Here is a 114,118-nt window from a genome sequence, read left to right as displayed (position 1 = left end):
CGTACGCATCCGAGGAGGGCCGCCTTGCTGAGAAGTGAGGCGAACTGGATGTTCTGTCTATATGGACGTCAATATAGACAGTGTGAGAACCGTGGATTTAACGATAGAGAAGCGGCCGCAAGTTAGCCGTATGGAGATTGTCGATAGCGGGCGGCGTCGCCGTTTCAGCAACGAGGCCAAACTTGCGATCGTGGCGGAGAGTTATTCTGCCCCGCGTCAGATCACGGCAACAGCACGTCGCCATGGGATCACACGCTTTCAGTTGAACGATTGGCGTAAAGCCGCTCGCGAGGGACGGCTCGGCAATGGCCGGGGGAGTGAAGGGTTTATTCCTGCACTGTTGGTCCCGGAGCCAGGCATGCCGGTTGTTGCGCCGACCAATTCTTCGACGGCACAAAGTGGGCTTATGGAGGTTGTCAGCGCGAATGGTCGCCGTGTGATCGTGGACCGCGATGTCGACGTTGAAGCGCTGCTTCGGATCATACGCGGGCTGGAGGCGCTGCGGTGAATCCGTTTCCGATGGGAACAGGGGTCAAGGTCTGGCTTTCGACGGGGTATACGGACATGCGCTGTGGCTTTCCCTCTCTGGCGCTTCGGGTGCAGGAGGTTCTGAAGCATGATCCGTTGTCAGGGCATCTCTTCGTCTTCAGGGGCCGCAGATCGGATATTTTGAAGATCATCTGGCATGATGGTCTGGGCGCCTGCCTTTTTACCCGGCGGCTGGAGAAGGGTCGGTTTATCTGGCCGAATATGGAGGGCGGCGCGGTAGCGATCTCACCGGCGCAATTGTCTTATTTGTTGTCCGGGATCGACTGGCGCAATCCGCAGGAAACCTGGCGTCCGACGCGGGTAGGATAGCATTATTGCATTGAAAATATTGAGTGAATCTGATCGAATGGCTTCATGACCTCGAAGCCTGTGGATCTTCCTGCGGACCTTGCGAGCGCCTATCTGGCGCTGCTTTCCGAGCGTGAGATGTTACAGGTTGAACGTGATGTCGTTATTGCCGAGCGCGATACCGTCGTCGCCGAGCGGGACATTGCGGTGGCGCAAGCCGCCAATGCGCAGGCCATGCTGTCGGACAGTGAGGCCTTGATTGCCAGTCTGGAACTGGCGATCGAAAAGCTGAAGCGCGAACTGCGCGGCCGGCGATCCGAGCGCACGGCGCGCCTGATCGACCAGATGGAATTGCAGCTCGAAGAACTGGTGATGGCGGCGGCGGAGGATGAAGCCGCAGCGCAGGCGGCTGCCGCCAAGACCTCGAGCGTGCGTTCGTTCACGCGCAAACGGCCGGTCCGAAAGCCGTGGCCGGAGGATATCGAGCGTGAGCGTGTGGTGATCGATCCCCCAGTCACCTGTGCATGCTGCGGCGGGTCGCGCCTGTCGAAACTGGGCGAGGACGTCACTGAGACGCTCGAGGAGGTTCCGCGCCGGTTCAAAGTGATCGAGACGGTGCGGGAGAAATTTACCTGCCGCGACTGCGAGGCGATCAGCCAGCCGCCGGCGCCGTTCCATGCCACGCCGCGCGGCTTCATCGGTCCTCAACTGCTGGCGACGATCCTGTTCGATAAGTTTGGAATGCATAGCCCTCTCAACCGCCAGAGCACCCGGTTCAAATGCGAGGGCATTGAGCTCTCGACCTCGACGCTGGCCGACCAGGTCGGGTATGGAACAGCCGCCCTACTGCCGATCTTTGATCTGATCGAGGCGCATGTCTTCGCGGCCGAGCGCCTTTTTGGCGATGACACCACCATTCCCATCCAGGCCAAAGACAAATGCACGACCGGGCGAATATGGACGTACGTGTGCGATGACCGGCCCTACGGCGGCGGCGCAGCGCCGGCGGCCATATACTATGCGTCGAGCGACCGCCGCGGCGAGCATCCGCAGAAACACCTGGCCGGGTATGGCGGCATTCTGCAGAGCGATTGCTACAATGGCTTCGAGCCGCTCAGTGTCGCCGAGAAGAAAGCGGTACCGATCACCTTCGCCTTTTGTCATGCACACGCGCGGCGCAAATTCTTTGAACTGGCCGACATCCAGAAAAGTGCCCGTGACCGAAAACGCAAAGGCAAGCCGATCTCGCCGATCGCCCTGGAGGCCGTCCAACGGTACGATGCGCTGTTTGAGATCGAACGCGAGATCAATGGATTGAGCGCCGCAGAACGGTTGGCCGCGCGGCAGGAAAAGAGCAAGCCGCTGTTCGACGACATGCACGAGTGGCTGAAACGGGAGCGCGCCGCGCTCAGCAAATCGTCCGAGGTGATCGAGCCGATCGATTACATGCTGAAGCGCTGGGATGGTTTTGCTCGTTTCCTGGAAGATGGCCGGATTTGTCTCACGAACAATGCCGCCGAGCGCGCGCTGAGAGGAATTGCACTCGGGCGCCGCAACTGGACCTTCGCCGGTTCCCAGCGTGGGGCCGATCGAGCCGCTATCATGCTCTCCGTCATCACGACTTGCCGTCTCAACGACGTCGACCCAAAGGCGTGGCTCGCCGATGTGTTCGCCCGCATCGCCGATCTTCCCGTCTCCCGCCTGCACGAACTGCTGCCTTGGCAATGGAAGACACACAAAGGGACGGCTATTGCGGCGGCCGCGTAAACAGCTCCCGGAACAATGCTTCCGAACGCTCCAAGCCTTCATCGGTCAGGATCAATGACTTCGACTTGTTGACTGGGTCGCCGATCATGCCCTTCTTGTGAAGCCGATCCGTCGTTGCCCAGTCGAAACCCTTCCAGGCACAACGCTCGTTATGTAGCGTCAGCCACAACAGCGCCAGAACGGCATCGTCGATCCTGTCCTCATCGATCTCCATGAACCGACGTTACCACGCGCGGCGCCCAAAATCCTGCGGCCCTGCTCGGATGGATACGCCAAAATCCTGCGGCCCTGCTCGGATGGATACGCATCCGCCAGAACGGCATCGTCGATCCTGTCCTCATCGATCTCCATGAACCGACGTTACCACGCGCGGCGCCCAAAATCCTGCGGCCCTGCTCGGATGGATACTGTCTTCGAGTGCCATTGCAACGTTCCTTTGAAACTAGGAAACGATCGCCCCATCGGGGAAGCGCCAGTTGGTGCTGTCGCAAATGGCCATTCTCTTGTTTGAGATCGCCATCTGAAACATACGCTAGAGAACACGGGTTGGCCGCAGCGGAAGGCAACGTTGCCACCGTGTAGGTCGGCAGGACGGGCGGCTTCTGATGTACGATTCTCTACGTGAGACACACCGCTCAGCGTCTGGATCACAGAATTACCCTGCGCCTGCAGGTTCAGCGGTACTTGCCGTGTGAGGCACCCGCCGAGCGTGCGAAGAAGGCGACCGCATGCTGATGCATGCCGGGGTCGATTGGCGCCAGCACATCCTTTCATGAAATGTGGGGCCTCCCTTCATCACGTGCCGCTTCGGTCTGGGAGGTCGAAAAACCGACGGCGACCACGGTTCTTCGATAGTCGCCGCGAGCATCGCCAAGGCGCCTACGATGGGTCCCGCGATCAACTGGATTCGACTGAGTACGTTATGCCCCTTCAACATCCGTGCGCGTTAGAACCCGCTAAAGTTGATTTTGCATCGTAATTTCTATTGCACATTTGGTTGCAAGCTGCTTTTGATTGCCACTCTCGGTGAGGAGGCCGCATTGAATCCACGCAACCCATACAGGCATCAGATATCCTTCGACCCACATGTTTGGCTCCCAAACACTGACAAAAAATATCGAAGCATTGTTGATCTGATAGACAGAGACTTTGTTGACAATTTGATAAGGTTTCGCCTGGAGGTCGCCCCGGGGGTTGTTCACTCACCCATCGTCACGAGCAAGATACTCTCCGCCCTCTCTGAAGCCGACATCGCTAAAGTGCGAGAGAAAGTAGTAGAGCTTGGCGGCGATGACCCCCACCCCCACCATCTGATCTCGATCGGCTCCCACCATTTCCCAGAAATGCGGGAGAAAATGCAAACCTCGATCGTCAATCCGCCCGACAACATCCATAGAATGCAACGCGGTCAATGGTATGTCGGTGATCTTTACAGCGCGGACATGGTTACTTCCACACTTTCTAACCTGGGCATTTCAATTGCGTCCAATGGCAACTACCTCGACTTCGGGTGTTCGTCTGGATCGCTCGTCCGTGCACTCAAAGCCTTTTCTCCCGAAAGTGTTTTCCACGGTGTCGATCCGATCGCCTCGTCAATCGATTGGGCGCAGCGCAACATTCCGGGCTCCCACTTCACCGTATCTGACACGTTGCCACCTCTGAACTATCAGGAACGTATCTTTCAGGGGGTGACCGCCATTTCGATATGGTCACATCTTGGCGAGAACGAAGCCCTTGCATGGTTTGATGAGATGCATCGCGTGATCGTAGACGGCGGTTGGCTTTTCTTTACGGCACATGGCGACACAGCAATCAGCCATTTCAACCGAGATCCTGGCTACAGCACCCGCAGAATCCTTGCTTTGCTCGAGGGGCTGATTAACAGCGATTTCGTGTTTGAGGAGGTTTACATCGGCAAGTCGCCGGAGGGGCTTTCGGCCACAGGGTACGGCAATGCGTTTTTCCGCCGATCATGGGTTGAGCGAAAACTTTCCAGGAAATGGGAGATAGTTCACTTTGGCGCAGCGGAGAACCAGATCAATCAGGACGTTTACGTGCTGAAGAAACGTTCGCTGACGTCTCGGCTGTCCTCGATGCTCACGTCACCGATCCAAAGCGCTTGGCGAAAAGGTACCAAGCCTCGGACATAACGCCTGCGAGCCGGCGATAGCGACGTCGTCGCCGGCGTTGAGCGTGACACCAGCGGCGTTCCTTTTCGATGAGCCGCTTTCGAACCTGGACGCCAAGTTAAGGGGTCAAGCGCATCGAAATCAAACGGTTGCAGAGGTCTCTTGGCACGACAAGCGTCTATGTCACGCATGACCAGATGGAGGCGATGACGCTTGCCGACAAGCTGGTGGTGGACAACGGCGGCAAGATCGAGCAAGTCGGATCACCCATCGAACTCTACGAAAAACCGGCCACCACATTTGTGGCGACGTTCATCGCTCACCGTCCATGACCTGCTCAAACATGCCGAAACACTGGAGGGCTGGGCAATCTCGCCGAATGTGCCCAAACCCACTGGCGCATTTACGATCGGCATCCGACCGGAAGACCTGTCCGTCCGCGAACCGAACGCAACGGACTTTGATTTCACCACCAAGGTGCGCATCGATAGCATCGAACTTGTCGGCGCGGAGAGCTATGTGCACGGCAAATTCGCCAACAGTCAGGATCCTGTGTTCCGAGTTCCAGGGCGATCGATAAGGCAGATCGACGACTATGTCGCTGTCGGAGCGCTGGCCAAGGACTTGCATGTGTTCAATGACAGGGGCCGGCGCGTGGACTAAAACCAGCAGGATTTGGCGGGCGGAGTGGTGGCAAAGCCGCTTCGCACTTCAGCGCTGTATAGCGCGCCTACCCGCGTTTCGATCGGAGAACTAACGAAGGACATCAAGATCACAATACAACAATCTGATATCGCTTTCTATTTTCTATTCTGCCTAGCGCTTTCGATTTCGGCTTTGAGTTTTTCGAGATGGTTACGGCAGGCTTTTTCTACGAGATCGATAAGCGTCTCGGTCCGGTCCAGTAGCCAAACCAATGCTTCCTCGGAAATTTCATAGTGCTGAGAATAACGTGCTTTTACATAGGCTTCATTGACAATATTAAACCATGAAACGAAACGCTGTTGATCAGCCCTCCAGACCTCCGCCAACTCCCTGTGCTGCTCTACGGCGCGACCGCGCAGGAAGCTCAGGTTATGGGATGCAGGACTATAGTTCGTCAGGACCAAAAGAAGTGTGGCGTATGCTTGTTCGATCGACTGATGCAGGAGGAAGGCGGCCTCCTTCAGGTTGTTTTCGCTCACGCAAAATCGAGCCGTCTTGGAAAATACCCTTGCATGCGGGAGACGGTCTTCGAAGTACCCCGTCGCGATTCGCAAGGCATCGACTTTGGAAAGCGGTTTCGGCACAGCTAATGGTTCGTCATCTAGTTCGCAGAGCACGATCCCTTCGTTTCGAATCTCAATAAAGAAATACTGGCCCTCGTAGAGAGAGGTATTCACCTCGCGCCGGGAGTGCACGATCAAGCTAGTGGGTGTGTCGATCCCAGACAGCCGCAGCAGTCGATCCTGTGCCTTCCCCCAATAATGCGTGAAGTCCGTCAGCTTGCTGTTGTTCACAACAACAAGGATATCGTAGTCCGAGCGATAGCCCTTCTTCGTATGCGGCTCATCCACCCAGTTTCCACGTGCGTAGGAGCCAAACAAAATGATCTTCAGTATCCGGCCCCGTTTTTTGAAGTCAGAGGTGCCGTCTTTCAGTGCATCCTCGAACTCCTCATGCAGAACCTCGACGACGCGAGCGAGTTCGCGCTGCTTACGCTCAGGAAGATGAGCGATGCTCGATTTCATCGGCGCGTGGCTGTGTTGTGGACCCTGCATTCGTCAACCTGTGGCATGCGACTCGCGACACTCTAAACCGCGGGCATGGCAGTGAGAACCCTAGCAATATTATGAAAAGCAAGAAGATTTCAGCTTTAGCGCCTTACCAGCCAAGCTATCGTAACCTGTTGCCTGCACGGACTCGATCGCTTCCATGCCCCCGACCTTGCCGGCGTAGGCCGCCCAGACTTTCCGAGCGCCCGCGATCCATTGGTCGCGATCCTCTGCGGCATGGATTCTCGCGCCAACAGCTTTTGCCGTCTCCACCGAAGCCACCTCATCGGCAACGATCAAGGCGTTGAAATGACGGGCGCCCTCACGCCCTGCGTCCCGGAAGACGCCTTGCTCCTCGCCAGACAGACCGTTCCATAACGGTTTGGCAAAAACAATTGCGCCCGATGCCCAGATGTGGCCGGTCTCGATGACTTCTGGCACGACTTTGTAAATGAAAGCGGCGGTGCCGAACGCCGCATTGGCGATCGACGAGCCGGAAGCGCCAGAAAAAAGCGCGCCGGTCAGTAGCACCGTCTGTCCGAGCCCGGCGCGACGATGGCCGACAAGGGCGGCGGCGAACCGAACCAGGTCGCTCGCAATCCCGGACGCGGTCAAAAGCGCGCCTGCGAGCAGAAAGAATGGAATAGAGGTCAGCAGATAACGCGACATGCCGGACAAAGTGGCCGCCGCCATCGCCTCCTCCGGCATCGGCGCGCCGAAAGCGACAGCGACATAGGCCGCGGCGATAGAGGCATGAGGGAGCGGCGTTCCCGCGAAAATTGCCGCAAGTGCAAGACAGCAAAGGATGACGCTGGGCGATGCCAGGCTCAAGATCGGCGCGGCGCCGACCGCCCAATGCAATCCGGCGGCAGCCACCAGCATCGAAACGAATTCGACGAGGCGACCCTCTGCGAGGTGGCGGAACAGAATCGCAACGATCGCCAGCACGCCCCCGGCACTCAACATGGACGGACGCAGTCCTTCGGCCAGGCCGAGCGACGGCGAAACGCCGCCAAGATCAAGAGCCGCTTTGCCGCTGCCCGATATCAGGATGATGCAAGCAAGCAGGGTGATGGCGCCGGAGAGCAGCGCGCGCAGATGCCGGGGAGCGAGGCGTCTTAGCCGGAACGACGGTTTTGCGCCCTCCCCGACAATCTGCAACGAGCCGTGCACAGTTTGCGCATGGTCGCGGCTATGACGAGACGCCGCTCCCCCCTCGAACAGATCGATCCGCAATCCGCTAGTGGCCGAGGCAAGCGGCAACCCGACTGAGACAAGTGCCACCAGCAACCAACTTGCTGCTTCCTCTGCACCAGTAAAACCGCTTGCCGCCGCATATCGGAGTACAACCGAAAGCGTGACGGTCCCGAGCAGGAGCGCAAGTAGAAACGCTCCGGCAAACTCGAGCGTCCGTTCCAGCCGTAACGAAAACGCCTGCGCCGCGCTAGCGAGCATTGGACCACCAGCGATGGAAATGATGGACCGGCCCCCGCCCCTGTCCGACCTTGAGATCGCCAGCGGCAACTATGGCGCCGTGCAGATAATCCTTGGCTGCGATCACGGCGTCTGCAAGCGACAATCCGTGTGCCAGGCCGGCCGCGATGGCAGCCGATAGAGTGCACCCCGTGCCATGATCGTTCGTCGTTTCGATGCGCGGTGCCGTCAGCCGGACGGGTTCTCCACCGTCGAAAAAGACATCCGTCGCTTCAGGGCCATGCCCGTGTCCACCCTTCATCAGCACCGATCGCGCACCGGCCTTCAGAATGATCTCGGCCTGGCGGGCCATCTCTGTCTCATCCGTCGCGAACGCGCGCCCGGTCAGCAATGCCGCCTCCGGCAGGTTGGGAGTGGCGATCAGTGCCAGCGGCAGCAACTGCTCGCTCAACGCAGCAATTGCATCTCGGCGTAGAAGCGCGTCGCCGGATGTGGCAACCATCACAGGATCGAGCACTGCCATCTTGCCGTATTGGCGAAGTCCGTCGACTATGATCGCGATCGTCTCTTCGCGAGACACCATGCCGATCTTCACCGCGCCAACGGCGAGATCCGAAAACACCGCATCCATCTGTGCTTTGACAATTGCCGGCGAGATATCCTCAACCGCCGTTACCCCCCTGGTGTTCTGCGCCGTAATCGCGGTGATGACGGTTGCGCCATAGGCACCGAGAGCCGAAAACGTCTTCAGATCTGCCTGGATGCCCGCCCCGCCGCCGGAATCCGAACCCGCAATGGTGACTGCAATGGCGGTCATCGGGAGGCCTCCCTCAGAGCCTTATCGACACAAGCGCGCAATTCGTATGTGGCCGCCGCCGGATCCACAGCCGTTGTGAAAATGACCGCGACACCGTCGGCTCCGGCGGCAACAACCTCCGCGGCGCGTTGCGAATTGATGCCGGCAATGGCGCCGACCGGCAGGTCCGGCTTGGCCGCCAGAAGCGCGGCACGAAGTGTGGCGAACCCTTCGAGGCCAACAGGCGGATCGGGGTTGTGCTTCGACAGCGTCTCATAGACCCCGCCGATGCAAGCATAGTCGATCGGCGAGGCAATCGCCGTCTCAGCGTCCGCTTCGTTCTTGACCGTCAGACCGATAATCGCGGTATCGCCCATGATCGAGCGCGCCGTTGCCGCATCCATATCGTCCCGGCCGAGATGAACACCATTAGCACCGGCTGCGAGCGCCACATCGATGCGGTCATTGACGACGAAGGGCACACCGGTGACTGCAAGAGCAGCGGCGATCGCCCGCGCCTGTTCGATCATTTCCCGTGTCGAGCTCGTTTTGTCGCGATACTGGATCAGCGTCGCGCCGTTGAGCGCGGCGATGTGTGCCAGATCAGCCAAACTCGCCTTGTCGCCGAGGCGGGCATCGGCGAGGGTATTGAGGCGAAAATCAACTTTCGGCATGGGAAATCCTGGCATTGGCAATGATATCCTCAGGGCAGAGCGCTGCGAGCGCATCGCGGAAAGCGACCTCGAAAGTCCCTGGACCATTCGAGTTTCGCGCGGAGATTTCGGCGGCGATGCCACTTGTCAGCAGTGCCCCCGCGGCGGCCTTCAGGCGATCTGGCTCGACGGCCATGAAAGCTGCGATCAAGGCGCCGGAGAGGCACCCGGTACCCGTGACCTGCGCCATTAGGGGGTGGCCGTTCTCAACCCGGATCGTATGTAGATCCAGTATGAGTTCATCGACTGCCCCGGTCTTGATCTTCAGCGCGCCATTGACCTCCCCGAAAAGGTCCATCTCGCTGGCGTTGCCGCGAACAACGGAAGGTTCGGACGCGACGAGTTCTCGGGCGAAGGCGAGCCGTGACGGCGAATAGTCGCAATGCACGGGATCGACGATCCACGGCTTGTCGGCATCGCGCGCAACCGCCGCTGCCAGGCGGATCGCCGTGCGGCGCTCTTCATCAAGCGTACCTAGATTGACGACGAGCGCATCGGCTCGCTGGGCAAAAGCCTTGACCTCTTCCAGGGCCGATGTCATCGAGGGGATCGCACCCAGAGCCGATAACCCATCGGCTACGAACTTCTGCACCACCGTGTTCATCAGGCAATGCACGCGGGGGCGGGTCTGCCGTACAAGCGCCAGCGATGCGGCAGCACTTTCGACGAAGTCCGATGTACCCGTCATCGGATTTCCACCGCGATATCGTCGACATCAGGTGCCTTGCCGATCAACCCGCTTTCGGAGAGAAAAGCGCCAAACCGCTCGTAGCGGCCACGGTCGAGCGCCGCCGGCCTTTTGGCGAAACGCGGCAGCGTGTCCGTGAATGCACTACGGTTGAGTTCGTCATCGAGGTTCGGATAGGCCTTGACGAACAGCTTCCAGGCTTCAGTCGGATGATTGGTGAGGAAAATCGCACCCTGCTCCACCGCGACCAGGAAGGGCCGCAAGCGCTTGTCGGCAACCTTTGCCTTGTCGGAAACGAAGACGAGTTCGTCATAAACAGGCACGCCATGCTCTTCTGGGAAGAAGGAACGGCCCTCATGCCCCTCGAGCCGCATCTGCGTCAGTTCAAAATTCCGGAAGCCGCCGATCGTTGCATCGACCTTACCGGCGATCAGGGACGGAGAAAGGGCGAAGTTGACGTTGACGAGTTCGACGTCCTCCTTCTTGAGACCGACCGAGGCAAGCATTCGGCCAAGCATCGCATCCTCGAAACCGGAGACGGAAAAGCCGATCTTTTTGCCCTTCAGATCGGCAAGGCTGCGGATCGGACCGTCGTCAAGGACGGTGACGGTGTTGAGCGGCGTCTCGACCAGGGTGCCAATGCGAACCAGAGGCAGGCCTGCAGCATGGTCAAGGTACAGGTTCGGCTGATAGTGCACGCCGATATCAGCCTGCCCCGCAGCGACGAGACGCGGAACGCTTGAAGGGTCTGCCGGTGGCACGAGCTCGACATCGAGCCCCGCCTTTTCGAACAGCGCGAGCTCCTTGGCGACGACGATCGGCGCATGGTCGGGATTGACAAACCACTCCAGCATCACTGTCAGTTTTTCAGCGGCAGTTGCTGAGCCAGTTGCAAAGACCACGCCGAGCGCGAGGCTGGCGGAAAGCAGAGATTTGCGGATCATGATGTTATGAACTCTCCCAATTGTCCTCAGAAATTCAGGGTTCCCGTGCCCAGTGCGCGAGTGGACGGGTTGCCTCATCGACCAGCAGCCTAAGGGCGACGGCAAGCAGGGCAAGAATGGCCATCGCGGCAAAGACGACATCCGTCTGCATGCGGGCATTTGCCTGGACGATAACGAAGCCGAGGCCGGCCGAGGCGCCGACCCACTCGCCAACGACGGCGCCGAGCGGTGCCAACGGGGCAGCAACGCGCAGGCCAGTCACTAAGCCGGGCAACGCCAACGGCAATCGCACAAGCCGCAGCGTCTGCCAGTGGCTCGCCTTGGTCAGCGCGACGGCATCAAGGATCTGCGCATCGGTGCGGCGCAGACCATCAGAGAATGCGGAAACAACGGGAAAGAAGATGATGATGGCCGCCATCACGATCTTCGAGACCATGCCAAAGCCGAACCAAAGCACCAGCAACGGAGCAATGACGAAGACGGGAAAGGCTTGGAGGACGAGCACGAAAGGCCAGACGAGCTTTCCGAGCCGCGGAAAAGCTGCCAGCCCGATAGCAGTCGCAACGCCGAACGCCGTGCCGACCGCGAGGCCGGCCAGCATTTCGGCGATCGTCACGAGACTCTGCTCGAGCAGAAATCCCGGCTGCCGTCCAAATACGGCCAGCACCTCAACTGGAGTGGGCAACAGATAGCGCGGCAGGGGGAAAACAAGCACCGCCAGCTGCCAGAAGACAGCAAGCACAGCAAAGCTGCGAACAAATGTGAAAGCTAGGCGCATCGCCGGTCAGCCGACGCAGCAACCGGATAAAAGGCGAACCCACCATCCGGCGGCAACTTAGCAAAAGACAGCATCGATCGATCTCCAGACAAAACATCACGGAGATCCAGGTGAAAGCGAAGACGCGATTAGTTTGCCGAAACTGGCTCTTTTCCCGTTCCTACGCCGGCATGACCCGGATCAGGTTCAAGGGTCCGGCTCACCGCCATCTCAGCACTGTGTAGTGCTCCCCTCGGAATAAGACAATTTATGAGTCAACCGTGTCAGGATGTCAATGAGAAGAGCTTCAAAGGCCTGCTCATGTCGGCGATGATCGTTTTGATCTCATCCACCAGGCCCTGATCAGCACGCGCTCTGCGATGTTTGATCGGGCGACACCTAAAGATGGTGTAACGGGCAGAACCCCGGCCCGGCAGGTTTGAAGGGCCGGTGGTCGTCCCTCACAATGATGGTGTCGCGGAGTCAGGAGTGGCCTGCTCCATAGCATCACGGAGAAACGACCATGAAGCAGTATGCGGGCATCGACGTATCATTGGAATACTCGAGTGTGTGCGTGGTGGATGCGGATGGCCGGATCATCCGGGAAGCAAAGATCCTCAGCGAACCCGATGCGCTGATCGCCTGGTTCGGCGCGCATGGCGTGATGATGGAGCGAGTTGGTCTGGAGGCCGGCCCCTTGTCTCAGTGGCTCCATGCCGGGATGGTGAAAGCAGGTCTTTCCGTCGAGCTGATCGAGACGCGCCACGTCCGTGCAGCCTTCAAGACGATGCCGGTGAAGACCGACAAGAAGGACGCGCGGGGCATTGCGCAGTTGATGCGGCTTGGCTGGTTCAAACCGGTCCACTGCAAATCTCTTGCCGCCCAGGAGGTGCGTGCGCTGCTGACCGCCTGCAAGCTCATTCAGGGTAAGCTTCACGACATCGAGATGAGCATCCGGGGCATCCTGCGCGGCTTCGGCCTCAAGGTCGGGCCGACGACCCGGCGCACCTACGCGGGGCGCATCCGCGAGCTGATTGCAGGCCATCCGACCTTGGAAGCGATCGCGACGGCACTGCTGAAGGTGCGCGACGTGCTTGTGCAGGAATTTGCAGGTTTTGAGCGCAAGCTGCGTGCCATCGCCCGCCAAGATGATAACGCACAGCGGCTGATGACGACGCCCGGCGTTGGCGTCCTGGTGGCGCTGACGTTTGTCGCGGCCGTCGACGCGCCGGAGCGATTCCGATCGTCACGCGCGGTGGGGCAGCACTTCGGATTGACGCCGAAGAAATATCAATCGGGCGAGACCGATCTTAGCGGTCGCATCTCGAAGATCGGCGATGGCAGCGTGTGAACTTCTATCTTAGGATTGTGACTGGTCATAATGGGCACATTACCTCGCTCACTTATTAAGTGGGAGATCATGTCCGTGGATTGATGGGGCCATTACAGGCCATTACAGAAGCTACATTCTTATAGCAGATTTATGTGTGAACGCCGATTTCGAATCTTTACATGACTGTGGCGGCTGCTTACTCACGCGCTGCCGCTGGATGTGTTTCTGCGAGCGACTTGGCATGAATGTTGGACGCACAACAAGGATGCCTGGTCGCGACAGACGGCAAACCTGAAACCCTTGCCCATTGGCGAGCTGGAGGTCACCGATGTTAACCGCGTCTATTTGGAACACGGCCGAGTCAAATGGAACAGATGGGCTATCGTCACGCGGGCAATCTACTGGCCGCCTAAGAATTCGCAGCAACGCTCCAACGCCGGCCGGACTTTAAGATCTCCACCCTTGAGGTGGTGGCCTTTCAAGAGTGCCCAAGCGACCGCAACAACCTCCCGACACCGACAAAGGCTTATGGAAAACACCTCAGGGATGGCGTCCTCATCCCACTCTTGTAGCTTTCTCGCTTCGATAGCAACATCGTGCATTTTGATATATACACAATCCAGAAACTAGGGGAGCAGTATGGCAGATAAGGTATGCGTCTTTACATGCAGTTTAGGTAATTACGACCCTCTACCAGAGTCTACTGTATTGAGGGATAGTGGTGTCGACGCGATCTGCTTTACAGACAACGAATTTCTTGAGAGTGAAACGTGGACAATTGTGCGCATTTCGCCGATATTTCCATCTGACCCTACCCGCAGCCAACGCTATGTAAAGCTTAACCCCCACGTATTTCTCCCAGACTATGACTTCTCTATTTACATAGACAGCACGATAGAGCTTCTCGTAGACCCTAAGCTCATTATCGAGAAGTACGACTGCCACCCCGTGACGTTTCAAAATCATAGTTTTAGAGATACTGTCCATGAAGAGTTCTTAGCAGTTCTAGACCATGGCTTTGACGACCAGGCGCGAGTATTCGAGCAGTTAAATCACTACCTTATGGAATCCGAACACATACTGTTCGAAAGACCATATTGGGGGGGAATGATCCTAAGGCGGCATAATAGCGACGAAGTTAAAGAATTTAGTCAAATCTGGTCGTCGCATATGCTGCGCTACTCTCGACGAGACCAGCTATCACTCAACGTGGCTGCTCACCTTGCCGGAATCACCGTTAATCGCCTGATGTTCGACAACCACTCTTCCCCCATTCATGTTTGGCGATCGGAAAACCGCGATAGGCTCAGCGGTATCCGCTCGCCCACAAAGAGCCACATGCCGGTTAGGAGCACTATCATTAATCTCGAGCGACGCTTAGCGGCGGTCGATGAGGCATTGCTGCTCGAACGGAGGACCAAGATTAAGATGGCTGAAGAGAATACAGAAGGCTCCCAAGGGCCAAACTTGATGATTGAACGCGAGCGAAATACAGCAGCCGACTTCGATCGCTTAGGAGGTATCGTCTTCAACGGCACCGACTCGGAGGGAGAGAGCGTAACTTTTGCGAAGGACAGTGTTGTCGCAGCTAAGGTTGCCGCCGGATCCACGCACGGGGAGCGGTACCTTTCGATATCAATGGATGGAAGTTTACGCGATGCTGCTGTTCTAACTACACCTTGGGGGAACGATGAGACCAGCCTTTTCCTACTAGTCAAGCATAATGACGAAATGCAACTCACTCGTGTCCTACTCGCAAATATTGAAGACGGAATGGCAACCTTAAAGGTGAAATTGTAAGCCCGAAGAGAGTGAGCCGTTCAAACTTGTAAGGGCCAATCTCTATAACTTGATGAGTAAAACTTGGCGAACTTACGTTCTCGCCAATGACTGGTGGTTGAAACGGCGCAGACCAGAAATTGATTGGCCCGTCATTGGATTCTATCGAACGGCCTACAAGCGCTGCGTTATTGGTGATATCGCGAGACTGGCGGGGCGGCATCAAATGTAAGAACGCCACGAAAATGGCTTCTTCTAATTGGATTGGAGCCGCGATGGTGATCCTCGAGGAAACACAATGGCAATGGCACGCATAGAAGGTTTGGAAAAGGGCGATACGAAGGTCATCAGGTTAGAGCAAGAGTCTGTGAAAACTGCCGTCGCGCGACAATTGAATGTAATGCATGCAGTTATCCTACGTGACATTCGTAGCCGCTATTTTAATCATGGTCTCGGCTTCCTGATGGTGCCGCTCATGCCCGTCGCCCATATTGTAATGCTGCTGGTGTGGTACAAAACGATGAACCGGGCCGCGGCTTATGGCGACGATCTCGTCCTCTTTTTTGCCACAGGCCTCATACCATCTTTGACCGCGTGCTACGTCTCCCGTTATATGTCTGTGTCCGTGTTAGCCAACAAAAACATGCTAGGTTTTCCGGCCGTTCATTTGTTGGACATTATCTTAGCGCGATCATTGCTTGAGATTTTTGGCATGCTTTTATCGGTCGCTTTCTTGCTAATAATTATAGTTTCGCTCGGCACAGATCCGTTCCCAGGAGACACCGCTAACGCCGGCCTCGCGATGGTATCCGCCATTTTGATCGGCGTTGGGGTAGGTATAAATGTGAGTGTTATAACCGCAATTTATCCTTTTTTTGCGACTATATACGCGCTGTTCACTGCCCTTATTTACATAACTTCTGGGGGGCCGATTTTTTTACATACCTATCCAGAGCAGGTTATCAACATTGCCACCTACAACCCCGTATTTCATGCGGTCGAATGGATGCGCTCATCGTACTACACTGGCTATTCGACGCAGTACCTAAGCAAAGGATATGTGATCGGCTGGGGTATTGGCAGCGTTGCTCTCGGCCTGCTAATGGAGCGCCTGCTCCGGCCACAAGTGATGAACGGCTGAAAGCGCAACTTTTATCACCAAACGAGGCTTCCCGAATTTATGTTTTGGATAACGCCGAGTACCAGGCCTGCCCAAGCAGAGAGTTGGTTTCGGGCGGTTTATCGCCGACCAAGCTGGCCACTTGCCAGATGATTAAATGCCTTGCACAAATCATAGAGAAGCGAAGCAAGGCCCTGCCCTATGCTTTGCAGCAGATCGCGCGCAGCAACAACAGATAGGGATAAAATTCTTGAGCGAAGCTCTTTTGGCCGAAGTTAGGTCCTCTCGAGGGAATCGAGAGCGCGTGAATAATCTCACTCTTCAAGCGTTGGCTATAGAACCCATGGACGCTCGTAGCCTTGTTGACATCGGCATAATTGCACGGGATGAGGGTTTTAGGGATCGAGCACTCGCTATATTCGATAGCGTGATAGCAGACGGCAGATGCCGGCAGATGGCGCTGTACGAAAAAGCTATCCTATTCTTGCACGAGGGCAACCACAAAACCGCCATCGCGAGCATACTCAAGGCTGTGGAGGCTGAGCCGAACGACGCGAGGGCAAATCTGCTCGCAGCAAAACTGCTATTCTCAATCGGCGATTTTGAGCGAGGAAAAAATTGCATTGATGCGCTCGACCCCGCGAATATGCCAACCGAAATCCATGCTGAAATGCGTGTAATAACACAGCTTGGCGACTTCCTTCGCAGTTTTCCTAGAGATTATGTACTTAACAAATGCTATCAGTACGAACTTTCAAATAGATGGCTAGACGTGAACCAAGTTGCAGAAACTGCAACTGCCGCCCTGCGCGAAGAGCGAGGCTACTCGCTCATCAGATGCGGAGACGGTGAAGGGGCCTTCTTACGTATCTCTAATACTGATGAAACTAAATTCAGCCATCTCTACGAATTCAACCGCCAGAATCGAGCTCAAGTGTGGTTTGACGGCACGATCGACATTCAGTCTTCAGGCTTCTCAAACGCTGCCTTTACTCTCAAGGACGCGATACTTAACGCCGATGTAGTGGGACTTCCCTATACCGGGTGGCTGGAACACGAATACAGAATATTGAGTCCTACGGGAATTTCAAGCTTGGCAAATCTCCTCCGGCTGCCTCTCAATAGCGTTCCTAATTTCTGCACGCAGCAAATTCATCTCGAACTCCATAGCACGAAACAGATCTATAACCTGATGCGCTCAGTCCATACGATCGGCTTGATCTCTTGTCATAGCCAATTGCCAGAAATGCTTAAGTCAAAATTCGGTTTTCTTGATGTGGACTATCATTACATACCCGGCGAGAAAGGCCATAGGCATCTCATTCCCGAAAGCTCTATCATTGGCGAGCATTGGCCGGACGGATACGAGAGGGTTATGGCGTCGCTCCGAAGGCCACTGGCCGGAAAGCTCTACATCGTCGCCGCAGGAATACTTGGTAAGCTCTACTGTAACCAAATAAAAATGAGTGGAGGCGTTGCAATCGACATGGGATCTATCGCAGACGGTTGGGTAGGATCACCAACACGACCAGGGCTGGTAAGTCTGCAGCTCGGTTGAATTGCCGCCACCGTCTGCGGAACTCGCGACTGAATGCCGCCGAACTTTTGACCGCACATTCAGCATGTCACAAGACGATCCGTTATCGGTCCAGTATACCGCCGGAGGTCGATCTGCGGGCGAAGCTGCGCGACCTCGCCAACGAGCGGCGGCGCTTCGGCTACCGACGGCTGTTGACCTGAGACCCTGAACTTCCTCCAAATTTTGGTAGAGTCCGTCACATTGAGGAGACGGACGGAATGAAGCGTGCACGGTTCACGGAACAGCAGATCATCGGGATACTGAACGAGCAGGAGAGTGGCCAGAAGACGGCCGATGTCTGCCGCAGGCATGGGATATCGGAGGCAACCTTTTACAAATACAAGGCGAAGTATGGCGGCATGGATGTTTCCGACGCCAGGAAGCTAAAGGCTTTGGAAGATGAGAATGCCAAGCTGAAGAAACTGCTCGCCGAAGCAATGCTGGACAACGCGATCCTGAAGGACGTCGCATCAAAAAAATGGTGACGCCCGATGTGAAGCGAGATGCGGTGGCTCATGTCTGCAAGGAGCATGGTGTGAGCCAGCGTCGGGCGTGCGAGGTTTTGTCCATTGACCGGTCGAGCATGCGATATCGCAGTATTCGGCCTGATGACGCCCATATCCGGGATGCCATGAAGAAGGTAGCGTCAGAGCGCCGCCGTTTCGGCTATCGGCGCATCCACGTGATGTTGGATCGGCAGGGTATCGTCATGAACCTGAAGAAGCTCAGGCGGCTCTATCGGGAAGAGAAGCTGACCGTCCGCAAACGCGGCGGGCGCAAGCGTGCCCTGGGAACCAGGCGGCCGTTGGSATTGCCATCGCGTCCCAATGAGCGCTGGAGCCTGGACTTCGTTAGCGACGCCTTCACCGATGGTCGCCGCTTCCGCGTCCTGGCCGTTGTCGACGACTTCACCCGTGAGTGCTTGGCGCTAGTCGCCGACACGTCACTCTCAGGGCTGCGGCTTGCTCGGGAGTTGGATACGATCATCGCACGGCGCGGAAAGCACTTCACCCGTGAGTGCTTGGCGCTAGTCGCCGACACGTCACTCTCAGGGCTGCGGCTTGCTCGGGAGTTGGATACGATCATCGCACGGCGCGGAAAGCCAAGGACCATTGTCTCTGACAATGGCACGGAAATGACCAGCATGGCCGTTCTCAAGTGGTGCCAGGGCACACACGTCGAATGGCATTACATCGCACCTGGCAAGCCGATGCAGAACGGTTTCGTTGAAAGCTTCAATGGCAGCTTCCGCGACGAATGCCTCAACGAAACCCTCTTCTCATCGCTGACACAGGCGCGGACGGACATCACAGCGTGGAAGGAGGACTACAACCGAAACAGACCACACTCATCGCTCGGAAATATCACACCCAGCGAATTCGCAATGAAAATGGCTATGGAAAAACAGGCCGCTTGAAGTCAGATTGAAACCAACGACTCTCCTGAAAAATGGAGGGAAGATGGGTCTCAGGTCAGTTCCCATGTGAGGTTTCTCCGCATGATTCATGCCGAAAATGAGCGATCTTTCGATACCGCGCTACGTGGGATGGCCTACCCGCTTACCTTGGAACCATCGGCGGGGCATTCCAACGGCCCGATAACCGAAACCGGGATAAACGATGCTGTCTTTGAAGCTTCCAACTTGGGCGGCGAGAACTTCTTTCGCCAGGCGTATATCTGCTGGGGAAGAATATCATGGCGCCGCGCTACAACCGAAACGCTGCCGTCGACACCGAAAGCTTCCTGCAATATCGAAAGCTTCAGCTCTGTGGACCACCGACGCTGTCGCTCGGCACCAGTTAGGATCTCAACTTTGGCCATTCATACCTAGTTACGTCACAGATGATTCATTTGTGACGTAACTTGCACCACCCGAGCCTTCCGCCAAAATCGGCTCACCGGACGCTCACGTCGTTTGCGACGTGTCTTAGGCGAGGGTATGGGATGCGTGTCGAAATTCTTGGTCAGGAACGGCGGCGGCGTTGGTGTGCAGGTCACAGCAGCGAAATCGACGCGCTCATGCCGTGGAATTACACTGCCTGAACGGTCTCAGCTTACCGCAGCGGTAGCCAAGCTGCTCTGAAAGAATCAGCAAGCTCACTTCTGCCCGAACAGATCTTTCGTGATGAGACTATTTTTTGGTGAGCACCGCAAGGTTATCGCGATAGTGGCGAGCGCCGCTTTGCATACTGTCGTAAAATTCGATAGTGGAGATCGACGATTCCAGTGCCGAAATTTCGTCTGGCGAGAGCCAGTCAGAAGGAAATTTGCCTGTAATCTCGAGCTGGGTCAGCAGCGCTTTTGTCTTGGCAATCCCAGGAATTTCGAGAGCCGGCGGCTGATCATTCAAATCTTCGATCCAGTATGTCCCACCGAGAGCAAGGTGTGGGAACAAAAAGCCTAGGGCGATTTGTTGGTGGTGAGACGCATGGCTCGCGTCATCGATAATGATGTCGAACGGACCAAAGTCTAAGACACGGCCAAGTTCGCGACGATTGCTCATATCACCGCGGAGTATTGTACAACGCTCAATCTTGAGATCTTGAAACTCATTGATGTCGAATCCAACAATCTCAGAGTTGGGGAAATACCTAGCCCACATTTCCATCGACGGAGCGCGGCGTCCGATGGTTCCACCTTGGTCCCGCCTCGATGGGTCATCCCAACCCGGATCACTGATGTGCAGGAGCCCAAGCTCCAAAACGCGGAGCGATCGGTATCTTATCGGTTCGAAGTATTCCGAATAAACCCGTGTATAGTGGTGTCGTCCATGATGCAAATCACCCTTGTCAGAGCCAAACTCGTTCGCTAATAGCGTAGCCACATTGGTTGGCCTCTCATCCCCTGTTTGAACTTCTTGTCGGAGACTCGCTCGCTTCGGGCCAGCCGCAGCCTTCTGCGCGATGAAGCCACACCACGGTTTAGTATCCTTCGGGAAGCGCATCCAGGGCCGCATAATCCTTGCGCGCTGGCCGAAGAACTTCGCGAGGCTATGGGTCACACCGCCTCTCCCGCTGATGGTAAAGTCGTTGCCTTCGGCCCAGCAGAGGTTCCACTGATGGAAGCCCTGCCACTTCTCTGCAACCGCCTCGTTGGCGAAGCCGTGGACGATCAGGAAGCCTCCAGGCTTGGTCACCTTCAACATCTCATCCAATCCGACGAGAGGATTGGCAACGTGATCAAGCGCGTTCCGGATGTGCGTGATGTCAAATTCCTCAATACCGAACTTCTGGCTGAGTTCCTCTACCGGGCACGCGGCCGGCAGAACGAGGCCCGTATACTTGCTCGAATCCCATAACTGGAGATAGTCGTCCGCTAGTGGGTCCGCTGCGTGCAACTCGACCTGCTCTCCCACGAAGCTACGCGACAGCATGCTAACGGGACCCGATCCGATGTCGAGCACCTTAGGTACTTTGCCGTGCCCATTCTGTACAACAGCGTATCCTTTGATAAACAGCTCCACATCCTGATCAATCTCAGGGTTCGGCTCGCGCGTGCAGAAATTCTCAACGAACCTCTCGCTCTGGCAAAACTCGCGCCAGAATTCAATCTCGTCCCGACATCCGTCATCACGGAGCGATTGTGAGACAGTAGCGATCGACCCACCACCGCTCCCGGTATCCCGCAGCTTTCCAGTCAATGATCTGAGCAAGCTCATTTGGCATCCTTCCGTTGTCGGGAGCTCTATCACCCCAGTAGTCCTCGGTGAAGTGCGAACTCGTGTCTCTTCTTAAAGTGGACCGAACCGCGTCCGGCAAATCTTCGGGATCTGCAGCTAGCCGCAACGTGGCGCCGTCGTTTCTGCAAAAAAAAGCCTGAACCTGCGGGCCTCGCCGAATGCTCACCGGCACTTCCGGCCAAGCTTGCGGATCAATATCGTTTCGCGGTGATGATTAGGGAATGATGGCGGCTCGGACACCTTCGGCTGGACCCGCTTTGTCTCAATGATATGCGCTGTAGTCACTGCAGCCGGCCCATTGTAATCATGGTCTCAGAACATCAAACGCAAAGTGCGTACAGAACATCAATCGAAACAAATTTGCTGACTTGATGTCTGCGCGCTTGAGCGCATAGTCCGCCATCATGTCGTGTATGCTATTGTTCGCATTTATATGATGGGTAAGAGAGTTTTCATCTGAAGCACTTGTGACGACGAGCAGACGACGGAGCAGGAAGCTGAATGCATCCGATCGTGGGTAAACCTTCTCAAGCATAAGTCCGGCATCTCGCGATGCAAGTTTCAAGCCGTAAGGCGTGAAGTTAAAAGTGCTGTAATCATGGATCTGCTCCATGTAGCTCACCGCGCCAATTAGACGGCCGCCTGGCTTAAGAACGCGAGCTATCTCGGCGAATGTGATTCTGATGTCTTGGATGTGCTCAAAAACTTGAAATGAGAAAACTACGTCGAACGAAGCGTCAGGGAATGGCAAGATAGTTCCGCCGTAGAAGAACATCTTGTGATCGTTCAATGTCTCAGCGGTTGCGGCGGCGTTGTCAGCCATACCTTCTCGATAATTCACGCCGGTCCAATCATAGCCCAGACCTTCTAGGAAGGGGCGAAAGCCCGCAGTTCCGCAGCCAAAGTCAAGAACACGTTTGCCAAGGCCTGCGTAATCGAAAGCTAAGTTCTCCGGGCTTCTGGCTTCTAGACTATCATGAGAAACAAGGTCACCGATCTCCGCCCAGTACGAGCCGTCGATAACAAGGCTGTCGCCACTCTCGAGAATTGCGGCAATTGTCGCCTCTAGAATTTTCTGCGCCGAAACTTCATTTCTGGACATGGGTGCCTACTGCAAGAGAAAGATTCAAGGATTCTGTGAGATCTATGTACGCCGACCCACCTTTACGTATCGAACCAACTTCTCCGTTCCAGAGGTTTCTGCTCTCTGCATGGCCCCTCATCCATTGATAACAATAACTCACAAGGCGCGCCGTCCGTGATCCTCGCGACATAGCTTTTATGCCGGGACAACGAAACAAAACATTCAAGCATCCACAATCCCTATTGCTACTCAAGCCCTCGCTAGCATGCCCGCAACTATGACTTCAATTGCGGGCACGATCGAAGCGATTGCAATCAATTCTTGATAACTCATCAAAGCCAAATCTCCGCGGAAACAATCGGCCGGTTACGGCCGAAGAACGGTGTTTTTCATTCCGCCGTTGATCTTCAGGCCGCCATCAACCGCTATATCAAAGAGCACAACGAGGAACCCAAGCCGATCATCTGGAAAGCAGACCCTGACGAATTCATCGCAGCCGTCACGCGTGGGCACCAAATGTTGGCATCAGATCATTAGAAACATCAGCGGCGTGCTGTGTCATCTCTCTATAAATCCCCACCATAGCCTCAGCTTGCTCGTCGCTTGATCTGAATAACCGAATACTGCTATCTGATTGCGCGCGAAATCTAGCCGGATCTTTGTCTATCTGAGCAAGTACCCTCCTCAGATCATCCAAGCTGCTGGTATCAACTATAAAGCCATTTTTTTCTGTTTGTACTGGGTCCGCCATGGCCCCGAGGTTTGAAGAGACTACCCATCTTCCGAGAGATATCGCCTCTCGGGAGACAAGTCCATAACTCTCCGGCCACGTCGAGGGAGCAACGACCACGTCTAGCTCACTGTAGAGATCCCCCACACACTCTTGCGGGTAGGCGCCTTTCAAAACTACCGGAGTAGTTCCCCACACCGTCTCAACCGACTGGCCGTATGCCAAACTGCCATCTATCATCGTCAAATGCAGATTTTCGAATGGAAAACGGCGCAGCACAGCTTCCAGGAGAAACGCGCCCTTATGCGCCGCGCGACCGCCTATATGCCCAAGCGCAACCCGCCCATCTGACCTATTCGGTCGGGCCGCGTGGGACATCGCCGACACGCCGTTTTCATTTACGTCCACACCTTCTACGCCTGCCGCCTTATAAATTTCCGCGAATGATTTAGAGACGCTCAGCCTGACATAGGCGTGGCGCATAATGGCCGCTAGCTTTTGGCGGCGTTCAAGATACGATGTAGGTTCCGTGAAGTGGGCGCTATCAGCGAGAATATCAGTCGTCGGCAGCCTTAATATTCCGTCTCCATCCACCAGGAATTGATCATTAGAAATCCACCATCCGTCATGTATAGTTATGGCGTACGGAATACGCTTATCAACCGCCACCTTGGCGATGGAAGCGGTGAGCCGTTGGATACAATGGAAATGAATAGCGTCCGGTTCGACGTATTCTACGATCTGACGGAATATTTCTTCGTTCAGCTCGCTGAAGGCCCTCAAGTCCATATTTAGTTCCAGCGGCGTAGACACGCGAATAACACGAAGCCCATCGACGGTCTCGAAACGGACTCGGCCTGCAGGCTGCGCTCCTTCATCTGACGCTAGAATCGTAATCTCAAATTCTTTTCCGTACTTTTCCGATATATATTTTACATTATCCTCGACAACGCGAGTTGCCCCTCCGATTGTCTGAGGCGCAAAGAATACGTTAGCGACGAGGATATGGGGCCGCCTTCTTTCCGCAACCGTTTGGACGGCAAACTCATCCCTGAGCCTTTGAGATAAGGCACTTAATGAATAATTCGTGAGAGCTGCATCGCGGGCATGCAGACCGATAGCGGCGCGCAAAGATCGATCACAAACCAACTCAGACAGCCGGTCAAACCATTGATCAGGAGTGTCGGCTATTAGGCCGCTTCGTCCAACATCAATAATTTCGCGGTAAGTGACCGTACCGCTAACCACGGACGGTATCTGGAGCAGAGCGGCCTCAAGCCACTTGATCTCACTCTTGCAGTCGTTGAAAATGCTGGGCTTCAGTACTGCTATATTTATGTCGCATGATGACAAAATTGACCAGTATTTATCAACATTTTCAAGGAACTCGTATCGATCGATGCGATCGGCTAGACCTGCAAAGCTGTCATCTAACGACAGATGCCCGGCCACCACCAAACGGACAGCGTTATTAGACTGCATTAGGCGTACTAGCGCCGGGCCAACTAGCTCGTTAAAATCTGAATTATGAGCCTTCGTGCCCGATCCGTAGAATATTCTAATTTCTTTGTTATCGGGCCGTTCTTTAGAGCCGATCGATATAAGCCAATCGTTCCGTTGATCTAGGCCATTTCTATGCAAAATTCCTTTGCCGGAAACGACATACTTCTCCATTTCCTTTTTTAAGGAAAGGGTGGACGCGATTGCGTAATCGCACATCGACATCGCAAATCGCGTTAGAACCGCTCCATACATCAATCCCACATAATCATCCTGAGTGATCTGGCCGGCGAAGCTCTCAAATGGTTCAGGGTAGTTATCCGAGTCAAATATTAAGTCATCAATTTCGTAATAAGTGTCCAAACCAAGCGACTTGGCTACTAGTATAGACTTTATGATCTTTGGAACAGCTGGCACTCTATAAAATATAGCTCCCCGAGCGCCGACCAATGATTGTATAAACTCTTCCGGATCATTGTGTGGAGTGACCTTTACAGCCACGCCCGCATCCTCAAACTGTCTAACCTTCTGCTCCACGCGGTAGTGAGTGCACTGCCTAAGATCTCTGTTCGCAAGGACCGCTACGTGTTTCCCGCCCACTTTCTGATTTGTCTCATGTAGTCCAAAGGCCCACTTTGCCAGTTCGGCAATCTTTGACATTGCATTCATCAGGAGTCCGTCAGCCTCGCGGCGCTTATCGACAGAATTGGTGCGAACGACTTCCTGATAAATCTTCCGCGCCTGCGCAGTCTTGAAGTCAAAATAGTGATCAATAGCATTTACGACTGCATCTAAATAGCGTGGATTTCCTGCCCATTTTCCACGGTTAAGAGCCAAAAGCTCGAATGCCTTTTCATGTTCACAATTGTCAATATAGAGGCTCGCAGCATGCGTTAACGACCAGATTGAGCTGCCAGGCAGTTCTGATGCCCTGACAAAAGTCTCAATAGCTTCTTGTTTCTTGTTCAGACCAGCATAGGCATCACCCAACAAGTGCAGAGTAGCTGAAGAATCGGAACCTTGTTCGCGAGCTAAAGCAAATGCATCTCGTGCCTCATTATAAAGGCCCCTAATCAACTTGTAGTTACCGATCGCAAAAAGCACCTCCGGAAACACACCGTCAAAGTATGTTTTGATACCGTTCTTATCAAGTTTGGCGTCAAAAAGAGCCTGCAGTGTATCAACGCGATCGAGGTTAGCATTCTTGCATCGCTCAGCAGCGTAGCGGCGCCAATCGTAGGACTGTGGGTAAGGCTGGCCACCAAGCATGGCGTAGATTGCCCGCTCCTCATTCGGCGCCCGACCTTTTTCCAAACCTTGAAAAAGCCAATCCCGGTAAAGCTCTACGTCGCTCATTGCCGGTAACTTATATCGCATGCGATAAAAGCTTGCATCGAACACAAATCCGAAATTGATGGGACTTAGACGACCTATACCCTCTGCAATAAAAGCACTAATCGCGTCTTCTCTTGTAAGAGGAGCCTTAGGCAACCAGTCTGAATTCCAGGCCATGAAATGAGACATTTCGAAGATATTTTCCCATGCATGGACCTTTCTTCCGCCCGTAGGGATATTAGCAGATGTATATTTTCGACCCTCTTGTCGACCATGCATTAGATAGTGGCCAATCAACTGAGAGTCGTCAGGAAATATGCGATTCAAATCCGGATTTAGAGCACGATATGACACGGCATTGAAATTCGCGGGCAAAGGTCCGTATCTACCTTCAAGGTTCTTGAGAAGAGATGTAAAGTTCGGATGCCGCCCCTCTGCCTTTCCGTGTTTCAAATAGTGTGAAAGCAGCTTTCCGGAATCAAACCCACGCAAGTCCTCGTAGTATATGCGATAAAATTTCAAGTCCACACTGTTTGCATCACGAGCAATTGCGGGAAGAGACTGCAGTATCGGTAAAATTTGGTTGATTTTTAGTTTCATAATAGGTCCTTGCACTTGCCCAAAATCATGAATTCACGGCCTTTGGACTACTCCCTTGCGGGGCGCCCGCGTCAGCCCTCGCCTCCCGCAGCCAAGGAGTCATAACACCGCCTTGCACACGCAGAACGCGAGCATAAATGCTCCCGTCTTTGTGTGACTTGGTATCAGAGCGGATAGCCCGCCCTCAAGGCCAAAACTGTATCGAACGAAGGTGGGCGTGGAATAGGAAGCTTTAATTTCAATCGATTCACATTTGCAAACTTGCACCATAGCCTAGCCGCTGCGCAGGTTGAGGATTCATCGGTCGCCACCAATGCGTTGCTTTCGCGACTAAACAACGCGCGCGCCGGCACGCAACGGAGCCAGCCGAATGCGATTCAAAGTTTGCTGCTGCGGACGGATAATTTTACAGGAACTTAGCAACAATTTCTGATCCGGATTTTTCCTCAGACGTTCGTCTCCGCCATATCAAAGTATCGATATTATCGCTTTTTGAGAAGCGAGATACAGTCTATGTCGGCATACTCCCCCCATTCGCATATGGTCTGCTCAACAACCTCAAGTCCTGCTGATCTAGCCATTTTTGCAAACAACGTATCGGACATATAGTTTCTCCAATGCGGATTGCCTCTAAAGTCCGCATCCTCCCCGGCCGCAGTGTAGTTCGAATGGTGAATGAAAGCATACCCACCAGGAGTAAGCACTCTTGAAAATTCAGGCATATACGCCTTAACGATTTTAGGGGGGAAATGGACCACGCTGTCGAAGGTGTACAAAAATGTAATCGACGCATCGGAAATAGCTCGCAGATCGTAGCCATTGCAGCCAATCACACTTACGCGCTGATCCTCAGCATACTTCTTCCGACAATAATATAGATTATGCTCATTAACATCAACCATTACGATCTCTTCACTGTGATCCAGGAGGAAATCAGTATTTCTGCCATATCCGCAGGCGAAGTCGACAACTTTAGTGTATTCTACCGGATGCCTTGCAAGGATTGGCTCTATGAAATAGTTTCGCTGGACATCCATATGACTGGCAGCGGCTGCATGATACGACTCTGCGACATCTTCGCCCCATAAGAGGCTATTTTCTCTTACTAGTTTTTTTTTGCGGTTTGAGAGCATTTCAGAAACTCAATCATGTTCGGTTATAAGCGTAATTGCAGATCGGGAGTCACGCAATACGAAAGGATATCAACTTTGCCTACCCACCCGCGTTTCCGCCTTTTGGATGAAATGGTATAAGATCAGGTCTGCTTCCAATAAGTGCTCTGCTGTTGCAATCTCCCTGAGGACGTCGGCAACCCGGTGCACCGCTTCCAACTGCGCTTTCATTCTGACCGCCTCGCTTGGGAGACCGAGCAACTCAGCTATGCTTTTCGCGTAACTGGTGTCATCGCTGCCCGCATCAAACAACGTGAATCGCGACAAAGCATCAAGGGCTCGGGTCACCGCATCCAACGGCGCGGGCTCATTCGGGCTTCCAGCTACCAGTTGCTGTGTGAACGGCGACGATAGTAAGGAGATCGTGTCTTTCGAAGCATGACGGATCGCTCTGCGAACGGCAGCTTCGTCTTGCATATTAAGCCCGTCAAAGTGATCCATAATAGGCTTGAAAAGCGTTATGTCTCTCGGCGCTACAAAACCAAACTTATGCTTGTTATAGCGGCTAAAGATTATTAAGCGCATTGCAAGCTCGTAGAACGGATCGCGCAAGGCAACCATTGTTATTTCGGTGTTGTATTCAAGGTAAGTCATATAGTTTTTCAGGAGAATGCGGCCAGACACGTAAACCGATGGCTGATGGATGATCTCCAACATTTGCCTTACGGTTTCGTGCCCCCAATGTTCCGCGCGATATTCGAAGAACTGAAAAAACGGCTTCAGACTGAGGTCAATTTCGCTATGGGGCATATAGGCTGTTTCGAGGCGGAAGACCTTCTTAGGGATATACTGGCCTGGCGAAGCACGTCGATAGAAAACCAAAAGGCTTGCGGGATCCAGCAGTTCAATTTCATCAGATGAACTAATGCCAGGAACGTTACCTTCGTCGAGGATGAAGGCGACGTTGCCCGTTTCGTGCAGCCCCTGTCGGAAGGCTCCATCAACATAGATCCAACAATCGATCTCGATAGCGGCGTTTCCGTTGATTCTAACAGCGACTCTAGCTTTCGTCGAAAAGCCGTCCGGGACTATATAGCCATGAATTTCCGACCCTGTGTCTTGATAAACGGCGAAGTTCATAAGTGTGCGCTTGGGCTTTCCTGGAGAGAGATGTCTTGAGTTTATATCTGAAGTGCTAGACCGGACACAAGCGCGCTCACGTATAAGTCAGCGAACTGCTCCGTTTCGTAGACACTCTGAAGTCAGTTTTTTTTCAGTCACCCAAACTCGACCGGCGGCAGTGTTCCGCACTCGACCGGCTCTTGTATCAGATCCAAGAACAACGCGACGCAGCCGGGAATATCTTGGCGAGTGTAAGGCAGCTGCGTTGGCGAGACAGCACTTCCCGACACTTGCCTCGCGTATGATGTTCTCGATCTACGGTGCGGGCTCGGACGTCGAATTGTGGCATTATTCTGGGATATTCTTGTCTTGAACAGTGGGGCAACGATATCCAAATTTGCTACCGCTGGAATCGACCTTAAAGCGTTTTCCAGATCCAATGTATCGCCGAATGAGGGATCATCAAGTGGTGCAGCTGGAGCCTCTGGATTGGAAATTTCAGCAGTGTCATTGACCCGCCCTGGGGTGAGCCAAGGCCGAAAAGAGGCAGATGCACCTCGAGTTGCCTAAGGTGTAAATGGTACTTCTTCACTCAGTCCAGCTTTTGACGAACCATCATCACGCCCCCGCAGGCAATACCGCAGGCCGCCAGGCACGCGAGCAGACTGAGGAAGAGCGATAGGCCAATATTCGGATACTCATTGCTATCTGGGAGTGTCGGCTCGATGAAATTGTCGACATAGACCAGTTGGAGCGAACTGACCAACTTGACCTTTTCGAAGTCCTTGAGCGCTGCCTTAAGCCTGGCTTCTGCCAATGACAGATCGAGCTTCAACTTGTCGAATAGGGTCGAATATCCGGCAAGGTTTGTACCGCCCTGTTCTGTGGTGCCAGCCGCTTGAGCTCTCAAACTTTTTGCCTGGTCCTCCGCCGCCGCAATGCGCCTATCCAGATCGGCAATTTGCGGTGTGTCGCTGGCGACCGTCTCACCAAGGGCCTGTCTCCGGCTCTTTAACTCTGCGATACTCGACTCCACCGTAGTAAGGACAGAAACAATCCGCTGCGCTGAAAGATTGACGTCGAACACACCCGTCTGATTTTGTGTGTCCCGAAGCATACCTCTCAGGTCTGCAACTTCCACAGTGGCTCGGTCAACCTCCCGCTGGGTTGATACACGCAGATCATCCCACATTTCGGAGCTCAGCTTGTTCACCCGGTCCTCGGAAAGGCGCAGAACGAGTTGCACGAGGTCATGGGCGTCCTGGGGGGAATAAGCTGTAATCTCAAGTTCGACGATGCCACTTTTAGGGTTAACGTAAGTATAGGCATGCTTCTCCCAGTACTTTAAAATATCGCGCTGCGTCGCGTCCGCTGGCAGACGAGACAAGAAATCGATTCCCGATCCGCCGAACAAACGATGTAGATCTACGTACTTCTCCATGTCCTGGATAATTGCAGGGCTTTCCAGGTAGTTGAGCAGGACCGCGGTATCCTGAACAATCTTTTCCTTCGGCTCGACGGTATCGCTGGAGTATCTGTCGCGTGACAGAAGCGGCGTGGACGACCGCACGATGAAGCGGACCTGCGACACATATCCCGGGCTCGCCAAGAACGCGTAGTACCCAATGCTTCCGATCATCGGCAGTACAAGAGTTACGCCAATCAGAAATATCATAAGTATCGAAAGAACACGATCTCGGGTACGGGGCGCCAAACCAGCAAGACGGTAAAGATTGCGGCGGCTTCGGTTTTCGAAGGTCAAAGCACGGGCATAGGAACTCAGCGCAGCCGCCATCTTCTGACTTCGCTCCAACGAGGTCAACGGCTTCGTCTCGATCAAACGGCTGTCGTCCTTAACTATGTTTTCCGACAAGTTCTTCTGGCCCTGCTGCTAGCGGTTGAGACGCATATAGGTGGCTATGCCATCTTCAACGTTATCGAATTGTACCATATGGCCATCAATCAGCACTATGGCGACATCGCAATAGTCTTTTATCGTCTCCATATCATGCGAGATAATAATGACGTCTGACTTCTCACGCCGCGCACGAAACGCTTCACGACAACGCCGCTGGAAGTTGGAATCGCCGACAGCAGTGATTTCGTCTACCAAATAGCAATCGAATTCGATTGCCATGGAAAGACCGAACGCAAATCGTGCGCCCATCCCTGAAGAATATGTCCTAAGGGGTTCGTTCAAGTAACTACCGATTTCCGCGAATTCCGCAACGAAACGGAGAACGCGGTTGAAATCCTCTCCGTAAGCGCGAGCCACGAACTTGAGGTTTTCCTTCCCACTCAGCATGGGGTTCAGGCCATTTACAAATCCCAGCGGCCACGAGACCCGCACCTGACGCCGGACCCGCCCGCTATTGGGAAGTTCCGCTCCGGCGATGAGACGCATAGTCGTCGATTTCCCTGCGCCATTCACTCCAAGGAGCCCATATGATTTTCCGGAAGAAAAGTGCATTGACTGATTTCGCAAGATGTAACGCCGGTGGGCCGCTGTTTTATAGTATTTCGTCACGTTATCTAGCGTGATCATTCTACACCCGATGATCTTCAATGGACATCCAGATAAGTGTCACGGTCATCCAAAGCGTGAGGAGCCCTATCGTCAGGATGATCCAGTTGGAGAACCGGTTAGGATACTCCGATTCTTCTGGAATGTGAGAATTTGAAAAGATAGACATAAACGTAGTTCGTTTGAGTGCCGTCGATTTCGCAGTATCAAGGTTCCGAACGTTGGACTCATATATTGCCTGAGTAACGATCCTGCGCGTTTCGAGGCGCGAAAATTCCGTTAAGCTGCTCGACAACTGCGTATTGGCACCTGAGGCTGCGCCAGCCATACTGTTTTGGCGAAGAGTAATTTGATCATCTATTGCTTGAATGGAGCGACGGAGTTCCCGGCCGCGAGCTGTATTGCCTGCGTTAGCCGCTTCCAGCGACTTGAGGCTGACTAGCAGCTGCAGCTTTTGCTCCGTAAGCTTCCCAATGATTTCACTCAGCATCTTGGCCGACGACAAGGGATCAAGGATGCCCGTCTTGTTCTGGTAATCACGTAGGTTGTCGAGTGCCGAGCGATAATCAGCCAGGCTGGAATTGACATCACCTTCGACCCTGGTGACGAGGTCACCCTTCGCTTTATCCGAGATTTTGTTGATCATGACGTCAGCGTTAGCTAGGGCGGCGTCCGCAACAAGGACGGAATCCTCAGGGGAAAACGCCCGGACAGTGAAAACAATAATCCCCGAGGGGCCATCGACGTAAGTGTCGACATGCTGTTCCCAGTATCGGAAAAGCTCTTCGAAGCTGGCATCTGGAGATAGGCGTGACAGCGGGTCGATATTCTCTCGGGAGAAATAGCGGCGCAGACCAATGTCAGAATCCAACTTCCGTACGATTTCCGGAGATTTTAGATAGTTCGCAACGATGTAGGAATCCTGCGTCAGCGAGTCGCCGCCGATCATCGACCGCCCCTCTCGCGTTTCCGACGTATCGAACTTTTCGCTGACACCAATCGTGCGGACAATCATGCGCATCTCGGCAACATACTGGCCGCTGGCGATCAACCCATAATAGACACCAGCAATCACGCTGGGCAGCACGACGAAAAAAAACAGAGAATTCTTTTTCGTGAAGAGCAGTCCGAATAGGCGGGATACGAGACCTTTTTCGGACAGGCGAATAACTTCGGCGCCGTCAGTGGAATCACCGAGACGATCTCCAGGATCATGACCTATCTGAAGGCTCATTCTTTGTCCTTAGCGCACGTTAATCGTGACAACCCGAACCACGCCCAAGCGTCCACGCAGATGGTATATCTCATCCTTATCTTCAACGCCTCCCCAAACATTTGCCCAAAAATGTCTCACCGCTATTCTGGGGAAGCTCTCCGCCTTTGTCGCCAATCGATATGCCAGTTGGTATGGCGCAACAATGGTTGGCCGCCTAGCGAGCAGCCGCGCGCGAAATCTATTGGATGGGATAGCATCCGCACGCCCTCTGATAGCCGAGACGCGTATTTTTGTTAAGCCTCGAACAGTTTTTGATCCAATGAAAGGCGAGAGGAAACGGCAAGGGGGAGTCTTTGGTGGTTCGCTCCAAGGCAGTGCCCTGCAACGAGAGCAACACGCTGCCCCGCCCTTTCGACACGGTGCGCCAGTGTTACCCTGCCGTAGCGTTCATCCAGTTGCTCCCGAAAGGCTCGAACGACAAACTTACCCGCGGTCGACAGGGCGCGGCCGGGGCCAGGCGATAGCTTGTATCCAAAGTATTTGGTAAAGTTCCGCGATTCATCGAACGCGCGTCGCAGTTGTTCGACAATTCCGTAATCGTGTGAGTGGTAGACAACGGCGTTCGGAGCGTAAGCTTTCCGATAGCCGGCCTCGATGACGGTTCTCGCCCAAATCTGATCTTCGGCAAACTCGACGTCGGGATAAGGAAGGTGCTCCCAAACTGATCGTCGCAACAAAGAGTTATTGTCGGAATAGTAATGGAGCATTTGTCGCCACCCCACGTCGGTGGCGTATCTGACGGGATTGAGATCACGTGAGACGACCAGAGGATGAGCCAGGAACCCCGCGAAATGCTTGTCCAAATCGTTTTTCGTAAAGGGTGAAGCAGTTTCGTAAGCAATGTGGCGACCAAACACGCCCGCGATCGCGGGATCCTGTTCGGCCGACGAGACGAGATTTACAAGCCAGTTCTCATCGACAGGCTCTGCGTCGTGAGTAAGAAACGCGACGAATTCAGCGTCAGCGAGTTGAACACCGAGGTTGCGAGTCTTGCCGTGACCGAAATCGCGCGGAGCGATTTCGATCAATCGCACGCCGGTCAGTCCGCGGAGATATTTGGTAGTCCCGTCACTGGAGCCGGAGTCTATCGCTATGATCTCGTAGGGCCACGGCGCCCGCTGGGCCAGAACCTTGTCCATGACCTTAGGCAAAACGCGAATGGCGTTTTTCGTTGGGATGACCACCGCACAACGATAGCTGGCCACTATGCAGCACTCCGTTCAGCGGCGTGCTTGACGCGCTCTCTGATAGCTGCCTCAACCATGCGCGCGGATTTCTCCCAGGAGAGTTCTTGCACGTAACCCAGCCCCCTTTCGCGAAGACGCTCACGTTCGTGCGGTTTCTTTAGGAGCCCTTCCAATGCGTCGGCAATCCCTTCGGGCGTTGGTTTGGCGAAAGCCATCACGTCCTCAGGGAAGATCGAGCGTACCGTGTCGAGATCGAGATCGACGACCGGAAGACCGCAGGCCATCATCTCTTTGTTAACCAGGGAATGGTTCGTGGCAGAGAAAACAACACCAATTGCTGCCTCTCGATAGAGTTCGGCAAGTTCCACACCGCTCAAAACACCGCGGTCCCGGTAAGGGAACGGCACGTTCATCTTGCCAAGCTGCCAGCCAAAGAAATCGACTTCGAAAGGGACCCCACGTCGATGGAGTATCTCCAGCGCCATGAATGCCAGCTCGACAGCGCGGCGGGGCGTAACGTAGCGGGCGTAAATCGCGATCCGTGCCTGATGACGTGCAGTCTCAGATGCGCCAGGTGCATAGATATTCTCGTCATAAGCTAGAGGCCAAGACATGGACCATCTTCCGAAGCCTTCTGACATCTTCCTGCACAGCCAGTCACCTGCACATAAGCAGTCGAAATCAAAATGGTATGTTGCTTCCGTCAGCAGCGCCTCCGCACCGGACGGATAAAATGCCGGCTCAAAATCCTGCACAAAATAGAACTTCCGAATGAAGCCCTGCATCGCTTCTACCGGATAACAGGTGAAACGATCCGTAGCGATCAGTGCGTCGCCGTCAACGTCCGGCGCAGAGCGCTCGAAGAGCTGAACCTTGCCCCGAAACGGTTGAAAATGCGCGTTGATCGTTTCGAGGACATCCGCTTCGGTTTTGTGAACCGTTGGGTTTTGTACGAGGAACTGGACCTCATGCCCAAACCGCTCAAGATAACTGGCGATGCGGAAGATGGTCATGTGACCGCCCGCCCCCGGTATAAAGTCAGGAATGACCCAGGTAATACGTAGCCGTGCTAGATCCATGCGTTCGATTGGCGGCCGCCCCCCGGAAGGGGCGTAGTCGATAAAGGACTTGAGATGCTCAATGCGGCGTTCGAAAGGAGTTTTTCTCTGCTCGTTCGCCGTCAGCTTACTCCAAACCTTGCGCGCTAGGGAACGCATTGACACAGATCGCCCTTTCTAATTTTAGGTTCGCGGGTCAATAGACAGATTATGCTGGAAACCGCCACACCGACCTGTGGCACCGTACTAGAATATGCCAGCCAGGACCTTTTCCTTCAGATACCGCCCGTAAGCACCGTTGCCATAGGCCTCTGCAATCTTCGTCAGGGCTACTCGATCGATGAATCCTTTGTGGAAGGCGATTTCTTCCGGACAGCAGATTTTGACGTCCTGTCGGCGCTCGAGTGTGGCGACGAACTCGGCTGCGTCCAGGAGGCTGTCGGGTGTGCCTGTGTCGAACCAGGCGTAGCCGCGACCGAGGGTTTGCACGTCGAGAAGCTTCCTCTCTAAATAGACCTTGTTAACATCCGTGATCTCTAGTTCGCCGCGGGGAGATGGCTTGAGATTGGCCGCAATTTCAACAACGTTACTGTCGTAAAAGTAGAGACCGGTAACGGCATAACTGGATCGCGGCTTGGAAGGCTTTTCTTCGATCGAAATTGCCTTCCTTGCCTCATTGAATTCGACCACGCCATACCGCTCGGGATCGGCAACGTGATAGGCAAAAACAGTTGCCCCACGGAGATTTCTTACCGCTTGCTCGAACGTGTCCGTGATGCCGTGACCGTAGAAGATGTTGTCACCGAGGATCAAGCAGGACGGGTTGTCGTCGACGAAGTCCGCACCAATTATGTAGGCCTGCGCCAAACCGCCCGGCTCAGGCTGCACGGCGTAACTGAGATTGATGCCCCATTGCGACCCGTCATCAAGCAGGCGCTGGAACAGCGGCATATCTATCGGTGTCGAAATGATCAGGATGTCGCGTATACCAGCCAGCATCAGCGTTGACAGCGGATAGTAGATCATCGGCTTGTCATAGACCGGCATTAGTTGCTTGGAGATCACGCGGGTCATAGGATGGAGGCGGGTGCCGCTACCGCCGGCGAGAATGATACCCTTCATAGGTCCGAGGTCCTCTTTCAATTCTCGTTTAGATAAGCCGTGCCACAACGTCGGCAGTCGAATCCTGCCATCTTGGCAGCCTCACGCCATACGCTTCGGCCAGCTTTTGGCAATCAAGCCTCGAATTGACCGGACGCTTCGCGAGAGTTGGGTAGGCGCTCGATGGAATGCGCTCAACGGAAGCGCTCGGACCACCTCGAGCCGCAGCGCAGGCGAAGATCTCGTCGGCAAAGTCTGCCCAACTCGCTTCCCCGGTTCCCGTCATGTGAAATAGGCCGCGCAAACGTGCTTCATCGCTGTCGAGCAGGTTGCCCGCGATCGAGATCACCGCATCGGCGATGTCGAGCGCCGAAGTCGGGTTACCAACTTGATCATCCACTACGTTCAGGCTGTTGCGGGTTTCCGCTGCCTTGAGCATGGTCCTCAAAAAATTCTTGCCGAACGGGCTGTAAACCCAAGCGGTGCGCAAGATGGCATGATTGTGATGGGCTGTGGCAACCGCGTCCTCGCCCGAGCGCTTCGATCGGCCATAGGCGCCAATCGGAGTGACCGGATCGGCCTCCACATAGGCTGAGGCCTTGGTTCCATCGAAAACGTAGTCGGTCGAAAGATGGATGACAGGTACACCGAGCGAAGCAGCCGTCGCGGCGATAATGCCGACGGATGTTCCGTTCACGATCGTTGCCGCCTCTTCGTCCGTTTCCGCCTGGTCGACCGACGTATAGGCGGCGGCCGAAACAATCACGTCCGGGCGGGCTCCGCGAAGGGCCGCCTCGACCGTTTCCGGTCGCGAAAGATCAAGCGCGGGACGGCCGACGGCGAGAACTTCGAAACGCTCATTCCTGGTAGCCCGTTCGACAAGCGACGAGACGACCTGCCCTTCGCGGCCGGTCACGACCATACGCTGGCGAGCGCGGATCATGCCGCACCTTGCTTTGGCAGATCCAAAAGGCCAAGACGCGTGCCGCTGTAACCGCCGCGCAGTGGTGCCCACCACCATTGGTTATCCAGGTACCAACGGACGGTTTTCTCGATGCCGGTGTCGAAATTCTCTCGCGCCCTCCAGCCCAGTTCCGTCTCCAACTTCGTCGCGTCGATCGCGTAGCGGGCGTCGTGGCCTGGCCGGTCCGTCACATGGGTGATCAGCCGAGAATGCGGCTCCTTCCCGGGTCGCAGTGCATCCATCAGTTCGCAGACGCGGGCAACGACATCGATATTGCGCTTTTCGTTGCGGCCGCCGACATTGTAGGTCTCGCCGATCCGGCCGCGTTCGGCGATGATGTCAAGCGCACGGGCATGGTCCTCGACATAGAGCCAGTCGCGGATGTTGCTGCCGTCGCCGTAGACAGGCAGCGGCTTACCTTCCATCGCATTCAGGATGATCAGCGGAATGAGCTTTTCCGGGAAATGATACGGGCCATAGTTATTGGAGCAGTTCGAGACCACGACCGGCAGGCCATAGGTCCGCATCCAGGACTTCGCGAGATGGTCAGACGCGGCCTTAGATGCCGAGTACGGGGAACTGGGATCGTAGGGCGTGTCCTCGGTAAACAGGCCGTCATCACTCAGCGAGCCGTAGACCTCGTCAGTTGAAACATGCAGGAACCGAAAGGCGTCCTTGCGGGCGGATTCCAGCCCCATCCAGTACTGGCGAGCGCATTCCAGCATGTTGAAGGTCCCGACAATGTTGGTGGCGATGAAGTCCTTGGCACCGGTGATCGAGCGATCGACGTGACTTTCAGCCGCCAGATGCATGATGCGGTCAGGCTGAAAACGTAAAATCGCCTCTGCTATCGCACCGTGATCACAGATGTCAGCCTTCAGGAACCGGTAGCCGGACTGGTTGTCGACCGACTTCAATGAGGCCTCGGTGCCGGCATAGGTCAGCTTGTCGATGTTGAGGACATCATAGCCCTTGTCCAACACTAGATGGCGAACCACCGCGGAGCCGATGAATCCTGCTCCACCCGTAACCAGTATGCGCATCTACAACATCTCCGTGTATCATTGCGGCACAGAACCGCAGTATGAAAGTCTACGAAAGCCCCATGCCGGTCAACCACCGGAGGAAAGGGACCGACCGACAGGCTCAATAGGTGAAAGCGTCGCCGAGATCAGCGAGCGTCGGCTGGCGCTTGTCCTTGTCCGATAACGCAACCTTCTCTGCTTCGACCGGCCATTCGATGCCAAGCGCCGGATCCTTCCAAAGCAGGCCGCGGTCATGCTCGGCACTATAGTATTCGGTCACCTTGTAGCTGATCTCTGTATTAGGAACGAGCGTGCAGAAACCGTGGGCGAAACCCGGCGGCACCCAGAGCTGTCTGCCGTTCTCGGCCGTCAGTTCCACCGCGACATGCTTGCCATAGGTCGGCGAGCCGGAGCGGATGTCGACAGCCACATCAAGCAGCGCGCCGGCAATGCAACGCACGAGCTTCCCTTGGGCCTTCGGCTTTAGCTGAAAATGCAGCCCGCGCACCGTTCCGACCTCAGCCGAAATCGACTGGTTGTCCTGCACGAAAACGAACCTGCCGACATTTTCCTCAAAAAGCGTCTGTCGGAAAGTCTCCATGAAATAGCCGCGGGTATCGCCAAACTTCTTAGGCGTGATTACTACCACTTCCGGAATACTGGTCGGTTCAAACTGCATCGTACACTCACTTCCATATGCGAGCATTTGCCTAACGGGTCGAAGATCACCTGTAAAGTGCTCCTCCATTCGTAGGTCCTGACGCCAATCAGAATTTCACACCCGCTTTGCCCGTATCCCAAAACAGTACAACGGGGGACTACGATGTGAGCGAACGGGGCGATGCGCCTCCACATGGCTAAGCAGGCGACGTCAGGGTCAAGACGGTGATTCCCAAATGTATCGAGCTCGCTGATTTGTTTGGATAATTCAAGCCACGAGCATCACGAAGGCCGGCAGCGCAATGCTGTGGGAAAGGCCGGACATATGAGCCCAAGAGGGCTCAGTATTTAAGGATTGAACACGGTGACCGCAGAGCGGTTCCCATACGGGAACTCTGAATGTCTATCGGGCCTAGCACTACTTTGGCAGAATTGATTTTGGGGTCATTTGGAACCTGATACGGCAGTGTGGACATCGTTGTGGTGGATGGTGGTTTGATAGCGCGACTATGACCGCGCGTCGGATGGCTGGCAGTGTCGGTTTAGGCGGGCCGTGCCTCTTGGTTTTTTTCCCGCTTGGCCTGGTGTAGGCGCTGATGTTGCAGGAAGGCATAAGCGATCATTGTCATCAGCGCGTGTCGATGCAGACCTTGCCATGATCGGCCTTCGAAGTGATCGAGGCCGAGTTCTTCTTTCATTTGTTGATGCGCCTGCTCGCAGACCCATCGGGCTTTGATGGCAGCCGCCAGCTGCTTTAACGTCGCTTCGGCCGGCAGATTGGAGAGATAGTATTTGCGTTCGTCGTTCGAGCGCCATTCGCCCACCAGCCACGCCTCTTCGCCCGGCATATGCTGCTGTCCCTTGTCGAGGATACGTTGCGGACTACCATCAGCGATCCGAATACGGGCGGCAGCGAAGCGCGCGGCCAATCGGCTTTTCGTGCCACGACGCCAGCTGACCTTCTTCCAGGTTGAATCTGCAAGGAGAGTTTCGGCTGCGGTCGATAAGGTGTCGGGGATCGTATGCTTGCGCGGTCTTCCATGGCCGGCGACAGGAAAGATCAATGCGACATCATGGGGATAGACCTTTTGATGTTTGGGAATGCCGACTGCCCAAGTGAGGCCCCGTGCACTGAGCCCCTGGCGAAACGCAGCCGATAAACCATAGCGAGCATCGGCAAGCACGGTGCCAAACCGTACGCCCGCCGCAATCAGCCGATCGATCTCGTCGAGCGCAATCTCCGGCTTGGTGCGAGATAAGCGCATCTCCTCGGGAACACCGGCCTTAGCCATCCGATCGTGGTCACTAGTCCAACTCGCGGGCAGGAATAGCCGCAGACCCACCGGAACGGGAACCTCGTCGCGTGCCAGCGTCAATGACACCAGCGTCTGGCAATTGGCGCGTTTGCCTAGCATCGACGCATATTGCGGTGCGACCCCGACAGAATGATCGCCCTTCTTCGGCAGACCGGTGTCGTCGATCACCAGAAACGCATCAGAGGCTCCAACCAGTCTGTCGGCCTGCACCGCCAATTCCGCCTCCAGCGGACCGGCGTCCCAAATACCATCCGAGATAAAATGATGCAGGCGGTCGTAGCGATCAGGCGCGAGGCGTTCCGCCATCGGCTCAATGCTTTTGCGATCACCAGGCCCAATCAGACCCGAAATATAAACCGGGCACATTTGCCGCCGCTTTTTATGACCGAGTTTCGCCACGAATGGCTTCAGCCAATTCGTCAGTGCAACATCCTGCTCCACCATCCATCGCACCCCTGTTGGAGCGCCAAAGATGGCCGAACATCGTTAACCGAGGATTAATCTGCCAAAGTAGTGCTAGCATAGGCGCAGATAAACGGTCTAGCTGAGGCTGGTACTGACACGAGAAACTAAGATTTTGAAAATCCTACTGACAGATCGAGTTTACGGTCGTTGCCAACATTTTCAGACCTTCGTTTGCGCCGAGCGTCATATCCTGGACAAGGCGCCGTGTGCTCTCCGTTGCCAAATCAAGAGTCCTGCGATCGTCAATTAGCGTTATGATCGCATTCTGCCAAATGTCGCGAACATATGGAACACGCTGCTCGCCAGAACCTTCACTTGTCCCGTACGCCGCGCCCTCGGAAAACACACCCGCTGCTTTGTATCGAGCGACGTCGATCCGCTTCGTCGGTGCTCGGCTGTCATTGACGCGCGACGGGTGAAGCGGAACGAGCATGACATCGATGGTCCGATTGTTCGCGTCTGCGCGATAGTCGTTCCAGGGTATTGGTCTTCTGACCAACACTCGTCCCATGCCTTCCCAGATCGATGCCGCCCGCCCGTCAGCGAATACCTCAAATCGCGCCTGGGGGCGTTTCGCCAAGACATACTCAATGATCGGACGCAGAAAGCGGTGTTCTTCGAGATGAACCCCCGTCGCGTGATAAGCAATCAGAACCTGGCCTGAAAACGAATTTGTAGCGCGCTCAGAATCACCGAGCCGCGGCCTCCATAATGTTTCGGGAGGCGCCGGAGGCAGCACTTCGATTTCGTGCGCCTGCAGTGTTGATGCCAAATGCGGAGTCGAGGCCCAGACAATATCGAGGTGGCGGTTGAGACTACGCAGCGGCCAAAGCGCGCGATAGCAGAGGCGCATACGGTAGAAAAGATCCGCATCTCGCCCTGTCACCACGGCCGGTATGTCATCGTCGAGAAAGAGCCCCACACCGGACAATCGGTCGGCATTGGTGTCCAGCCAGCTCAGCACGCCGGGCGACGCATAGCGACAGATGATGATAAAAGCGCCGTCGGAATCAAGATCGGTAAAGTTGCCGTGCCTGATGTCGACAGCTTGGAAGGGGGGCATGCCTGGCGCATCGAGCCGAGCGGCAAAATAGTAATCGAAGGTCGGGTTCGGCATACGGCCGAAGACGATGATCCGTTTGACAGGCCCACGTGGACGACCAGTCGCCCCCGGCCTCAGCTTCGGGCGCGGCAGCTTTCGCTCGATCCATGGAGCAAGCCTTTCTCTCAGGTGGGTCATCGTGATGACCTCGGAGATAGATCGCGCGGGCGCGCCTCAAGAACAAAATCCTCCGCGATCAAGGAGAGGTTCGGGTTGTGATACGGATCATTCCGCAAAATATCGCCCCACCGCTGATACACCGTCTTTTCCTCGTGCGCGAAACGGCCCAGCTTTTCAGGTGTATTGTCCGCACCTCGGGAGACCGATTCCCTGTGCAGCATTGCGCAATCAGGCGTCCAGACAATCGTGCACCCCGCCTGCCGCACCTTGACGCAGTAGTCGACATCGTTGAACGCAACCGTCAAATTGCTCTCATCCATGCCGCCAATTTGCATCCAAAGGCTCTTGCGTGTCAGCAGGCAAGCTGCGGTGACCGCAGAAATCTCCCGCCGTTCACTCAAGAGACCATTGTCCTCACCGGATTGCGGGTGCAGGAAATGGAAGCTGTGCCTTGCAACAGTCCCCGCCCCGAGCGTCACACCGCCGTGTTGCACGTAACCATCTGGAAAAAACAGGAGGCTGCCCGCAGCGCCAACATCCGGATCATCCAACTCCCGAGCAAGATTCGAAAGCCATCCCGGCTGCAATGGTTCAACGTCATTGTTAAGCAAAAGGATGAGTTCATGGCGCGATGCTTCGACACCAAGATTGCACGCTCGTGAAAAATTGAACCCACCTGGCAGCGGCAGACGACGGATACGCCCAGCCTTCTCATAGCGGTCCATAAGAGCAAGAGCTGCGGGCTCGCTGCTGTCATTGTCGATGACAATAACATCCAGATCAACGCCATCGGTGCTTTCAAAAAGGCCCCTTAGACATGCCTCTAGCAGGTCAGCTCGATCCCGCGTCGGAATGATGACGCTCACCTTGGGCACGTCAGTTGCATCCGCTTTCAATCGAACAGGTCCCATCATTCGCTGGTATGGAGCGTCTCTGTGCAAGAGAACCCGAGGCACATGAAGAACCGCATCGCGGCGGCCCTTTGCAGCTTTGGCGATCACCTCGCCCAACGGCATACTCTCGAGGTCCAAGCCCTCCGGCAGGTCAGCCAGGCGGACAAGGGCGCCGTCCAATGGGAGCCAACCGGATTGCGCAAGGGGCGGGTTCCAGGCCGGCTTGAAGAACGGGTCGATCCGGCGACCACCGTTTTTGACACGATCTTCGTCACTATAAACCGCGGCCACTGAAGACGAGAACGCGAAGGGGCGCGAAAGCCTCTCCAAAGCGCGCGGCGCCAGGCGCATGCCCGCGGGAAGCCGCATCCATAATTGCGGTCGGGCTGCGTTCCCATCTTTCATACCTGCGACTTCACTGGCAGGCATCTCGGCATAGTCGTGCCAGGTCTGCGTGGCCAGTGAAGCGCGTGTTTCGGCGACGGCCTGCTCAGTGCCGCGCCCGATCGAAACGAAGACGAAAGGTTTTGTTGGCCAATCTTGTGGCGCGTCAGAGACCTCCGCGCGCTCCGCCGCCTGCTGGGCGTCGATCCATTCGTCATAGCTCGGCGCCGACAAAGCGTCGACTTGCCTGGCAAAGCGAAACGTGGCGCCTTTCACGTTGCGCGCTATAAGGAGACGAAGAATACGAAGAATGAACAAGGGCCGTCGCAGAACGAGGGCAATCCCGATTTCGAGCAGCGACAGCCGCCGCACGTTTATTTCCGGGGTGACGTCCGCGGATACGTCTGCTGTGGCGTCATCGGCGACAAGCGTGGCGCCTTCGAATTGCACAGGCAGCCATCCATAAAACCGTCCGCGGCCTTTGCTGTTCACCAGGAAAGAGCGGAAAACCGAAGCTGGTACTCTGCCCTTGCGATGCAACGCCAAGCGCGGGCGCAGACCCAAACGGTGCCCTGGATCCTTGACCGTTAGAACGACAGCACGGTCGGCATAATCTTCCAGCGCAGCCTTGAGCGGCACCCTGAATTCGACCTGTGAAGCGTCAGCCATCATTCTCTATCTTGCAATTCAGCGAAACCGGAGTCGGTATGCCGCTTATGCCAGAGCTTTGAATGAAATTTAACTCATAAATCCAGTTATCTGCGCAAACCGAATATCCATCCATCCCATGTTGTTTCAGGCAGGTGCCAGCTTAATCGCCAGCCTTCCAACCTCGGCGCGCGGCAGACTTCTGTAGGCGTACCGTCCTGCACAATCCGGCTTTGGTTGAGGATCACCACCCGGTTGGCGAGGTCCGGCGCTTGCTCCTGATCGTGAAGTGCAAACAGGATGGTCATGCCCAACTCGTCGTGGATCTCGCGAAACCAGCGCCGAAGATCTCGCCGGAGATAGGCTCAAGCGCCACGAAAGGTTCTTCGAGAAGCAGTCAACAGGACCGTGGAGGACCGCCACGAAGCGCAGGTGGGCGCGGTTCCTGGTTTCCGTTTCGGGCTGGCCTTCTGCGAGGCCGCCGGTAAGCGGCTGGTGCGCTGGTCGGGCAAATGACGAAGCCGTGCTAGGCTCCGGCCCTGACAGCCGCACGTGAGCGTAGGACTTTTCTGCGTGCTCAGCTCGATCCAATTCACGAAGTTGAGTTTGCGCTTGCATAATCTGCAAGCGTCACTACATTTGCTAGCATGAACAGCAAGCAGAAAAAGACCCTTGCGGATGTGTTCAAGAACCCGGTTTCTGGAACCATTGAATAGGCCGCCATAGAAAAACTGCTTGTGGCTGCCGGAGCGAACGTGATCGAGGGCAACGGTTCCCGCATTAAGTTCGAAAAAGACGGAATCATTGCGAGCTTCCATCGACCTCATCCGGACAAGAAAGCAAAGCGTTATCAGGTGCGCGATGCTCGCGAGTTCCTGATGCAGATTGGAGTAACGCCATGAACACCATGACTTACAACGGATATCACGCTCGAATCGAATTCGACGCTGAGGACGAAGTGTTTTTCGGCAGGATTGCAGGTATCTCCGATGTAATCGGCTTTCACGGTGACAGCGTCGCTGAACTGAAGAAGGCCTTCCATGAGGCCGTCGATGATTACCTCGAGACCTGCAGGAAAATTGGCAAAGAGCCGCAGAGGTCCTATTCTGGCAAGATGATGTTTCGTGTCGCTCCCGAAGTCCATCGCCGAGCAGCTCTTGCTGCCGAGCTTTCGGGAAAGAGTCTCAACCAGTGGGCAGAAGAGGTGCTGGAAGAAGCTGCCGACCACTTTTCCGAGGCACGCCTATTGGCGTCGTAATTGTTGCGTGTTCGATAAATAGGCCTTCCCCCGCCAATTAAATTAGGCAATCTTTTCAAGTACACAATGTAGACGCCCGTAAGATCTGCGCGTGCGCGAAGGCTCGCGACGAACGGCTGGCCTCGGCCCCATGCGAACTTCGTTCGATGACGTGCTTGAAGAAATGAAAGTGGCACCAACGACGAAGCTTCTGAAATTGTTGGAGCATGAAATTGCTTCTTGTGCTCACCGTTGGCGGCGTCGCCCGGGGGGCATTACTGGCACCTTCGGCACAGGCCCTTCTATGATACTCCTGCCGGTACTCAGGGAAGCCTGCGATCTGTTATAGAACAACGCAGCGTTGGCTAAATTGACAACAGCGGCGATTGTTGGCATATTAGCCAACATGGATGCGCAAAAAATCACCGAACACAAAACCGTTGAAGCAGACGGCAGCATCATCCAGTTTGTCATCTGGAAGCTGCCGGAACCCGTTCCCCCGACCACGCACGGTTTCAAGTATCGCATGGTCTATATTCGAAACCGCGAGCGCGTCGTCGGTTTCGATAACGAGCGCGGCAAGGGTGATCATATGCATCTGGACGGCAAGGAGTATCCTTACCAGTTCACGTCGCTTGAGCAACTCATTGAGGACTTCATGTCCGAGATCGAAAAACGGAGGCAGTCATGAGGACATTGACCATCACGACGAACACCGATTGGAAATCGGCCCTGCGCGCCGCCGGAGAGAAGGCCAAGGTGGGTCTTGCCACCGGGACCTATCAGGGCGAGACGCTGAATTTTGCTACTCCCGGAGCGTTTTTCTCCCACCTTACCGAACGTCGATGGGAGATGCTGAACGAGCTTCTTAGGAGTGGAACGATCGGAGTCCGTGAACTTGCGCGCCGGCTAGGACGAGACGTCAAGCGCGTGCATGGAGACGCTGCGGTGCTTGTTAATCTAGGACTAATCGAGCGTGATGAACGTGGCGCACTTACATGCCCCTTCGGAAACATTCACGTTGACATGGTAATGACGTCCGCAAAATCGGCGGCGTAGGTGTCCTCCCTAGAAAGGGATGCTAAGAAGACCTAAGGCCGTTGTCCTAATCTTACCGCGCAGGCGCTTGGGTAAGGACAAACGGCCGGAATTCCGCTCACCGGCGCGCAGGTTATCGTTGCGTTACGCCCGCCGGCTCCGCTGAACGCCAAAACTCCGTGATCTTCTCTTCTCGATCTCACTGCGATGTTCTGTAGGAGACATGTCTCTCCTCATTTTCATGAAGATCGGTTCAGCATGATACTTGCGCCGGGTCTCCGACGCCGGTTAATTCGCCGCTTTTTAAGGTCTTGCACGCGCACTCGATTTAAACACCTCTCCGGAAAACCTGCGCGTTCCTAAGGATAATCCCCGCCCCCCGAGACAGATCGGGTTCAGCTTGTTCAGGGATTTCGAACTCCACTCGAATACCATCTTTGGTCGTGCCAACGACGGTCAATCCATCGGGCCGATGGAGGAAACGTTCGATCTCCATCGGAATTCCTCCCCCATCCTTCTGCCAAACCACATCCCGTGGCCTTACGAAAACCTCGACAGGACCAACTTCGCTGGACGCGATACCAGTGGCCGTCTCGCCAACAAAAACGAAACCGTCCCGGGCGACGCCTGGAAACTTATTCACGTCCCCGAGAAACTGCATGACAAATGCCGAACCCGGATGTCGGCAGACCTCTGCAGGCGTGCCCTCCTGGACGATCTTGCCTTCATTGAGGATCACCACCCGATCTGCTAGGTCGAGCGCCTCTTCCTGGTCATGCGTCACGAAGAGGGTCGTAATGCCGAGTTCGTCGTGAATCTCGCGAAGCCAGCGGCGGAGATCCCGGCGGACGTTGGCATCGAGCGCTCCGAAAGGTTCGTCGAGAAGCAGTACCTTCGGATCGACAGCAAGTGCGCGGGCAAGGGCCACACGCTGACGCTGACCGCCAGAAATCTGGCCAGGGAAGCGGTCGCCAAGTCCTTCGAGCTTTACCAACCGCAGGAGTTCGGAAACGCGTGTGGCGATCTCAGGCTTGCGGCGCTTGATCTTGGAAACCTTCATGCCGAAGGCGATGTTCTCGGCGACGGTCATATGCGGGAAGAGCGCGTAGTGCTGAAAGACGAAACCGACGCCACGGTCGCGCACCGGGATGTCGGTCGCGTCCTGATCGCCGAAATAGATGTGGCCGCCATCGGCATATTCGAGCCCGGCCACCATGCGCAGGATTGTCGTCTTGCCGGATCCGGAAGGACCGAGGAGCGCCACCAGTTGTCCGCTCGCGATATCGAGCGAGACGCCGTGCACGGCGCGGAACGTGTCGAAGGTCTTTACGACCCGGTCGAGACGGATCTTCATGGGCGGGTTCCTGCATTCTGTTCTTTGGCGGCGGCGGCAAGCGCCGGACGGCGGCCAGCACCGCGGCGCTCAAGCGCGACCTTGGCAATGATGGTGACGACGGCGAGCGTCGCAAGGATTGAGGCAGCGGCAAAGGCGCCGGCCGCCTGGTAGTCATGATAAAGCAGCTCGATATGAAGCGGCAGGGTGTTGGTCTGGCCGCGAATATTGCCGGAGACCACGGAGACCGCGCCAAACTCGCCCATGACACGGGCGTTGCAGAGAACGACGCCGTAAAGCAGCGCCCATTTCACATTGGGAAGTGTGACGGAGAAGAACGTGCGCCAGCCTGACGCGCCAAGCGAGGTTGCCGCCTCTTCGAGGTCCCTGCCCTGCGCCTGCATCAATGGAATGAGCTCACGCGCCACGAAAGGTGCCGTCACGAACATCGAGGCAAGCACAATTCCCGGCAACGCGAACAGGATCTTGATATCCGCAGCCTCCAGCATAGGGCCGAACAACCCTTGCAGTCCGTAGACGAAGAGATAGGCGACGCCGGCAACGATCGGCGAGATCGAAAATGGGATCTCGATCACGACGAGAAGGAAGCGTCGTCCCCAAAAATCGAACTTGGTGATTGCCCAGGCGGCGGCAAGACCGAAGGCGGTATTGATGGGAACGGCGATCAATGCGGTCGCAACCGTCATGAAGATGGCGTGGCGCGTATCGGGGTGAGCAATGGTGGCCGCATAGGCTTTGAGACCTTGACCGAATGCTTCGACGGCAATCACGATCAGGGGTGCGAGCACCAGAATGGCGCCGAAGAACAGGGTCGTGCCAATCAACACGCGGCGGATGATCGGCCCGTCGCCGATGCGCGGCGGTTTGCGTCTGGTCGGTATCATCTCAAGACCTCGCGGTGTAGCGCAAGGCACGTGCCTGCAGGAGATTGGTGGCCGCCAGCATCAGGAAGGCGGTGATCAACAGCACCGACGCAATGGCGGCCGCCGCCTGATAGTCGTATTCCTCAAGCCGGATGAAGGCGAGCAATGCGGTGATTTCGGTTTCCATCGGCTGATTGCCGGCGATGAAGATGATCGCGCCGAACTCGCCCAGCGACCGCGCGAAGGACAGTGATAGGCCCGCCAGCAGCGCCGGCATCAGCAAGGGCAGGATAACGCGCAGGAAAATGGCGCTGTCCGAACCGCCGAGCGATTGGGCCGCCTCCTCCAGTGCAGGATCGAGATCCTCAAGCACCGGCTGTACCGTGCGGACGATGAAGGGCAGGCTGGTGAAACACATGGCCACCATGATGCCGATAGGCGTGTACGCCACCTTGATACCGACCGGTGCTAAAAGTGCTCCGAACCACCCATTGGATGCAAACAGCGTCGTGAGCGCAATGCCGGCAACGGCGGTCGGCAGGGCAAAAGGCAGATCGACGATCGCGTCGATGATCCGCCGCCCAGGGAAGCGGTAGCGAACGAGTACCCAGGCAAGCGCCAGGCCGAAGACGAGGTTGAAGGCGGTGGCAACAAGGGCCGAAAGCACCGTGACCCGGTAGCTGGCGACAGCGCGCGGTGAAGAGACGATCGCCCAATATTCGGCAGGCCCAAGGCTCGCCGCCTTGAAGACCAGTGCCGCCAAAGGCAACACGACGATCAGCCCCACATAAAAAAGGGTGATGCCCAACGACAGGTGCAGGCCGGGCAGGACATTGCGTTTCAACTGATCGCCTCCACGGCGGCATAACTTTCATTCATGGCAGAACCCGGCGAGCAGAACGCGCCGGGTAAATTGGATCGGTTTGCTATCGCTTTTTCAGCGATTGCCGTAGATCTGGTCGAGCGCAGCGCCCGAAGCGAAGTGCTCGTCCTTGATCTTGCCCCAGCCGCCGAACACGTCCTCGACCGTCACCAGGCGAATCTCCGGAAATTGGTCCTTGAATTCCGCTGCCACCTTCTCGTTGTGGACGCGGTGGCCGTATTCAGCGGCAATCTTCTGGCCCTCCTCGGTGTAGAGGAAATCGAGATAGGACTTTGCCAATTCGCGCGAGCCGCGCTTCTCGGCCACCTTGTCGACCACGGCAACCGGGAATTCCGCAAGCAGGCTGACGGAAGGCACGACACTTTCGAACTTGTCGGTACCATACTGCTTGGCGATCGAGCGGGTTTCCGCCTCGAAGGTAATGATCACGTCGCCGATTTCGCGCTCGACAAAGGTCGTCGTTGCCGCTCGTCCACCGGTATCAAAGACCGGAACGTTGTCGAAGACCTTCTTGACGAATTCGGTGACCTTGGCCGGGTCGTCCTTGAAGGCTTCCTTGGCATAGGCCGTTGCCGCCAGATAGGTGTAGCGCGCATTGCCCGATGTCTTCGGGTTCGGGAAGATCACCTTGACGTCGTCACGCGCAAGATCGCCCCAATCCTTGATGCCCTTCGGATTGCCGGAGCGCACGAGAAAGGACGGGAAGGAATAGAACGGCGAAGCGTTGTTCGGAAAATCCTTCTGCCACCCCTCGGCGACGAAACCGTTCTTTGCCAGGAAGTCGATATCCGTGACCTGATTGAAGGTGACGACGTCGGCTTCCAGGCCTTCGACGATGGCTCGCGCCTGCTTGGAGGTGCCGGCATGCGACTGGTCGACGGTGATCCCCGGATGCGCCTTGATGAAGGCTTCGTTCTCGGCCGCAAAGACTTCCCGCGCAACATCGTAGGAGGCATTGAGAAGGGAGGTCGGCGCTTCGGCAAGGGCCGGTCCGCTCAGGAGCGCAACAAAGGCAGCGCCCGCGATCAGCAGTTTCTTCATGGGTATCTCCGGTGGAATAGAGGCGGCAGGTTGGATGAAACCTAACGGCCGCTATCGGAGACGACGAGGCACCATGATCTTCGCTTGTTTCCCGAACGAGAAAAATCGCCTAACGAATTCGGATATCAGAGAAAATGGCGTTGCGGCCGTGGCCCACGAACTACCGATCGGGAGTTGCCGACGACGCCTCTTGCATCGGGGTCGATTGCGACGATCGCTTGAGACTGATGGCCGGCGCCTCGCCTTCGAACATCTCCACCCGGCGGTCATAGACCGGCGAGATCGTACCGAGAACGCGGTCCCAGAAGGAGAAATAGTTGGCGTAGTTGTAATTGAATTCGGCGTGATGCTGGTCGTGATAAGTCGTGCACAACAGCGGCCAGGGATAGCGCGCCGTGGGCGAGGCAAAATACTCGAACCCCGCATGGCCGAATGTGCCGTTGATCTGGTCGAACAGCCTGTGCGCGAGCAGGATCAGCGGCGGAAACGGCACCAGGAAGACAATGACGGCGTAATAGCCCTGCGACAGGGCCGTATCCACGAGACCGATCGAATCGTTGCTCCACACGGTCGGGGCGACACTTCGATGGTGCAGCAGGTGATATTTGTAGAACAGCTTGGTGTGCAGCAGCCGGTGCGCGAAATAGAACCAGGCGTCGAACAGCACCATGCAGAGCAGGAAGAGTGGTACCGCCGTCCACCAGCTGAAGCCCCAGGGCGTGAACAATGTCCAGCCCTGATACTGGGCAAAGAGACCGATCGCGACCGATGTGCAGGTCACGAGGATCGACGCCATGCTCTGACGGATCTCGAGCCCCTTTCGCTTCTCCCCCCGACGTCCCTTCTGGATGCGCCGCTCCGGATTGCGATCATTGAGCCAGGTGATGCCGTAGCCGAGCGCAAAATAAACGAGCACCGTCGCGGCGTAGATGCTCGCAAGAATGGCAAAAAATGTCAGGGTACCCTGGACGAACGCGTTCAAGTGGAAATCCGGTGCTGCTTGCGTGGGAGATAATCAGACCCGCTGAATACACCAACCAGACCGAGCAAGGCAAGGCAAGCCCCGGCTCAAACCCGCTCAAGATCCGACAGAAACGCGTTCAGTTCCGTTTCGTCTATCCCGACGAGATGGGCTTTGTCGGGATAGGCGCCGGACCGCACGTCTTCGGCAAACTCTGCGAAGGCGGCGACGCGCTCGCGTTGCAGTCGCTCGTACTCGGCGGCGAAGTTGCGATAGATTTTTGCGTGACGGGGAACGTGGCCACGATTGGCGCCGAGCACGTCATCGCTGAAGAGATACTGCGCGTCGCAGCCCGTGCCGGCGCCCATCGACAACATGAGCATTGATGTCTTCGCGCTGATCGCGGCGGCGACCTCGCCGGGCACCACTTCGATCTCGGCGGCAAAGGCACCTGCCTCTTCCAACGCTTTTACCTGGCGCCAGATCTCGATGGCGCTTGCCGCCGTCTTGCCGACGGCGCGAAACCCGCCGGTCCAGGTGGCCTTCGACGGGATGAGGCCGACGTGCCCGCAGACCGGGATACCCTCTTCGCGCATGCGGCGAACGGTAGAAAGGCTTGCCGCGCAGTAAACCGCGTCGCCTCCCGCTTTGAGCGCCTTGAATGCGGCGCGGATATATTCCTCGGCCGTGACCAGATCGCCATATTCGAGGCCCGGGAAGGCGAAACAGGTCGGGGCCACTTCGCGAAACTCCGGCCCAAGCAGCGCCGGCGGCACGGAGACCAGATCGATGCCGGCGGCTTCGGCGGCTTCCGCCTCATCGAGCGTTTCGACCCGCAGCATCGTCAACTGTCTCTTGCCTTTCATCGAAAGAAGGTCGGCAACGGTCGGGCGGCGGTTTCGCATCAGGATCTCCGGGTATCGGTTGTTGTTATGACAGAGGAAGAAGCATCGTGCCTCAGGCGGCGAGCAATGCCTTCAGCTTCGTGTCGATTGAGCCGAGCGCCTGCGGATCCGGCCTTTTCCCGGCAGCAATCAGCATCTCGGCAAGGCGGATGTCGCGAGCGATCGCGTTTCCTGTGCCGATACCACTCGCGCTGAGCAGTCGACCGCTGGCGTCAAGATGAAAGAGAATGAAGGCGCTATCGCCAAGGTCCCGCTGCACCGTCATCACAGCACCATCGGCAAGGCCGGCGATCTGCAGGGTCAGGTCATATTGATCGGACCAGAACCAGGGCACGCTCACAATCGTCTCGGCAGCACCGAGCAGATTGGCCGCCGCAAGTGTTCCCTGGTCCTGCGCGTTTCGCCAGGCTTCAAGCCTTATGCGTCGACCCCCGTAGTGCCCGAGCGGATAGGAGCAGCAATCGCCGGCCGCGAAAATGTCGGGGTCCGAGGTGCAAAGCGTCTCATCGACGGCGATGCCATTATCGATGGCAAGGCCGGCAGCCTCGGCCAAGGCCGTGTTCGGCAAGGCTCCAATGCCGACTACGACCAGGTCGGCGACAAGAATGTCTCCGTCGGCAAGCTGAATTTCAACCTTTTCCTCGCGTTCCGCGATGCCGGCGATCCTGGCATTGCAGCGGATATCGACGCCTTCCAGTCGATGCCGCTCGGCAACGACGGCAGCGATTTCTTCCGGCACGCCGCGGGAAAGCACCCGTGGCAGGCCCTCGAGGAGAACGACATCTGCGCCGAACTTGCGGGCGGTCCCTGCGAGTTCCAGTCCGATAAACCCGCCACCGATAATGGCAAGCAGCTTGCCCGGCGCGAGCTTCAGGCGAATGGCGGCGGCATCGGTGTGCGTCCGAAGCATCCGGATAAGCTGTGATGTCTCTGACAAGCCCGGCAATGACCTTGGCCTCGCACCAGTTGTCAGCAACAACCTGTCGTAGGAGAGCTGCCGCCCGTCGGCGAGCCGTACCGTTTTCGCATTGCGATCGATGGCCTCCACCGGCGTATCGGTGAGTACCTGGATCCCGGCAGCTTGATAGCGCTCGGCGTCGGCGACGAATTTGGGCTCAAGCGGCCCAGCCAAACCTTCCTTCGAGAGTGGCGGCCGCTCGTAAGGCAGATGTGGCTCGGCACCAACGAGCGTGATGTCACCCTCATAGCCCTTTTCCCTAAGCGCAAAAGCTGCCCTCGCACCACACTCGCCGGCGCCGACAATGACAATCCTGTTCATGTGCCCCTCCCAATGCCTCGTTTGGACGCCTTGAGCTCGCTTAGGCGACCGCGATGAAAACGCTGCCGGCCTCAACCTTGACCGGATAGGTCTTCAGATTGACGCAGACGGGCGCACCCTTGGCCTGGCCGGTCTTGTAGTTGAAGCGACCGTTGTGTTTCGGACATTCGATAATGTCGTCCATCACCAGGCCATCGGCGAGGTGGATATGCTCGTGGGTGCACAGGCCGTCCGTCGCAAAATATTCGTCGTCGGGGCTGCGGTAGACGGCAAAGGTACGTCCGTCATGGTCGAAGCGGATCACATCCTCTTCGTCGATCTCGTCGGCCGCACAGACCTCGATCCAGTTTCCGCTCATGATCTTTCCTCCAAAGGTTTATTGTGCGTTGGCATGCCTATTCGGCAGCATGAACCAGGGCATCGCTGTGAAACTCTTCGCGATAGGGTTTTGCCGTTGGCGGCAGTTCGCGCTTCAGGAAATAGTCCTCGTTCCTCAGCTGGCGCAGGAAGGCCGGGATCATCTCGCGGTAGCCGTGGAGCATGGATGGATTCGGCTCCGGCAGATCGTGCTTGATCATGGCGTGAAGCCGCGGCAGCGCATGGTAGGGCACCATCGGGAACATATGGTGTTCGACGTGGTAATTCATGTTCCAGTAAATGAAGCGGCTGATCGGGTTCATGTAGACCGTGCGGCTGTTCAGCCTGTGGTCCGTGACGTTGTCGGCAAGCCCGCCGTGCTGCAGCAGGCCCGTCAGCACATGATGCCAGGCGCCATAGAGGCGCGGCAGGCCGATGAGCATCATCGGCAGGATCGAGCCGAGATAGAACAACAGGCCGATGGTTGCGAGATAGATCGCAAACCAGATCCGCGCGATCCGTATTGCCTTGGGCTGCTCCATTTCCGGAATGAAGGTTTTCTCCGCTGCGCTGATGACGCCGAAGGCATTGCGCACCATGTCGATGACGGCATGCCAGACATCGAGAATGCCGAAAAAGTTCAAGACGAGCCGAAGCAGATCCGGCGGCCGCATGACGGCGATCTCAGGGTCCCGGCCGACGATGACAGTGTCAGTGTGATGACGCGTGTGGCTCCAGCGCCAGGTCACCGGATTGCGCATGATCATGAAACAGGCGATCTGATAAACGACGTCGTTCATCCACATCGTCTTGAACGCCGTGCCATGACCGCATTCATGCCAACGGCTGTCGGAAGCCGAGCCGTAAAGGACGCCGTAGGCGAGAAAGAAAGGCACGGCCCACCAGGTTCCCCAGAAATAGACGCCGAGGCCGCCGAAGAGGATGAGGCTGCCGAACCAGATGGCCGTATCGCGGATCGCCGGGCCATCCTCGCGCTTCATCAGTTCCTTCATCTGCTTGCGCGGGATCTCGGTGTGATACCACTCCGCCGCCGACAAACCGTTGGCGACTGCCGCCTGAGCGTCGCGTCCAAGCAGACTGTAGTCTCGCTTCGTCGGAACCATCGCCATCCGTTTTCTCCTCCCGCAATCGACCACACGCCGGCGGCCGTTCCTCATCTCTTGGAACTGACGATAGGTTGACTTTTGCTAGTCCTCAATGCAGTGATGATATATTCTATCAAATACCATCAGCTCTTGCATTTCATGAATGATGGAATAGTTTCAGGGGCAGCCGATGAGCAACAGACCGACCATTGCCGATCTTGCCCACGCCGCGGGCGTCAGCGTTGCAACCGTCGACCGCGTGCTCAACGGCCGACATCCGGTGCGCGAAGAGACGGCGCGACGGGTCTATGATGCGGCCAAGTCCATCGGCTACCACGCAGTCGGCTTGCTTCGTCAGCGGGTCTTCGAGGACCTTCCGCAATACCGCCTCGGTTTTCTCCTGCAAAAGCCGCAGCAATCCTTCTACCAGGCTGTGGCCAAGGAGATCGAGAACGCAGCGCTGGCGCTGTCAAACGTCCGCGCCCTGCCCCAGATCGAATTCGTCGCCAACTCCACACCGACGGGTATCACCGAGAAGCTGAAGGCAATGGCTGCCCGCAATCAGGCGATTGCCCTCGTCGCGCCCGACTATCCGGCGGTGACCGCGGTGGTCGAAGAGTTGAAGGAACGCGGGATCCCGGTTTTCTCTCTGCTTTCCGACTTTGCAGCCGGCATCCGCGAAGGCTATATCGGCTTGAACAATCACAAGGTTGGCAGAACCGCTGCCTGGATGATTGCAAAGGCTGCGAAGAGACCAGGCAAGGTCGCAGCGTTTGTCGGCAGCCATCGCTTTCTCGGCCATGAACTGCGTGAGATCGGCTTCCGCTCCTATTTTCGTGAGCACGCGCCTGATTTCGAGGTGCTCGACACCATGGTCAATCTCGACACCGCCGAGATCACCCACGAAGCGACGCTCAACCTCCTCCAACGCCACCCGGATTTGACCGGCTTCTATGTCTGCGGCGGCGGCATGGAAGGAGCAATCTCGGCGATCCGCGAGGAAAAACTCGAAGGCAAGCTGATCGCCGTCGTCAATGAATTGACCCCGGAATCGCGCTTAGCACTGGCCGACGATGTCGTGACCCTGGCGATATCGACACCGACGGGAGCCCTTGCACGGGAAACAATCAATCTGATGGTGCAGGCAATCGGCAAAGGGCCGACGGGCGCCCCGGGACAGACCTTCCTCCCGTTCGATCTTTTTACGCCGGAGAACATCTGACGAAGTATGTCGGTGGCCACATCAAACCGGAGTACAAGAAGGTGGACCGCATCGACCGCCGCCGCAAGGAGAACCAGAACGGCAAGCGGTGCTTTCCCTGCGCGAACACAATCCCGATGCGCCGAACCGCACGATCACCCGTGTCGTCTCCGACGAGAACCCGAAGACTGCCTGGGCCGCCGTCCGCGGCCATATCCAGCCGAAGTCGGTGCTGACGGCTGACGAACACGGCTCCTACGGCGATCGGGTTGGGCTGGCGGTCCTTCGGCTCGTGAAGCACAGCCTAGCGCATCACCGAGGACGGTAACGACACCAACAGGATCGAAAGCTTCTTCGCCCGCGCCGAACGCTCGTATGTCGGCATTCACCACCGCTTCTCGGTGAAGTACCTGGACTGTGGTACATGGCCATGGTCGCCTGGAAGGAGGACGCCCGCAACATGGGTTTACGCTGGCCGACGTACTGCGCACCGTCACCCACCGCACGGTGTGGGAGAAGCTCTGCGGCTACTGGCAGGGCGCGGCGAAACGATCGTAGACCAGGTGTGCACGGCGGAAATGACGGTCGGGAAACAGCACTACCTGCGGTAACCGATTTTGGCTTCGTCACGTCCCCAAGCCCTATTTACACTTTCACCACGACCCTATTGACACTTTCCCCAGCTTCCTATTGACACTTTCCCCGCTGAACTGGGCTTTTGAAATTTTGCTCAAGCACGCGCCGCTCACCTGCAACTGATCGCCATGTCTGCCATATTCACTGGGCAGCGCCAAGGCAACAGCTCGCGATGACGAAGCCGAGGGTCGGCGAGAACACGTTCGCAGTGAAAGCGCAGACGACGGGTGAGACAGTATGGATCCCGGTTCACTTCGCCTATGGCAGGTGGATCGATCGCCTCCCGCAGCCGGACAGCGTCATGCTCCATGCCGGGGCCTGGGCCTCTCCTACAAGTCAGCCGGCGGTTTCCGGACTGAATGGCAAAAGCTGCGATCTGCATGTCGGCGCAGATCGTTCAGCACTACGGCCGAGAGGTCGCGTTGCGGCACTGGCGAAGGACGCCATGAAGCTGATGGAGGCTCGTTGGAGCGCTATTGAACCGGCTGCTTTCAGGAACAAGAACGGAACGTGAATTGGAAACTAGCAACTTTTAACAGAGCAGAAAAATTGGAATGGCGCGTAATCACGGGCTCGAACCGTGGATCGCTGATTAAGAAATCGAGGCCATCAAAAAAATCAGGCATTCCGTTGAGTTGTGGCGATTTCTTCGACCAGATAATCGATTGCCTGGAGGGGCTCCAACATCTCCCATGTCTTTGGATGACGATAGACAGGGTAGAGGCCGAACGCTGCGAAAGTAAGCTGATCGAGGGTGGGATGTGCAATTGTCCGTCTCGCATGGGCCAATTGGGCACGATCTTCCACGTGATCGTCTGTCAGTCCCCAGCCCGCATAAAATGGGGTCGCATAACAACGAACGGGAAGGCCACGCAAAAGTGCATCGAAGCCCATTTGGCTGGAGACGGTCCAGACCTCATCGACGACGGCGAGAATCGCCGCTGCAGATACCTTGTCAGCCATCAGTGTTACGCCTGGCAACTTCGATGCCCGTTCGGTCATATAGCCCTTGCGATGACCGGCGATAACGTCCGGATGCGTGCGAACGACAATCTGCGCACCGCTTGCAAGCGCATCATCCAACATTCGGTCAAAGGAGGAAGGCGAGCCGAGCGCCTTTTCAACGGAAACATCCCCAAACACCTGATCGACCAGCAGGATCCTGCGCCGTGTCGACGGGTCGAGACGAGGCTCGCTGTGAGGCAGGTTGTTGTATTTCGACAACTTGTGCGCCACCAGGGCTTCGCGGATCGGGGCGCCGACATCTTGCATCAAGCTGCCAGCCGCATCGCCGATCAGCATCTCCAACCGAGACGCTCTGCCAGCATCGACCGGTAGCGCCTTGTCATCGACGACAATCGAGATCGGAATACTTCCATCCTTGCCGAGACCGACGGAGCGAAGGAAACCATCCTCGAGATGCCAATGCGGAAGCTGACGCAACCGCGCAATTCGCATTGCTGTCTGTGCTGGCAGGCGGCCACCCCAGGAAACGATACCATCGAGCCTGGGGGCAAGCGTCGAGCGAAGTGGGGCATCGCCGAAATAGCGACCCAACCAGGGGAACGCCTTGTGCACGAAATAAGTCGCCCCGAGCCTTGCCCCCCATTTCGGGTGCCAGGGTCGGACTTGCGTCGCGGTTGGTGCGGGATTGTCGAGCACGTCCATATTCTCACTCTGCCAGCCATCACGGCGCGCTCCGCCAGAAATCACCTTGCAAAGGCAAATGCAAACCGAACTTGCGATACGTCGGGCGGTTGAAGACAGCTTTCTCGATCCAGGCCAACCGAGCAAAAGCTCAAAGGCAGTCGCACGCGGACAGTAGATCTGCACCGAAACCACCTCGAACCTGATTGGATTCCATCATCTGAAAAAGACAATCTTGCAACAATGCAAGCGCTTTGACCGGACGCTCGTCGGCGGCCTCCTAGCCATTGGCGATTTGTCCGGGTAACTGTAAATGGAATGAACGTTCCATTTACAGTTACCAGCAATCCCAACCTGGAGGAGACATTCCCATGACTACCCTGCCCTTCGCGCTTAATCACATGACAACGCCCGGCTTGCCGCTCGACGCTTTTTTCGCGCTTGCACGATCGCTCGGCATGACTGCCGTCGAGATCCGCAACGACCTGACCGGTAATGCCATTCTGGATGGCACACCCGCAAAAGACGTTGCGGCACTGGCAGCAGAACATGGGTTGACCATTATCTCGATCAACGCTCTGCAGCGTTTCAACGAATGGAACGACACACGGACCGCGGAGGCCGCGCACCTGATTTCCTATGCCAGGGACTGCGGAGCAAAGGCGCTCGTTCTTGTTCCTGTTAATGACGGCAGCGGTCAGGCCGACGGTGAACGGCAGGCCAATCTTAAGGAAGCTCTTTCGGCACTGAAACCGATGCTCGATGCGGCCGGCATCATCGGCCTTGTCGAGCCGCTCGGCTTCGAGATCTGCTCGCTTCGCTCTAAAACGGAGGCTGTTGACGGTATAAAAGCGGTCGGCGGCGAGACTACGTTCCGCGTCGTGCACGACACCTTCCATCACCATCTCGCTGGCGAGCCGGCTATCTATCCCGAGATGACCGGCCTCGTTCATATTTCGGGGGTCACTGACAGCGGCATGGCGATCGCCGATCTGCGCGATTCGCATCGCGTTCTGGTCGACGGGAACGACACCCTCGACAATGTCGGGCAGATCCGCCGCCTGAAGGCTGCAGGTTATTCCGGCCCCTTCTCGTTCGAACCTTTTGCCGATGAAGTCCATGGCGTCGCCGATCCGGCAGCCGCCCTCAAGACCAGCATGACTTACATCGAAGCCAATACCTGACCGGCAAAGCCGACAGAGCATTGCAAAACGAAGCGAGGCGTCGAAAGACACCCTTGACGGCGCCCGCATAAAATGGAATACATATTCCGTAATTGCAAATAACTGGTTCTTTTATTCCGTTTTGATTGGAGCGCAGCGGGAGTACCGCTTCCAATCAGAGATGGGCGCGACCCGATGTGGTCAGCGTTTCCGGCTGGAGAAGGTGTGGCCGGGCACCAAATGTGGAGGAGAAAGACAATGAAGAAATTCCTGCTGGGTACAGCCATGGCGGTGATGATGTCGACGGCGGCCCATGCCGAAACCATCGGCGTTTCCATGGCGCAGTTCGACGACAACTTCCTGACGGTCCTGCGCAACGGCATGTCCGACTACGCCAAGACGCTCGACGGCGTCGACCTGCAGATCGAAGACGCACAGAACGACGTTTCGAAGCAGCAGAGCCAGATCCAGAACTTCATCGCAGCCGGCGTCACCGCCATCATCGTCAACCCTGTTGATACCGACGCAACGGCCGCGATGTCGAAGATCGCCGCTGACGCGGGCATTCCGCTCGTCTACGTCAACCGCGAGCCTGTCAACGTCGACACCCTGCCGGAAAAGCAGGCCTTCGTCGCTTCCAACGAACAGGAATCCGGCACGCTGCAGACACAGGAAATCTGCAAGATGCTCGGCGGCAAGGGCAAGGCCGTCGTCATGATGGGCGAGCTTTCCAACCAGGCTGCCCGCATGCGTACCAAGGACATCCATGACGTGCTCGCGACCGAAGCCTGCAAGGGTATCGAGATTGTCGAGGAGCAGACCGCCAACTGGTCGCGCACACAAGGGTCGGACCTGCTCACCAACTGGCTTTCTGCCGGTCTCGAGTTTGACGCCGTGATCTCCAACAACGACGAAATGGCGATCGGCGCGATCCAGGCGCTTAAAGCCGCTGGCCGTCCGATGGACAGCGTCGTCATCGGCGGCATCGACGCTACACAGGATGCGCTTGCAGCCCTGGCCGCAGGTGACCTCGACGTGACGGTGTTCCAGAACGCCGCCGGCCAGGGCAAGGGCTCTGTCGATGCAGCCCTCAAACTCGCCAAGGGCGAGCCGGTCGAGAAGAAGGTCTACATCCCCTTCGAACTTGTCACGAAGGAAAACATGGCCAGCTATCAGGCGAAGAACTGATGCTTGCTTGGGAGCGCGGGATATCTCGCGCTCCCAACCAAACAGTCCCGCGGCAGGTGCGCTGATCCTGTAGATTGACGCCTGCGAGGAGAATGGCTGGTTGACCCACCAGTTGCGAGGACTTTTCCGCGAGAGCCGGAATTGACGGGGAGGCAATGACAATGACGCTCAGTCCGACAACGATGGCCGCCGTGCGCGCCAGCGGCGCCGTACCCAACGCCGAATACCTTCTCAACGTTGAAGGCATTCGCAAGGAATTTCCGGGCGTCGTCGCGCTCGACGACGTGTCCTTCCGTCTGAGGCGCGGCACCGTCCATGCGCTGATGGGCGAGAATGGCGCCGGCAAATCCACGTTGATGAAGATCCTGGCCGGGATCTATACGCCAGATAAGGGTGAGGTGAGGCTGAAGGGCGCCGACATCAGGCTGAAGTCGCCGCTAGACGCGCTCGAAAACGGCATCGCCATGATCCATCAGGAACTGAACCTGATGCCCTTCATGACCGTCGCCGAAAACATCTGGATCCGGCGCGAACCGAAAAACCGCTTCGGCTTTGTCGATCATGGCGAGATGCGCCGCATTACCGCTCGGCTGTTCGATCGCCTGAAGATCAAGCTCGACCCTGAAATCGAGGTCCGGCACCTCTCGGTTGCCAACCGCCAGATGGTCGAGATCGCCAAGGCGGTCTCCTACGAATCCGACGTGCTGATCATGGATGAGCCGACCTCGGCCTTGACGGAGCGCGAGGTCGCGCACCTGTTCGAGATCATCCGAGATCTGCGCTCACAGGGCATCGGCATCGTCTACATCACCCACAAGATGAACGAGCTCTTTGAGATTGCCGACGAATTCTCGGTCTTCCGTGACGGCAAATATATCGGCACGCATTCTTCAAGCGAAGTCACCCGCGATGACATCATTCGCATGATGGTCGGTCGTGAAATCACCCAGATGTTCCCGAAGGAAGAAGTGCCGATCGGCGACGTCATGCTTTCGGTCAACAATCTGACGCTTGACGGCGTGTTCCACGACGTCTCTTTCGACGTGCGTGCCGGCGAAATCCTAGGGATCGCCGGGCTGGTCGGCTCCGGCCGCTCGAATGTCGCCGAGACGCTCTTTGGCGTCACCCCGGCAAGTTCCGGCACCATCGCCATCGACGGCAAGACCGTTTCGATCGATAGCCCCAACACCGCCATCCGTAACCGCATGGCGTTCCTGACGGAAGACCGCAAGGACACTGGCTGTCTGCTAATCCTCGACGTGCTTGAAAACATGCAGATCGCCGTACTGCAGGACCGTTTCGTCAAGGCCGGCTTTGTCTCGGAAAAGGACATCACCGCGGCTTGCGAGGAGATGAGCCGCAAGCTTCGGGTCAAGACGCCCAATCTGCAGGAGCGGATCGAGAATCTGTCCGGCGGCAATCAGCAAAAGGTGCTGATCGGCCGTTGGCTGCTGACCAACCCGCGCATCCTGATCCTCGACGAGCCGACGCGCGGCATCGATGTTGGCGCGAAGGCAGAGATCCATCGCCTCGTCACCGAACTCGCCCGCAACGGCGTTGCCGTCATCATGATTTCTTCGGAGATGCCGGAGGTGCTGGGCATGAGCGATCGCATCATGGTCATGCATGAAGGCCGCGTCACAGGCATCCTCGACCGAGCCGAAGCAACCCAGATCAAGGTCATGGAACTCGCCGCCAGCTAAGCGCGAACCGAACGGACCACAGGGAGGAACGAACAATGGAAACCAATGTCGCAGCACAAGGCACCGGCTCGGCCCTTCCGGGTGCGAAGCGTCGAATGCCGCCCGAATTCAGCATCTTCCTGGTGCTGATCGGTATCGCGCTTGTCTACGAAATCCTTGGCTGGATCTTCGTCGGGCAGAGCTTCCTCATGAACCCGCAGCGTCTGACGATCATGATCCTGCAGGTCGCTGTTATCGGCATCATCGCCGTCGGCGTGACCCAGGTGATCATCACCGGCGGCATTGATCTGTCCTCCGGCTCCGTTGTCGGCATGACCGCGATGTTCTCGGCAAGCGTGGCGCAGGCCTCCACCTGGCCGCGTGCACTCTATCCGTCCTTGACAGACCTGCCGGCCATCGTGCCGATAGGGCTCGGCATCGGCGTCGGTCTGCTTGCCGGTGTCATCAACGGCCAGCTGATCGCCAGAACGAAGATCCCGCCCTTCATCGCCACGCTCGGCATGATGGTCTCGGCACGCGGCATCTCCAAGTGGTACACGAAGGGTCAGCCGGTTTCGGGCCTCACCGAGCAGTTCAATTTCATCGGCACCGGCATCTGGCCTGTCATCGTCTTCCTGGTCGTTGCGATCATCTTCCACATTGCCCTGCGCTACACCCGTTATGGTAAGTTCACCTATGCGATCGGCGCCAATGTTCAGGCAGCCCGTGTCTCCGGTATCAATGTCGAGGCGCATCTGATCAAGGTCTATGCCATTGCCGGCATGCTGGCGGGCCTTGCCGGTGTCGTCACCGCCGCCCGCGCTCAGACTGCACAGGCAGGTATGGGAGTGATGTACGAACTCGACGCGATCGCCGCAACCGTCATCGGCGGCACCTCGCTGACCGGCGGCGTCGGGCGCATCACCGGTACGGTGATCGGCACCATCATCCTCGGCGTCATGACATCCGGTTTCACTTTCTTGCGGGTCGATGCCTACTATCAGGAGATCGTCAAGGGCCTGATCATCGTCGCCGCCGTCGTGATCGACGTCTATAGACAGAAAAACCGCAAGAAAGCCTGATCCTCCAAAGAAGACCTGTTCTCCCAGTGAGCCAACTGGCCGGGATGATGAAAATCATCCCGGCTTTTTTGTTGTTCAAGCAGAGACGGTTGAAAGCGATCAGAAGGTCTTGGAGTTCGATCGACGATGGGCATCGACTGGAATAGTGCCGATTGACATCTGCAACGGCAAAAGAAAGCTCGACCTGTCTCCCGCCATCAACGCAATGATCATGTGATCGGCGAAGACGCGACATGTTTCCCTACAAAATAGCCGGGGAACGGAGCGCCCATAACGCCGGCTGCCTTCTTTATCTCGGCGCCCGGAATCGTGTTCAAACTTTTGCAGACGATCCAAAGTGCGTCCGGCACTAGTGTGGCCGTAGCCAATGGTCCAGATGCCGCCTACGTCTCGAGACCTCGTCTTCAGGCCTTCCCACTGCTTGACGAGCACGAGGCCCGCCGCGTTGATGCGTCGGTTCATGTGGTCCACGTCGGTTCGTGGTCCACCTTGTTGTTGAGATAGCCCCCCCCGACATCGAGTGGGGAGCAGGACTTGCTGGACTCGATTACACCTGACGCTATATGTGGGCAGTCACAACTAGGCCGCTCAAAAACATCAGGATTCATAATGCTTCTGTTCGACGCTTTCCTACTCTGGAAAAAAGCAGCGCACTCGATACGCCGCAGCGTCGTCGGTAAGAAAAAACTCCATTCGAGAAATGCCGGCCTTGGCTTCGAGACGATGCCAAAGAGGGTGCCGCGCATCATTTGGATGTATTGGGACAAACCACTTGAGCAAGCTCCGGCGATTGTCCGCTATGCTGTCGAATCTTGGATCAGAAAGAACCCGTCATGGGAGGTGCGTGTCCTCAGCGATGCTGACGTTGCCGAGCTCGTCGACGTTCCTCCCCATAGAGCCGACCGAAAGATCCAATGGAGGGCTGACCTGATCAGGATAGCCCTCCTCCGGGATTATGGTGGCGTCTGGGTGGACGCTACCACCTTTTGCACGAAACCGCTGGATGAATGGCTGCCGCCACTGATGGAAAGCGGCTTCTTCGCGTTCCCCGACAATTACCCCGGCCGGACGATGGGGATATCCTTCCTTGCCGCCGAACCGCAGAACTATCTCGTATCCAAGTGGTTGCGGCTGATGGTGAGATACTATTCGAAGCGTGGCAAACTTCTGCATTATTTCTGGGTGATGTACCTATTCGAATACATCGTCAGGACGGACCTCAAGGCACGCGCTATTTGGGATGCCACCCCAAAACTTTCATCGAAGGGCCCGATCCTCTTGAAGCGTCTTCTGACGCAACCAGACCTCTTGGAGCCAATACCAGACCAAATCAATTATTCCGCCATCCCGTGGCTAAAGATCAGCTCTGACACCAAACTGGCGAACCAGGCAATGCTTGGTGCTATTGAGAGCGGCGAAGACATTGATCTGTTCAAGGTCGCTGAAATCGAATTGAGGAAGCACATGCCAAATGCTTTTCCCCTTGGTTGAAAGGCATTGCCGATCATCACCGCAACGACACGCAACCGTTGGAGCGGGCAGATGAGCTATGGACGCGTCGGCCTGCTTGCAGGTTTCATCAACGGCCAACTGATCGAAACCAAAGTACTGACAGCGCACGTTCCGCTGCCGCTTGCGGAGAGGGTAGATCAGTTGGCAAGCCGGTTGAAACGTTCGCGCGGCTGGATCATCGAGCAGGTACTCATTGCCTGGATCGATCAAGAGGATGAGCGACGCCTGCTCACACTTGAGGCGCTCGCGGACGTGGACGCCGGTCAAGTCATTGACCATCTGGCCGTGCAAGCCTGGGCCGATAGTCTGGACAACGACAAGCCGCTCTGATGCAGGTTAAACGGACAAGCAAGGCCATGGTGATCTCGCACGCCCTTTCGAGTTTCTCGCTCCTGCTGATCGGCGAGCCCCTGCCCACACGGTTCAATCGCTGACGACTGCACCGACGCGCCTGCTTGAACAGTCGCGACTTGGAGAGAATCCGGAAGAATTTGCGCCTCGCGAAGTCCGCCGAATCCTCGTTGGGCATTATGAGATCCGCTACGAGATTCAACAGTCGGTAATCTATGTTCTGCGCGTGTGGCATACCCGCGAGGACCGTTGAACCAAGGCCAGCCTAACTTCGCACTTGCACGGTAGACGGCGCGATCGAACAGAAATTCTGACCCGGCTCGTAACCAATCCTGTTACATATCCGCGTTTCGACACATCATCAGCGCATGGTGTTGATCAGTTTTGCCGACCGCATCACCTGCCCCTCATCCTCGATGTCATGAACGCCCGCTTCACTTCCTGCGAGCCGACGCCTGGTATCGGGAAATCGCCAACAGCTTGATCGTCGTTGCCGCTGTCGTCATCGACGTCTATCGACAGCAGAACCAAAAGAAAGCCTGATCCTCCGAAGAAGACCTATTCTCACAGTGAGCCAACTGGCCGGGATGATGAAAGTCATCCCGGCATTTTATTGTCCGCAGCGACGTATTTTGGCGGCGGCGGGCGAATTTAGACATATGCTTGCCGCGCAGGGCTGCCAAGGCGCTACCGCTCTGGCAACTGCATCCGCGATCGACTATATGCCCAGCATGCAAAACCATCGGAGATTTATCATGTTGTCGCAGCGCAAGCTTGCGAGCCAGTTCCAGCCGCGTTTCGTTCTTCAGCTTTGGAACGCGATGCTTCGGGTCCTGACCCGCGAAACAGCTTCCCTCTTCGGCCAGCGCAGCCGCTAAAGCGCACCTCCAGTCCTTGTCCGGCTTGCTCTATTGCAAGCGGCATGCTGGGGCCGTTCAGGCGGCGTAGTTCCAGGGCATGAGCGTGTCGCGCTCGTCGAAGACGGCGACGCCATCGACGCTCATCACCAGATTTTTCCGCCCGACCTTCCGGAAGAAAAGATCGCTCGACGGCCGGCCCTTTTGCAGCAGCCTAAGCCCAAATACCGGCGCGGGGTGTTGGCCAAGTTTGCGGCTTTGTCCGTCCCGCAAAATGAAGGTGCAGTCACTGGCTGACGCTCCAGGCCGGACGCAAATCCGGATGGAAGACTGCGTCGTACTTTTATCGCATTGCTCAAGGGCTGCCGCGACAGCCGGTGACTGCTGCCGTTTCAGGAAGGGCTTGCTGCGCCAACGTCGATTGGCGTGCAATTGGAGAAGAGGTTCAAGGCGGCGTACTGCAGCAGCATGATCGTTTTTCCATCCCGAATTGCCCCCGATCCGACCATCGCAAGCGCCTCGTCGATACCAATTTCCAGGACGGCAATATCCTCCCCTTCGGCCTCATTGCCACCGCCCGCCGAAGCCTGGTCGCCTGGCTGGTACTCGCCAACGAAGAAGTGTAGCCGCTCCGTTACTGAGCCGGGGCTCATGAACGCGTCGAACGCCAGGCGTACATCGCGCACACGAAAGCCTGTCTCCTCTTCCGTTTCTGCGCGGATGCGTGCTTCCGGCTCGGCATTATCGAGCAATCCGGCCGGCGCTTCGATGAGAAGGTCGTCATGACCGTTGACGAAGGCTGGATAGCGAAACTGACGGGTGAGTATCACCGTGCGGCGTTTCGGATCGTAGAGCAGGATCGTCGCACCGTTTCCCCGGTCGTAGGTCTCTCGCGACTGTCGCTGCCAATTGCCGTCGGCGCGCAGGAAGGAAAAAGTCGTTTTCTTTAGGACGTACCAGTCGTCCGAGAGGATGGTGACATCCTCTACGCGAATGCGGTGTGCAATGCTCATCGTGACCTCCTTCATTGTGGCAAGGTCAGCAGAAGTCGCCATCCTTGTTTGACGGCAAATTTCGTGCATTTTCGTGCAATGTCAAGCAATTTCGTGCATCCAGAAATTCGGCGCAGCAGCGCGTCTCCCCAAGCACCGCCCGTTGCGCCGGAAAACTAAGGGCGCGCGCTCCGAACCGCTTTGAATAAAGCCCCCTTTGTTCGTGGCCGGGATTATGGCGCAACGCCAGCAAGCTTGGCAGCCTCGAAGCGGGCTCTCGAATGATGTGCAGATGTAGGTCCCGGGATGGATACGTTCCGTTTGCCGGATCGAGGACCGATCTATGGATCGGTGCTCTACAACGGTCGAATCGCTCTGTTTGCGCGCGCTGGATGAGGATCGACCGACGCGACCTGTTCAGGCGGCCGGAAATAGGATGGCAACCCTAAGCCCGCGCCCACCTGATCCATCGGTCAGACTGGTTCGCGCACCGTAAAGGGCAGCAATTTCCTCGACAATCGGCAGACCGAGCCCCGTTCCAGGCGCTTCGCTCGCGCCGCGCTGAAACCGCCTGAGCACGCTCTCGCGCAATTCCGGCCTGATCCCGGGTCCACTGTCTTCGACCTCCAGGGATACGACGCCTTCCTTTTCGCTCACTCGCGTCGTGACCTCCGCCCCTCGCCCGGCATAGAGCAGCGTGTTGCCGATCAGGTTCTTCAGCATCTCGCCGACCAGCAAAGGCTCTGCACGAACGAAGGCTTCGCCCTCGCCGTCGAAACCCAGATCGATGCCGGCGTCACCGGCAGCGGGCACATGTTCAGCGGTGATGCCGCGTGCCAGCTCGACCAGGTCAATCCGCTCGAGTTTTCGCGCCTCATCCTTTCCGGCAGCGTCGATCTTCGCCATCAGCAAAAGCTGCGCCAGAATGCGCTCGGCGTTCGCAACGGCCTCGTCGGCCTTCTTCACCGCCTTCTTGGTGTCCTCGATCGAGCCTGCGCGCAGTGCCAATGCCAGCTGCGTTCGGATGATTGCGAGCGGCGTGCGCAACTGATGGCTGGCGTTGCCGGTAAAATTGCGCAGCGCGTCGAGCGCCGACTGAAGACGCCCCATGAACGAATTGACCGTGTCGACAAGGCCTTGGACTTCATTGGGCACACGCTCGCCGATTGGATGCAGATCGTCGGGACTGCGCTCGGCAATCGCATCGCCTAAGCGATAGAGCGGCCGCAGCGAGAAGGTAACGGCAATCCAGACGATGACCGCGGCGCCGGCGATCATCAGGCCGAGGCGCAAGGCGGAACGAACGAGAATCGTCTGTGCCAGTTGTCGGCGCGCGATGGTCGTTTCGGCAACCGTCACGACAAAAGGAACCGAGTTGATGCCTGTCGAGGCCGAGCGGCGCAGTGCCGCGATCCGGATGGGCTCGCCGCGGAACGAGGAGTCTGCAAAGGTCGTGGAGCTGCCGGGGACCTCGTCCAGAGACGGCAGGGTCTGGTAACCGGTGATGAATTGCCCGGGCGGTCCATCGACGCGGTAGAAGACACGATCCTGCGCCGCTGACGTCAGCATCTCCAGCGCCACATAGGGGATGTCCACCTCCAGCGAACCATCCTCTGCAACAACCACGCGCTCGGCGATGGCGAGGGCCGAACCGGCGAGAACGCGGTCCGACACGACATTGGCTGTTGTCACCGCTTCGCGGTAGGTGTCCGTCAGCGCCACGACGCCGATGACGGCGGTTGAGATCAACAGCCAGCCAAGCAGCCTGCGGCGAAGGGAATAGACCGCCGCTCTCATTCCGGCCCGGCCGCTTTGTCGAGATAGTAGCCGATACCGCGCGCCGTTCTGACCGTCAGGCCGTGTGGAGCAAGCCGCTTCCTGAGGCGGCTGACATATTGTTCGATCGCATTCGGGCTCAGATCGTCGTCAAAGCCGGTCAGCGATTGCATGATCGCCTCCTTGGCGACGACCTTGCCGGCGCGCATGAACAGGAGTTCGAGTAGCCCCAGCTCCCGGGCTGGGATTTCGATCGGCACTCCACCGGACGAAAAGCTGCGTGCATTGAGATCGAGCGACACATTGCCGTAGCTGACGGTCGACGCGCGCAATCCCGCCTGGCGGCGAAGCAGCACGCGCACGCGCGCTTCAAACTCGCCGATATCGAACGGCTTGATCATGTAGTCGTCGGCGCCGAGGTCGAGCCCCTTCACCCGCTCCTCCGGCGTGCCCCGCGCCGTCAGGATCAATACCGCCGCACTGTTCTGCCGGGCACGCATCGCTCTGAGCACATCAAGTCCGTCCATCTCCGGCAGGTTCAGGTCGAGGATCACCAGATCGAACGTCTCGGCCGCGGCAACCGCGTGGGCCGACGCGCCGTCGCTGACGACGTCGACGGCATAGCCGCTACCACGCAGGATGGCCGACAGACCCTCGGCAAGGACCTGATTGTCTTCAACAAGCAATATGCGCAATTGTCTTCACTCCCCGCTTCACTCTATCCGCCGTTGCCTTGCTTGTGAACGGTGGCGCGCTGAGGCATTGTGGATTTATGCAGTACTTGATTTCTTTTCTCTTTTTGGTTCTTTGTCCCCGGCTCCTTCTGGCCGCACCGGTCATTTTTCCGGCGCTTTCAGGCGCATCTGACGCCAGGACGCTGGTCGTCTATTCCTCACTCGATGAGCCTCTCGCCAAACCGATGATCCTCGGCTTTCAAAAAGCCAATCCGGATGTCGCGGTGCGCTATGAGAATATGCTGACGGGGGAGATCTACGACCGTATTGTCAAGGAAACCGACGCGGGGCTGAAGACCGCGGACTTCGCCTTCTCGTCTGCGATGGACCTACAAGTCAAGCTGAGCAACGACGGCTATGCCCAGCGCAGCGACTTGCCGATGAGCGGCCGCTGGCCGACCTGGGCCAATTGGCGCAATACCGCCTATGCGCTGACTTTCGAGCCGGCGGTCTTCGTCTATCACAAGCCGAGCTTTACCAAGGAAGCGCCGCCTTCGACCCGAGCCGAATTCGTCGCCTACCTCAAGCGTCAGGGCGCCGATGTCTTCGGCCGGATCGGCACTTATGACATCGAGCGCTCCGGCGTCGGCTTTCTCTTCATGTCGCGCGACCAAGAGCAGTTCGGCGACATCTGGGATGTCATCCAGGCCATGGGCGCTGCCGGCGTCAAACTCTATTCTACTAGCCAGGCCATTCTGGAGCGGGTCGCCGACGGGCGGTTCGTGCTCGGCTACAACATCCTCGGCTCCTACGCCGCCGATTGGGCAGCCCGACACCCGGATGTCGGCATCGTCCTGCCCAAGGACTATACCGTAGTGATGTCGCGGATCGGCCTCGTGCCACAAGCATCCGCCTCGCCCGACCTCGGCCGCCGCTATCTGGAATTCTTCATGTCCAAGGAAGGCCAGACGATCATGGCGCGGCAATTGCAGATCCCCGCCGTCAGCCCGGATGTCGCCGGCGAAAACACCGCCAACACCATGCAGGAGATGCTCGGTGCCCAATTGCGGCCGGTTCCCGTCAGTCCCGGGCTGATGGTCTATCTCGATCAGGTCAAGCGGTCCCGCCTGATTGCCCGCTGGAACGAGGTTCTGCGGCTCCACTAGTTCCAGCGTTTCGACCGGGTGAAATTTGTTTCGTTACTCGGTCCACCCTCGGGGATCGCAGCCCACCGGGAGAGTTGGGTGCCTAGCAGCCGACGACGGCACCCTTGGACTTTCGGCGCGGCTTCGGCCGAAATGACCCGTTGCCATCAGCGTCGGAGAGATCGCTTCTGCGTCAATTCACGAAAGCCGCAGGGCTGCAAAAGAAAAGCCATCCCCTATAACTCTGGCAGTGCCTCCAAGGGATCGAGTGCTCGAACGCCTAACGGTCCAAAAAGACGCGGATTGCGTGTCAAAACAGTCAGGCCATGCACTTGGGCTGTGGCAGCTACCGCAATATCCTCGAAACCCGACTGCTGGGCACGAGCATCATCTAGAATCTGCCCGGCTGCATGCGCGCATTGCAGATCGAACGGCAGCAGCTTCTGCGCGTACAGATACTCTATGATTTCCCACCAATCTCTTAGCCGCTGCGCCTTGGTAGTCGCACCTTCTCGTTCCGCCTTCGTGATCCCCGATTTAACCTCAGCGGCCGAAATAGCAGATAGGAACAGCTGCGAACTGGCTTTATCGAGCCATTCGACAAGCTGCTCGGAACTTTTACGTTTGGACGGGGCAAGCGCAGATATCACGTTCATATCGACCAGAAACATCAGAGATCAATCATCCGGCTCGGCTTGTTACCGCGCGGTGGGATATCGTCCTCATCACCTGGATAGGAAGCTAGGAGCCGTCCGAAACTCGGAACCTGTTTCAGCTTTTCATACTCCTCGAACGAAAGCACTACTGCTTCCTTTCTGCCGTGCCGGGTGATGATCGCAGGGTTGCCTTGTATCGCCTGATCGACAACAGCCGAAAGCGTTGCCCTGGCATCCTTGAGCTGGATCTCTTTCATGCCGGCCTCCAAATAATGACTATAGTAGTCATATAGCCGCATCAACGCTCCCGAGCAAAAGCCGAAGAGCTTAGAGACGTCCTATGTTTGAACAGCACCAAAGTGCTTTCTCTGCAGATTTGAGGCCAAAGCGCGCAGCTCGGTAGCAATCTTCACTTCACGAGTGGGCGGCATGCTCATCCAGTTGCCGTCGCCCCCTTTCCTCGCGCGCGTCATAGACCTGATCGGAACGGGCCTCGCGACGGTGGCCCTGGGTCTGCAGGATAGCCAGACGATCATGGCGCGGCAATTGCAGATCCCGCCGTCAGCCCGGATGTCGCCGGAGAAAACACCGCCAACAGCATGCAGGAGATGCTCGGTGCCCAATTGCGGCCGGTTCCCGTCAGTCCCGGGCTGATCGTCTATCTCGATCAGGTCAAGCGGTCCCGGCTGATGGCCCGCTGGAACAAGGTTCTGCGGCTCCACTAGCTTCAACGGTTCAACCCGGTGAGATCTGCTTCATTGGCCTCGGTCAATATCGGATCGTTCAAACGTGTCTGCGACCAACTCCGGTTATTCCAGACCTGGAATGTCGCCGATCCGTTCCGCGAGATAGTCAACAAGCAACCTCACCCGGGCAATGCCTGCACGCTCCGGCACGATCAGCATGCTCAAGGGTACGGCCGGCACAAAATAGTCCGGAAGGATGGGCATCAGCCGGCCATCAGCGAGCAGGTCGTCGACCAACCAACGGTGCGCGGGGGCGATGCCGCGGCCGGCGACGAGCGCCGCGCGCGCCGCCAATCCATGGTCAACCCGGAGACGTCCGTGAAAGGGCACCATATGCCGCTCACCGGTGTTCCCGTGAAGTTCCAGCATGTCGCTGCCCGCCACATTCGACATGCGAATGCCCTCATGGTCCGATAGATCCCGGGGAACGACCGGTGTTCCTCGCTTGGCGAGATAGTCCGGTGCGGCGACCAGCAGCCGCTGGCTTTGGCCCAGGGCCCGCAATTTCATCGAACTGTCTGTCAGCGGTCCCAGACGGAGCGCAATGTCGATGCCCTCCCGCACAAGATCGATGCGCTCGTCCGTCAGGCTGAGGTCGACACCGATATCGGGGTATTTCTCCTGAAAGGCAAAGATCAGTCGCGTGGCGTGCAAAACGCCGAGAGCCGCGGTGCAGGAGACCCGGATCGTGCCGGCCGAGGCACCACGGGTGCCGCGTGCCTCGTCGCCGGCCTGTTCCACGAGGCGCAGTATCTGGACGCTGTTGGCATAGTACCTGTTGCCCTCGTCAGTTATCGTCACGCGCCGGGTCGTGCGGCTGATGAGAGGCACGCCCAGCGCCTCCTCCAGTTCGCGCAGATGCCGCGTGACCGTCGACTGCCCGAGTCCGAGCTCCCGCGCAACGGCTGACAGGCTACCACGCTCAGCAACGCGCACGAATGTCCGCATGCGTTCGAGCGTGATGTCGGACTTATCCATTTTTCGGCACAATCATATGCATTCCCAAGCTATAGTGAAGCACTTGGGTGTCGTCTACATCTGGGGTCGGTTTCTCATCACAGGAATACTGACCATGAAAGTTTTGCTTGTATTCGCCCATCCAGAACCGCGTTCGCTCAACGGCGCGCTGCGCAACGTCGCCATCCGTGAACTCGAGGCACAGGGTCACGAAGTCCGTGTCTCCGACCTCTGTGCCGACAATTGGAAATCCGAAGTCGATCGGGCCGACTTTCCTTCGCTTGCAGCAGACACGCAGTTCAAGCCGAGCCGCGCATCGAAAGAGGCCTTCGCTGCCAACACCCTGACTGAGGATGTGAAGGCGGAACACGAGAAGCTCTTGTGGGCGGATACACTCATCCTGCAGTTTCCGCTCTGGTGGTACACGATGCCAGCCATCCTGAAAGGCTGGGTAGATCGGGTCTATGCCTACGGGTTTGCCTATGGTGTCGGCGAACACAACGACACCTATTGGGGCGACCGGTTTGGCGAGGGCACGTTCAAGGGCAAGCGGGCCATGTTGATCGTGACCACCGGCGGCTGGCAGGAGCACTATTCCGCGCGTGGGGTCAATGGACCGATCGAAGACCTCTTGTTTCCCATCAACCATGGGATCCTTTACTACCCGGGATATGATGTGCTTCCGCCCTTCGTTGCCTACAGGGTCGATCGTATCGATGAAGCTGGCTTCTTAGATGTAGCGGAACGTCTGCGCGAGCGGATGCGGACGCTTGCCACAACCCGGCCTATTCCCTACCGGCGACAGAACGGTGGTGACTATCTGATCCCGAGCCTTCAGCTCCGTCCAGACCTCGCCAATCCGGGTGCCCGCGGCTTCGCCCTCCACGTCGATCGGCAAGATGCAGCCGAGTAGCGTTTCAGATGAGATTTGCAGAATCGGCTCCACCAACTCTTGCGCACCATCGCCATCCGTTTCCGGGTCTGATCGGAAAACGGATGGCGGACGGAACTCCGGCCTCAGCCTTGTGGCGCCGAACGGCCACACGCCGCGTTGCATTCCGGCGATGGTGCCGGGGTCAGGTTCGCGATTCGCGCACCAACCGGAAACGGCACGAGCGCCTGCCCCACGGCGAGCCCATTCGCGCCGCGAGTGGCAAGCAACAGCCTAAGATTCCGTAAACACTACGCTTCATTTTCGCAATGAGGACTTGATGTCAGCTTAATGTCAGCTTTCTATGATGGCTTAGCAGTCGCTGGCGCCCCGTGGAGGCGGGCCCGCCGGTTGCGCACTGGGAGGAAGTCACCAATCCGGTCAGCGACAAGGGTCCTTTGGACACCGTCGCGTCTTCCCGTTCGCACGCAGAAACAACGTGCGCGTGGAAAATCGCGCCTCATGGAGGACTGACCTTGAAACACTTTTTCCTGGCATCCATTCTCGCCGGCGCAATGGCGCTGCCGGCCTATGCGGCTGACTACACCATCATCGCTCCGGCAAATCCGGGCGGCGGCTGGGACCAGACGGCTCGCTCGCTCCAAACCGTCCTGCAGCAGGAAGGCATCTCCGGCAACGTACAGGTCCAGAACGTACCGGGCGCCGGCGGCACCATTGGTCTCGCCCAGTTCGCAAGCCAGCAGAAGGGCAACCCGAACGCCCTGATCGTCGGCGGTTACGTCATGGTCGGCGCAATCCTGACCAACAAGTCGCCGGTTACCCTCAAGGATGTCACCCCGATCGCACGCCTCACCGGCGAATATGAAGCAATCGTCGTTCCAGCCGCTTCCGAGATCAAGACGATGGCTGACCTCGTCGAAGCCCTCAAGAAGGATCCGGGCGCAGTTTCCTGGGCTGGCGGCTCTGCCGGCGGTACCGACCACATCGCCGTTGGCCTGATTGCCAAGGCAGCCGGTGTCGACCCGACCAAGATCAACTACATCGCCTATTCCGGCGGCGGCGAAGCCCTTGCAGCCATCCTCGGCAGCCAGGTTACGGCTGGCATTTCCGGCTACGGCGAGTTCGAAGCCCAGGTCAAGGCCGGCACGCTGCGCCTGATCGCAGTCTCGAGCGGCGAGCGCCTCCCCGGCATCGACGCGCCGACGCTGAAGGAATCCGGCCTCGATGTCGTCGTTGAAAACTGGCGCATGGTTGCAGCCGCTCCGGGCTTGACCGACGAGCAGAAGGCAGCCGTTTCGGCCGACGTCGAAAAGCTCGCCAAGTCGGCCGGCTGGCAGGAAGTCCTGAAGACCAAGGGTTGGCAGGATAGCTACCTCGCAGGTGACGCTTTCGCCGCCCAGCTCGACAAGGACGTTTCGGCCACCGAAGCCGTCCTCAAGGACATTGGACTGGTGAAATGACCAAGGGGCTCAACCCTTCGACCACAACGCGTCGCCCGGATCGGGCGGCGCTCTTCATCGCGGCCGTGCTGGCCGCCATCGCTGGCCTCATTTTCTGGGACGTGTCGCGCCTGGCAGGCGCTGCCGGTTACTCCCAGGTCGGACCGACGACGGTCCCCTATGCGATCGCCTGCTGTCTTGCGGCCCTCGCCATCTGGACTGTCTTTGCCGCATTCCGCCACGATTTTCCCGAGCGCGAGCACCAGGAAATCTCACCGGTTATCTGGATCATCGCCGGACTTGCAGCGCAGATGCTGCTCTTGAACGTCGCAGGCTTTTCGATCGCCACCGGCATTCTCTTTGCGCTTACCGCGCGCGGCTTTGGCAAGCGCAAGCTCTGGTTCTCCCTGCCAGTTGGTATCGCGCTCTGTTTTGCCGTCTGGGTGATTTTCGCCAAGCTCCTGCAGTTGTCGCTGCCCGCAGGGCCGCTTGAACATCTGTTCTTCTAAGAGGGCCGTAGACCATGGCTACTTTTGAATTCCTGTTGCAGGGACTGTGGGTTGCTGCCCAGCCGATGAACCTGCTTTACGCGCTGATCGGCGTGACGCTGGGAACCGCCGTCGGCGTTCTTCCCGGCATCGGCCCAGCCCTGACCGTCGCGCTTCTGCTGCCCGTCACCTACCAGCTCGATCCGGCCGGCTCGCTGATCATGTTCGCCGGTATCTATTACGGCGGCATGTATGGCGGCTCGACCACCTCGATCCTGCTCAACACACCGGGTGAAAGCGCCTCGATCGTCACCGCGCTCGAAGGCAACAAGATGGCGCGCGCCGGACGGGGCGGACCTGCGCTTGCGACCGCCGCCATCGGCTCATTCGTTGCCGGTTTGATCGCGACGCTCGGCCTTGCCTTCATCGCGCCCTACATCGTCAAGCTCGCCCTGGTCTTCGGTCCGCGTGAATATTTCGCGCTGATGGTTCTCGCCTTCGTGACCGTGTCATCTGCGTTCGGCGATTCCACGCTTCGCGGCCTGACCGCGCTCTTTGTCGGCCTGGCGCTTTCCGTCGTCGGCATCGACCAGTTGACCGGACAGGCGCGGCTTTCTTTTGGTGTTCCGGAGTTGCTCGATGGTATCGAGGTCACGACGCTTGCCGTGGCGATGTTCGCCATCGGCGAGACACTGTTTATTGCCGCACAGGGCGAGAAGGGTCCGGACAAGGTCGAGGCCGTGCGCGGTTCGATCTGGATGAGCAAGGCCGACTGGGCGCGCTCGTGGAAGCCCTGGCTTCGCGGTACGTTTATTGGTTTCCCCATCGGCGCAATGCCAGCCGGCGGCGCCGAGATCGGCACCTTCCTGTCCTATGCGGCGGAAAAGCGTCTGGCGAAACATCCCGAAGAGTTCGGCAATGGTGCTATCGAAGGCGTCGCCGGTCCGGAAGCTGCCAACAATGCATCGGCCGCTGGCACGCTTGTTCCGCTTCTGACCCTCGGCCTGCCGACGACGGCAACCGCCGCGATCATGCTCGCCGGTTTCCAGCAATATGGGCTGCAGCCGGGTCCGCTGTTGTTTGCCACCAATCCGCAGCTCGTCTGGGGTCTGATCGCCAGCCTCTTGATTGCCAACTTCATGCTGCTGGTCCTGAACCTGCCGCTGATCGGCTTGTGGGTTAAGCTGCTGACCATCCCGAAGCCGTGGCTTTATGCAGGCATTCTCTTGTTTGCGACGCTCGGCACCATCGGCGCCAACCCGTCGGTCTACGAACTGGGCATGCTGCTTGCCTTCGGTCTGCTCGGCTATGCCATGCGTGTGTTCGGCTACCCGATCGCCCCTGTCGTCGTCGGCCTGATCCTTGGGCCGCTCGCCGAGCAACAGCTCCGCCGGGCGCTGGCAATCAGCCAGGGCGACGTCAGCGTGCTCTTCACCTCGCCGATCGCCGCCGTGCTGCTGGTCATTGCCGCTGCGGCACTGATCATCCCGCTGATCCTCAGGGCCCGCGGACGTGGCGAAGTGCTGGCGCAGCTCGCAGCCAACGAAGACTAAAAAGCCTTATCCTCCCAAGGCTCAATTAGCAGGCCCGGACGATCGATAGTCGACCGGGCCTGCTTGCCTTGCATGGCTGGAGTGTCCAATTGTGCATTGCAAAAAGACCCGGCAAACCCCATCTTTTGCTCATCAGAGAGAAAACGAAAGCGAGCAAAGAGATGGCTACCACAACTTACCGCAAGGGTTTCATCGGCCGCGCATTCGCAGTTCTCGGCGCCGCTAGCGCCGCTGCCGCTGCTGTCGAAGGCCACCGCCGCCCGAAGGCAAGCGACCTGCGCACCCTCGGCATCGATCCGGCGAACTTTCCGGACGCACGCCGCGGCTAACAGAGATTTCCAGCGCCCGTTACGACGGGGCGCCTTATCCTCCCAAGGATGAAACGGCTCGACATCGAGAGATGGCGGGCCGTTATTTTGTCCGTTTGAGCGCAGTGCATCACCAGAAAGGTGCGAGGCAACTCGTCCACCAGGAAATGCGTTTAAGGCGATGCCGTTTCCGTGACTCCGCATAAGGCTAAAGCGTTCTAACGCCCCGTCGCCATGCGCATCAGATCACGCATGCGCTGCCGCAGGATGCGGCCCCACGGCACCTCCGCATCGATTGCCCGGTATCCCGCCTGCGTCAGCGAAAAGCGGACGCTACCGTCGATCTCGCGCCTTGTGATGTACTGCATGTTCAAAGCGCGAAAGACCGCGGCATGAAGCTCCTGCGGCCAATCGATATCATCGGCCGGCACCCGATGTGCGCCCGCGCGATAAACCTCTTCCAAGACCCGCTTCAGATCGCCTGAAATCACCTGCCATCACTCAACGAAGACGTCCTTTTCAATATGGCTTTCCCAACACCCATTGGATCCCGTCGACAAGGTTAGCACATTTCTGTCGAACTACCCTTGAGTGGGCGTCATTGCTGATCCGCCAACTCAAAGGCACGCGCGCGCGTTAGCGTCGAGCGGCATAAGCACACTGTCAAGCTGTCGAACAGGTGCTGACGAACCGCGAATGTGTAATCACCCACCATCGAGTTGATAATCCAAGGCATCTGCCGGAGATCGGCTGGCCTGTGATACAGCGATATGCACATAACCGGCCGTGAACGCATGATGGTTTTCCGTGCGCTATGCAGGCCGCGATCTCGCTGCCTTCAATGTCCACCTTCAGAAGGATTGATCCTGCACTCACCCAAAATATCATCCACGCGGCGATGACAATATGGTTGGCACCATCTGAATCAATTGTGCTGCCCTCGCCATCATCGGAGAACGCCGGGACGTGGTGACCATCTGGAAATCGAGGGGCCGACGTCGGATCAGGCTCGCTTCAACGCGCTGACGCCGATGATCGCGGCGGCATAATCGCGGCGGAAATCCACTTGGTAAAACGCCCGAAACTCTTCAGACAAAACGCCACCTCTCCTTCTGGCCCTTTTGGGAAATCAGCTACACACAAGGTTCTCTATCGATAACCATGTGGGACGTGAGCGTGGTCCGCTGATGGGCGGATGGTACCGGATCACCGCTCGCGTGACTAAAGGGATCATCATTCTATGAAAGTTGTCATACTCGCAGGGGGGCTGGGCTCGCGGCTCGCCGAAGAAACCCCTGCGGATGAGGCGAAGCTGGTCCGTGTAACCCGCGGTCATGTTTTTGACGTCGCCGAGGATCTGCGTCCGGGTTCACCAACTTATCTTCGGTGGGCCGGCGTCAAACTGCGCGCCGGTAAGCATAACGCCCTTTACATTCCGGAAGGGTGTGCACACGGCTTTCTGCCGCTTGAAGATGACTGCGAGACTTTTTACGAAATGCCGGAAGTGCATGTGCCGTCAAGCGCACGCACCGTTCGCTGGAATGATCCAGCCTTCTGCATCGACTGGCCATTTGAACCGATCATCATGAATGAACGGGATGCCGGATGCCCAGATTTTTCCAGAGAGGAAAACACGTGAGCGACGTCAAACTCAGTATCTGTATTCCAACCTACAACCGGGCGGATTTTCTCACGAAAGCGCTGACCTATTTCGTTGAAACCTACGAGATCCCCTACAATTACGAAATCGTCATTTCAGACAACGCCTCTCCCGACAATACCGCCGAAGTAGTTGAGAATTTCATCGCCAAGGGGCTGCCAATCCGCTACTTCAGGTGTCAGGAAAACCTCGGAATTGAACCTAATCTTGCTAGTGCCTTTCGCCATGCCCGAGGCGAATACAACATCTACGCTTCCGACGACGACATGCTCGTAATGGATGGCCTCATCGAGGCCATAAGTTACATGGACAAAAATCCCGACCTTGTAGTGTGCTACGCACCTTGGTACCTGCACAATGAGCAACTGAGTGTCGATCACGGCACGTTTTATACGGTCGATAACGATGTCAAGTTCAAGCACCGTAACTTCATGTCGGTCTTTAACTTCCTGATCGACCAGCATGTGTTTCCAGAGGTAGGCATCTATCGCTCCGCCGCACTCCGCGCTGCTTGGGTGCCGCGTTACTTTGCCTATTGGGCCTTTTCCCATCTCGCGCACTACCTCGACATTGGCGCTGTGGCGTTCCTGAAAAAGCCGTTCTATCGCGCGGTCATCGTCTCAAAGATCGTCCGGGACCGACCTCAGCTGGGTAACGAAGAGGTCATGACGGCGTGGGATCGCTACCGTGGCGGATTGGAATACTTTCTCTATGTCGGCGCCAAACGCGGCGCGATCGAGCAGACAGCTGATAGCCGTGCCCTCTACGACGAAGCGATCAAGCAGTTTACGCTGACGCGCATGGGGGTGGCGATGCGCTTCTGGGCAGCAAGGAAGGACTATGTTCGGGCTTATGAACTTTATACCCGCCTACTTCTGGGAGGGCACCGAAATAACCCTGAAGTGACCCAAATCAGCCGGTCTATACATTTGATGGCTGCAGTCCAGACGTTGTCATGGCTAGTCAACGCTTCAGCGGAGGTGAACCGACTGGTGCTTTACGGCGTAGCTGATCACGCCTCGCTGGAATCGCTCCTGCGTGAGGTTGGCCTGAGAAGTGACGTTGCCGTCATAAGCTATGAACCAGACCAAGCGCCGGATGTGATCGAACGATCTGCAGTGTTTCTCAATGATGCGGCAGATCGGGACGTGTTCGTCGCTCGCGGCTTCCCACCCAATCTCATACTTTCCGACGCAGATATTACCCGAGCAATCCTGCCGTGAAGTTCAGTCAATCTGACTAAGTCTATTCCACCATGACTCGAACAGTTGATTACCGATATGAGAATATTGATTACAGGAAACATGGGATCTGTCGAACCTGTTCTGGTGCGCTATCTGCGCACGGAAACCGCAATCGCTCCGCCGTGATCGGTCGAAACCGACGCACGCCGGTATTTGCCCACGTCGCAAGTTGGGACAAAAGGCTCGTCTCTCGCGGGGCGAGCCGTTTGTTTGGGTGTCTACCCCTTATGCCTCGACGCGAACGTGGCTGTGCTCGGCTTCACCGTTACGTTCAGCCTCACGCTCCCGCTTGTTGTAGCGGATGGAGGACCAGAGCGAGATACCGATCAGGGCAGCGCCACCGAGGCCGGTGATCACTTCAGGGATGTGCACCAGCGTCTGGAAGTACATGACCACCGAGAGGATCAGGATCGCGTAGAACGCACCATGCTCCAGGTATCGGTACTCGTTGAGCGTGCCCCTCTCCACCAGCATGATCGTCATCGAGCGCACATACATCGCGCCGATGCCAAGGCCGATGGCGATGACGAAGAGGTTCTGCGTCAAGGCGAAGGCGCCGATAACGCCGTCGAACGAGAAGCTCGCATCAAGCACTTCGAGGTAAAGGAAGGCACCGAAGCCACCCTTTGCCGCTGCACTCATCGTCTGCTGCGACGCGTCGAGCAGGCCGCCGACGACCTCGACGACGAGGAAGGTCAAGAGGCCGTAGATGCCTGAATAGACGAAGGTATGCGCCTCTGCCGGATCGAGCAGGGTCGAGAAACCAAGGATCAGCGCCAGCACGAAGGCAATTTCGATGCCCTTGATCGTGGCGAAACGCGCCATCTTGCTTTCGACCCAGGAGATCCAATGCACATCCTTCTCATGATCGAAGAAGTAGGTGAGGCCCACCATCATCAGGAAGGTTCCGCCGAAAGCTGCGATCGGCAGATGCGCATCATTCATGATGCGGGCATATTCTTCGGGCCTGCTTGCCGCCAGAACGATCGCATCGATCGGACCGATGCCCGCCGCAATGACGACGATGAGCAGCGGAAAGACGATACGCATGCCGAAGACGGCGATGATGATACCCCAGGTCAGGAAGCGGTGCTGCCATTCCGGGGTCATGTCCTTCAGCTTGTTGGCATTGACGATCGCGTTGTCGAAGGACAGCGAGATTTCGAGAACGGCCAACACGGTGCAGATGAAGAATACCGCTGCCATGCCGCCGATCGTGCCGGTCGACTGCCAGCCGAGCCAGGCGCCAAGCACCAGGCCGATCGCGGTGACGATGAATGCCCACTTGAAATAGCCAATGGTGCTCGTGTGCGTTTGAGGCTGCGTCATCGACGGACCTCCTTCGCGCGCACGACACCCGGTTCTGAGAAGAAGTGGGGTTTGGAAACGAAAACACGCACGGCCGAAAGGGCACATGCGTTGGGCATGAGATCAGTTTTCATGGTAGCTAATCCGCCGGCTAATTTGCTGGCGGTACCGACATCACGAGAGCGCCGTAAAAACTCTCGCCAGAGGGGCCCGGCACCAGTGTTCATCCCACGGTCCGATGTCTGGACGGCAGGATCACCCCTTAAGTAGCAGCGCCGCGCGTTACGTCAAGAGGCAACGCCATCTCCCACAAGGTGATCTGGTGTTCCAGGATTGAAATCATCCCAAGCAGATTGACGGGCGGTCCGGCCGGAATCATTCGTAAAACTTATCGTCCCATTCGAACAGCACGATGGATCGGCGTGCAGGAATGTGTCAAAGGCACGCGAACACGTTTGAAAGCCGCTCCCATGACCATAATAGCCGCCTCCGCAACCGCGCCGAACGCCGCTCGGACAGGTGTCATCATCATGCTTCTCGGCATGTTGATGTTCTCGCTCAACGACGTCATGGGCAAATGGCTAGTGGCGACCTATTCCGTCAGCCAGTTGATGGTCATTCGCAGCATTGCAGCCCTGCTCGTGCTTTCGCCGTTCATCCTGAAACGCGGGCTGCGTTCGATGTTGAAGGTCGAACGGCCGTGGCTCCAGGCGCTGCGCTCGCTGCTTTTTGCCGTCGACGCATCGGCCTTCTATTTCGCCGTTGCCTACATGCCACTCGCCGACACCATGACCTACTGGCTGGCAGCGCCAATCTATGTTGCAGCCGCCTCGCCGTTCCTGCTTGGCGAGAAGGTCGGCTGGAGGCGATGGACAGCAATCCTCATCGGTTTTGCCGGCGTCGTGATCGCACTCGAACCGTCAAAAGACACCTTCAGCCTGCCGGCGCTGATCGCCCTTGTCGGCAGCGCCGCCTTCGCTTTCGCGCTGATGCTCGGCCGAACGCTGCGCTCGACCCCGGATACGACGCTGGTCTTCTGGCAGGTGATCGGCGCGCTGGTCTTTTCCCTGGTCGGCGTTGCCGCCAACCCAGCCGGTTGGGCGCCCGTCGATGGCGAGGCGATCCTTCAGCTCGGCATGCTGGGTATCGTCGCGATGCTCGCGCACATTCTGGTCAACCGTGCGCTGAAACTCGCGGATGCGGCGACGGTGGTGCCACTGCAATACACGCTGCTGCTTTGGGCCGTCGTCTTCGGCTGGTGGTTCTTCGGCGACACGCCACGTCCAACCGTCATCATCGGCGCCGGGCTGATCGTCGCCTCGGGTCTCTTCATCTTCTTCCGCGAACAGCAACTGAAGAAGCGGGGCCGAACCATCTAGCCATTGGGCGATCGGAACTTCTGGACGAAGGGTGTTCCATCCTTCTTCGTCCTCTGCTACCTCGCACGCGTCTCAAAGCTGAAGGAGGCTCACTTGGCCAAAGCAATCCATTCGATGATCCGGGTGCTCGACGAGCAGAGGTCCCTGGATTTCTACAGAGTGGCATTCGGGCTTTTCGTCGCCGAGCGGCTCGATTTCGAAACCTTCACGCTTGTTTATCTCAGCAATGAAGAGAGCGAGTTCGAGCTCGAGCTGACAATCAACAAGGATCGAACCGAGCCCTATGCACTCGGCGACGGCTACGGTCACCTCGCTTTGTCGGTGGGCGATCTCGACAACGAGCACAAGCGATTGACCGATGCTGGGCTTGGTCCGAACAAGATCGTCGAGTTCAATCGCGACGGCGCACTTCTGGCCCGGTTCTTCTTCATCACCGATCCGGACGGCTACAAGATCGAGGTCCTGCAGCGCCACGGTCGGTACAAGTAATCGTCCAATGGCGGCCATGATCAATCGAAACAATACCGGTTATCGCGCCTATCTATTTCGCTTATAGCCAGAGCGGACTTAGTGTTCTCCAGAAGCATCAAGAATGATGCGCCAACAAGGGGAACACGGATGAAGAAACAGATTGCAGCAATGATGCTGGCTGTCATGGCGACGGCAACGGCGGCGACAGCCGCTGACAAGATCAAGATCGGCACCGAAGGCGCCTATCCGCCCTTCAACTTCGTCGATTCCGCCGGCAAGATCGGCGGCTTCGATGTCGATATCGGGCTGGCGCTCTGCGAGCGCATGAAGGCCGACTGCGAGGTTGTCGCGCAGGATTGGGACGGCATCATCCCCGGCCTGCTCGCCAAGAAATACGACCTCATCATCGCGTCGATGTTCATCACCGAGGAACGCAAGAAGCAGGTCGCCTTCACCAATCCCTACTATCTTGCGGCCATGACGCATGTGGCGCCAAAGGGCGCCGGCATCACCACCTTTACCAATGAAGCCCTCAAGGGCAAGGTGATCGGCGCCCAGTCGGGCACCACGCAGGCCGATTTTATCGCCGCCACATATCCGGACGCCGAGATCAAGCTCTATCCGACCCAGGATGAAGCCAATCTCGACATGGTCAACGGCCGTCTCGACCTGCAGGTCGGCGACATGCTGCCGCTTCTTGATTGGGTGACGAAGAACGATGACGGCAAGGCTTGCTGCGAAATCATCGGTGAACCGATCACCGACAAGAAGTTCGTCGGCGACGGCGTCGGCATCGCGGTGCGTCAGGACGACAACGACCTGCGTGAAAAGCTCAACAAGGCGCTCGACGAAATCCGCGCCGACGGCACCTACAAGAAGATCAACGACAAGTACTTCACTGTCGATGTCTATACGATGAAGTAGTTCGGCCCGCGAGCCTCGGCCGTCACGGCGGCCGAGGCTCAACCATCCATTTCTCTTTCAACAGCTCATGGGTTAGACGCTGAATTAGTTTCTGCTGTACGTTCGCTACCGAACCGGGACCGCGCCCCTAGGTCGGCAAATGCGGAGCAATCAATGTCAACGTGGGGAGATAGCGACCAACATCACGCCTGAGCAACGACAGCCCGCGCCAACGCCCGCCTGACTGTTTCTTAGGAAATGCCGGAGAAGTCGGGGAGCACGCCGCCCCCGTCCCGCCTGCTCTGCGACACCGTGGGAAGACCTCGCTTGCTAGAAAAAGAGCCTCGCAAGCCATTGGCGTCAATCAACCATGGCTGGCCAATGAAACTCGTATAGTCGACATCGCACTGATCAACCCAGCCAGCTCGGACGGACACCGGACTTACGAAGATGGAGCGGAGCCATGTACGCACCGCTTCTTGCCTGACACAGCCGTTGAAGCGGCCCTGGGACTGTCACATCCACAGGGCCCCCTGGTCGCTAGCTAGTGCCATCCACAAACGGTAAACCACTGAAATTATTGGAGGAATCGCGATATTGCCTCGGGCAAAGCCCGGCGGTTTCAGGTATACTTTAGATCAAGCTACTGATTCTAAAGACAAACCCGTCACCGCCGGAGCCGACAATGCGCCAAGAACGCACCGTCCAATCCAGTATATTCGATCTTTTTGCCGGGCACGAGATCGGCCGTGAATTGAAAGCCATGTCTCAGTGGCTGGATGAGCATGGCGAGGTGCTGAGCCGAGTGACAGAGGATCTGCGCCGACAAGGGGTCAAGGAAACCGGCCGCGAGGGGCTGCCGGTCGAGGCTGTGCTGCGCTGCGCGCTGCTCAAGCAGCATCGCCAGTTGAGTTATCAGGAACTGGCCTTCCATCTCGAAGACTCCGCCTCGTTCCGCGCCTTTGCCCGGCTGCCCTGGGGATGGAGCCCGAAGAAGTCGGTCTTGCACAAGACGATTAGCGCGATCCGGGCGCAAACCTTTGAAGAGATCAACCGGGTGCTGCTGGCGAGCGCCCTGCAGGAGATGCTCGAAAGTGGCAAGGTCGTGCGCGTGGACAGCACCGTCACCGCCGCACTGATCCATGAGCCGAGCGACAGTAGCCTATTATGGGACGCTGTCCGGGTGATGGTACGGCTGTTGCAGCAGGCCGATGGACTGGGTAGCACCATCCCATGGCACGATCATTGCCGCGCGGCGAAGAAGCGGGCTCGAGCGATCGAATATACCCGCGGTCGCCCGAAACGGGTGAAGCACTACCGCGAACTGCTCAAGATCACGCGCACGACCTTGAGTTATCTGCAGCAGGCGAGTGAACAGTTGCCCCTGACGGCGGGCCCGGCCGGCGAACTGTGGCAGACCCAGTTCCGCCACTATAAGCCGCTGATCGAGCGGATCATCGCCCAGACCGAACGGCGGGTCCTGGCCGGCGAGCCGGTGCCGGCTGGCGAGAAGCTGGTGAGCCTGTTCGAGCCGCATGCCGACATCATCGTCAAAGGCAGCCGCGACGTCGACTACGGCCACAAACTCAATCTGACCACCGGCAGAAGCGGACTGGTCCTCGACCTCGTCGTCGAAACCGGCAACCCGGCCGACAGCGAGCGCTTGCTGCCGATGCTGGAACGCCACATCGCCTTTTATGGCCAGGCGCCGCGTCAGGCGGCGGCCGACGGCGGCTATGCCAGCCGCGATAATTTGAGCGGAGCCAAAGCCTGTGGCATCCGCGACATGGCCTTCCACAAGAAGTGCGGCCTCAAGATCGAAGACATGGTCAAGAGCCGTTGGGTCTATCGCAAGCTCAGAAACTTCCGCGCCGGCATCTCATGTCTGAAGCGCGCTTATGGCTTGGGGCGCTGCACCTGGCGCGGGCTCGACCACTTTAAGGCTTATGTCTGGTCCTCGGTGGTCGCTTACAATCTCGCCCTCCTTGCCCGCCTCAGGCCGACCTTACGCTCCTGATCCGGTAGCGTTCAGAGCAAGCCCGGCGAGCGTCGGCCGATACCCCATGACCCCATTGCCGCCAGATCGCTCTTCGGGCCATAACCTGCGCGGCCTTCTGCCATCACGCGTCGGCCGAAACGGGGTCGGCGACCCACGTTACGAACAGCATCGCGCCCTTTAGGATGAAGCGGTCGCGATGCGCGGATAGGCTCAGCCGGTACAGGAGCCTTTCGAGCGCGTAGCGCGTCAGCAGGATCTGAAAGTCCGTGCGCTCCGCGCGGGACCGATCCAGAAGCCGGGCGCGCACTGATGCCCCGACGTTTTTCTTCGGTTCACGCGCCATCAGCCACCGTCGCTTCGACATAGGGTCGCATGGTCGACCAGATTCTGGCCCTCTTCGCGTATGTCCAGAGTTCGTCGCTTGTGGTTTTGCGCCGCCGGAGCCCCTCGCGCAGCCCCTCCATCGCAACATCGAGGCCGACTTTCGTCCTATAACGGAAGCAATCGACGATCGAACGCGCCGGACTTGTGATCGGCACGTCGACCCCCTCGATGCGATGCCGTTCGACACCCTCGGCGAGAGCGGTGCCGGTGAAGCGTACGAAACGGATAGGCGGATAGTCGATCTTGGGGCGCCAAGCCGTTCGATCGATGGCCATCCAGACCGCCGACGGCATTTGCAGCGTCAGCTGATGAAATTGCAGCGCCGAGGTCAGGCAGACGATCCCTCTCGGCACAAGCGCCGATGCCTCGGCCAGGGCATGTCGTGCGTCGGCCGCAGCGTCGGGAAGCTGGTAGAGGCCGCGCGCCGGACGAACGACTTCTTCATCTCGTACCAGGCGCGCGAGCGTCTCTGAGCCAATGCCGTGCGCGGCGAAATCTTTCAGCCGCAGCATATGCCGGGCTTTCAGGAGTTCCAATGCGCGAGCCCGTTGGGTGCCAGCCGTGTCCACTTTCGTGATGTTTCCTCTGCTAAAAATCATACCAGCAGAGGTTTTAACACATTCGCCTCTGAAAAACACCCATGCTCACCTGCTCCTTGACTTCTACCCCAAACTAGAACGAATATAGAACATTACGTCCCCGTCCCTGGAGGTCAAGAACGAACGTGCGGTCAGAGCCCGCCACTACGTCAGCCATCAAGCCCTAGCGGCATGTCCCCTTCCCAGAACGTGGGTAAACGGCTCCAGTGGCAAACCTTCCGCTTTCGCCCGTTCGACGACTGCGGAGGTCACCCGGTTCAAGGTGGCGCGCGACATCGGAGCATCCGCGTGATACCGCGACGGCAGCAGATATCTTGAATTCCCTGCACAGGTCTTCAGGGCGATCATAATGTCGTACCTGGCGCGACAGGCGTTATTCGCCTTGGAGCGCTTCATCCGCTCCTTGGGGATCGTCCAGACCGCATTCTCGAAGTCGACCTCGTCCCATACGCGTTCTGCAGCTCGCTCTTGCGTACCATCGTGAGGAGATAGAGCCGCATTCCCAAACGGATCGTGGGAAGCGTGGCGATGTGGTCGAGTTGCTTCAGCACCACTCGAATTTCAGAGGATGAGAGCGCGCGGTCTTTCGGCACGAAAGTGGTGATCGACGCCGGTCCCACTTCGGCTGCCGGGTTCGCGACCTTCTCTCCGTGCAGGATGGCAAATCCGTAGATCTACTTCACAGGATGTCTCGCACGTGGATGGCCGTCGCCGGAGCGCCGCGTTCAACGATTTTCCCGCAATGGGCTCGTAGATCGTCGGGCGTGATCTCCGTCAGGAGACGATTGCGCCATACCGGCAGAAGTTCTCGCTCGAAGATGGAACGCCGCATGGAGCGCGTGCTGTCAGCCATCGGAGCGGCGGTGAGCCCATATTACTGACACGCTCTTATCCGGAAATAGAAAATAGCAGAAATGCATCCGTGCAAATCCTCCAATTGGAGGACCTAACTGCCGACAGGGCTATACTCGCGTGACAGTATCTATGGTGTCGGCGTGCATGCCGGGCATTTTCCCGCACGGCCGCCGTCGTGCCATTTTGCACGCCAAGGCGCTGACTGCCACCAATATACGCTGGGCCTTAGCAAACGGGGCGCGTCGGTCACCTGTTCTTCCCCACTGACCGTGCACTCCGTATCCGTGAAAGCCCGCACCACGCCGATCCGGGCACTGACTGGCGACGCTCATTGTCGCCGTCAAACCTCCAGGTTGGCTGACACGGCAACACGCGCTAAACGTTGGATGTCGAGACATGGCGTTGTTTCGACCGCGATGACAAGTCACCGAGGTACATATGTTCGATCTCAACGGCAAATCAGCTCTCGTCACCGGCGGTGGCCGCGGACTTGGCTTTGAGATGGCAAAAGCGCTTGCCAAGGCGGGCGCATCGGTGGCGATCAATGGCCGGAATCGCTCGGCATTGGAGGCGGCGCGCGGACAGGCCGCGAGTGAAGGCATCACGCTTGATACCGCGCCCGGCGACGTGGCGGCAGATGTAGACGAGATACTGGCCGCGGCGACAGGCAGTACCGGAAGGCTAGATATTCTGATCCACGCCGTCGGTGAGCGCGACCGCCGCGGTACGCACGAGATGGATGCTGCCGGCTTTGCGGCCTTGATCAACACCGATCTGACTGCTGCCTACGGGATGGCGAAGGCAGCGCTGCCCTATCTCCGGCAATCGGACACCGGACGGCTGATCTTCGTCACCTCGATCGCGGCCTTTGCAGCCCGCGCCGGCGACCCTGCCTATACTGCGGCGAAGGGCGGGCTTGAAGCATTGACGCGATCGCTTGCGGTCGAACTCGGCTCGGACAGCCTGACGGTCAACGCGATCGCGCCCGGCTGGTTTGCAACGGAAACCAATGCCGCGCTTGCCGCCGATCCCGTGTTGCAGCAATTCGTTGATGTCCGCATCCCATTGAAGCGCTGGGGCCGGCCGGAGGAGATCGCACCTGCCGCCGTGTTCCTCGCGTCACCAGCCTCGAGCTTCGTCAACGGTATCACCTTGACGGTCGATGGCGGCATGACGGTTCAGATGTAAGCCGCGGCACTCGAAGCAACTATCAGGGCGCAGAAACCGCTTTTGAAAGTCCGTCGCCAAGAAGGCTCGCCAGCGTGGTCGCGGCCTTTTCGGCGCCGGCTTTGAGACGCAGGCTGAACTCGGCATCAGGCAAGGCCGGCAGCGCCAACCTTTCGGGCGCAATCGCCACACCCTCGCCGACGAAGCGTTCGGTTCGCGCCGTCAGCGCGATGCCGCCACGAACCGCGGCACGAAGCCCGGAGAGGCTCGGGCTTGTCGCTGCTATCCGGTAGGGCCGGCCACTTCCCTCAAGCGCATCGACCGCGGCTGAGCGGAAACCGCAGGGCGGATCGAGGACGGCAAGCGGCAATTCCTCGGCGACGGGCATGATATCGGGCGATGCACACAGCCAGACCATCGGTTCGCACAGCACCGCGACTTCGTCGAACGCCCCGCCTTGCCGCATGACGATCATCACGTCCACCGCGCCCAGATCATACTGAGCCACGAGCTCTTTCGAACGGCCGACCCGCAGATCCAGCCGCACCCGCGGATGTGCGCGTGCAAACTGTTGCAACAGCCCCGGCAACGTGCTGTCGGCAAAATCCTGGGTGCAGCCGAGCGACACGCGTCCGTCAGTACGTGCGCCCTTGAGGCTGAGCCACGCGTCACGGTGAGCGTCGAGGATCTTGCGGGCGTGGACGACGACATCTTCACCGGCTGGCGTCAGCACCCGGCCACGCCCGGATGGTGCCAGCAACGCCTCGCCGATCAGACCCTCCAGCCGCTGCATCTGGGCAGTGACCGCCGAAGGGGTGCGTCCGACGACCGTGGCGGCATGCGCCAGCGAGCCGCTTTCGGCAAAGGCCAGGAATGTGCGCAACAGGTCTGGATCAAGCGTCTGCATAACTTCACAATAATCGAACTATTACTCAAAAACAATTCGATTTAATTGCTCCAACAGAACTGCGAGATTGGCTTCAACACCAACCGACACTTGAAAGAGCCAATCATGCCTATCATCAATGTCACCGTCACCGGCAAGGCCGACGCTGCGCTGTCCCAACGCATCGCCACCGTCGTCAGCGAGCTGACGGCCACGCATTTGCGCAAGGATCCGACGATTACGGCCATCGTCGTCAATTATGCCGATCCGCTTCACTGGTTCGCCGGCGGCCGCTCGCTCGCTGAACAGGGCGCCAACAGCTTCTGGCTTGATATCAAGGTTGTGGACGGCACCAACACCAAGCAGGAGATGGCAAGCTACCTTCAAGCGGTCTTCGCCGGTTTTCAGCAGTTGCTCGGCAACGTGCATCCGGAAAGCTATATCCTCGTGCACGAGGTCTCGGCTGCCGCCTATGGTTTCGAAGGCAAGACGCAGGAGTTTCGCTACATCAGCAACCAACTCAAAGCGGCGGTTTAGCCGCCACGTCTGGGATGGTCAAAAATATACGGCGCCGGCTCGCGTCGACGCCGTATACCGGTTACGCCGGTCAGCCGGGCTTTGCTTCCTCATTGCCGCGCAGCAGATGAATGAGCGCGGAAAAGTCTTCGCCACCATGGCCGAGTTTCTCGAACATGGAATAAAGCTGCGCTGCCTGCGCGCCCATCGGCGTCGAGGCGCCGCTTGTGCTTGCCGCTTGCTGCGACAGCTTCAGATCCTTCAGCATCAGGCTTGCTGCAAAACCGGGCTTGTAGTCGTTGTTGGCAGGTGATGTCGGCACCGGCCCCGGTACCGGGCAATAGGTCGTCAGTGACCAGCATTGACCGGACGAAGTCGACGCAACATCGAACAATGCCTGATGCGACAGGCCGAGGCGCTCGGCGAGTACAAAGGCCTCGCAGACTCCGGCCATGGAAATGCCAAGGATCATGTTGTTGCAGATCTTTGCCGCCTGGCCCGCACCGACGTCACCGCAATGAACGATCTTCTTGCCCATGGTGTCGAGCAGCGGCTTGCCGCGGGAAAAGGCATCATCCGTACCGCCGACCATGAAGGTGAGCGTGCCGGCGGCGGCCCCGCCGGTGCCACCCGAAACGGGCGCGTCGAGCGACAGGCATCCGGCCTTGTCGGCAAGCGCATGCGCCTTGCGAGCGCTGTCGACGTCGATGGTCGAACTATCGATCAGCAAAGTGCCGGGATCAACGAAGCCAAGCAGTTCATCCCAGACATAGAGCACATGGGCGCCAGCCGGCAGCATGGTGATGATGCATTCCGCCTCGCGCACCGCATGCGTGATCGAACCTGCAACCGAAACACCCGTCTTTGCCGCAGCGTTGCGCGATGCCTCCGACAGATCGAAACCGGTCACCGCGTGGCCGGCCTTCACCAGATTGGCGGCCATTGGGCCGCCCATGTTGCCAAGCCCGATAAAGGCGATCTTCGTCATCTTCACTCCTCCTGAATTGCAATTCGACCGACGCCAACCGGAGCGACTGGCTCCCTCAGGCGACAAACAATGGCAGGTGATCTCGGTTCGTAAATTGCGCGCGCTTCTCTTCCGTCACATCGGACAGGCCCACCGACCATTTCGGGTTGCGGTCCTTGTCGATGACGGCGGCACGCACGCCCTCATAGAAATCGGGATTGGAAAGCATGCCGAGCGTGGCCGAATATTCCCGCTCGAGGCATTCGTTGAGCGAGGCGCTGTTGCGTCCGGCACGCAGGAGATCGAGCGTCAGCGTCATGCTCAGCGCCGAACGCGAGCGAAGCAGCGCCAGCGTTTCCCAACCGAAGTCACTGTCTTCCGCCTCGAGCGCGGCAAGGATCTCCTCGACCGTATCGAAGGCAAAGCACCGGTCGATTGCCTTGAGATGCGCCGCGAGCGGCGATGTCGGAACCTGCTCGGCCACCCCTTGAATTGCGGCATCGACATCCGCGGCCTTGGCTGAAAGCGGCAGCGTGGCAAGGGCAGTGAACAGTTCATCGAGCTTGGCGGTCGGCACATAATGGTCGGCAAGGCGCGCATGGATTGCATCAGTGGCGCCGATGTCGCGGCCGGTAAGCCCGAGATAGGTGCCGAATTCGCCGGGCGCGTGCGGCAGCAGCCAGGTGGCGCCGACATCCGGGAAATAGCCGATGCCGGTTTCCGGCATGGCAAGCCGGGTGCGCTCGGTGACGATACGGTGGCTGCCATGTGCCGAGATGCCGACACCGCCGCCCATGACGATACCATCCATGATGGCGACGTAGGGCTTCGGGTAAGCGGAAATCCGGCTGTTGACGACGAATTCCTCGCGCCAGAACTGCGCACCTTCGGCCGGCCGCTCGCGTCCGCTCTCATAGATCATGCGGATGTCGCCGCCGGCGCAAAGCCCGCGCTCGCCTTCACCCGTCACCATCACGGCCGCGACAGACGGATCGCTCTCGAACTCGGTCAGCGCCTCGGCGATCAGCCGGATCATCGGAACGTTGAGGCTGTTCAACGCCCTTGTGCGATTGAGCCGGATGCGGCCGATTGCGCCCTGGCGTTCGACGATGACTTCCGGTGCTACCGCCTGCATTTCCATGAAAAGCCCTTCCTATTTCCGGCCGAAGATCGAGCGCGCCACGATAAGCCGCATGATCTCGTTGGTACCCTCGAGTATCTGGTGCACTCTCAGGTCCCTGACAATCTTCTCGACGCCGTAGTCGGCGAGATAGCCATAGCCGCCATGGAGCTGCAGCGCGTCGTTGGCGACGGCAAAGCAGCGATCGGTGACGAAGCGTTTGGCCATGGCGCAAAGTTTCGTCGCCTCGGGGTCACCGGCATCAAGGGCCGCGGCCGCGCGCCAGAGGAAGGTACGGGCGATTTCGAGATCGGTTGCCATATCGGCGAGGCGAAACTGCAGTGCCTGGAATTCGCCGATCGCCTTGCCGAAGGCGCGGCGCTCCTGAACATAGGCCAGTGCCCGGTCGAAGGCAGCCTGCGCACCGCCGAGCGAGGCTGCGGCAATGTTCAGCCGGCCGCCGTCAAGCCCGCCCATGGCGATCTTGAAGCCGTCGCCCTCGGCACCGAGGCGGTTTTCAGCGGGGATCCGCACGCCGTCGAGCATCACGGCGCGGGTGGGCTGCACATGCCAACCCATCTTCTTCTCGTTCGCGCCGAAGGTGAGGCCGGCCGCATCCTTTTCCACCACGAAGGTGGAGATGCCCTTCGGCCCGTCCTCACCGGTTCTCGCCATGATCACATAGAGACCGGACACGCCGGCACCGGAGATGAACTGCTTCTGGCCGGTCAGCACGTAACTGTCACCGTCCTTGACTGCCTTGGTCTTGAGCGCTGCCGCATCCGAACCGGATCCCGGCTCGGTCAGGCAGTAGCTCGCCAGCGTCTCCATCGTCAGCAGCTTCGGCAGCAGCCGATGGCGCTGCTCGTCGGTGCCATAGCGGTCGATCATGCCGGCGCACATGTTGTGAATGGAAACGAAGGAGGCAACCGCCGGGCAGCCGGTTGCCAGCGCCTCGATGATGATTGCGGCGTCGAGCCGCGTCAGGCCGGTGCCGCCGACATCGTCGCTGATATAGATGCCTGCCATGCCGAGGGCGGCTGCGGCCTGCAGCTTATCGACCGGGAAATGCTTTTCCTGGTCCCACTCAATGGCGTTAGGCGCCAATTCCTCACGAGCGAAGTCGAGCGCCATCTGGCGGATGGCTTCCTGTTCCTCTGACAGATGAAAATCCATATGCATGTCCTCCCTGACCGCATATTGAACGATTGGGGCTAGTTACACCAAATTCCGTACAGGCACAGGTGCAACTTCTCACAGGTTCTGTTCAAAAACGAACAGATCCCCGCCAAAGTCCATTAGCTTTCACTCAGACGATACGGCAGAGCGCCGCGCATGTCATGGTCGACGATCAGCCTTCGCTTCAATGGTGGTACGGCGCGGCTGGCGCATTTCGTGCGCTCGCAGATCCGGCAGGATATGCCGATCGGATCGAACGCCGCGCGGTTGCCGAGATCGAGATCGTCGGCATAGACGAAGGCGTCGGCGTAGGAGATCTCGCAACCGAGCGCCAAGGCGTAACGCGGTTGTGCCGCGCGAAAGCCGCCACCGCCCTTGGTGATCTGCGTTGCAAGGCAAAGGTAGCGCACACCATCAGGCGTCTCAGCGAGCTGACGAATGATGCGGCCGGGCGTTTCGAACGCCTGATGCACGTTCCAGAGCGGACATGCCGCACCGAAACGGGCAAACTGCAGCTTGGCCGCACTATGGCGCTTGGTGATGTTGCCGGCCCGATCGATGCGGGCAAAGAAGATCGGCACGCCCTTCTGGCCCGGACGCTGCAGCGTCGACAGCCGATGACAGACCTGCTCGAGCGACGCACCGAAACGCGCCGCCAGCAGCTCGACGTCGTGCCGGAGCTCGCGCGCCGCCTTGTGAAAGGCCTGGTAAGGCAGGATCAGCGCACCGGCGAAATAGTTTTGCAGTCCAATGCGACAGATCTCGTAGGCTTCCTCCGTGCGGAAACCGGCGCCGCCGGCCACCCGGTCAATCTCTTCTCGGGCGTGCAGTTGAGCGATCTGCAGTGCAATCTGGAAATCGCGTGTCGCGGCCGGAGCATAGGGGTTCAGCGTCAACAGACGCGCACGCGGATCGTAGCGCCGGATCGCCTCGTCGCCGGCTGCACCCCGCAAGACACGCACGCCGTGGCGCTGCTCGAGATAGGCTGCCAGCGCCGCGTGGTTATCGCCCTCGCCAAGCCCGAGTTCGCCTCCAAGTCGCTCGGCGAGAACGTCGATATCGTGAATATAGTTGTCGACGAAATGGAAGAAGTCGCGAACTTCTTCATAGGGCGTCGTCTCCACCGAAGACCCGCCGCGGCCGATGGTATCGTCGATGCTGGCCAGTTGCTCGCTGTTGCGGCGATAGGCCTGGTGACAACTGATCAGCGCATGCGCAAGCCCCGGCGCATTCTGGGTGATCAGCTTCAATTCCTGCAGGCTCGGCGAATAGGTCTCAAACAGCGGATCGCTGAGCGCCTCCGACAGGGCAGACAGCAGCCTGTCGCCCTCCCCGGTCGAAAGTTCGGCAATATCGATCTGAAACTTTTCGGCGAGTGCGAGAAGAACGGAAGCCGATACGGGCCGCTGGTTGTTCTCGATCTGGTTCAGGTAGCTGGTGGAGATGCCGATGCGCTCGGCGAATTGCCCCTGCGTCGCCCGGTTTGCATCCCGAAGTTCCCGGACCTTGCGGCCGATATAGAGTTTGCCGATCGCCATATTCGCAACTTTGCAATTTACATTTCGCAATATTCTCTATTTCACATTTGCACATGAACGGGCGTTTTACCATCCTTCCTTCGACGCTATTGCGAAGCGACAAACGCCTCTGCACAATCACGGAAAAACCGGGAGGGAATTATGCGCGCCATACTTGAACAGGTCGAAGCTCGCCGGGCGGAGGCAAGAGCCGGCGGCGGCCAGCGCCGGATCGACGCCCAGCACGGCAAAGGCAAGCTGACGGCACGCGAGCGCATCGAGGTTCTGCTCGATGAAGATTCCTTCGAGGAATACGACATGTATGTCACGCATCGCTGCGTCGACTTCGGCATGGACAGCCAGAAGGTGGCCGGCGACGGTGTCGTCACCGGCTGGGGAACGATCAATGGCCGGCAGGTCTATGTGTTCTCCCAGGACTTCACGGTGCTCGGCGGCTCGCTGTCGGAAACCCACGCGCAGAAGATCTGCAAGATCATGGATATGGCAGTCAGGAACGGTGCGCCGGTCATCGGCCTCAACGATTCAGGCGGTGCGCGCATCCAGGAAGGCGTCGCCTCACTTGCAGGTTATGCCGAAGTCTTTCGCCGCAATGCCGAGGCATCGGGCGTCATTCCGCAGATCTCGGTGATCATGGGCCCCTGCGCTGGCGGCGCCGTCTATTCGCCGGCAATGACCGACTTCATCTTCATGGTGCGTGACTCATCCTACATGTTCGTCACCGGCCCCGACGTGGTGAAGACCGTCACCAACGAAATTGTCACTGCCGAAGAGCTTGGCGGCGCCGGCACGCACACGAAAAAGTCGTCTGTCGCCGACGCGGCCTACGAAAACGACGTCGAGACGCTTGAGCATGTGCGCCTGCTCGTCGACTTCCTGCCGCTCAACAATCGCGAGAAGCCGCCGGTCCGGCCGTTTCATGATGACCCGTCGCGGCTGGAACGCAGGCTCGACAGCCTCATTCCCGATAGTGCTGCCAAGCCCTACGACATGAAGGAGCTGATCCTTGCGCTTGCCGACGAGGGCGATTTCTTCGAGTTGCAGCAGAGTTTCGCGCGCAACATCATCACCGGCTTCATTCGCATGGAAGGCCAGACCGTCGGCGTCGTCGCAAACCAGCCGATGGTCCTTGCCGGCTGCCTCGATATCGATAGTTCGCGCAAGGCGGCCCGCTTCGTCCGGTTCTGTGACGCCTTCTCGATCCCGATCCTGACCCTCGTCGATGTGCCGGGCTTCCTGCCGGGCACCGCCCAGGAATATGGCGGCGTCATCAAGCATGGCGCCAAGCTGCTTTTCGCCTACAGTCAGGCAACCGTACCGATGGTGACACTGATCACGCGCAAGGCCTATGGCGGCGCCTATGACGTCATGGCCTCCAAGCATATCGGCGCCGACGTCAACTATGCCTGGCCGACCGCCGAGATCGCGGTGATGGGCGCCAAGGGCGCGACCGAGATCCTCTACCGCTCCGAACTCGGCGACGCCGAGAAGATCGCGGCGCGCACGAAGGAATACGAAGAGCGCTTCGCCAATCCGTTCGTCGCCGCAGAACGTGGTTTCATCGATGAAGTCATCATGCCCCACTCTTCGCGCCGCCGCATCGCCCGCGCCTTTGCCTCGCTTCGCAACAAGCAGGTCGATGTCCGCTGGCGCAAGCACGACACGATCCCCTTATGATGGAGGCAATCATGGAGCCGGAACGCGAACGCATCATGACACCGGAAGAGGCCCGCCGCGACCATCGCGAGATGCTGCGTTATCTGGCGGTCAATGCGCTCTATGGCCTTGCGACCGGCGCGACCGTCGCCGGCGTGCTGATCTGGCTCAACATCGGTGCGGTCGGCACCCATATCGCCCGCTCCACTAGCCCCATCCTCGCCACGGCCATGGTCGTCGTGCCGTTTGCGCTGCTCTTTGGCGGCGCCGTTGCGGCATCGTCGATCGCACTCCTGCCCTATCGGCGCAAATTCAAACGCTGACGCGACACCAAGGATTTGAAAGAGAAACGCATGTTCAAGAAGATCCTCATCGCCAACCGTGGCGAAATCGCCTGCCGCGTCATCAGGACCGCGAAGAAACTCGGCATCGCCACCGTCGCCGTCTATTCCGACGCCGACCGCGATGCCATGCACGTACGCATGGCGGATGAGGCCGTTCATATCGGCCCCTCGCCTTCGGCGCAGTCCTATATCGTTATCGACAAGATCATCGAGGCGATCCGTAAGACCGGCGCCGATGCGGTTCATCCCGGCTACGGCTTCCTGTCGGAAAATGCCGCCTTCGCCGAAGCGCTCGAGAAGGAAGGCGTCGCCTTCATCGGCCCGCCGGTTGGCGCAATCCAGGCGATGGGCGACAAGATCACCTCGAAGAAGCTTGCGGCCGAAGCTGGCGTCTCCACCGTTCCCGGTCACATGGGCTTGATTGCGGATGCCGATGAGGCCGTGAAGATCTCCGGATCGATCGGCTATCCCGTGATGATCAAGGCGTCGGCCGGCGGCGGTGGCAAGGGCATGCGCATTGCCTGGAACGACCAGGAAGCGCGCGAAGGCTTCCAGTCCTCGAAGAACGAGGCAAAGAACTCGTTCGGCGACGACCGGATCTTCATCGAAAAATTCGTGACCGAACCGCGCCATATCGAAATCCAGGTGCTCGGTGACAAGCACGGCAACACGCTCTATCTCGGCGAGCGCGAATGCTCGATCCAGCGCCGCAACCAGAAGGTCATCGAGGAAGCCCCCTCGCCGTTCCTGGATGCCGCCACCCGCAAGGCCATGGGCGAACAGGCCGTGGCACTGTCAAAGGCCGTCGGCTACCATTCGGCCGGCACGGTCGAGTTCATCGTCGATGGCAATCGCAACTTTTATTTCCTCGAGATGAACACCCGCCTGCAGGTGGAACACCCGGTCACCGAACTCGTGACCGGCCTCGATCTTGTCGAGCAGATGATCCGCGTTGCGGCCGGCGAAAAGCTCACCTTCGGCCAGGCGGATGTGAAGCTCAACGGCTGGGCGATCGAGAGCCGACTCTATGCCGAAGACCCCTATCGCAACTTCCTGCCCTCGATCGGCCGGCTGACGCGCTACCGCCCGCCTGTGGAAGGTGCAAACGACGACGGCACAGTGATCCGCAACGACACCGGCGTCTTCGAAGGCGGTGAGATCTCGATGTATTATGATCCAATGATCGCCAAGCTCTGCACCTGGGGACCGGACCGCCTGACGGCCGTCGAGGCCATGGCAGAAGCACTCGACCAGTTCGAGGTCGAAGGCATCGGTCACAACCTGCCGTTCCTCTCTGCCGTGATGCAGCAACAGCGCTTTCGCGACGGCCGCCTGACCACCGCCTATATCGCCGAGGAATTTGCCGACGGCTTTCTTGGCGTGACGCCGGACGAAGCATCGGCACGCAAGCTGGCGGCGATCGCCGTTTCCATCAACCAGGTCCTGCAGGAACGTGCCAGCCAGATTTCCGGCACGATCGGCAACCATCGCCGGATCGTCGGCTATGACTGGGTGGTCAATCTTGCCGATATGGACTTTGCGTTGACTTCGGGCGCTTCGGCCGATGGCGCCTATGTCCGCTTCGAAGACGGCACGTCCGCCTCGATCGCCGGCGACTGGACGCCGGGCCGCACGCTCGCCACCTTCAACATCGACAATCAGCCGATGAGGGTGAAGGTGGAACTGACGGGTACGGCGATCAGGCTGCGCTGGCGCGGCATCGACGTGATTGCCCGGGTCAGGAGCCCGCGCGTCGCCGAGCTTGCCAAGCTGATGCCGAAGAAGCTGCCGCCGGACACCTCCCGGATGCTGCTCTGCCCGATGCCCGGCGTCATCACCTCGGTCTCGGTCAAGGCCGGCGATACCGTGGAAGCGGGTCAGTCGCTGGCAATTGTCGAGGCGATGAAGATGGAAAACATCCTGCGCGCCGAGAAGCGCGCCACCGTCAAGCGCGTGGCCGTTACCGCGGGCGCGAGCCTCGCGGTCGACGAATTGATCATGGAATTCGAATGATGGTTGCTGTGCAATCACGTCCTCACCCTCATTCCTGTGCCTGTCGCAGGAATCCAGCAGCGCCGCGTGCGCGGTGCACGAGATCATTTCTTCACGCGAGAGACATCGCGTGACTGGATCCCTGTGACAGGCACAGGGATGAGGTCCGAAAGGTGCCCTTTGGGCCAAGGAGTTACCGATGAGCGATAAGACCGTGAAAGATTGGGAAAACCTCGCCGAGCGCGAACTCAAGACGGCGCCGGAAAATCTTACCTGGCAGACGCCGGAAGGCATCGCCGTCAAGCCGCTCTACACGGCTGACGATCTCGACGGCATCGGCCACCTTCGTTCCCTGCCGGGCTTCGCGCCTTTCCTGCGCGGCCCGCGCGCGACGATGTATGCCGGTCGGCCCTGGACGATCCGGCAATATGCCGGGTTCTCGACGGCAGAAGCCTCGAACGCCTTTTACCGCAAGAACCTCGCTGCCGGTCAGAAAGGCCTTTCGGTCGCCTTCGACCTTGCCACCCATCGCGGTTACGACAGCGATCATCCGCGCGTCGAGGGCGACGTCGGCAAGGCGGGCGTGGCGATCGACAGCGTCGAAGACATGAAGATCCTGTTCGACGGCATTCCGCTGGAGGAAATGTCGGTATCGATGACCATGAACGGTGCTGTCATCCCGATCCTCGCCTCCTTCATCGTCGCCGGCGAGGAACAGGGCGTTTCGCGCGACAAGCTGTCGGGGACCATCCAGAACGACATCCTCAAGGAGTTCATGGTCCGCAACACCTATATCTACCCTCCGGAACCCTCGATGCGCATCGTTGCCGATATCATCGAGTACACGGCAAAGGAGATGCCGAAGTTCAACTCGATCTCGATCTCCGGCTATCACATGCAGGAGGCCGGCGCGACGCTGGTGCAGGAGCTCGCCTTCACGCTCGCCGATGGCCGCGAATATGTGCGCGCCGCCCTTGCCAAGGGCCTGAACGTCGACGAGTTCGCCGGTCGCCTCTCCTTCTTCTTCGCCATCGGCATGAACTTCTTCATGGAAGCCGCCAAGCTTCGGGCAGCGCGGCTGCTGTGGACGCGGATCATGACGGAGTTCGAACCGAAGAAGCCGTCGTCGCTGATGCTGCGCACCCATTGCCAGACGTCAGGCGTCTCGCTGCAGGAGCAGGATCCTTATAACAACATCATCCGCACCGCCTTCGAGGCGATGTCGGCCGCCCTTGGCGGCACCCAGTCGCTGCACACCAATTCCTTCGATGAGGCGATTGCGCTGCCAACCGAGTTTTCGGCGCGCATCGCCCGCAACACCCAGCTGATCCTGCAACATGAGACAGGCGTGACCAAGGTCGTCGATCCGCTGGCGGGCTCTTATTATGTCGAGAGCCTCACCAACGAGCTGGCGGAAAAAGCCTGGGCGCTGATCGAAGAGATCGAGGCGATGGGCGGCATGACCGAGGCGGTCAATGCCGGACTGCCGAAACGGCTGATTGAAGAGGCGGCCACCCGCCGGCAGGCGGCGGTCGACAAGGGCGAAGAAGTGATCGTCGGCGTCAACAAATACCGTCTCGACAACGAAGAGCCGATCGACATCCTGGAGATCGATAACACCGCCGTGCGTGCCGCCCAGATCCGCCGGATCGAGGAAACCAAGCGTCGGCGCAATTCGCTGGATGTGGCAAAGGCACTGGCCGCCATCACCGAATTTGCCCGCACAGGTGACGGCAATCTGTTGGCCGCCGCGGTCGAGGCGGCCCGTGCCCGGGCAACCGTCGGAGAGATCTCCGACGCGATGCGCGCGGCCTTCGGCGACCATGCAGCAACCCCCAAGGTGGTCAGCAAGATCTATGGCAAGGCCTATGAGGGTGAGCCTGAACTGGCGGTGCTTACCGAGCGGCTGGGCGAAGTCTCGGGCAAGCTCGGCCGCAAGCCGAAGATCATGGTGGCAAAGCTCGGGCAGGACGGCCACGACCGCGGCGCCAAGGTGATCGCCTCGGCCTTTGGCGATATCGGCTTTGATGTTCTGGCCGGTCCACTGTTCCAGACCCCCGAAGAGGCGGCAGACCTGGCGCTTGCCAGCAAGGTCAACGTCATCGGTGTGTCATCGCTTGCCGCCGGCCACAAGACCCTGATGCCGCAGCTTGCCGATGCCCTGAAAAAGCGCGGCGGAGAGGATATCATCGTCATCTGCGGCGGCGTCATCCCACGGCAGGATTACGAGTATCTGATGGACAACGGCGTGTCCGCCGTCTTCGGCCCGGGCACGAATGTCCTTGATGCCGCCCGCGCGGTGCTCGACCTGATCGAAGGCAAGCGTCGAAATATCTGAAGCCTGACTGCACCGGGATTCCATCGGTGCCTTCGTCAAAGGACGGACGGGGCAGCGCACAATAGGGCTCCTTCCAGTCCGCTCGGTGTTCGACAAGCAAGAGCCGAAGTCGAAACGGGTGTAACATTGCTGTCTGGAACCCGAGCGGCGCGCACAATTGTCCAAGGACCGTTTTTCCGCCGGGGTTCAATCTGCGGGAGGACGGCAATGCGCAAACTTCAATCGCAAGGGGTCCATCACATCACGCTCGTCGGCGCGAACCGCCAGACGTCGATCGACTTCTGGGAGGGCGTGCTCGGCATGCCCTTCATCTTCGAGCAACCGAACCTCGACAGGGCGGCGGAAAGCCATCTTTATTTCGATCCGGGCGATGGCCGCCTGATCACCGTCTTCACCGACGAGGCCCGCAAGCCCAATCCCGATCGGACATCGACGGATATTGGCTGCGTGCATCACATCGCCTTCGCCGTCTCGCGCGCGACGTTCCAGCAGGCGGTCGACCGTCTCAACGAGCGGGAGATCCGCAATAGCGGCGTCAAGGATCGCGGCTTTATGGATTCGATCTATTTCGAGGACCCGCTTGGCCTGCTGATCGAGCTTGCGTCCTATCGGTTCGAACCGCCGGCCGGCCATACGCATGCCGAGGTGCTGATGGAAGCGCACCGGATTCGCGTCGCCCGCAGCGACTACGCCATCGCCGAGGAGCATCTCGCCGATGCCATCGAGGCCTTGGTCGAGCGGAACCGGCCTTCATTGTCAACCGATCGGGTGCCCAGGAATCCGTACTGAGCACCCCCGCGAAAAAAGGGAGGAACACTCGTGTCTGCAATCAAACTCAATGTCATCAAGCCCAGCGTCAACAACCTGACGGCCCGCGTGTTCGTTCGCGCCGCAGGACTCGATTTCAGCGAGCATGACGTTTATGGGCTGACGCGCTCGGCCGAGTATCTGGCGAGGGCGCCTTCGCACCTGACGCCGATGATCGAAACGGCGGATTTGCCCAAGGGCGCACTGTGGGAAAGCTGCGCGATCATGCAGTATCTCTGCAACAAGCACGGGCTCAACGACTTTTATCCGAAGGATCCCGAGGCGCGCGCAATGATCGACAGCGCCATGTTCTACCTGATCGGCACCTTCTATCCCTATCTCGCGCGCGCCACTTATCCGGTGCTCAAGTTCCCACAATATCCGGGCGAAGTCGGCTATAGTGATGCAGACGCCGACACTAAGGAGCATGCGCGCAAGCAAGCTGCGGAGGCGCTGGCCGAACCGCTCGAAGTCTTCCACACGTTCTATATGGGCGAGAAACCCTTCATCGGTGGCACCAAACCGTCGATTGCCGACATGAGGCTTGCAGCGACGCTCGAATTCCTCGCGGTAATCGACTATTCCCTGCCGGCCTGGGCGGCGACCTATATGGCGGCGATCGAGAAATCGCTCGGCAACGCCTACTCCGAACCCGCCGCAGATGTTCGCGGCTATATCGACTACGTGAGAGCCCAGAGGCAAGAGGAACTGACAGGAAATAAACGTGATCGAATAGAATGAGTGAGAGCGGATGCGGGAGAAGAACCGCAATGGCGGCAGCGGCCGTTCATTGGACAAGAAGCGCTATGCCGGTCGCGCCGAGCGCCAATGTCCAAAGACGATCGAAGTTGATCCACGCCGAGCGCAGGGCCGCGAGACCAAGCCACTCGAAGACCGCGAGCGCGACCGCCGCGATGACCGCGAGCATGGCGCCGCTATGCACCGCAAGGGCGGCAAGCGCGACCGGGAGTGAGCTCACCATCGGCATTGCGAGGTCGCCGGAGCGATCGGCAAGACAGAGGCTGAGCACTGCGGGCACCAGCATCAACCCCGCCCCGTGGCTCGTTGCCATCAGGAAGGACCAGAACGCAAGGCCGGCCATGCCGGTTCGCATTCCCACTCTGACGCGTTGGCGGTGTCCGTAAACGGCGCCGTAGGCGGCAAGGCCAAGTATGAGCGAGGCGGCGGCAAGCCTGAAGCTGTCCAGATCCAGGGCTGCGCCGAATACGATGACCACCACCAACACGGTCGCGATGGAAATCGCATGGCCAATCGCAATGGGAAAAAGGGACAACCAGACGGTCCGCCGGCTCTGGCGGTGAAGCCCCAGCGCCACGGCGAAGAGCCAGCCCATCGCCGGATTGAGACCGTGAAAGGCGCCGAGGCCGGCAAGCGAAAGCCATGGCCAGAAGGTCGTCATTCGCCATGGTAGGGCCGCACGCCCGCACCCTCCTCATGGATAACAGTAGGAATCGGACGAGCAGTCCCCGCCTTCCAGGCGAACCTGATGCGGGCGATGGCCTTTCGGCCAATCGACGAAGAAATTCTCGTCAAACGCGATCCCGCCGCCCTCATTGACATCCAGCTTGACCATCCACCCGTCGATACCGTCGGGATAGAATTGCGGGTCGATTGCGCCATAGAGCGAATTGGTGAAATAGACCCGCTTGCCGTCCCGGCTGATCTCCACCATTTGCGGCCCGCCGCTCAACGCTCCGTTTGCAGCCTTCGGATGGGTCGCACGTGAGACGATCCCACCGATGCGCACCCGGCCCGTCTCCTTCGGCGCGAATGGGTCGGAAACATCATACTGGATCATGTCTCCGGTGCCCCAACAGGAAACGTAAAGGAACCGATCGTCCATCGATAGGTCGATGTCCGTGACGAGCGGCGCGACCGCGCCGAAGCCCTTGAGCACGGGCGGCAGGAGATCCGGATCGGCGGGCTCCGCCGGGATCTCTATCACCTTCTTGACCGCCCATTGGTCTTTGTCGCGATACCAGGTCCAGATCGATGCCGAGAGGTCCTTGAGGCTGATGACACAGCCGACAAAGCCATAGGCCTTGGTCGGATCGTGGGCCGGGCGCAGTTCAAAGATGAGCTGGTGCTCCTCGCCGAGGTCGATCTCCTGCAAGTGCTTGCGCTTGTGCAGATCCCAGAAGTGCAGCCTGCGGCCGTATTTCGAACCGAGCAACACTTCCGGAACCAACCCGTTCTCGAAGGTGTCCGGCGTGCCCCATTCGCTGGTAATCAGCGTGTCGTGACCGAGATGCCACCAGAAGTCATAGGCGAGCTTCTGCGGTCCACGATCCATTTCCCATTGGCCGAGCACGTCGAAACTCCGGTGATCCAAGAGAAAGATGCCGCCGGGCGCATTGCCGTCGCGGTCGGCGAGCGCGTTGACGTAGATGCCCTCGGGGCCGCAATGGACGGTGTGCATCCGCGAATAGTTCGCCTTTTCGGCAATTTCGGAAGGCTCGATCACGCGGATGATCTTCGGATTGCGCGGGTCCGGCTTGGTGTCGATGATGTGGAGCCGCGAGGATCTCAATCCCGGCACTACGAGATAGCGGCGCTCGACATGCGGGTGCGGCGCATTGGGGCAAAGACAGGACGAGCAGGCGTTCCAGCCGAAATGATGGAGCTCATCGCCAACGTTCGGCATGTCGACCTGTGCAACGATTTGCGAATAGCTCGGTGACGTCGGGTCGACATCAACCACGGCGATAGCATCCGGCCTCGCTCGCTCAGGATCGAAGGCTGCGACATAGGCCAAGGTTTCCTTGGGAGCCTTGGCCGCCATGCGTGGTGAAGGATAAAAAGAAGGATCGGGTCGCCACGTCGCCATTTCCATTCTCCCTGGAGAATTCCCAATGCGTGGATCCTGATGCAGGCTTTGGTGATGCGGCAAAAACGCGTCGGAAATGCGGCGCATTGCCTCATTTCCTCAAAAGGAGAGATGCGGCTTCCTGTCGGGCATTGCATCGATCATCGCCTGGGGCTTACCGCCCCGCTTGTCGCCCTATCTTCTGTCTGGATCTTGGTATGGGGCGCCATGGTTGTGCTCTGGCCAAAGTGCACTTATGTTCTGGTCATGACGTCGATAGCAGATGCGCTCGGTCCCATTGGCCTCATGGGACGTTTGCTTGCCCGCTTTTGGCCGCAACTGCTCCTGATAGGGGCGGCAGGCTATATCGTGCGAGACCTGCTGCTGCGTGCCGCGGTCGAGGTGGGCTTGCGCCACCCGCTCGGCGGCATGGTGGTGCTGTCGCTCGTCGTCCTTGCCAAGCTCATCATCGTCGTCCTGATGTTTCTAGCCCTGCGTCCGGGATTGCCCGCGCTGGAATCGCTCCGGCAGACGAAGAGCGCGCCGGTCTCGTCAGGCAAATCCGGCAGCAACGATCGGCGCTTGCTGGCCGTAACCGCAGCAGCGATTTTACCTTTTTTCGCCTATTACGCGGCGTGGGGCTTCCTGGGCAACACGGTGCGTGAATATTCCCGGCTCGCGCTCGCCAAGGTCGCCTTCGGCGAGAAGGCCGATTTCTTTAACATCCTCAGTTCAAGCGGCCTGCTCCTGTCCATCGCTGTTTGCTGGTTGGTGCGCTGGGCCGCCAAGCGCATAAGCAAAAAGAGCGAGGCGCCAGCTTGGCGCTTGATCATCGTTGCCGCCGACGCGAGCTGGATCTTTATCGGTCTTTACGGGCTCTCGATCTGGAAGGATCAATTCATCACCTGGCTCGGCGCCGGCAAACTGCTGAGCACTCTTGATTGGGGCAACAGCTTGCAACTGATCGGCGTTGCCTATGCCGCGGAGAACTTCATACCCGTCGAATTTCGCCAGCCCGACTGGCTGACACAGGCGCAGAGCCTGTTCTTCTATGCCCTCTTGCCGATGGTCTGGCTGGTGATGGCGGCAATCATCAACGGCTATGAACTTTCCGCGGCCGGTCCCCGCACCATGCCGGCACGGACCAGTGCACGGAGCTGGCGCAAATGGCTCATCGATTTTCTCGAACACTTCATCAGCGACTATCGCTCGCGTTATGGGCCGGTCTGGACCTGCCTGAAGCTGACACTCGGCGCAGGGCTTGCAACCTTGCTCACCTTCATCGTCGCCTATCGCCTGATCGGTTGGCTTGGGGCCTGGCTCTGGTTTGCAACAACGCGCCTGCTCGGCGTCGAAGAGTTCGCGACCTGGGAGTTTGTATTCAGCATCCTGGTCGTCTTCATCGGCAGTCCCAGCGATCTCGACGGCGGCATCTTGCTCGATGCCATGCGCATCTCGCTGCTGGCAGCCATGCTCGAACGAGCCATTTCGCGCGCAACACCTGCGGAGGCCCCTACAGCGACACGCGTCCTATTAGACGCGCAAAGGTCGCTGTAGCACTTTGAATTGCTGCAGGCGTGCGATTCTATGGTCGCACCTTATGTCCGATCTTCGGCTAGCGACGAAAGTGGAAGTTTGGCCCAAAGCGGGCCTGACGCGTCGACGCGAAGCCGTCGGGCGAGTTGCGTGATTAGGCAGGAACGTAGGTCAACCTGATCACGTCATCGCCAATCAGATCGCTGGCCACAAAACGAAGCGGCGGCCGGGGGCCGGCGAAGAATGGCTTGCCGTGACCAAGCACGACCGGATGGAGATAGAGTCGATACTCATCGATAAGACCAAGGTCGGTCAGGCTTCGTGCCAGGTCTGGTCCCGAAACTGAGATCTCCCCAACGAGCTGGGCCTTCAGCCCACGTATCAGCGCCTCGACGTCATCCTCGACAAGTGTGGCGTTGGGACCGACTGACTTCAGCGAGCGCGACACAACCCACTTCGGTTGGCTCCGCCACGCTGCGGCAAATTCGTGCCGGTCCGCGTCCCAGTCAGGACTGTCTTCGTCCCAGTAACGCATAACCTCGTACATGCGGCGACCGTACACACTGCCGGTCAGGTCGCGCACATGCTCTATCCAGTGGCGAAAGAGCGCGGGACCTGGCGCAAACTCCTGGTGGTCGACGTAGCCGTCCAGGGACAGGTTCATTCCGAATACAAGCTTCGCCATGCTGTAAGATCTCCGATCCAGGGTCTTCAGAATAACCTTGGGCCACCGTTACGCAAAAGTGAGGTTGGGCGCAAACTGTTCGCCGCCTTGTCGGTGTGATGAATAACCAAAAGGTTCGCTAACGACCCTCCTGTGACATTCGGATCTGCTTCCGGCCAGAATCGGAACGCCCTTCCATGAGGACGGAGGTTTCTGCGCGGGTACCAGGCGTCAGATTCTATCCACTAACTACGCTTCCACTTGAACACCATCGCGCCGTCGTCTGCTCCCAAAACCTCGACCACGAGCGAAAGATCGCTTGCCTTGGCCGGCACCATAAAACTTTCCGCCATTCTGACTGTGCCGCCGTTTCCGGCATTTGCAAAAGCGAGGCTCGAACAGCGCGGGCGATCCGCCACCTCGGGATACATCTCGCGAACGATTGGTTCCGTCAGCATCAAGGGCTCGAAGCGCCGCCCCTCCGCATCCACCAGCCGGACCCGGCACGCACTCTGGGCCAGCATTGCCAGATCTTTCGGTTCGCTCTCGAATTCCGCTAGAACAACACGCGCGTCATCAGACGGACCGGGCAGTCGTTTCAGATCCGCAAGCTTCCATTGCCCGCCCGCATAGGGCTGGACCACACCGCTTTCGACGATGATGTCGCGCTTACCGGAAAACAAAGGCATCTCATGCAAACTATCCCAGGCGTGGACGGCGATCGCCAATGGCAGCACGGCGACGAGTGCCACGAGGCAGGTCCAGAACAGGCGTCTTTCGCTCATGACCTGCCTCTCTTCATTTTGCAGCCAGCGTCCACGGCATGCTGCCGCTGCCGCGCGCAAGCGTGATCGATGGTTTGATTTCCACCAGTGCCTTCTGGTCGAACTCGATCCAAAGCTCCTCGCCGAGAGGGGTCAGGCCAGAGCGCGCGATGAGCAGACGACCGCCGCTGATCGCCGTCTCGGGCAACTCGAATGCCACGAGCACCGGCTTGGGCAAGCCCGGCTCCAGTCGCTCGGTCGGCAGATAGCCACGCATGGTCGAGAAGCGTTGACTAAGGGCATAGCGGATGCCGCTTGGCGACAACCATTCCGCTGACAGCAACGTCAGGCTCTCTTTTTTGGCAACCGCTGCACCTTCGATGATCAACCAGACACCCGAGCTTGAATAGTCGCGCACCCGTCCGAAGCTCTCGGTCTTGACCGCCCGCGCCAGATGCACGTTCGCGGCACCATAGGCAAAGGCATGGCTTTCCACCCGCTCACCCGCTTTGCCACGGATCGCGATCGGCGACGTGATATCGCCATAGCCCGGCGTGTTGTGCTGCATGGCGTAGAGCAAAAGAGCGCCAAGCCCGAGCAACAGGATTGAACGCAACCCGGCGATCATTGCACTGCCTCGTCCGTTTGCCCGCTTACGGCCAGTTCGACGATGCCGGCCTTGCCGTCATTAAACCATCCGGGCGCGCCATAGAGATTGTCGCGCGGTTTGTAAATCTGCTTGGCGATCGAAAGGCGTAGCGCCTTCGGGATCGGCAAACCCTCCGGCCATTCCCAAACAGCGATGAGCTTCTCCGGCATGCCAGGGTTGATTTCGCTCGCGATCCATTTGTCACGGGCGAGGTAGTAGACCGGCTCGGGAAGTGTGGCCGGGGTTGGCGTCTCGATCGAGACGAGCTGCATGAACGCATTGCTTGTCGCGGCCGAGCGATTGTCGAGTTCAAGGTCAACCGTCAGAAACCGCTTGGGGTCGATAGGCTTGGTTCCCGTAGGGGGAACTTCCGCCATCGAGGCATTGTTTATCGTGACAACCCAACGACCTGTGTCGATTGGCTCGCCCTTCCTGGCAAGCTCAACGGGAGCGGGATTGGCCGCCTCATAGACTGCGGTAGCGAAGGAGACGGCCGCAGCCGCCATGCCTCCGATGCCCGTCACGAGCATCGCCAGAAGACGCCGCTTCAATTTCGACCGTTGCGCGATCGACATTGCACCTCCGCCCAGGTTTGATCGCTCCTACAACCGCAAGATAGTATGACTTTGCCAGGAAATCAAAGTGCTGAGCCTTTTCGACCGCCCGCCAATGTCTCACAACGGGCAAAACCGGTATCAGTCGCTACTCATGTTGATCTTGCGGACCTCGCCTAGATTCTCATCTCCGGCGGGCGGGCGCTTCTCATAGATGAGCTTGACAGGGAGTGACGGACCACGATCGTTTTTCGTCATCAGCATGACGAACAACCGGTTGCCTCCAAGCGCGAGATACACCTCGAACGGTGCATCTGCATCTCTGGCGCCGATGTCGGGCTGCCACCGTCCGGCTCCGCTGGCGTAAGACGCATAGACATAGCTGTCAGCGGTCGCGGTGGCTGACCAACCGGCCTCGCTGACAATGGTCAAGACAGTGCCGTGCCGGACGATGCTGAGGCAGCCTTCACAGCCGGCGGGCTTCGCGCCGACGTCGCGCCAGAGACCGGAAAATCCGCGATCGTCCGCCCGCGCAGATTGCGCCGCCAGCAACAAAGCACCGATCAGAACCAGTACGCCTATACGTCCGCTCACCGAAGCTCGTCTCCACCAATCCGTTCAGACATTTCCTATTGGTCGACTCGGATACGAAGAGCAACTTTTGCAGGCAAAAGCAAATTAGCGCAACCCGGAGGATTACGTTTCGATCCGCAGTTTCATTCGGTCGGCGGCAAAACAGCTGCGGGAATACTCCACCGGCTTGCCGTCGAGGTCCGCATTAACCGACTGCGCCTCCAGCACGATCGCGCCAGCCGAGAGTTTCAGCATCGAGAGTTCGTCGCTGTCGGCATGGCGGGCGACGATCTCGGTCGAAACGCGCACGTAGTCGTCAAGGCCGTGGGCGGCAAACGCCTTGGTTACGGAATGCCGTTGCTCGAACTCTTCCGCCATGCGGGGAAACCGGGCGGCGGGATAGTAACTTGACGAAACGGAGAGCGGCCGGCCATCGCCGCTGCTGACGGTGCGCAATTCGATCACCGGTTCACCCGGCGCGATACCCAGTGCCGAGGCGATGTCGCCAAATGCCTTCAGTTCGGCATGGCCGAGCAGGCGGGTACCGATCTCCTTTACCTGCCGGCCGAGACCCTGCGAGAAGCGGGTGCGGCGGGAAATCGGATAGCTCACCCTCTCCTTGCGCTCGATCATCGTGCCGCGGCCCTGGACGGCACGAACCAACCCTTCCTCGGCAAGGGCTGCCAGTGCACTCCTGACCGTATGCCTGTTGACCCCGAACTCGCCGGCAAGGACCGTTTCCGGCGGCACCATGCCGGCAGCGTCGTAGTCGCCATTGCTGATCGCCAGCCGGATCCGGTCTGCGATCTGGCGCCAGAGCGCGACCCCTGTTTGCCGTTCAACCACTTTTCGCATTGCCATGTCACAAGCCTGTCATTTGCGGACGCTAAGGAAAAGTATAAGATGTGCACTTGTCTAGATCAATAGACATTTGAGGTGAAAATGATGGATGCGAAGCTGAAACAGGAAAGTCCGCCGGAGATGGCGCGCAGGGAAGGCATGCGGCTGCTGGCCCGCGCGTCTTCGGAAGAACTCATGACGGCCTGGGAGGCACTTGCCGACAAGCCTGATGTGTCGCCCGTGCGCGGACCGGAAACGGGCTTGGTCATGGTTCGCGGCCGCATCGGCGGCGGCGGCGATGCCTTCAATCTGGGTGAGGCAACCGTATCGCGCGCGACGATCCGGCTTTCGACCGGCGAAATCGGCCATGGCCAGTTGCTTGGCACCGACAAGCAGCGTGCGCGCCTTGCCGCAATCTTCGATGCGCTCTTCCAGCGTGAAGCCGACCGCTCAGCCGTCGAGGCGCTTCACCGCGCAGTTGCTTCGCGCATCGAGGCGGAAGATCGCCGCACGGCAGAGGAAACCGCCGCGACACGCGTCGACTTTTTCACCATGGTTCGCGGAGACGACTGATGGCCAGCCAATCGCAAATCTATGCCGGCGCCTTCGCCGACCCGGTCTTTTCGGCCCAATCCGTATTCAAGAGCCTGATGGACGGCTTTGCCCGCCCGGGGCAGATCATCCGTCTGGAGGCGTCGAGCGTGCCGCCGGCGCCAATGGGCGCGGCTGCCGGAGCCGTGGCCTTGACCCTGTGCGATCATGACACAGCCGTCTGGCTCACGCCCGCCCTTGGCAAATCCGCAGTACCGCAGTGGATCGCGTTCCACACCGGCGCACCGGTGACGGACACCAAAACCGATGCGCGCTTTGCCTTTGTCGAGAGGGGCGCGCCAGTTCCGGGCTTCGACCAGTTTTCGCTCGGCACGCAGGAGTACCCGGATCGCTCGACGACGCTCGTCATCGAGATTGAAGCGTTGACCGGCGGCGAACCGCTGACCGGCCGCGGACCGGGCATCAAGGACGACGTCACCATTGCGGTGCGTGGCCTGCCTGAAGTCTTCCTCGACTTCTGGAGCGCCAACCGCGCGATTTTCCCGCGCGGCATCGACCTCGTGCTGACGGCAGGCGACAGCGTTCTCTGCCTGCCACGCACGTCAAGACTTTCGCGACAGGAGGCATAACCCATGTATGTAGCAGTGAAGGGCGGCGAAGCCGCCATTGCCAACGCCCATCGCCTCCTTGCCGATCGCCGCCGTGGCGACCGCACGTTACCGTCGATCACGATCCAGCAGGTCGTCGAACAGCTTGGCCTTGCCGTCGATCGCGTCATGGCCGAGGCCTCGCTTTACGACCGGGAACTCGCAGCGCTTGCCGTGCGCCAGGCGCGCGGTGACATGATCGAAGCGATTTTCATCCTTCGCGCCTACCGCACGACGCTGCCGCGCTTTGGCTATTCCGAGCCGGTGAACACCGCGACCATGAAGGTCGAACGCCGCGTCTCGGCCACCTACAAGGACCTGCCCGGCGGACAATTGCTGGGCCCAACCTTCGACTACACCCATCGTCTGCTCGACCCCTCGTTGATCGACGACGCGGCGATCGAAGAACCTGAAGTCAAGGAGCCTGGCGAACAGGTGATGCGCGTCTCCGACATTCTCGACGGCGAAGGGCTGATCGAAGGCGACGGCCGCATGCCCGAAGGCCATGTCATGGGCGACCTCACCCGCGAGCCGATGGAATTTCCAATGGCCCGCGACCTGCGCCTGCAGGCCCTGGCACGCGGCGACGAGGGCTTTCTGCTGGCGCTCGCCTACTCGACCCAGCGCGGCTATGGCCGCACGCATCCCTTTGTCGGCGAAGTCCGCATCGGTGAAGTCGAAGTCGAATTGGACCTGCCGGAACTCGGCTTTGCCGTCTCGCTCGGCGTCATCCGCGTCACCGAGTGCCAGATGGTCAACCAGTTCATGGGCTCGGCGAAACAGCCGCCGCAGTTCACCCGCGGCTATGGCCTCGTCTTCGGCCAGAGCGAGCGCAAGGCCATGTCGATGTCGCTCGTCGACCGAGCGCTGCGCACCGACGAATTCAACGAAGACATCGTTGCACCTGCGCAGGACCAGGAATTCGTGATTTCGCATGCCGACAACGTCCAGGCGACCGGTTTCGTCGAGCACCTGAAGCTGCCGCACTATGTCGACTTCCAGGCTGAACTCGACCTCGTGCGGCGCATGCGCCGCGACTATGACGCTGCCCGCGCCGGCGGCCAGGACGGCATGAAGGAGGCCGCCGAATGACACGGCCGTTTGTTCACGCTTCAGTCGCCGCCACCTCCACCGCCGCCGTCACCTCCACCGCCATCGCCGTCGCAACCACCGTCGCTGTCGGCTCCGACAACGACGAATCCATCTCCACCGTCACTGGACTTTCGGGCTCTTCGTCCCCTGTTGGGATGGCGGGCAACCCGGAACAGGCCGGCAATGGCAGAGCCAACTACGAAGAGAGTAGCGAACCAGAAGAATATCTCGCTCAAGTCTTAGCCTCGTCACCGAACGACTCTTTTGAGGGTACTCTGAGATGAATGACCTCGCCACCTACAACTTTGCCTATCTGGACGAGCAGACCAAGCGGATGATCCGCCGCGCCATCCTGAAGGCGATCGCCATTCCCGGCTACCAGGTTCCCTTCGCCTCGCGCGAAATGCCGATGCCCTACGGCTGGGGAACTGGCGGCGTACAGGTCACCGCCTCGATCCTCGGACCGAAGGACGTGCTGAAGGTCATCGACCAGGGCGCCGACGACACCACCAACGCCGTATCGATCCGCGCCTTCTTCCAGAAGGTCGCCGATGTCGCCGTGACGACGAAGACCAGGCAAGCGACGATCATCCAGACGCGCCACCGCATTCCCGAGGAAGGCCTGAG

General features: G+C 58.3%; 105 protein-coding genes, 9 pseudogenes and 1 riboswitch (1 of these 115 running past the window's edge). Of the genes and pseudogenes, 53 read left to right on the top strand and 61 right to left on the bottom strand.

Translation table 11 applies throughout. The features are described from left to right. Nucleotides 1-61: 61 nt before the first annotated feature. From ASD52_RS04860 to ASD52_RS04850, 3 genes are read left to right on the top strand one after another with little or no spacing between them, the layout of a single operon-like run. On the top strand, nt 62-508 hold the full coding sequence (locus tag ASD52_RS04860) for a transposase (protein WP_082557495.1): 447 nt from the start codon (nt 62-64) through the stop codon (nt 506-508). A gap of 11 nt (nt 509-519) precedes the next feature. Further along, complete coding sequence (gene tnpB / locus ASD52_RS04855) at nt 520-858, top strand: IS66 family insertion sequence element accessory protein TnpB (protein ID WP_080579326.1); 339 nt, start codon at nt 520-522, stop codon at nt 856-858. A 45-nt stretch (nt 859-903) separates the two neighbouring features. Continuing rightward, complete coding sequence (locus ASD52_RS04850) at nt 904-2,604, top strand: IS66 family transposase (protein WP_057223325.1); 1,701 nt, start codon at nt 904-906, stop codon at nt 2,602-2,604. Here the strand turns inward: ASD52_RS04850 and ASD52_RS04845 are convergent. Then, nucleotides 2,585-2,818, bottom strand: a complete 234-nt coding sequence (locus ASD52_RS04845; RefSeq protein ID WP_057218751.1) for a DUF6429 family protein — start codon at nt 2,816-2,818, stop codon at nt 2,585-2,587. The genes ASD52_RS04850 and ASD52_RS04845 overlap by 20 nt on opposite strands. 826 nt (nt 2,819-3,644) lie before the next feature. Between ASD52_RS04845 and ASD52_RS04835 the strand changes: the two genes are divergently transcribed. Both ASD52_RS04835 and ASD52_RS36840 read left to right on the top strand, forming a co-directional pair. Beyond that, nucleotides 3,645-4,754 (top strand): class I SAM-dependent methyltransferase, encoded by a 1,110-nt coding sequence (locus ASD52_RS04835; protein ID WP_156612899.1) that lies wholly within the window; start codon nt 3,645-3,647, stop codon nt 4,752-4,754. A 49-nt stretch (nt 4,755-4,803) separates the two neighbouring features. Next, a pseudogene (locus ASD52_RS36840) lies at nt 4,804-5,396 on the top strand (TOBE domain-containing protein); the annotation flags it as partial. A 137-nt stretch (nt 5,397-5,533) separates the two neighbouring features. On the opposite strand, the gene ASD52_RS04820 reads toward ASD52_RS36840, so the two are convergent. From ASD52_RS04820 to ASD52_RS04790, 7 genes are all read right to left on the bottom strand, one after another. Beyond that, a complete protein-coding gene (locus ASD52_RS04820; RefSeq protein WP_057223289.1) occupies nt 5,534-6,463 on the bottom strand; it encodes a nucleotidyltransferase and HEPN domain-containing protein in 930 nt (309 codons plus the stop codon). Nucleotides 6,464-6,562: 99 nt separating this feature from the next. Beyond that, complete coding sequence (locus ASD52_RS04815; RefSeq protein WP_057223284.1) at nt 6,563-7,942, bottom strand: TRAP transporter large permease subunit; 1,380 nt, start codon at nt 7,940-7,942, stop codon at nt 6,563-6,565. Beyond that, nucleotides 7,932-8,738, bottom strand: coding sequence for a bifunctional hydroxymethylpyrimidine kinase/phosphomethylpyrimidine kinase (gene thiD / locus ASD52_RS04810; RefSeq protein WP_057223274.1), 807 nt, complete (start codon nt 8,736-8,738; stop codon nt 7,932-7,934). The genes ASD52_RS04815 and thiD overlap by 11 nt, the downstream gene beginning before the upstream one ends. Then, nucleotides 8,735-9,391, bottom strand: coding sequence for a thiamine phosphate synthase (gene thiE / locus ASD52_RS04805; RefSeq protein WP_057223269.1), 657 nt, complete (start codon nt 9,389-9,391; stop codon nt 8,735-8,737). Before thiE ends, thiD begins: the two co-directional genes overlap by 4 nt. Then, complete coding sequence (locus tag ASD52_RS04800) at nt 9,378-10,118, bottom strand: hydroxyethylthiazole kinase (protein ID WP_057223266.1); 741 nt, start codon at nt 10,116-10,118, stop codon at nt 9,378-9,380. The genes thiE and ASD52_RS04800 overlap by 14 nt, the downstream gene beginning before the upstream one ends. Further along, nucleotides 10,115-11,059 (bottom strand): ABC transporter substrate-binding protein, encoded by a 945-nt coding sequence (locus ASD52_RS04795; protein WP_057223456.1) that lies wholly within the window; start codon nt 11,057-11,059, stop codon nt 10,115-10,117. The genes ASD52_RS04800 and ASD52_RS04795 overlap by 4 nt, the downstream gene beginning before the upstream one ends. A gap of 37 nt (nt 11,060-11,096) precedes the next feature. Beyond that, a complete protein-coding gene (locus ASD52_RS04790; RefSeq protein WP_057223265.1) occupies nt 11,097-11,840 on the bottom strand; it encodes an ABC transporter permease in 744 nt (247 codons plus the stop codon). Nucleotides 11,841-11,980: 140 nt separating this feature from the next. Then, a riboswitch (TPP riboswitch) is annotated at nt 11,981-12,083 on the bottom strand. 259 nt (nt 12,084-12,342) lie between these two features. On the opposite strand from ASD52_RS04790, the pseudogene ASD52_RS04785 reads away from it, so the two are divergent. From ASD52_RS04785 to ASD52_RS04755, 5 genes and pseudogenes are all read left to right on the top strand, one after another. Next, nucleotides 12,343-13,158 (top strand): annotated as a pseudogene (locus ASD52_RS04785) (IS110 family transposase); the annotation flags it as partial. A gap of 633 nt (nt 13,159-13,791) precedes the next feature. After that, nucleotides 13,792-14,952 carry a glycosyltransferase domain-containing protein gene (locus tag ASD52_RS04780; protein ID WP_057223263.1) on the top strand — a complete coding sequence of 387 codons (1,161 nt, stop codon included), beginning with the start codon at nt 13,792-13,794 and terminating at the stop codon, nt 14,950-14,952. Between the two features lie 277 nt (nt 14,953-15,229). Beyond that, nucleotides 15,230-16,072 carry an ABC transporter permease gene (locus ASD52_RS04775; RefSeq protein ID WP_057223261.1) on the top strand — a complete coding sequence of 281 codons (843 nt, stop codon included), beginning with the start codon at nt 15,230-15,232 and terminating at the stop codon, nt 16,070-16,072. Between the two features lie 283 nt (nt 16,073-16,355). Beyond that, a complete protein-coding gene (locus ASD52_RS04770; protein WP_156612896.1) occupies nt 16,356-17,609 on the top strand; it encodes a tetratricopeptide repeat protein in 1,254 nt (417 codons plus the stop codon). A gap of 239 nt (nt 17,610-17,848) precedes the next feature. Then, nucleotides 17,849-19,047 (top strand): IS3 family transposase gene (locus tag ASD52_RS04755; RefSeq protein WP_244497415.1). Its coding sequence is split into 2 segments (ribosomal slippage): nt 17,849-18,110 and nt 18,110-19,047, totalling 1,200 coding nucleotides; the frame shifts between segments, so codons are not numbered across the junction. A gap of 714 nt (nt 19,048-19,761) precedes the next feature. Here the strand turns inward: ASD52_RS04755 and ASD52_RS04750 are convergent. Then, nucleotides 19,762-21,288, bottom strand: a complete 1,527-nt coding sequence (locus ASD52_RS04750; protein ID WP_057223251.1) for a methyltransferase domain-containing protein — start codon at nt 21,286-21,288, stop codon at nt 19,762-19,764. Between the two features lie 325 nt (nt 21,289-21,613). Next, nucleotides 21,614-22,411 (bottom strand): class I SAM-dependent methyltransferase, encoded by a 798-nt coding sequence (locus tag ASD52_RS04745; protein ID WP_057223249.1) that lies wholly within the window; start codon nt 22,409-22,411, stop codon nt 21,614-21,616. Between the two features lie 339 nt (nt 22,412-22,750). Between ASD52_RS04745 and ASD52_RS36825 the strand changes: the two are divergent. Then, nucleotides 22,751-22,930, top strand: a pseudogene (locus ASD52_RS36825) (IS630 family transposase); the annotation flags it as partial. Here the strand turns inward: ASD52_RS36825 and ASD52_RS04740 are convergent. From ASD52_RS04740 to ASD52_RS38165, 16 genes and pseudogenes are all read right to left on the bottom strand, one after another. Next, nucleotides 22,893-26,558: a glycosyltransferase gene (locus ASD52_RS04740; RefSeq protein ID WP_082571717.1), complete on the bottom strand. Its 3,666-nt coding sequence runs from the start codon at nt 26,556-26,558 to the stop codon at nt 22,893-22,895. The pseudogene ASD52_RS36825 and the gene ASD52_RS04740 overlap by 38 nt on opposite strands. A 482-nt stretch (nt 26,559-27,040) precedes the next feature. After that, complete coding sequence (locus ASD52_RS04735; protein ID WP_082571716.1) at nt 27,041-27,691, bottom strand: class I SAM-dependent methyltransferase; 651 nt, start codon at nt 27,689-27,691, stop codon at nt 27,041-27,043. Between the two features lie 69 nt (nt 27,692-27,760). Continuing rightward, complete coding sequence (locus tag ASD52_RS04730; RefSeq protein ID WP_057223242.1) at nt 27,761-28,810, bottom strand: hypothetical protein; 1,050 nt, start codon at nt 28,808-28,810, stop codon at nt 27,761-27,763. Nucleotides 28,811-29,384: 574 nt separating this feature from the next. Further along, complete coding sequence (locus ASD52_RS04725; RefSeq protein WP_057223240.1) at nt 29,385-30,632, bottom strand: hypothetical protein; 1,248 nt, start codon at nt 30,630-30,632, stop codon at nt 29,385-29,387. A gap of 51 nt (nt 30,633-30,683) precedes the next feature. Further along, a complete protein-coding gene (locus ASD52_RS04720) occupies nt 30,684-31,337 on the bottom strand; it encodes an ABC transporter ATP-binding protein (RefSeq protein WP_057223236.1) in 654 nt (217 codons plus the stop codon). 1 nt (nt 31,338) lies between these two features. Then, a complete protein-coding gene (locus tag ASD52_RS04715; RefSeq protein ID WP_057223233.1) occupies nt 31,339-32,550 on the bottom strand; it encodes a hypothetical protein in 1,212 nt (403 codons plus the stop codon). 275 nt (nt 32,551-32,825) lie between these two features. Beyond that, complete coding sequence (locus tag ASD52_RS04710) at nt 32,826-33,797, bottom strand: glycosyltransferase family 2 protein (protein ID WP_063991801.1); 972 nt, start codon at nt 33,795-33,797, stop codon at nt 32,826-32,828. Further along, on the bottom strand, nt 33,797-34,996 hold the full coding sequence (locus ASD52_RS04705) for a glycosyltransferase (RefSeq protein ID WP_057223228.1): 1,200 nt from the start codon (nt 34,994-34,996) through the stop codon (nt 33,797-33,799). The genes ASD52_RS04710 and ASD52_RS04705 overlap by 1 nt, the downstream gene beginning before the upstream one ends. 87 nt (nt 34,997-35,083) lie before the next feature. Continuing rightward, nucleotides 35,084-35,959, bottom strand: a complete 876-nt coding sequence (gene rfbA, locus ASD52_RS04700; RefSeq protein WP_057223227.1) for a glucose-1-phosphate thymidylyltransferase RfbA — start codon at nt 35,957-35,959, stop codon at nt 35,084-35,086. A 28-nt stretch (nt 35,960-35,987) separates the two neighbouring features. Next, complete coding sequence (rfbD, locus tag ASD52_RS04695) at nt 35,988-36,881, bottom strand: dTDP-4-dehydrorhamnose reductase (protein ID WP_057223226.1); 894 nt, start codon at nt 36,879-36,881, stop codon at nt 35,988-35,990. Beyond that, the gene (gene rfbB, locus ASD52_RS04690) at nt 36,878-37,945 is read right to left on the bottom strand and encodes a dTDP-glucose 4,6-dehydratase (protein ID WP_057223224.1); all 1,068 of its coding nucleotides are present in this window, start codon (nt 37,943-37,945) and stop codon (nt 36,878-36,880) included. Before rfbB ends, rfbD begins: the two co-directional genes overlap by 4 nt. Nucleotides 37,946-38,048: 103 nt before the next feature. Continuing rightward, a complete protein-coding gene (gene rfbC, locus ASD52_RS04685; protein ID WP_057223221.1) occupies nt 38,049-38,606 on the bottom strand; it encodes a dTDP-4-dehydrorhamnose 3,5-epimerase in 558 nt (185 codons plus the stop codon). 523 nt (nt 38,607-39,129) lie between these two features. Then, on the bottom strand, nt 39,130-40,347 hold the full coding sequence (locus tag ASD52_RS04680) for an IS701 family transposase (protein WP_082571715.1): 1,218 nt from the start codon (nt 40,345-40,347) through the stop codon (nt 39,130-39,132). Nucleotides 40,348-40,489: 142 nt separating this feature from the next. Then, the gene (locus ASD52_RS04675; protein WP_156612893.1) at nt 40,490-41,608 is read right to left on the bottom strand and encodes a hypothetical protein; all 1,119 of its coding nucleotides are present in this window, start codon (nt 41,606-41,608) and stop codon (nt 40,490-40,492) included. Further along, nucleotides 41,605-43,539 carry a glycosyltransferase family 2 protein gene (locus tag ASD52_RS04670; RefSeq protein WP_057223217.1) on the bottom strand — a complete coding sequence of 645 codons (1,935 nt, stop codon included), beginning with the start codon at nt 43,537-43,539 and terminating at the stop codon, nt 41,605-41,607. The genes ASD52_RS04675 and ASD52_RS04670 overlap by 4 nt, the downstream gene beginning before the upstream one ends. 161 nt (nt 43,540-43,700) lie before the next feature. Next, nucleotides 43,701-43,912: pseudogene (locus ASD52_RS38165) on the bottom strand (sulfate ABC transporter ATP-binding protein); the annotation flags it as partial. 5 nt (nt 43,913-43,917) lie between these two features. On the opposite strand from ASD52_RS38165, the pseudogene ASD52_RS38160 reads away from it, so the two are divergent. From ASD52_RS38160 to ASD52_RS04650, 5 genes and pseudogenes are all read left to right on the top strand, one after another. Beyond that, nucleotides 43,918-44,025 (top strand): annotated as a pseudogene (locus ASD52_RS38160) (adenosine-specific kinase); the annotation flags it as partial. Between the two features lie 212 nt (nt 44,026-44,237). Beyond that, nucleotides 44,238-44,417, top strand: coding sequence for a type II toxin-antitoxin system HicA family toxin (locus ASD52_RS39715; RefSeq protein WP_347369213.1), 180 nt, complete (start codon nt 44,238-44,240; stop codon nt 44,415-44,417). Next, a complete protein-coding gene (locus ASD52_RS04660; protein ID WP_057223215.1) occupies nt 44,414-44,773 on the top strand; it encodes a type II toxin-antitoxin system HicB family antitoxin in 360 nt (119 codons plus the stop codon). The genes ASD52_RS39715 and ASD52_RS04660 overlap by 4 nt, the downstream gene beginning before the upstream one ends. 340 nt (nt 44,774-45,113) lie before the next feature. Continuing rightward, nucleotides 45,114-45,443 (top strand): DUF6516 family protein, encoded by a 330-nt coding sequence (locus tag ASD52_RS04655; RefSeq protein ID WP_244497413.1) that lies wholly within the window; start codon nt 45,114-45,116, stop codon nt 45,441-45,443. Beyond that, nucleotides 45,440-45,811, top strand: coding sequence for a hypothetical protein (locus ASD52_RS04650; RefSeq protein ID WP_057223210.1), 372 nt, complete (start codon nt 45,440-45,442; stop codon nt 45,809-45,811). Before ASD52_RS04655 ends, ASD52_RS04650 begins: the two co-directional genes overlap by 4 nt. Before the next feature lie 307 nt (nt 45,812-46,118). Here ASD52_RS04650 and ASD52_RS04645 read toward each other — a convergent pair whose 3' ends face one another. The 9 genes from ASD52_RS04645 to ASD52_RS04605 all read right to left on the bottom strand — a co-directional run bounded on the left by ASD52_RS04645 (nt 46,119) and on the right by ASD52_RS04605 (nt 54,563). After that, nucleotides 46,119-47,144, bottom strand: coding sequence for a sulfate/molybdate ABC transporter ATP-binding protein (locus tag ASD52_RS04645; RefSeq protein ID WP_057223208.1), 1,026 nt, complete (start codon nt 47,142-47,144; stop codon nt 46,119-46,121). Beyond that, nucleotides 47,141-48,028 (bottom strand): sulfate ABC transporter permease subunit CysW, encoded by an 888-nt coding sequence (cysW, locus tag ASD52_RS04640; RefSeq protein ID WP_057223206.1) that lies wholly within the window; start codon nt 48,026-48,028, stop codon nt 47,141-47,143. Before cysW ends, ASD52_RS04645 begins: the two co-directional genes overlap by 4 nt. Before the next feature lies 1 nt (nt 48,029). Then, nucleotides 48,030-48,851, bottom strand: coding sequence for a sulfate ABC transporter permease subunit CysT (cysT, locus tag ASD52_RS04635; RefSeq protein ID WP_057223204.1), 822 nt, complete (start codon nt 48,849-48,851; stop codon nt 48,030-48,032). Nucleotides 48,852-48,944: 93 nt separating this feature from the next. After that, a complete protein-coding gene (locus tag ASD52_RS04630; protein WP_057223202.1) occupies nt 48,945-49,931 on the bottom strand; it encodes a sulfate ABC transporter substrate-binding protein in 987 nt (328 codons plus the stop codon). A 160-nt stretch (nt 49,932-50,091) separates the two neighbouring features. Continuing rightward, nucleotides 50,092-50,913, bottom strand: coding sequence for a sterol desaturase family protein (locus ASD52_RS04625; RefSeq protein WP_057223200.1), 822 nt, complete (start codon nt 50,911-50,913; stop codon nt 50,092-50,094). Between the two features lie 86 nt (nt 50,914-50,999). After that, on the bottom strand, nt 51,000-51,797 hold the full coding sequence (locus ASD52_RS04620; protein ID WP_057223198.1) for a 3-methyl-2-oxobutanoate hydroxymethyltransferase: 798 nt from the start codon (nt 51,795-51,797) through the stop codon (nt 51,000-51,002). Between the two features lie 52 nt (nt 51,798-51,849). Beyond that, nucleotides 51,850-53,076, bottom strand: coding sequence for an FAD-dependent oxidoreductase (locus ASD52_RS04615; RefSeq protein WP_057223196.1), 1,227 nt, complete (start codon nt 53,074-53,076; stop codon nt 51,850-51,852). A 40-nt stretch (nt 53,077-53,116) separates the two neighbouring features. Then, the gene (locus ASD52_RS04610) at nt 53,117-53,434 is read right to left on the bottom strand and encodes a MocE family 2Fe-2S type ferredoxin (protein ID WP_025428998.1); all 318 of its coding nucleotides are present in this window, start codon (nt 53,432-53,434) and stop codon (nt 53,117-53,119) included. 37 nt (nt 53,435-53,471) lie between these two features. Then, nucleotides 53,472-54,563, bottom strand: a complete 1,092-nt coding sequence (locus ASD52_RS04605) for a fatty acid desaturase family protein (protein ID WP_057223194.1) — start codon at nt 54,561-54,563, stop codon at nt 53,472-53,474. Between the two features lie 166 nt (nt 54,564-54,729). Here ASD52_RS04605 and ASD52_RS04600 point away from each other — a divergent pair, with 166 nt between their 5' ends. Both ASD52_RS04600 and ASD52_RS04595 read left to right on the top strand, forming a co-directional pair. Beyond that, entirely contained in the window at nt 54,730-55,761 is a 1,032-nt protein-coding gene (locus ASD52_RS04600) for a LacI family DNA-binding transcriptional regulator (protein WP_057223192.1), read from the top strand. Next, nucleotides 55,736-56,068: a transposase gene (locus ASD52_RS04595; protein ID WP_082571714.1), complete on the top strand. Its 333-nt coding sequence runs from the start codon at nt 55,736-55,738 to the stop codon at nt 56,066-56,068. Before ASD52_RS04600 ends, ASD52_RS04595 begins: the two co-directional genes overlap by 26 nt. Nucleotides 56,069-56,994: 926 nt before the next feature. Here the strand turns inward: ASD52_RS04595 and ASD52_RS04585 are convergent. Continuing rightward, a complete protein-coding gene (locus ASD52_RS04585) occupies nt 56,995-58,044 on the bottom strand; it encodes a capsular biosynthesis protein (RefSeq protein ID WP_057223186.1) in 1,050 nt (349 codons plus the stop codon). 350 nt (nt 58,045-58,394) lie between these two features. Here ASD52_RS04585 and ASD52_RS04580 point away from each other — a divergent pair, with 350 nt between their 5' ends. From ASD52_RS04580 to ASD52_RS04565, 4 genes are all read left to right on the top strand, one after another. Continuing rightward, complete coding sequence (locus ASD52_RS04580; protein ID WP_057223184.1) at nt 58,395-59,207, top strand: TIM barrel protein; 813 nt, start codon at nt 58,395-58,397, stop codon at nt 59,205-59,207. 237 nt (nt 59,208-59,444) lie between these two features. Further along, a complete protein-coding gene (locus ASD52_RS04575; RefSeq protein WP_053250057.1) occupies nt 59,445-60,374 on the top strand; it encodes a sugar ABC transporter substrate-binding protein in 930 nt (309 codons plus the stop codon). A gap of 161 nt (nt 60,375-60,535) precedes the next feature. Further along, nucleotides 60,536-62,077 carry a sugar ABC transporter ATP-binding protein gene (locus ASD52_RS04570; protein WP_057223182.1) on the top strand — a complete coding sequence of 514 codons (1,542 nt, stop codon included), beginning with the start codon at nt 60,536-60,538 and terminating at the stop codon, nt 62,075-62,077. A gap of 35 nt (nt 62,078-62,112) precedes the next feature. Beyond that, nucleotides 62,113-63,138: an ABC transporter permease gene (locus ASD52_RS04565; protein WP_057204556.1), complete on the top strand. Its 1,026-nt coding sequence runs from the start codon at nt 62,113-62,115 to the stop codon at nt 63,136-63,138. Between the two features lie 339 nt (nt 63,139-63,477). Here the strand turns inward: ASD52_RS04565 and ASD52_RS40695 are convergent. Then, nucleotides 63,478-63,600: pseudogene (locus tag ASD52_RS40695) on the bottom strand (lysozyme); the annotation flags it as partial. Nucleotides 63,601-63,747: 147 nt separating this feature from the next. Between ASD52_RS40695 and ASD52_RS04555 the strand changes: the two are divergent. The 4 genes and pseudogenes from ASD52_RS04555 (at nt 63,748) to ASD52_RS04545 (ending at nt 65,879) form a co-directional block, all read left to right on the top strand. Continuing rightward, entirely contained in the window at nt 63,748-64,629 is an 882-nt protein-coding gene (locus tag ASD52_RS04555; RefSeq protein WP_082571713.1) for a capsular polysaccharide synthesis protein, read from the top strand. Nucleotides 64,630-64,731: 102 nt separating this feature from the next. Then, nucleotides 64,732-64,980 carry a ribbon-helix-helix domain-containing protein gene (locus tag ASD52_RS04550; RefSeq protein WP_057223448.1) on the top strand — a complete coding sequence of 83 codons (249 nt, stop codon included), beginning with the start codon at nt 64,732-64,734 and terminating at the stop codon, nt 64,978-64,980. Next, nucleotides 64,980-65,254 (top strand): annotated as a pseudogene (locus ASD52_RS36820) (type II toxin-antitoxin system RelE/ParE family toxin). Before ASD52_RS04550 ends, ASD52_RS36820 begins: the two are co-directional and overlap by 1 nt. A 316-nt stretch (nt 65,255-65,570) precedes the next feature. After that, nucleotides 65,571-65,879 (top strand): hypothetical protein, encoded by a 309-nt coding sequence (locus tag ASD52_RS04545; protein WP_156612889.1) that lies wholly within the window; start codon nt 65,571-65,573, stop codon nt 65,877-65,879. 371 nt (nt 65,880-66,250) lie between these two features. Here the strand turns inward: ASD52_RS04545 and ASD52_RS04535 are convergent, their stop codons facing one another. From ASD52_RS04535 to ASD52_RS04525, 3 genes are all read right to left on the bottom strand, one after another. Beyond that, nucleotides 66,251-66,871 (bottom strand): NUDIX domain-containing protein, encoded by a 621-nt coding sequence (locus ASD52_RS04535; RefSeq protein ID WP_057223444.1) that lies wholly within the window; start codon nt 66,869-66,871, stop codon nt 66,251-66,253. 396 nt (nt 66,872-67,267) lie between these two features. Then, complete coding sequence (locus tag ASD52_RS04530; protein WP_057223174.1) at nt 67,268-68,647, bottom strand: sensor histidine kinase; 1,380 nt, start codon at nt 68,645-68,647, stop codon at nt 67,268-67,270. Continuing rightward, nucleotides 68,644-69,321 (bottom strand): response regulator transcription factor, encoded by a 678-nt coding sequence (locus tag ASD52_RS04525; protein ID WP_025429021.1) that lies wholly within the window; start codon nt 69,319-69,321, stop codon nt 68,644-68,646. The genes ASD52_RS04530 and ASD52_RS04525 overlap by 4 nt, the downstream gene beginning before the upstream one ends. Before the next feature lie 77 nt (nt 69,322-69,398). On the opposite strand from ASD52_RS04525, the gene ASD52_RS04520 reads away from it, so the two are divergent. Beyond that, the gene (locus tag ASD52_RS04520; RefSeq protein ID WP_057223172.1) at nt 69,399-70,466 is read left to right on the top strand and encodes an ABC transporter substrate-binding protein; all 1,068 of its coding nucleotides are present in this window, start codon (nt 69,399-69,401) and stop codon (nt 70,464-70,466) included. Nucleotides 70,467-70,681: 215 nt separating this feature from the next. Here ASD52_RS04520 and ASD52_RS04515 read toward each other — a convergent pair whose 3' ends face one another. Both ASD52_RS04515 and ASD52_RS04510 read right to left on the bottom strand, forming a co-directional pair. Next, entirely contained in the window at nt 70,682-71,116 is a 435-nt protein-coding gene (locus ASD52_RS04515; RefSeq protein WP_057223170.1) for a PIN domain-containing protein, read from the bottom strand. Continuing rightward, nucleotides 71,116-71,358, bottom strand: a complete 243-nt coding sequence (locus tag ASD52_RS04510; protein WP_057223167.1) for a type II toxin-antitoxin system Phd/YefM family antitoxin — start codon at nt 71,356-71,358, stop codon at nt 71,116-71,118. Before ASD52_RS04510 ends, ASD52_RS04515 begins: the two co-directional genes overlap by 1 nt. 259 nt (nt 71,359-71,617) lie before the next feature. On the opposite strand from ASD52_RS04510, the pseudogene ASD52_RS36815 reads away from it, so the two are divergent. Beyond that, nucleotides 71,618-71,826: pseudogene (locus tag ASD52_RS36815) on the top strand (ABC transporter substrate-binding protein); the annotation flags it as partial. A gap of 84 nt (nt 71,827-71,910) precedes the next feature. On the opposite strand, the gene ASD52_RS04505 reads toward ASD52_RS36815, so the two are convergent. Continuing rightward, complete coding sequence (locus tag ASD52_RS04505; protein ID WP_057223165.1) at nt 71,911-72,825, bottom strand: LysR family transcriptional regulator; 915 nt, start codon at nt 72,823-72,825, stop codon at nt 71,911-71,913. Nucleotides 72,826-72,919: 94 nt separating this feature from the next. On the opposite strand from ASD52_RS04505, the gene ASD52_RS04500 reads away from it, so the two are divergent. The 5 genes from ASD52_RS04500 (at nt 72,920) to ASD52_RS39220 (ending at nt 77,505) form a co-directional block, all read left to right on the top strand. Then, on the top strand, nt 72,920-73,717 hold the full coding sequence (locus ASD52_RS04500) for an NAD(P)H-dependent oxidoreductase (protein ID WP_057223163.1): 798 nt from the start codon (nt 72,920-72,922) through the stop codon (nt 73,715-73,717). 494 nt (nt 73,718-74,211) lie between these two features. Beyond that, a complete protein-coding gene (locus ASD52_RS04495; RefSeq protein WP_057204588.1) occupies nt 74,212-75,156 on the top strand; it encodes a tripartite tricarboxylate transporter substrate binding protein in 945 nt (314 codons plus the stop codon). Further along, on the top strand, nt 75,153-75,644 hold the full coding sequence (locus ASD52_RS04490; RefSeq protein ID WP_057223161.1) for a tripartite tricarboxylate transporter TctB family protein: 492 nt from the start codon (nt 75,153-75,155) through the stop codon (nt 75,642-75,644). Before ASD52_RS04495 ends, ASD52_RS04490 begins: the two co-directional genes overlap by 4 nt. Before the next feature lie 14 nt (nt 75,645-75,658). Continuing rightward, entirely contained in the window at nt 75,659-77,176 is a 1,518-nt protein-coding gene (locus ASD52_RS04485) for a tripartite tricarboxylate transporter permease (protein WP_057223159.1), read from the top strand. 161 nt (nt 77,177-77,337) lie between these two features. Further along, on the top strand, nt 77,338-77,505 hold the full coding sequence (locus ASD52_RS39220) for a hypothetical protein (protein WP_156408139.1): 168 nt from the start codon (nt 77,338-77,340) through the stop codon (nt 77,503-77,505). A 197-nt stretch (nt 77,506-77,702) separates the two neighbouring features. On the opposite strand, the gene ASD52_RS04480 is transcribed toward ASD52_RS39220, so the two are convergent. Further along, nucleotides 77,703-77,948, bottom strand: a complete 246-nt coding sequence (locus ASD52_RS04480) for a hypothetical protein (protein ID WP_156612886.1) — start codon at nt 77,946-77,948, stop codon at nt 77,703-77,705. Between the two features lie 776 nt (nt 77,949-78,724). Between ASD52_RS04480 and ASD52_RS04470 the strand changes: the two genes are divergently transcribed. Beyond that, nucleotides 78,725-79,123: a dTDP-4-dehydrorhamnose 3,5-epimerase family protein gene (locus ASD52_RS04470; RefSeq protein ID WP_057223153.1), complete on the top strand. Its 399-nt coding sequence runs from the start codon at nt 78,725-78,727 to the stop codon at nt 79,121-79,123. Continuing rightward, nucleotides 79,120-80,367, top strand: coding sequence for a glycosyltransferase family 2 protein (locus tag ASD52_RS04465; protein ID WP_057223151.1), 1,248 nt, complete (start codon nt 79,120-79,122; stop codon nt 80,365-80,367). The genes ASD52_RS04470 and ASD52_RS04465 overlap by 4 nt, the downstream gene beginning before the upstream one ends. Before the next feature lie 246 nt (nt 80,368-80,613). Here ASD52_RS04465 and ASD52_RS04460 read toward each other — a convergent pair whose 3' ends face one another. Beyond that, complete coding sequence (locus tag ASD52_RS04460; RefSeq protein ID WP_057223149.1) at nt 80,614-81,717, bottom strand: DUF475 domain-containing protein; 1,104 nt, start codon at nt 81,715-81,717, stop codon at nt 80,614-80,616. A gap of 449 nt (nt 81,718-82,166) precedes the next feature. On the opposite strand from ASD52_RS04460, the gene ASD52_RS04455 reads away from it, so the two are divergent. The 4 genes from ASD52_RS04455 to ASD52_RS04440 all read left to right on the top strand — a co-directional run bounded on the left by ASD52_RS04455 (nt 82,167) and on the right by ASD52_RS04440 (nt 86,466). Beyond that, a complete protein-coding gene (locus ASD52_RS04455) occupies nt 82,167-83,075 on the top strand; it encodes a DMT family transporter (protein WP_057223146.1) in 909 nt (302 codons plus the stop codon). A gap of 93 nt (nt 83,076-83,168) precedes the next feature. Beyond that, nucleotides 83,169-83,564, top strand: a complete 396-nt coding sequence (locus tag ASD52_RS04450; protein ID WP_057223441.1) for a VOC family protein — start codon at nt 83,169-83,171, stop codon at nt 83,562-83,564. 129 nt (nt 83,565-83,693) lie between these two features. Beyond that, entirely contained in the window at nt 83,694-84,470 is a 777-nt protein-coding gene (locus ASD52_RS04445) for an ABC transporter substrate-binding protein (RefSeq protein ID WP_057223143.1), read from the top strand. Between the two features lie 664 nt (nt 84,471-85,134). Beyond that, complete coding sequence (locus ASD52_RS04440) at nt 85,135-86,466, top strand: ISNCY family transposase (RefSeq protein WP_057223142.1); 1,332 nt, start codon at nt 85,135-85,137, stop codon at nt 86,464-86,466. 103 nt (nt 86,467-86,569) lie between these two features. Here the strand turns inward: ASD52_RS04440 and ASD52_RS04435 are convergent, their stop codons facing one another. From ASD52_RS04435 to ASD52_RS39710, 3 genes and pseudogenes are all read right to left on the bottom strand, one after another. After that, nucleotides 86,570-86,791: a hypothetical protein gene (locus tag ASD52_RS04435; RefSeq protein ID WP_057223140.1), complete on the bottom strand. Its 222-nt coding sequence runs from the start codon at nt 86,789-86,791 to the stop codon at nt 86,570-86,572. Continuing rightward, complete coding sequence (locus tag ASD52_RS04430; protein WP_057223139.1) at nt 86,781-87,344, bottom strand: type IV toxin-antitoxin system AbiEi family antitoxin domain-containing protein; 564 nt, start codon at nt 87,342-87,344, stop codon at nt 86,781-86,783. Before ASD52_RS04430 ends, ASD52_RS04435 begins: the two co-directional genes overlap by 11 nt. Nucleotides 87,345-87,623: 279 nt before the next feature. After that, a pseudogene (locus ASD52_RS39710) lies at nt 87,624-88,299 on the bottom strand (tyrosine-type recombinase/integrase); the annotation flags it as partial. 425 nt (nt 88,300-88,724) lie between these two features. On the opposite strand from ASD52_RS39710, the gene ASD52_RS04420 reads away from it, so the two are divergent. Next, nucleotides 88,725-89,474, top strand: coding sequence for an SDR family oxidoreductase (locus tag ASD52_RS04420; protein WP_057223138.1), 750 nt, complete (start codon nt 88,725-88,727; stop codon nt 89,472-89,474). Between the two features lie 22 nt (nt 89,475-89,496). On the opposite strand, the gene ASD52_RS04415 is transcribed toward ASD52_RS04420, so the two are convergent. Next, nucleotides 89,497-90,360 (bottom strand): LysR substrate-binding domain-containing protein, encoded by an 864-nt coding sequence (locus ASD52_RS04415; protein ID WP_057223137.1) that lies wholly within the window; start codon nt 90,358-90,360, stop codon nt 89,497-89,499. A 105-nt stretch (nt 90,361-90,465) separates the two neighbouring features. Here ASD52_RS04415 and ASD52_RS04410 point away from each other — a divergent pair, with 105 nt between their 5' ends. Further along, complete coding sequence (locus ASD52_RS04410) at nt 90,466-90,876, top strand: 4-oxalocrotonate tautomerase family protein (protein WP_057223136.1); 411 nt, start codon at nt 90,466-90,468, stop codon at nt 90,874-90,876. Nucleotides 90,877-90,946: 70 nt separating this feature from the next. Here the strand turns inward: ASD52_RS04410 and mmsB are convergent, their stop codons facing one another. From mmsB to ASD52_RS04390, 4 genes are all read right to left on the bottom strand, one after another. Continuing rightward, nucleotides 90,947-91,843 (bottom strand): 3-hydroxyisobutyrate dehydrogenase, encoded by an 897-nt coding sequence (mmsB, locus tag ASD52_RS04405; protein WP_057223135.1) that lies wholly within the window; start codon nt 91,841-91,843, stop codon nt 90,947-90,949. A gap of 55 nt (nt 91,844-91,898) precedes the next feature. Further along, on the bottom strand, nt 91,899-92,963 hold the full coding sequence (locus ASD52_RS04400; protein ID WP_057223133.1) for an enoyl-CoA hydratase/isomerase family protein: 1,065 nt from the start codon (nt 92,961-92,963) through the stop codon (nt 91,899-91,901). Nucleotides 92,964-92,975: 12 nt separating this feature from the next. Next, the gene (locus ASD52_RS04395; RefSeq protein ID WP_057223132.1) at nt 92,976-94,118 is read right to left on the bottom strand and encodes an isobutyryl-CoA dehydrogenase; all 1,143 of its coding nucleotides are present in this window, start codon (nt 94,116-94,118) and stop codon (nt 92,976-92,978) included. A gap of 122 nt (nt 94,119-94,240) precedes the next feature. Then, nucleotides 94,241-95,659: an XRE family transcriptional regulator gene (locus ASD52_RS04390; protein WP_057223131.1), complete on the bottom strand. Its 1,419-nt coding sequence runs from the start codon at nt 95,657-95,659 to the stop codon at nt 94,241-94,243. A 141-nt stretch (nt 95,660-95,800) separates the two neighbouring features. Here ASD52_RS04390 and ASD52_RS04385 point away from each other — a divergent pair, with 141 nt between their 5' ends. The 6 genes from ASD52_RS04385 (at nt 95,801) to ASD52_RS04360 (ending at nt 103,534) form a co-directional block, all read left to right on the top strand. Continuing rightward, a complete protein-coding gene (locus ASD52_RS04385) occupies nt 95,801-97,333 on the top strand; it encodes an acyl-CoA carboxylase subunit beta (RefSeq protein WP_057223130.1) in 1,533 nt (510 codons plus the stop codon). Between the two features lie 11 nt (nt 97,334-97,344). Then, nucleotides 97,345-97,635, top strand: a complete 291-nt coding sequence (locus ASD52_RS04380; RefSeq protein ID WP_025429057.1) for a hypothetical protein — start codon at nt 97,345-97,347, stop codon at nt 97,633-97,635. Nucleotides 97,636-97,665: 30 nt separating this feature from the next. Next, nucleotides 97,666-99,669: an acetyl/propionyl/methylcrotonyl-CoA carboxylase subunit alpha gene (locus ASD52_RS04375; protein WP_057223128.1), complete on the top strand. Its 2,004-nt coding sequence runs from the start codon at nt 97,666-97,668 to the stop codon at nt 99,667-99,669. Between the two features lie 178 nt (nt 99,670-99,847). Further along, nucleotides 99,848-101,986, top strand: a complete 2,139-nt coding sequence (scpA, locus tag ASD52_RS04370) for a methylmalonyl-CoA mutase (protein ID WP_057223120.1) — start codon at nt 99,848-99,850, stop codon at nt 101,984-101,986. Between the two features lie 207 nt (nt 101,987-102,193). Further along, the gene (locus ASD52_RS04365) at nt 102,194-102,775 is read left to right on the top strand and encodes a VOC family protein (protein WP_057223116.1); all 582 of its coding nucleotides are present in this window, start codon (nt 102,194-102,196) and stop codon (nt 102,773-102,775) included. A 30-nt stretch (nt 102,776-102,805) separates the two neighbouring features. Beyond that, nucleotides 102,806-103,534 carry a glutathione S-transferase family protein gene (locus ASD52_RS04360; protein ID WP_057223115.1) on the top strand — a complete coding sequence of 243 codons (729 nt, stop codon included), beginning with the start codon at nt 102,806-102,808 and terminating at the stop codon, nt 103,532-103,534. 46 nt (nt 103,535-103,580) lie between these two features. Here ASD52_RS04360 and ASD52_RS04355 read toward each other — a convergent pair whose 3' ends face one another. Together ASD52_RS04355 and ASD52_RS04350 are read right to left on the bottom strand one after the other, a co-directional pair. After that, entirely contained in the window at nt 103,581-104,213 is a 633-nt protein-coding gene (locus ASD52_RS04355) for a hypothetical protein (RefSeq protein WP_057223113.1), read from the bottom strand. Nucleotides 104,214-104,246: 33 nt separating this feature from the next. Then, the gene (locus ASD52_RS04350) at nt 104,247-105,641 is read right to left on the bottom strand and encodes a selenium-binding family protein (protein WP_057223111.1); all 1,395 of its coding nucleotides are present in this window, start codon (nt 105,639-105,641) and stop codon (nt 104,247-104,249) included. 246 nt (nt 105,642-105,887) lie between these two features. Between ASD52_RS04350 and ASD52_RS04345 the strand changes: the two genes are divergently transcribed. Continuing rightward, entirely contained in the window at nt 105,888-107,177 is a 1,290-nt protein-coding gene (locus ASD52_RS04345) for a hypothetical protein (protein WP_057223438.1), read from the top strand. Nucleotides 107,178-107,310: 133 nt separating this feature from the next. Here the strand turns inward: ASD52_RS04345 and ASD52_RS04340 are convergent, their stop codons facing one another. From ASD52_RS04340 to phnF, 6 genes are all read right to left on the bottom strand, one after another. Continuing rightward, complete coding sequence (locus ASD52_RS04340; protein WP_057223110.1) at nt 107,311-107,841, bottom strand: dihydrofolate reductase family protein; 531 nt, start codon at nt 107,839-107,841, stop codon at nt 107,311-107,313. Nucleotides 107,842-108,065: 224 nt separating this feature from the next. Further along, a complete protein-coding gene (locus ASD52_RS04335; protein WP_057223108.1) occupies nt 108,066-108,605 on the bottom strand; it encodes a hypothetical protein in 540 nt (179 codons plus the stop codon). Nucleotides 108,606-108,618: 13 nt separating this feature from the next. Next, entirely contained in the window at nt 108,619-109,212 is a 594-nt protein-coding gene (locus ASD52_RS04330; protein ID WP_057223105.1) for a hypothetical protein, read from the bottom strand. After that, the gene (locus tag ASD52_RS04325) at nt 109,209-109,808 is read right to left on the bottom strand and encodes a hypothetical protein (RefSeq protein WP_057223103.1); all 600 of its coding nucleotides are present in this window, start codon (nt 109,806-109,808) and stop codon (nt 109,209-109,211) included. The genes ASD52_RS04330 and ASD52_RS04325 overlap by 4 nt, the downstream gene beginning before the upstream one ends. Before the next feature lie 120 nt (nt 109,809-109,928). Beyond that, nucleotides 109,929-110,339 carry a hypothetical protein gene (locus tag ASD52_RS04320; RefSeq protein ID WP_210179266.1) on the bottom strand — a complete coding sequence of 137 codons (411 nt, stop codon included), beginning with the start codon at nt 110,337-110,339 and terminating at the stop codon, nt 109,929-109,931. Nucleotides 110,340-110,483: 144 nt separating this feature from the next. Further along, nucleotides 110,484-111,215: a phosphonate metabolism transcriptional regulator PhnF gene (gene phnF / locus ASD52_RS04315; RefSeq protein ID WP_107028367.1), complete on the bottom strand. Its 732-nt coding sequence runs from the start codon at nt 111,213-111,215 to the stop codon at nt 110,484-110,486. A gap of 90 nt (nt 111,216-111,305) precedes the next feature. On the opposite strand from phnF, the gene phnG reads away from it, so the two are divergent. The 5 genes in view from phnG to ASD52_RS04295 are tightly spaced (at most 3 nt apart) and all read left to right on the top strand, a layout consistent with a single transcriptional unit that may run on beyond the window. After that, nucleotides 111,306-111,773 carry a phosphonate C-P lyase system protein PhnG gene (gene phnG / locus ASD52_RS04310; protein WP_057223099.1) on the top strand — a complete coding sequence of 156 codons (468 nt, stop codon included), beginning with the start codon at nt 111,306-111,308 and terminating at the stop codon, nt 111,771-111,773. Then, a complete protein-coding gene (gene phnH / locus ASD52_RS04305) occupies nt 111,773-112,381 on the top strand; it encodes a phosphonate C-P lyase system protein PhnH (RefSeq protein WP_057223098.1) in 609 nt (202 codons plus the stop codon). The genes phnG and phnH overlap by 1 nt, the downstream gene beginning before the upstream one ends. 3 nt (nt 112,382-112,384) lie before the next feature. Next, on the top strand, nt 112,385-113,491 hold the full coding sequence (locus ASD52_RS04300) for a carbon-phosphorus lyase complex subunit PhnI (RefSeq protein ID WP_057223096.1): 1,107 nt from the start codon (nt 112,385-112,387) through the stop codon (nt 113,489-113,491). Then, on the top strand, nt 113,488-113,775 hold the full coding sequence (locus ASD52_RS36810; protein ID WP_156612881.1) for a hypothetical protein: 288 nt from the start codon (nt 113,488-113,490) through the stop codon (nt 113,773-113,775). The genes ASD52_RS04300 and ASD52_RS36810 overlap by 4 nt, the downstream gene beginning before the upstream one ends. Next, nucleotides 113,772-114,118, top strand: the beginning of a protein-coding gene (locus tag ASD52_RS04295) for an alpha-D-ribose 1-methylphosphonate 5-phosphate C-P-lyase PhnJ (protein WP_057223093.1). 532 nt of this gene lie beyond the right edge of the window; the window shows 347 of its 879 coding nt (coding positions 1-347); the start codon lies at nt 113,772-113,774; its stop codon lies off the right edge, out of view. Before ASD52_RS36810 ends, ASD52_RS04295 begins: the two co-directional genes overlap by 4 nt.

Source organism: Ensifer sp. Root142, from assembly GCF_001426785.1.
Taxonomy (GTDB): Bacteria; Pseudomonadota; Alphaproteobacteria; order Rhizobiales; family Rhizobiaceae; genus Ensifer; species Ensifer canadensis.
This window is presented reverse-complemented; position numbering and strand designations above follow the sequence as displayed.

What these genes read in the sequence shown, in the direction of transcription:
- ASD52_RS04860 (WP_082557495.1), top strand. Translation starts at nt 62, where the DNA reads ATGGACGTCAATATAGACAGTGTGAGAACCGTGGATTTAACGATAGAG.
- tnpB (WP_080579326.1), top strand. Translation starts at nt 520, where the DNA reads ATGGGAACAGGGGTCAAGGTCTGGCTTTCGACGGGGTATACGGACATG.
- ASD52_RS04850 (WP_057223325.1), top strand. Translation starts at nt 904, where the DNA reads ATGACCTCGAAGCCTGTGGATCTTCCTGCGGACCTTGCGAGCGCCTAT.
- ASD52_RS04845 (WP_057218751.1), bottom strand. Translation starts at nt 2,818, where the DNA reads ATGGAGATCGATGAGGACAGGATCGACGATGCCGTTCTGGCGCTGTTG.
- ASD52_RS04820 (WP_057223289.1), bottom strand. Translation starts at nt 6,463, where the DNA reads ATGAAATCGAGCATCGCTCATCTTCCTGAGCGTAAGCAGCGCGAACTC.
- ASD52_RS04815 (WP_057223284.1), bottom strand. Translation starts at nt 7,942, where the DNA reads ATGCTCGCTAGCGCGGCGCAGGCGTTTTCGTTACGGCTGGAACGGACG.
- thiD (WP_057223274.1), bottom strand. Translation starts at nt 8,738, where the DNA reads ATGACCGCCATTGCAGTCACCATTGCGGGTTCGGATTCCGGCGGCGGG.
- thiE (WP_057223269.1), bottom strand. Translation starts at nt 9,391, where the DNA reads ATGCCGAAAGTTGATTTTCGCCTCAATACCCTCGCCGATGCCCGCCTC.
- ASD52_RS04800 (WP_057223266.1), bottom strand. Translation starts at nt 10,118, where the DNA reads ATGACGGGTACATCGGACTTCGTCGAAAGTGCTGCCGCATCGCTGGCG.
- ASD52_RS04790 (WP_057223265.1), bottom strand. Translation starts at nt 11,840, where the DNA reads ATGCGCCTAGCTTTCACATTTGTTCGCAGCTTTGCTGTGCTTGCTGTC.
- ASD52_RS04780 (WP_057223263.1), top strand. Translation starts at nt 13,792, where the DNA reads ATGGCAGATAAGGTATGCGTCTTTACATGCAGTTTAGGTAATTACGAC.
- ASD52_RS04775 (WP_057223261.1), top strand. Translation starts at nt 15,230, where the DNA reads ATGGCAATGGCACGCATAGAAGGTTTGGAAAAGGGCGATACGAAGGTC.
- ASD52_RS04750 (WP_057223251.1), bottom strand. Translation starts at nt 21,288, where the DNA reads ATGAGCTTGCTCAGATCATTGACTGGAAAGCTGCGGGATACCGGGAGC.
- ASD52_RS04745 (WP_057223249.1), bottom strand. Translation starts at nt 22,411, where the DNA reads ATGTCCAGAAATGAAGTTTCGGCGCAGAAAATTCTAGAGGCGACAATT.
- ASD52_RS04740 (WP_082571717.1), bottom strand. Translation starts at nt 26,558, where the DNA reads ATGAAACTAAAAATCAACCAAATTTTACCGATACTGCAGTCTCTTCCC.
- ASD52_RS04735 (WP_082571716.1), bottom strand. Translation starts at nt 27,691, where the DNA reads ATGCTCTCAAACCGCAAAAAAAAACTAGTAAGAGAAAATAGCCTCTTA.
- ASD52_RS04730 (WP_057223242.1), bottom strand. Translation starts at nt 28,810, where the DNA reads ATGAACTTCGCCGTTTATCAAGACACAGGGTCGGAAATTCATGGCTAT.
- ASD52_RS04720 (WP_057223236.1), bottom strand. Translation starts at nt 31,337, where the DNA reads ATGATCACGCTAGATAACGTGACGAAATACTATAAAACAGCGGCCCAC.
- ASD52_RS04715 (WP_057223233.1), bottom strand. Translation starts at nt 32,550, where the DNA reads ATGAGCCTTCAGATAGGTCATGATCCTGGAGATCGTCTCGGTGATTCC.
- ASD52_RS04705 (WP_057223228.1), bottom strand. Translation starts at nt 34,996, where the DNA reads ATGCGTTCCCTAGCGCGCAAGGTTTGGAGTAAGCTGACGGCGAACGAG.
- rfbA (WP_057223227.1), bottom strand. Translation starts at nt 35,959, where the DNA reads ATGAAGGGTATCATTCTCGCCGGCGGTAGCGGCACCCGCCTCCATCCT.
- rfbD (WP_057223226.1), bottom strand. Translation starts at nt 36,881, where the DNA reads ATGATCCGCGCTCGCCAGCGTATGGTCGTGACCGGCCGCGAAGGGCAG.
- rfbB (WP_057223224.1), bottom strand. Translation starts at nt 37,945, where the DNA reads ATGCGCATACTGGTTACGGGTGGAGCAGGATTCATCGGCTCCGCGGTG.
- rfbC (WP_057223221.1), bottom strand. Translation starts at nt 38,606, where the DNA reads ATGCAGTTTGAACCGACCAGTATTCCGGAAGTGGTAGTAATCACGCCT.
- ASD52_RS04680 (WP_082571715.1), bottom strand. Translation starts at nt 40,347, where the DNA reads ATGGTGGAGCAGGATGTTGCACTGACGAATTGGCTGAAGCCATTCGTG.
- ASD52_RS04675 (WP_156612893.1), bottom strand. Translation starts at nt 41,608, where the DNA reads ATGACCCACCTGAGAGAAAGGCTTGCTCCATGGATCGAGCGAAAGCTG.
- ASD52_RS04670 (WP_057223217.1), bottom strand. Translation starts at nt 43,539, where the DNA reads ATGATGGCTGACGCTTCACAGGTCGAATTCAGGGTGCCGCTCAAGGCT.
- ASD52_RS04660 (WP_057223215.1), top strand. Translation starts at nt 44,414, where the DNA reads ATGAACACCATGACTTACAACGGATATCACGCTCGAATCGAATTCGAC.
- ASD52_RS04650 (WP_057223210.1), top strand. Translation starts at nt 45,440, where the DNA reads ATGAGGACATTGACCATCACGACGAACACCGATTGGAAATCGGCCCTG.
- ASD52_RS04645 (WP_057223208.1), bottom strand. Translation starts at nt 47,144, where the DNA reads ATGAAGATCCGTCTCGACCGGGTCGTAAAGACCTTCGACACGTTCCGC.
- cysW (WP_057223206.1), bottom strand. Translation starts at nt 48,028, where the DNA reads ATGATACCGACCAGACGCAAACCGCCGCGCATCGGCGACGGGCCGATC.
- ASD52_RS04630 (WP_057223202.1), bottom strand. Translation starts at nt 49,931, where the DNA reads ATGAAGAAACTGCTGATCGCGGGCGCTGCCTTTGTTGCGCTCCTGAGC.
- ASD52_RS04620 (WP_057223198.1), bottom strand. Translation starts at nt 51,797, where the DNA reads ATGCGAAACCGCCGCCCGACCGTTGCCGACCTTCTTTCGATGAAAGGC.
- ASD52_RS04615 (WP_057223196.1), bottom strand. Translation starts at nt 53,076, where the DNA reads ATGAACAGGATTGTCATTGTCGGCGCCGGCGAGTGTGGTGCGAGGGCA.
- ASD52_RS04610 (WP_025428998.1), bottom strand. Translation starts at nt 53,434, where the DNA reads ATGAGCGGAAACTGGATCGAGGTCTGTGCGGCCGACGAGATCGACGAA.
- ASD52_RS04605 (WP_057223194.1), bottom strand. Translation starts at nt 54,563, where the DNA reads ATGGCGATGGTTCCGACGAAGCGAGACTACAGTCTGCTTGGACGCGAC.
- ASD52_RS04600 (WP_057223192.1), top strand. Translation starts at nt 54,730, where the DNA reads ATGAGCAACAGACCGACCATTGCCGATCTTGCCCACGCCGCGGGCGTC.
- ASD52_RS04585 (WP_057223186.1), bottom strand. Translation starts at nt 58,044, where the DNA reads ATGGACGTGCTCGACAATCCCGCACCAACCGCGACGCAAGTCCGACCC.
- ASD52_RS04580 (WP_057223184.1), top strand. Translation starts at nt 58,395, where the DNA reads ATGACTACCCTGCCCTTCGCGCTTAATCACATGACAACGCCCGGCTTG.
- ASD52_RS04575 (WP_053250057.1), top strand. Translation starts at nt 59,445, where the DNA reads ATGAAGAAATTCCTGCTGGGTACAGCCATGGCGGTGATGATGTCGACG.
- ASD52_RS04570 (WP_057223182.1), top strand. Translation starts at nt 60,536, where the DNA reads ATGACGCTCAGTCCGACAACGATGGCCGCCGTGCGCGCCAGCGGCGCC.
- ASD52_RS04565 (WP_057204556.1), top strand. Translation starts at nt 62,113, where the DNA reads ATGGAAACCAATGTCGCAGCACAAGGCACCGGCTCGGCCCTTCCGGGT.
- ASD52_RS04555 (WP_082571713.1), top strand. Translation starts at nt 63,748, where the DNA reads ATGCTTCTGTTCGACGCTTTCCTACTCTGGAAAAAAGCAGCGCACTCG.
- ASD52_RS04535 (WP_057223444.1), bottom strand. Translation starts at nt 66,871, where the DNA reads ATGAGCATTGCACACCGCATTCGCGTAGAGGATGTCACCATCCTCTCG.
- ASD52_RS04530 (WP_057223174.1), bottom strand. Translation starts at nt 68,647, where the DNA reads ATGAGAGCGGCGGTCTATTCCCTTCGCCGCAGGCTGCTTGGCTGGCTG.
- ASD52_RS04520 (WP_057223172.1), top strand. Translation starts at nt 69,399, where the DNA reads ATGCAGTACTTGATTTCTTTTCTCTTTTTGGTTCTTTGTCCCCGGCTC.
- ASD52_RS04515 (WP_057223170.1), bottom strand. Translation starts at nt 71,116, where the DNA reads ATGTTTCTGGTCGATATGAACGTGATATCTGCGCTTGCCCCGTCCAAA.
- ASD52_RS04510 (WP_057223167.1), bottom strand. Translation starts at nt 71,358, where the DNA reads ATGAAAGAGATCCAGCTCAAGGATGCCAGGGCAACGCTTTCGGCTGTT.
- ASD52_RS04505 (WP_057223165.1), bottom strand. Translation starts at nt 72,825, where the DNA reads ATGGATAAGTCCGACATCACGCTCGAACGCATGCGGACATTCGTGCGC.
- ASD52_RS04500 (WP_057223163.1), top strand. Translation starts at nt 72,920, where the DNA reads ATGAAAGTTTTGCTTGTATTCGCCCATCCAGAACCGCGTTCGCTCAAC.
- ASD52_RS04490 (WP_057223161.1), top strand. Translation starts at nt 75,153, where the DNA reads ATGACCAAGGGGCTCAACCCTTCGACCACAACGCGTCGCCCGGATCGG.
- ASD52_RS04485 (WP_057223159.1), top strand. Translation starts at nt 75,659, where the DNA reads ATGGCTACTTTTGAATTCCTGTTGCAGGGACTGTGGGTTGCTGCCCAG.
- ASD52_RS39220 (WP_156408139.1), top strand. Translation starts at nt 77,338, where the DNA reads ATGGCTACCACAACTTACCGCAAGGGTTTCATCGGCCGCGCATTCGCA.
- ASD52_RS04470 (WP_057223153.1), top strand. Translation starts at nt 78,725, where the DNA reads ATGAAAGTTGTCATACTCGCAGGGGGGCTGGGCTCGCGGCTCGCCGAA.
- ASD52_RS04460 (WP_057223149.1), bottom strand. Translation starts at nt 81,717, where the DNA reads ATGACGCAGCCTCAAACGCACACGAGCACCATTGGCTATTTCAAGTGG.
- ASD52_RS04455 (WP_057223146.1), top strand. Translation starts at nt 82,167, where the DNA reads ATGACCATAATAGCCGCCTCCGCAACCGCGCCGAACGCCGCTCGGACA.
- ASD52_RS04445 (WP_057223143.1), top strand. Translation starts at nt 83,694, where the DNA reads ATGAAGAAACAGATTGCAGCAATGATGCTGGCTGTCATGGCGACGGCA.
- ASD52_RS04440 (WP_057223142.1), top strand. Translation starts at nt 85,135, where the DNA reads ATGCGCCAAGAACGCACCGTCCAATCCAGTATATTCGATCTTTTTGCC.
- ASD52_RS04435 (WP_057223140.1), bottom strand. Translation starts at nt 86,791, where the DNA reads ATGGCGCGTGAACCGAAGAAAAACGTCGGGGCATCAGTGCGCGCCCGG.
- ASD52_RS04430 (WP_057223139.1), bottom strand. Translation starts at nt 87,344, where the DNA reads ATGCTGCGGCTGAAAGATTTCGCCGCGCACGGCATTGGCTCAGAGACG.
- ASD52_RS04420 (WP_057223138.1), top strand. Translation starts at nt 88,725, where the DNA reads ATGTTCGATCTCAACGGCAAATCAGCTCTCGTCACCGGCGGTGGCCGC.
- ASD52_RS04415 (WP_057223137.1), bottom strand. Translation starts at nt 90,360, where the DNA reads ATGCAGACGCTTGATCCAGACCTGTTGCGCACATTCCTGGCCTTTGCC.
- ASD52_RS04410 (WP_057223136.1), top strand. Translation starts at nt 90,466, where the DNA reads ATGCCTATCATCAATGTCACCGTCACCGGCAAGGCCGACGCTGCGCTG.
- mmsB (WP_057223135.1), bottom strand. Translation starts at nt 91,843, where the DNA reads ATGACGAAGATCGCCTTTATCGGGCTTGGCAACATGGGCGGCCCAATG.
- ASD52_RS04400 (WP_057223133.1), bottom strand. Translation starts at nt 92,963, where the DNA reads ATGGAAATGCAGGCGGTAGCACCGGAAGTCATCGTCGAACGCCAGGGC.
- ASD52_RS04395 (WP_057223132.1), bottom strand. Translation starts at nt 94,118, where the DNA reads ATGGATTTTCATCTGTCAGAGGAACAGGAAGCCATCCGCCAGATGGCG.
- ASD52_RS04390 (WP_057223131.1), bottom strand. Translation starts at nt 95,659, where the DNA reads ATGGCGATCGGCAAACTCTATATCGGCCGCAAGGTCCGGGAACTTCGG.
- ASD52_RS04385 (WP_057223130.1), top strand. Translation starts at nt 95,801, where the DNA reads ATGCGCGCCATACTTGAACAGGTCGAAGCTCGCCGGGCGGAGGCAAGA.
- ASD52_RS04380 (WP_025429057.1), top strand. Translation starts at nt 97,345, where the DNA reads ATGGAGCCGGAACGCGAACGCATCATGACACCGGAAGAGGCCCGCCGC.
- ASD52_RS04375 (WP_057223128.1), top strand. Translation starts at nt 97,666, where the DNA reads ATGTTCAAGAAGATCCTCATCGCCAACCGTGGCGAAATCGCCTGCCGC.
- scpA (WP_057223120.1), top strand. Translation starts at nt 99,848, where the DNA reads ATGAGCGATAAGACCGTGAAAGATTGGGAAAACCTCGCCGAGCGCGAA.
- ASD52_RS04365 (WP_057223116.1), top strand. Translation starts at nt 102,194, where the DNA reads ATGCGCAAACTTCAATCGCAAGGGGTCCATCACATCACGCTCGTCGGC.
- ASD52_RS04355 (WP_057223113.1), bottom strand. Translation starts at nt 104,213, where the DNA reads ATGACGACCTTCTGGCCATGGCTTTCGCTTGCCGGCCTCGGCGCCTTT.
- ASD52_RS04350 (WP_057223111.1), bottom strand. Translation starts at nt 105,641, where the DNA reads ATGGCGACGTGGCGACCCGATCCTTCTTTTTATCCTTCACCACGCATG.
- ASD52_RS04345 (WP_057223438.1), top strand. Translation starts at nt 105,888, where the DNA reads ATGACGTCGATAGCAGATGCGCTCGGTCCCATTGGCCTCATGGGACGT.
- ASD52_RS04340 (WP_057223110.1), bottom strand. Translation starts at nt 107,841, where the DNA reads ATGGCGAAGCTTGTATTCGGAATGAACCTGTCCCTGGACGGCTACGTC.
- ASD52_RS04335 (WP_057223108.1), bottom strand. Translation starts at nt 108,605, where the DNA reads ATGAGCGAAAGACGCCTGTTCTGGACCTGCCTCGTGGCACTCGTCGCC.
- ASD52_RS04330 (WP_057223105.1), bottom strand. Translation starts at nt 109,212, where the DNA reads ATGATCGCCGGGTTGCGTTCAATCCTGTTGCTCGGGCTTGGCGCTCTT.
- ASD52_RS04325 (WP_057223103.1), bottom strand. Translation starts at nt 109,808, where the DNA reads ATGTCGATCGCGCAACGGTCGAAATTGAAGCGGCGTCTTCTGGCGATG.
- phnF (WP_107028367.1), bottom strand. Translation starts at nt 111,215, where the DNA reads ATGCGAAAAGTGGTTGAACGGCAAACAGGGGTCGCGCTCTGGCGCCAG.
- phnG (WP_057223099.1), top strand. Translation starts at nt 111,306, where the DNA reads ATGGATGCGAAGCTGAAACAGGAAAGTCCGCCGGAGATGGCGCGCAGG.
- phnH (WP_057223098.1), top strand. Translation starts at nt 111,773, where the DNA reads ATGGCCAGCCAATCGCAAATCTATGCCGGCGCCTTCGCCGACCCGGTC.
- ASD52_RS04300 (WP_057223096.1), top strand. Translation starts at nt 112,385, where the DNA reads ATGTATGTAGCAGTGAAGGGCGGCGAAGCCGCCATTGCCAACGCCCAT.
- ASD52_RS36810 (WP_156612881.1), top strand. Translation starts at nt 113,488, where the DNA reads ATGACACGGCCGTTTGTTCACGCTTCAGTCGCCGCCACCTCCACCGCC.